The organism is Dactylosporangium sp. NPDC000244, assembly GCF_040300725.1.
GTDB lineage: Bacteria > Actinomycetota > Actinomycetes > Mycobacteriales > Micromonosporaceae > Dactylosporangium.
Map to the genome: position 1 here is coordinate 1 of NZ_JBEPEH010000050.1, position 91,242 is coordinate 91,242.

The window sequence follows — 91,242 nt, forward strand, 5'->3', positions numbered from 1 at the left end:
TCGTCACCCTCGCCGCCCGCTACGACCCGATGAAGAACATCCCGCTGTTCCTGGCCTCCGCGCGCCGCTATCTGGAGCGCGAGCCGAACGGGCGCCGATCAGCGGGAGCCGTACCAGCTGACGTCCGGCACCGGGCCGACCTCGAGGCCCTCGGCGATCCTCGGCAGCTCCAGCCCGGACTGCGGGGCCGTGATCAACAGGTTGTAGCCGTCCTGCGGCACGAACAGCTGGTCCCCGCTCTTGCTCAGCAGGCCGTCGGCGTTGCGCACCCGCACCGGTTGCGCGCCCGCCGGGTCGAACGAGCGCTGGACCGCCGGCCCGAACTCGAGCGTCAGCGAACTGCTCGGGCCGTTCACCGCCAGGTCGATGGACCAGGCGGTCCCGTCGGCGCGCGCCGTGTACCACCACGACCCCGACGTGAACGGGTCCGGCAGGAAGCCGAGCCGCGGGCCCACCGCGATCTTCGTCGAGTCCGGGCGCAGGGACTCGGCCACCGCGACCGCCATGTCGCGCTCCACCGTGCGGTCCGAGCCGGTCACGATCACCGTCAGCCGCTGACCGCCCGCCGGCACCCACGTCACGCCGGACGCGCCCTCGATGCGGTCCAGCACCTCGGCCTCGACGCCGTTGATCGACACGGTTCCCCCGGTGTGACGGGGCGGGCCGTCGTCGCCGATGATCAGGGTCACGGTCGCGCCCGTGGTGCCGGTGCCCGGCGCGGGGGCCCAGCCGCGGCTCGTGGCGGCCGCGGCGCCGCCGGACACCAGGACCGAGGCCATCACCTGGCCGTAGCCGTCGGGCAGGAACCCGGGGCGCCAGGTCGCCGTGGCCTCCAGCCAGCCGCCGCCCGGGCCGCCCGCGACCTTCGGGAAGCCGCCGGGGGCCTTCGGGGAGCCGGGCTCCCCGGGCCGCCCGGGCCCGGCCACCGAGCGGTACACCTCCAGGCCGCCTCCGACCGCCGCCACCGCCACCGCGGCCCCGGCGGCGCGCAGCACCAGGCGGCGCTGGCGCATGACCCGCGTCCGCGCGTCGAGCGCCGCCGTGATGCGCTGCGGTGCGTGGGCCCGGTCGGCGATGGTGGCGATCGCGCCGCGGATCGCGTCGTCCTCGTAGCTCATCGTTGCTCCTCAAGGCTGGGTTGGGGCAGTACTGCGCGCAGGGTGGCCAGGCCACGCATGGCCTGGGTGCGGACGGTGACGATCGAGCAGCCCATGAGCACGGCGATGTCGGCGTCGGCCATGTCCTCGAGGTACCGCAGCACGATCACGATCCGCTGGCGCGCGGGAAGGTCGCGGATGAGCCGGACCAGCGCGTCCCGCTGCGCGATCCGCTCGTCATGGCCGTCGGCCGCGGCCGGCTCGGCGGCTTGGTGCACGCGCTCCCGGCGCAGCCGCGCCGCGAGCTGTCTTCGAGCCGAGGTCAGCTCGTTGATGACCATCCGCCGGACGTACGCCTCCGGGGACTCCAGTTCAGCGATCTTCGACCACCGGGGCTGCGCCTTCACGAGCACGTCCTGCAGCACGTCGGCGCCGGCGTCGGGATCACCGGCGAGCGCCGTGGCGTACCGCGTGAGGGCGGGCAACCGGGCGGCGAGGAATTCCTCGAACGTCACCTGCACACCCCGTTCACGAAGCCACCCCCGGCGTTCGTTGCACGGGACCGTTCCGGCAACGGCGAGGGCGGCCGGCGCGCTGTGGGCAGTTTCATGCTGGATCTTCCTTGTCGGGACCGCGACGACCGCCTTAGGCTGCCGGGGCCGTGGTGATCGGGAAGCCGGTGTGATGCCGGCGCGGCCCTCGCCACTGTGATCGGGAGTTCCCGGCCTTCACCCTCGTGGGGTCACTGGGCAGCGATGCCTGGGAAGGCCGGCCGGGAACGCGCCTCCCGTCAGCCAGGAGACCGGCCACGGCACGTACGTGTACACCACCGTCCACGAGGTGCTGGAAGGCGGAACTCCCGCATGCGGTCCTTTTCCCGTGCGGCGGCACTTGCCGTCGCCATCTCCCTGTTCCTGTCCGGTTGCGGCGCGAGTGCTCCGGCGGCGACGTCCGGCGAGCCGGCGGCCGAGCAGACGCTGCAGTTCCTGACCGTGAACATGCCGCGCTCGCTCGACCCGATCCACATCGACGCGCAGCGGATCCTCGAGAACGGCCTCGCCGAGTCCCTCGTCGTGCAGAACGACGACGCGACGCTGCGGCCCGGCCTGGCCACCGCCTGGAAGTCCGTCACCCCGACGACCTGGGAGTTCACCCTCCGCAGCGGCGTGAAGTTCTGGAGCGGGGCGCCGGTGGACGCCGCCGCGGTGCGGGCGTCGCTGGAGCGGCACAAGGCGAAGAACACCCGCGCCAAGTCGATCCTCGGCGCGATGGAGTTCGCCGCCGTCGACGCCACGACGCTGCGGGTCACCACGAAGACCCCGGACCCGGGGCTGGCGTTCCGGCTCACGACGTACGGCATCCACAACGCCGCCGAGGCCGACCGCCGCGGCGACGACTTCAACCGCAACCCCGATCTGACCGGGTTCATGAAGCCGGTCCGGTTCGTGCCCGGCGAGACGCTGATCGCCGAGGCGAACCCCGACTACTGGGACAAGCCCGAGGGCGGCGTCAAGCTCAAGCGGATCGAGGCGCGGCTGGGCACCGACGCGCAGGCGCGGATGCTCGCGCTGCGCTCCGGCGACGCCGACGCGGAGTTCAACGTCGAGATCGACCAGCGCCTGCAGTACGAGAAGTCCGGCACGAAGTTCACCGTGTACTCCCCGGCGCCCACCACCAGGAACATCTGGCTGAACACGAAGAAGGTCCCCGCGCTGCGGGACAAGGCGGTCCGGCAGGCGCTCGACCTGGCCGCGGACCGCAAGGAACTGGTCGACGGGCTCAACCACGGCTACGCCAAGGCGGCCACCGGGCACTTCCCGGCCGGACTGCCGTACGCGATCGGCACCGCAACCGCGACCGACGTGACCAAGGCGGCCGGGCTGCTCGACGCCGCCGGCTGGCTGCCCGGCCCCGACGGGGTACGGGCGAAGAACGGCACCCGCCTGCACTTCAAGATCTTGACATACACGGTGTTCCAGCCGCTGGCGATCGCGCTGCAGAGCCAGTGGAAGAAGGCCGGCATCTCCACCGAGCTGGCTCCCGTGGAGACGACCGCCTCGAACCAGATGATGCTCGACGGCAACTTCGAGATCGCCACCTACTGCTCGTGCGGCTCGGCCACCGGGGACATCGCCGGGCAGCTGCGCGCGTTCTACCGCACCGGCGTCGTATCCAACTACGGCGGCTACAGCAACCCGCGGGTCGACGCCCTCATCGACCAGCTGGGCACCGAGTTCGACCCGGCGAAGCAGGCCGACCTGGCCCAGCAGGCGCAGCGGATTCTGCTCGACGACGTCGCGCTGGTGTACCTGTACGCCTCGACGCAGTGGGGCGCGGCCTACACCCCGCGGGTCCGCGGCGTCGACCCGAACCTGTCGCGGCGCATCCTGCCCGGCATGTGGCTGGCCCGGTAGCCGGCGCGATGCTGCGCTATCTCGCCGTGCGGCTCGCCGCGACGGTGCCCGTCCTGCTCGGCATCTCGATCGTGCTGTTCACGATGGTCCGGCTGATCCCCGGCGACCCGAGCCACGCCATCCTGCTGTCCATGGTGGAGCCCGGCGCCGACATCAGCCGGCTCGAGGAGGACCTGGCCACGTTGCGCCAGGACCTCGGCCTCGACCGGCCGTACCCGGTGCAGTACGCGGACTGGCTCGGCGACGTCCTGTCCGGCAACCTCGGGACGTCGCTGCGCAGCGGCGCACCGGTCACGGACGAGCTGGCGATGCGGCTGCCCGCGACGCTCGAGCTCGCCGCAGCGGCCCTGGTGGTCATGGTCGTGGTGGCGGTACCGGCCGGAATCGCCGGTGCCGTGTGGCACGGCCGCGCCGCCGATCGCGTCGCCCGCCTGCTGACGCTGCTGGGCGTGTCGGTCCCCGGCTTCCTGCTCGGGCTGCTGCTCATGTACGCGTTCTCCGTCGCGCTCGGCTGGCTGCCGACCTACGGCCGGGGCACCCCGGCGCACCTGGTCCTGCCGGCCGTGACCCTCGGCCTCGGCCTCGCCGCCGCGGTCTCCCGGCTGCTGCGGGCCGGCCTGCTCGACGCCCTGTCCCAGCCGTACGTGGCCGCGGCCGAGGCCAAGGGCCTGCCGTGGCGGCTCATCGTGCTCCGCCACGCCCTGCGCAACGCACTGCTGCCGGTGTTCACCAACGCCGGGCTCATCGTGTCCGGGCTGCTCGGCGGGGCCGTCGTCGTGGAGACCGTCTTCTCCTGGCCGGGGATCGGCCGGTACGTCGTGGACTCCATCACCGGCCGGGACTACCCGGTCATCCAGGCGTTCACGCTCGCCATGGCCCTCGCCTACGTGCTGGTCAACCTCGTCGTCGACCTGGGCTACCGGCTGATCGACCCGCGCGTGCGCGTCGAGGGGGCCGCGTGAGGACCCTGCACCGCCTCCTGGCCGTCCCGCGTCAGGACCGGCCGGCCGGTCTGCTGCTGCTCGTCCTCGCCGTGGTGGTCGCGGCGGTCGCCGCCGCGCCGTGGCTGACCGGCGCCGACCCGACCGCCGTCGACTACCTCGACGCGTCGCTGCCGCCTTCCGCGGCCCACCCGTTCGGTACCGACAACTACGGCCGTGACCTGCTCGCCCGCGTGCTGTTCGGCGGACGGGCCTCCCTGGCGACCGCGGCGGTCACCGTCGCCGTCACCGTGGTCGCCGGCACGCTCGTCGGCGCGGCGGCCGGCTATCTCGGCGGCTGGCTCGACCTGGTCGTCACCCGGATCGTCGACGTGCTGCTGGCGTTCCCGCGGCTCATCCTGGCGATCGCGGTCGCCGCGCTGCTCGACGCCGGCCTCGCCGGGCTGGTGCTCGCCGTCACCGTCGTGTCGTGGCCGGGCTACGCCCGTGTCGTTCGCGGCTACGCGCTGCAACTGCGCGACGAGCCGTACGTCGCCGCGGCCCGGATCGCCGGCACCCCGCACTGGAGGATCGTCGGCACGCACGTGCTGGGCGGGCTCGCCGGGCCGGTCCTGATCCTCGCGATGGTCGACGTCGGCGAGGTCGTCATCGCCATCGCCGGCCTGTCGTTCCTGGGCCTGGGCGTGCGGCCGCCGGACCCGGAGTGGGGAGCCATGCTCAACGAGGCGCGCGGCTTCGTGGAGGACGCGCCGTGGATGTTCCTCGCGCCGGGCCTGGCGATCGTCGCCGTCGTCATCGCCGTCACCTACCTCGGCGACGCCGTCCGCGACGCCCTCGAACCCCGCCGCCCGCGGCTGCCGGCCCCCCGCGGCCGCCGGACCACCCGGCCGGTCCTCGCGCTGGACGAGCCGGTCCTGGCCCGCCTCGGCGAGCTCACGGTCGACGCCGGCGAGACCCGCATCCTCGACGGCGTCACCATCGAACTGCGCGCGGGAGAGTGCCTCGGCCTCGTCGGTGAGAGCGGCTCCGGCAAGTCGACGCTCGCCGGAGCCCTGCTCGGCCTGCTCCGCCCGCCACTGGCGGTGTCCGGCGGCCTGACCCTCTTCGGCGCGGACACCGGCGGCTGGACCGACGCCGACTGGCGCCGCGTGCGCGGCCGGCACGTCAGCCTGATCACGCAGGACCCGCTCACGGCCCTCAACCCGGTCCTGACCATCGGCACCCAGCTCACCGAGACCGTCCGCGCCCACCATCGCGTCTCCCGGGCCGAGGCCAGGCGGCGCGCGGCCGAAACCCTCGAGCGGGTCCAGCTCGACCCGGAGCTGCTGCGGGCGTACCCGCACCAGCTCTCCGGCGGCATGCGGCAACGGGTCTGCATCGCCATCGCCGTCATCAACCGGCCCCGGCTGCTGATCTGCGACGAGCCGACCACCGCCCTCGACGTGAGCACCCAGGCCCGCATCCTGACCGAGCTCGCCGAGCTGCGCCGCACCCTCGGCATCGGCATGCTGTTCATCTCCCACGACCTGCGGCTGGTGTCGCAGGTCGCGGACCGGGTCGCCGTCCTGCGCGAGGGGCGGCTGGTCGAACAGGGCAGCGCCGCGGACGTCTTCGCCGCACCCGCGGACCCGTACACCCGGAGGCTCGTCGATGCTGCGCGTTGACGGACTGTCCAAAGTGTACGGCCGGCGGCAGGTGCTGGCCGGCATCACGTTCACGGTCGCGGCGGGGGAGACCGTCGCCCTCGTCGGCGCCTCCGGCGCGGGCAAGACCACCGTCGGTCAGTGCGTCGTGGGACAGGTCCGGCCGACGACCGGCACCCTGCGCTGGAACGACCTGCCGATCCGCCGCTCGCTGTGGCACACCGGCCGGGAGCGCCGCTGGCGCCGCGACATCCAGCTCGTCCAGCAGGACCCGCGGGCCGCCCTCAATCCACGGTGGACGGCCGGGCGCAGCGTCGGCGAACCCGCCCGCAACTTCCCCGGCGGCCGGACCGCGGCCGAGCTGTTCGAGCGGGTCGGGCTCGATCCCGCACTCCGGCACCGGTACCCGCACGAGCTGAGCACCGGCCAGTGCCAACGGGTCTGCATCGCCCGCGCCCTGGTACCCCGGCCGAAGCTGCTGGTGCTCGACGAGCCGCTGTCCGCACTCGACCTGCCGGTGCAGGCACAGATCCGCGACCTGCTCGCCGAACTGCACCGCACCGAGGGGCTGGGCTACCTGTTCATCTCCCACGACCTCGTCGCCGTCGCCGCGCTGTGCACCCGCGTCATCGTGCTGCACCACGGCCGGATCGTCGAGGAGGCCGCCACCGCCGACCTGCTCGCGAACCCGGTCCACCCGCACAGCCGCGATCTGGTCGCCGACACCCCGACCCTGAAGTACGGCCCGGCATGAGCAGGCCGCAACTCGGTGCCCGGTTCACCGCACCCCGCGGGGTGCCCGAGGGACCCGGCTGGCACCATGCGACGGTCCTGACCGGCCCGATGCTGCACGAGCTGGTCGCGGACCACGCCCGCGCCCGGGACACCGGCCATCTCGTCGCGGCCGCGTCGCTGCTGTTCTGCCAGTACGTCAACCAGGTCACCGGCCCCGTCCTCGCCCGCTGCTTCCTCGAGGACCGCATCGTCGACGCGGCGGCCGCCGGCACCTGGATCCACATCGACGGCGGCCGGCTCGACAACGCCGCGTTCGCCGGTGATGCGGCCGGCGACCGGCCCCGCGACGACACGACGACGGACTGGCTCGTCGAGCGCATGCTGGACGAGAACTTCGCCCCGGCGATCGACGCGTGGCACCGCATCACCCGCGTGGGCCGCCGAACCCTGTGGGGCAACGTCGCCAGCGGTATCGCCACCGCGATGCGCAGCATCTCCTGGACGCAGGACGACCCGGCCCGCTTCGTGACCGACACCGTCGCGCTGCTCGACCGGCATCCGCGCACCCGGGACCTGTGCGTGGTGGCGGACCTGCCGGCCGGTGGCAGCCGCTGGCAGGTACACCATCGGCGCACCTGCTGCCTGATGTACAAGACCGGCGACGGCAGCTTCTGCGCCACCTGCGGCGTGCTCCCGGCGCCGGAGCGAGCGGCCCGGGCCCGCCGCATGGTGGACACCGCGGCCACGTGACCGCCGGCCGGCAGTGACGCACGGTGATGCGACCCGCGCGACACGCCGACACACCATATGGTGGTTCGCTTTCTCGATGCCTCCCATATATGGTGTTGCTCGCAGCTGGTTCGGCCGCCCCTGCGGGATGGCCGTGGCAACAGGGAACCCGGTGTGAACCCGGGACTGCCCCGCAGCGGTGAGTGGGAACGAAAGCCGTCAACGAAGCACTGGGCCGCCAAGGTCTGGGAAGCGACGGCCGGTAGATGGCTGAGAGGCCGCGCCCGCGAGTCCGAAGACCTGCCAGCGCACCGTGCGCCAAACCGGGCGTGCGGTGGTCGGAGGCCGCGTGGGACGGCCGACGCCAACGCGGGTGACGGCGTGCGCCGTCTCCCTGTGGCGTCGTCCCCCTGCGCGCCAGCCACGGGTGACGAGGGGGACTCATGACGGTCACGCAGGACGCGGCCGCAGCGGGCCAGGCGGCGGCGCCGGAGCAGCGGCGGCACGCGATGCAGGTCCGCAAGCGCAACGGTGATCTGGAACCGGTCGACGTCAACAAGATCGTCAAGGCGGTCGAGCGGTGGGTCGCCGACCTCGACGAGATCGACCCGCTGCGGGTCGCCACGAAGACGATCAGCGGGCTCTACGACGGGGCCACGACGGCCGAGCTGGACAGGCTGTCGATCCAGACCGCGGCCGAGCTGATCGGCGAGGAGCCGCAGTACTCCAGGCTCGCCGCCCGGCTCCTCGCGGCGTTCGTGGACAAGGAGGTCCGCGGGCAGGCGGTCGCGAGCTTCAGCCAGTCGATCCGCTACGGCCACCAGCTCGGCCTGATCGGCGACGAGACGGCCGCGTTCGTCGCCGCGAACGCCCGCAAGCTCGACGATGCCGTCGACCTCGGCGGGGACCTGCGCTTCGAGTACTTCGGCCTGCGCACCGTCGCCGACCGCTACCTCCTGCGCCACCCCGAGACCCGCCTCGTCGTTGAGACGCCCCAGTACTGGCTGCTCCGCGTCGCCTGCGGACTCTCGCAGACACCGGGCGAGGCGATCGGCTTCTACCGGCTCATGTCCTGCCTGGCCTACCTGCCGTCCTCGCCGACGCTGTTCAACTCCGGCACCCGGCACACCCAGATGTCCTCGTGCTTCCTCGTGGACTCGCCGAAGGACGAGCTCGACTCGATCTACGAGCGGTATCACCAGGTCGCCAAGCTGTCGAAGTTCTCCGGCGGCATCGGCATCTCCTGGTCGCGCGTGCGCGGGCGGGGCGCGCTGATTCGCGGTACCAACGGGAAATCCAACGGGATCGTGCCCTTCCTGAAGACGCTGGACGCGGGTGTGGCCGCCGTGAACCAGGGCGGGCGGCGCAAGGGCGCGGCGTGCGTGTATCTGGAGCCGTGGCACCCGGACATCGAGGAGTTCCTCGAGCTTCGGGACAACACCGGAGAGGAGGCCCGCCGCACGCACAACCTCAACCTGGCCAACTGGCTGCCGGACGAGTTCATGCGCCGGGTCGAGGCCGACGCCGACTGGTCGCTGGTCGACCCGTCCGACGCGCCGGAGCTGCCGGACCTGTTCGGCGCCGACTTCGACGAGGCCTACCGGGCCGCGGAGAAGCGCGCCGTGCGCACGGTGAAGGCCCGCGAGCTCTACGGGAAGATGATGCGCACCCTCGCGCAGACCGGCAACGGCTGGATGACGTTCAAGGACCGCTCCAACGCGCTGTCGAATCAGACGGGGGCGCCGGGTAACACCATCCACCTGTCCAACCTGTGCACCGAGATCGTCGAGGTCAACAGCGACGGCGAGACCGCCGTGTGCAACCTCGGCTCGATCAACCTCGGCGCGCACGTGAGCGCCGCCGGCGTCGACTGGGAGCGGCTGCGGGAGACGGTCCGCACCGCCGTGGTGTTCCTCGATCGCGTCATCGACATCAACTACTACCCCTCGCAGCAGGCGGGCGCGTCGAACCCGCGGTGGCGGCCGGTCGGTCTCGGCCTGATGGGCCTGCAGGACGCCTTCTTCGCGCTGAAGCTACCGTTCGACTCCGCGGCCGCGCGCGAGTTGTCCACAAGGGTGCAGGAAGAAATCTTCCTCACCGCGCTGGAGACGTCCGCGGAACTGGCCGCGCGGTTCGGCTCGCACCCGGCGTACGCCGAGACCCGCGCGGCGTCCGGCGTGCTGCACCCGGACCTGTGGGGCGTTAGCACGGACGGCGAGCGCTGGACGGCGTTGCGCACACAGATCGCCGAACACGGCCTGCGCAACTCGCTGCTCATCGCGATCGCGCCGACCGCGACCATCGCCTCGATCGCGGGCTGCTACGAGTGCATCGAGCCGCAGGTGTCCAACCTGTTCAAGCGCGAGACGATGTCGGGGGAGTTCCTGCAGATCAACTCCTACCTGGTCCGGGAACTCAAGGCCCGCGGGCTGTGGACGGCGCCGATCCGGGAGCGGATCAAGCGGGCCGAGGGCTCCGTGCAGGACCTCGGGGAGCTGCCGGCGGACGTGCGGGAGCTGTACCGCACGGCGTGGGAGCTGCCGCAGCGCTCGCTCATCGATCTCGCCGCGGCGCGGGCGCCCTTCATCGACCAGTCGCAGTCGCTGAACCTGTTCATGAGCGCGCCCACGATCGGGAAGCTCTCCTCGATGTACCTGCACGCGTGGAAGTCCGGCCTGAAGACGACGTACTACCTGCGATCCCGGCCGGCCACCCGAATCCAGCAGGCGACGGTGTCGATCATCGCGCCCGCCGCCGAGGCGGTCGCGTGCTCGCTGGAGAACCCCGAGTCGTGCGAGGCGTGCCAGTGAGCCTCCTCGACCCCGGCATGAGCCTGACGCTGCGGCCCATGCGGTACCCGCACTTCTTCGACCGGTACAAGGACGCCATCAAGAACACGTGGACCGTCGAGGAGGTGGACCTGCACAGCGACCTGCCCGACCTGGCCAGGCTCACCCCGGCCGAGCGGCACCTGGTCTCGCGTCTGGTCGCCTTCTTCGCCACCGGTGACACGATCGTCGCCAACAATCTCGTCCTGAACCTGTACCAGCACGTGAACTCGCCCGAGGGAAGGCTGTACCTGTCCCGGCAACTCTTCGAGGAGGCCGTGCACGTCCAGTTCTACCTGAACCTGCTCGACACCTACGTGCCCGACGAGGCCGAGCGGTTCGCGGCGTTCGCGGCGGTGGAGAACATCCCGTCGATCGCCCGCAAGGCCGAGTTCTGCTTCCGCTGGATCGACTCCCTCGGCGAGCTGCGGGAGCTCAAGACCCGCGACGACCGCCGGGCGTTCCTGCTCAACCTGATCTGCTTCGCGGCGTGCATCGAGGGCCTGTTCTTCTACGGCGCCTTCGCCTACGTGTACTACCTGCGCTCCCGCGGCCTGCTGCACGGCCTCGCCTCGGGCACCAACTGGGTGTTCCGCGACGAGTCCATGCACATGGCGTTCGCCTTCGACGTGGTGCAGACCGTCCGCTCGGAGGAGCCGGACCTGTTCGACGACACGATGGCGGCGCAGGTGCGCGACATGCTCGCCGAGGCCGTCGAGTGCGAGGTCCAGTTCGCCGCGGACCTGCTCGGGCAGGGCGTCTCGGGCATGTCACTGGCGGACATGCGCGAGTACCTGCAGCACGTCGCCGACCGGCGGCTCGCGCTGCTGGGGATCGAGCCGCTGTACGGCAGCCGCAACCCCTTCGCCTTCATGGAACTGCAGGACGTGCAGGAGCTGTCGAACTTCTTCGAGCGCCGCGTCTCGGCCTACCAGGTCGGCGTCACCGGCACCGTTTCCTTCGACGACGACTTCTGATCCTCGCGCATCCGGCGCCGCGACCACAGGCTTTGCCGGTCGCGGCGCCGTAGCGCGTCGCAGGAGCCCGGCGCTCACCACGATCCACTTTGGACCGCCGCCGGACCTGCGGAGTGTCGCCGAGGCGACGCTGTGTTCCAAGTCGGCCTTGGGTGCGGGACAAGTCAGCTCCAAGAGGCGGCCCGCAACCTGCTTCCTGTCAGACGCAATCGCCAATGATCAATCTTTTCCGGACAGGATGTGGGGAACATGATGAGGTCCAAGGCGCTGATCGGCGTCGCCGGTACCGTCGTCGCGGTCGGTTCGTCGCTGGCCTTCGGCGCGGCGCCGAGCTACGCGGCCGGCGGCTCCGAGCCGGGCATCGCGTACGGCTGGGGCGCCAACACCTTCGGCCAGGCCGGTGCCGGCACGGGGGCGGCGCAGTACAACAGTCCACAGCGGACGGCCCTGCCGGGCGACGTCGTGCAGCTGCAGAGCGGCGGCCGAGCGGGCTACGCCCGGCTGGCCGACGGGCGGTTGCTGTCCTGGGGGTACAACCTCAACTCCGCCCTCGGCAACGGTTCCACGATCGCGAGCACGCGCCCCGCGGCGCCGGTGCTCGGCATCGGCGGCGTGGGCACGCTCACGGATGTCGTCGACGTCGCGGTACACATGGAAAGCGCCATCGCGGCGGTGCTGGCCGACGGCACGGTGGTCGCCTGGGGCTCGAACGTGAACCGGCAGCTCGGCGACGGCTCGACGGCCAGCGTCCGGGCGTATCCGGAGCGGGTGCTGACCGCGCCCGGCACCCCGCTGACCGGCGCGGTGGACGTCGAGTCGGGCGTCGAGGCGACGTACGCGCTGATGGCCGACGGCACCGTCACCGCCTGGGGCGCGGTGAAGTGCGACGGCGCGCTGGCGGGCACGACGCCGTTCGCGACGCCGGTGGCGGGGCTCAGCGACATCCGGCAGATCGCGGTCGCCGGCGGGGTGGCCCTGTTCCGGCGCGCCGACGGTGCGGTGCTCTCCTGCGGCGGCGAGGCGCGTGCGCTCGGCCGGCCGTACGGCCCGCTGAACTCGACGACCTCGGCGTACGTGCCGGTGCAGGTCACCGATCTCGGCCCGGGCAGCGACGTGGTGGACATCTCGGTCGGCTTGTCGGCGGTGTCCGCGCTGACCGGGGACGGCCGGCTGTACCTGTGGGGGGACAACACGCAGTACCAGCTCACCCCGCTCGGCGTGCCGGGCGGCGTGGCGGTGCCGACGGAGCTGGTCCGGCCGGCCGGTGAGCCGAAGATCGTCGACGTCGAGAACGACAACTCGCCGGTCACGTACGCGGTGCGGGCCGACGGATCGATGCTGGTCTGGGGCTGCAACATGTTCGGCATGGCCGGGATCGGCACGACCACCATGCTGGTGAACCCGACCGTGGTCAGCGTGCCGGGCCGCGCCATCGTCAGCGTCGCCGCGGCGAACTGGGACGTCCTGGCGGTCACCGTACCGGCGGTCTGACCCGCACGCACGCAACACTCCGCCTCGCCCGGGCCCGTCGGCCCGGGCGAGGCGTTCGTGTATTCGTGGCCTACCTGAAGACCGCTTCGAGCGATTCCTCCACGCCGTCGACGCCGACGCGATCGGCTCCGGCGCCGCCGGCGTCCGGGCCGTCTGGGACGACGCCGTCGCGGCCCCCGCGTGGGAGGGTCCGCCGGTGTGGGTGCACGGCGACCTGCATCCCGCGAACGTCGTCGTCGCGGACGGGACGCTGGCGGGCGTGGTCGACTTCGGCGAACTGTTCGCCGGCGACCCGGCGTCGGACCTGGCGGCCGCCTGGGTCCTGCTGCCGGCGGGCGCGGCCGCACGCTTCTTCGCCGCGTACGCGGAGGCCGACGAGGCGACGGTCCGGCGCGCCCGCGGGCTGGCCGTCGTGAAGAGCCTCTTCCTGATGCTGATGGGCCAGAACGGGGACCGCGGGCTGCGCGGCGGCAAGCCGGCCTGGGGTCCGGCGGGCCGGGCGGCGCTCGATCGGGTCCTGCGCGAGCGCCGGACCCGATTCCACGAGTAGACCGGCCGCGTGAGCGGGGCGTGTCGCAGAATGCGACAGCGGCGGCACGGTATCGTTGCCGGCCGACAAATACATATCGGTTGGATCACGGCGGCCGGACGGCTCGGCGGTTGCCGGCGGCGGGCTGTACAGTCTCGCCCGTGCTGCCAACGGTTGAGGCGTCGGTGCCGGTGCTGTACGTCGCCGACATCGAGCGATCCCAGGCGTTCTACACGTCGCTGGGCTGGTCCGTCCTGCGCTCCGGCGCAGACGCGGCCGCCAGCTGGCGCCACATGCGCAGCGGCGAGCTCGCCATGCTCCTGGCCGCCGTCCAGCCGCGCCTGATCACCGTCGAGCTGCCGCTGCTGGTGTACTTCTACGTCGACAACCTCGAGAGGACCCTCCAGAGCCTCGCCGACGCCGGCCATCCGGCCGAGCGCATCGGCTACCCGGACCACGCTCCCGGCGGCGAGGCCCGCGTGCAGGATCCGGACGGCAACGTCGTGCTCCTCGGCCAGCGCACCGCCGTCCCCGAGGCTGATCGCCAGGCGGCCACCGGCGCCGAGGCCAAGTTCGGGCTCATCCAGCGCGCGGCGGAGGCCGTCAGCCAGCGCGGGGGTGCCCCGGAGCGCTGCCAGGTCGGCCAGGCCGGCGGGGCCCCGTGCGGTGCCGCCGCCCAGGTCAAACTCACCGATTCCTGGGGCGACTCGGTCTGGGGCTGCACCGAGCACGGCGAAGAGGTGCTCTTCAGCGTCCGGGGCGCGTTCATCGCCATCGAGGACGGCGACGGGCTGGGTCAGTTCCTGCGCAACCGGTCCGCCCGCCGCTGACCGGCCGCACCGTGCCCCGCCGGCGCCCGGCTACGTGCGCGGGGCGGCGGTGCTGCGACGGGCGACGAGGGTGGGGGAGAAGGACAGCAGAACGGCGCGGTCGCGCTTGCGTTCGATGCGTTCGAGCAGCAGGCGGGCCGCGTTGTCGCCCATGAGGTGGCCGTCCTGGTCGATGCTCGTCAGGGAGATGGGGCCCATCGCGGCCACGGTGGTGTTGTCGTAGCCGGCGACCGAGAGGTCCTCGGGGATGCGCAGGCCGGCCTCGTGCACGGCGTTGAGCACGCCGATGGCGGCGACGTCGGCACCGGCGAAGATCGCGGTGGGGCGGACCGGGCGGGCGAGCAGTTCGACGGCGGCGGTGTAGCCACCGGCCTCGCTGTAGGTGGAGGCGACGATGTCGATCTCGGCCTCCAGGCCGCGGCGCTGCATCGCCTGGCGGTAGCCCTCGGCGCGGACCGTCTGCGGCATGGTGGTCGGGATGCCGCGGGCGGTGTCGCGGTGTTCGATATGGGCGATGCGCCGGTGGCCGAGGTCGGCGAGGTGGTCCACGACAAGCCCGGCGCCGACCAGGTCGTCATCGACCACGCCGTCGTAGTCGGCCGACTTGCCGTGCCTGCCGATGACGACGACCGGCACGGTGCGCGCGGTCTGCTCCAGGCGGCCGCGGGGCAGCACCGGGGCGATCATGATGAGGCCGTCGACCCGCCGGTCGATGAGCGCGTCGATGATGCGCGACTGCGACTCGGCGGTGCTGCCTCCCGGGCCGAGCACGGCCTGGTAGTCGGTGCTGTCGAGGTGGTCGGCCACACCCTCGACGAGCTCGGGGAAGAACGGGTTGCGCAGGTCGGGGATCACCACACCGATGGTGTAGGTCTGGCCGCGCATGCCTCGGGCGGCCGCGTGGGGGCGGTAGTCGAGTTCGGCCATTGCGGCGCGGACGCGTTCCTGCATGGCCGGGCTGACGCCGTAGGCGTTGCGCAGCACCTTCGACACGGCCGCCGTCGAGACGTTCGCCCGCTTGGCGACGTCGGTGATGGTGGCGCGTCGGGGCAGCGGCTCCGCGGCAGCCATCCAGTGCCTCCCTTGTAGAACGTATTACAGCAAGCGAAGTGTAGCGAGCTGCCGCATCGGGTGGGTCGTCGCGGCGCACGGTGAAAACTGATCTACGGATAGGAGCTGAACGTCGGCCTTGACAGCCTCTGTGACCGGCACAACAATGGAGAACGCTCTACGAAACATGGCTGCAACCCTGAGTACCCGGGCCGCACACACCCCCTCGTCGCGCCCGGCGCCGACAGTCGCGTAGTTCCACTTTTGAATCGTTTCAGGAGTTCACGTGTCCCTGCGTGTCGCCGGTCTGCGGGCCGACCATCACCGCGAGCCCCTCGGCATCGGCACGAGGACGCCCCGGCTGTCCTGGCGGGTGGAGGACGGCGGCGAGGACTGGAGTCAGGCCGCGTACGAGATCGCCGTGCGCGGCATGGACGATGCCGAGGCCGTGTTCACCTCAGGGCGGGTCGCCTCGGCCGAGCAGGTTCTGGTGGCGTGGCCCGCCGCCGTGCTGGCGTCCCGGGAACGGCGGTCCGTCCGCGTTCGCGTGTGGGGTGCCGGCGCGGACGAGCCGTCGCCGTGGAGCGATGCGCTGGTCGTGGAGGCGGGTCTGCTGGAGCCGGCGGACTGGACGGCCGCGATGATCGCCGCGCGGCTGCCGCTGCCGGCGGACGCCGACGGGCCTGCCGTCCTGCTGCGCCAGGACTTCCGCCTCCCGGCGCGGGTCGTATCCGCCCGGCTCTACGTGACCGCGCACGGCGTCTACGAGATCGAGCTCAACGGCCGGGCCGTCGGCGACCATGTGCTCGCGCCGGGGTGGACCAGCTACCAGCACCGGCTCCGGTACCAGACGTTCGACGTCACCGGTCACCTCACCGAAGGCGAGAACGTGATCGGCGCGTGGCTCGCCGACGGCTGGTACCGGGGGCGCCTGGGCTTCCGGGGCGGTCGCCGCGCCGTCTACGGCGACCACACGGGCCTGCTCGCCCAGCTGGAGGTGCGCTGCGCGGACGGATCCCGGCACGTGATCGGTTCGGACGGGCGATGGCGCTCGGCGCCCGGGCCGATCACCGCGACCGGCCTCTACGACGGTGAGCGCTACGACGCCCGCCTCGAACAGCGAGGCTGGTCGGCTCCCGGGTTCGACGACGCCGCCTGGTCGCCGGTGGAGGAGCTGCCGTTCGACGCCACCCGCCTCGTCGCCCCGGACGGCCCGCCGGTCCGCCGAACGGAGATCCTGAACCCGGCCACGGTGACGGTGACGCGCGACGGGCGCGCGATCCTCGACTTCGGGCAGAACATCACCGGCCGGCTTCGGATCCGGGTGCGCGGCAATGCCGGCGACGTCGTCGTGCTGCGCCACGCCGAGGTACTGCAGGACGGCGAGCTCTATCTCAGGCCGTTGCGCGAGGCGGCCGCCCGCGACGAGTACGTCCTGCGCGGCGGCGGGGTCGAGGAGTGGGAGCCGCGGTTCACCGTGCACGGGTTCCGGTACGCGGAGGTGAGCGGCTGGCCCGCCGAGCTCGGCGTCATGGACGTGCGGGCCGTCGTCTGCCACACCGACATGGCCCGCACCGGCTGGTTCGCCTGCTCCGATCCGCTGCTCAACCGCCTGCACGACAACGTGGTGTGGAGCATGCGCGGCAACTTCCTCGACGTGCCGACCGACTGCCCGCAGCGCGACGAGCGGCTCGGCTGGACCGGCGACCTGGCGGTGTTCGCGCCCACCGCGTCGTTCCTCTACGACTGCGCCGGGCTGCTGACGTCGTGGCTGGCCGACCTCGCGGCGGAGCAGGCCGAGTTCGGCACCGTGCCGTTCTACGTCCCGTGGCTGGAGCTGCTCGGGCCGCCGATGCCGGCGGCGGTGTGGGGCGATGTCGCCGTCGTCGCGCCGCACGTGCTGCACGAGCGCTTCGGCGACGCGGGGGTGCTGCGGACGCAGTACGACAGCATGCGGGCCTGGGTCGATCAGGTCGCCGAGCTGTCCGGCGAGCACCGCCGCTGGGACTCCGGCTTCCAGTTCGGCGACTGGCTCGACCCGGCCGCCCCGCCCGAGAGCCCGGCGGCGGCGCGCACCGACCCGCACCTCGTGGCCACGGCCGCCCACGCGCACAGCGCGCGCCGGCTGGCCGAGATCGCGGGCGTGCTCGGCGAACGAGCCGACCAGGCGCGGTACACGGCGCACGCCAACGCCGTCACGGAGGCGTTCCACGACGAGTACGTGACGCCGAGCGGGCGGCTGGCCAGCGACGCGCAGACCGCGTACGCGATGGCGCTGACCGCGGGAATGCTGGTCAAGGACGAGCAGCGGGAACGGGCCGGGCGCCGGCTCGTCGAGCTGGTCGAGGCCGAGGGCCACCACGTCGGCACCGGGTTCGCCGGCACGCCGCTGATCTGCGACGCGCTCACCGGCGTCGGCGCCGAGGACTCCGCGTACCACCTGCTGCTGCAGCGGGAGTGCCCGTCGTGGCTGTACCCGATCACGATGGGCGCGACCACGATGTGGGAGCGCTGGGACAGCATGCTGCCCGACGGCACCGTCAACCCGGGCGACATGACCTCGTTCAACCACTACGCCTTCGGCGCCGTCGCCGACTGGCTGCACCGCACCGTCGCCGGGCTGGCGCCGGCCGCGCCCGGGTACCGCCGCGTCGCCGTCCGGCCCCGCCCCGGTGGCGGCCTCGCCCATGCCGAGGCCACGCACGACAGTCCGTACGGGCCGATCAGGGTCGCCTGGCGACGGGCCGGCGGCATCCTCACGGTCGACATCGCCCTGCCGCCCGGCGTCACGGCGGTTGTCGAGCTACCCGCCGGGGACCCGGTCGAGGTCGGGTCCGGCGCGCACACCTTCAGCTGCCCGTTCCGTGACGCCGGGGACGATCCGTCTCCCGTCCCCGTCGTCCACCCGTTCGCGCAGGACGCGAACGGCTGACACCCCACCGCACACACCCCCCATCGCGTTGAAATCGGAGGACCCGAACATGGGAAGAGTCTTGCCGCGCCGGCGCATCGGCGCGCTGGCGGCATTCGCGGTCGGCGCCCTGGTGCTCAGCGGCTGCAGCGCGGGCGATCTCGGCTCGAGCGACAGCGGCTCCGGTACCACCATCTCGTTCCTCGCCGACAACTCGGACTCCACGCTCAAGACCGCCCAGGGCCTGGCCGACGCCTTCAACGCCAAGAACACCGGCGTGACCGTGAAGGTCGAGACCCGCCCGCAGGGCACCGAGGGCGACAACATCGTCAAGACCCGGCTGTCCACCGGGGACATGAGCGACGTCTTCATGTACAACTCCGGCTCCCTGTTCGCCGCGATCAAGCCCGAGCAGAACCTGGCACCGCTGGACGACCAGCCCTACGTCGGCGACCTCGACAAGACGTTCAAGTCGACGGTCTCGGCCGGCGGCAAGCTCTTCGGCGTGCCGTTCGGCGGCGCGACCGGCGGCGGCATCCTCTACAACAAGGCCGTGTACGCCAAGCTCGGCCTCCAGGTGCCCAAGACCTGGGCCGACTTCGAGACCAACAATGCCAAGATCAAGGCGGCCGGGATCGCCCCGGTGATCCAGACCTACCAGGACACCTGGACGTCGCAGCTGATCGTGCTGGCCGACTTCCACAACGTGGCCGCGGCCCAGCCGGACTTCGCCGAGCAGTACACGGCCGGCAAGGCCAAGTATGCGAGCACCCCGGCCGCGCTGCGCAGCTTCCAGCGCCTGCAGGAGGTGCACGACCAGGGGTACCTCACCTCGGATTTCGCCTCCACGAAGCTCGAGGCCGGCATCAAGCACCTCGCCGACGGCACCGGCGCCCACTACCCGATGCTCACGTTCGCCGTCGCCACCCTCGTGTCGCAGTCGCCGGACAAGGTGAACGACGTCGGCTTCTTCGCGCTGCCCGGCGACGACGCGGCCAAGAACGGACTGACGGTGTGGGAACCCGCCGGGGTGTACATCCCGAAGACCACGACCGGCGCGAAGCTCGACGCCGCCCGCAAGTTCCTGCAGTTCGTGGCCAGCAAGGACGGCTGCGACGCGATCGCGAAGGCCAGCACGCCCAACGGGCCGTTCCTCGTCAAAGGCTGCGCCCTGGCGCCTGACCTGGCCGCGCCGATCAAGGACATGCAGCCGTACTTCGACAGCGGCGCCAACAGCCCGGCGCTGGAGTTCCTCTCGCCGGTGAAGGGCCCGTCGCTGGAGCAGATCACCGTCGAGGTCGGCTCGGGCATCCGCAAGGCCGACGCCGCAGCGGCCCTCTACGACCAGGACGTCAAGAAGCAGGCCCAGCAGCTCGGCCTGCCCGGCTGGTAGGAACAACCCCCGCCCGTGGTCCCGCGCACCGCGGGGCCACGGGTGCGGGTGGAGGAGGCCCTGGCGATCATGACTACCACCACGCGACCGCACCCCACCGAAGCGGGGAAGCACACCGGCGCCGAGCCGCGCCGCCGTACGACGGTCAAGAGCCCGTACCCGTACTGGTTCTACCTGCCGGCCGCGCTCGTCTACGGCACGCTGTTCCTGGTGCCGACGTTCGCGTCGTTCTACTTCAGCCTCACCCGCTGGACCCTGTTCGACCACGAGTTCATCGGCTTGGACAACTTCCGCCAGTTCTTCGACGAGCCCGCGCTCGTCAAGGGCTTCACCAACACCATCGTCTACGCCGTCGTGACCTCCGGGCTCAAGGTCGTGCTCGGGCTGCTGCTCGCCGTGCTGCTGACCTCGCGGATCCCGGCCCGCGGCTACCTGCGCTCGGTCGTGTTCTTCCCGGTGCTGGTCAGCACGATCGGCGTCGGCATCACGTTCACGGTCCTCATGAACCCCGAGCACGGGCTCATCAACCAGTCCCTCGGCGTGCTCGGTGTCGACGGCCCGGGCTGGCTCACCGACCCGAAGTGGGCGCTGCTGTCGGTGGCCCTGGTCGACGTGTGGAAAGGCGTCGGCCTCGCCACGCTCATCTACATCGCCGGCATCGTGTCGATTCCGCAGGAGTACTTCGAGGCCGCCTCCGTCGACGGGGCGAGCGCGTTCGGCCGGTTCCGCCACATCGTGCTGCCACTGGCCCGCCCGGCCACGGTCACCGTGATCATCCTGTCGCTGATCGGCGGGCTGCGCTCGTTCGACCTCATCTGGGCGATGACCCGCGGCGGGCCCGGCTTCACGTCCGACGTCATCGCATCGGTGATCTACAAGCAGTACCAGGCCGGCTTCTACGGCCTGTCCACCGCGGGCAACGTCGTGCTGTTCCTCGTCGTCACCGCCGTCATCGTCCCCCTCTTCTGGTTCCTCAACCGCAAGGAGGTCGAGCAGTGAGACGCCACCTCACCGGGCTCGCCGCCATCCTCGTCTCCGGCGTGGTGTTCGTCGTTCCGTTCGCGTTCATCGCCGTCAACGCGCTGAAGGACCGGCAGCAGTCGGCGCTGCCGGACTTCTCCTGGCCGGCGCACTTCCGCCTCGTCGACAACTTCGTCGAGGTCGTCAAGGCGCGCGACTACATGCTCATCATCGCCTTCATCAACAGCACCATTCTCACCGTCGCCAGCGTCACCGGCATGGTCGTGCTCGCCGCCATGGTCGCCTTCGTGCTGCAACGCCGGGCTAGCCGGTGGAACGGCGTCATCAACTTCCTGGTGCTGTCCGGCCTCATCATCCCGCCCGCCGTCGTGCCCACCATCTGGGTCCTGCAACGCCTCGGCCTGTTCAAGACCATGCCCGGGCTCATCCTCATCGAGATCGCCTTCGGCCTGTCCTTCAGCATCCTGCTGTTCCGGGCCTTCATCTCCACCATTCCGCGCGAGCTCGACGAGGCCGCCGTCCTCGACGGCGCCGGCCCGCTGCGGTTGTTCTTCCGGGTCGTCCTGCCGCTGCTGCGCCCGGTCGCCATCACCGTTGTCGTGGTGCAGTCGGTGGCGGTGTTCAACGACTTCACCAACCCGCTGTACTTCCTGCCCGGCGACCAGAACGCCACCGTCCAGCTCACGCTCTACAACTTCTCCAGCCAGTTCACCACCCAGTACAACCTGCTCTTCATGGACGTCCTGCTCATCACCGTCCCGCCGCTGCTGATGTTCATGTTCTTCAACCGCCAGATCGTCGCCGGCATGACCTCGGGCGCGATCAAGGGGTGAACCGTCCTGGATGAGGCTGCCGGCAACGAGCGTCGCCACATAGCCGGGCGCCTCGGCGTTCGGGTTGCCGGTGGCGGCGCCGCTGATGACGGCCCCGGCCCGCGAGTGTGCGGAACCGGGGCCGTCAACGGCGTCCGTCAGCCCTGGCCGTTGCCCCAGAACGTCCGGGCCAGGAAGTCGGCCTCCTGCCACCAGCCCTCGGAGTTGGGGTGCGCGGCCTCGTTGCTGTAGTTGTCCGGGAACAGCGCCCGGATCCACGGCGACGGCACGGCGCACATGCCATGGCCGGCGAACAGCGGCCGCACGTCGACGTAGCGAACCCGCCCGTACCGGTTCCCGACGGCGGTGACCGCGTCCTGGATCACGCCGTTCAACCGGTCGCCGAGCCGGTTCATCATGTTCATCTCGGCGCCGGTGAGGTTCCACGCCGTGGTCGGCGGGAAGTGCAGCAGGGCGCAGTTGGTCGGCCCGTTGTCGGGGAACAGCTGTGGATACCCGACCACCTGGACGGTGGCCGCGCCCGACGCCTCAAGGATGCGGCTGTACGTCGCCTCCAGGTCCGCCCGCAGTCCGTCCACCCGCGCGGCGAGCCCGCTCTCCAGCGGTGTGCAGGACGAGAGGTTCATGACGCACTGCTCCAGCACCTGCTTGAATCCCGCGTCGTTGCCGCCGATCGAGATGGTGACGAGGTCGATCGGCATGATCTCCGCCGACCGGCGCAGCATGTTCACCTGGTAGTCCGCCGCGATGGTCCGGTTGGCCGGAAGGTCGTTGCGGTACAGCGACTGCCACGGCTCCATCTCGCTCTGCCGCCAGCTGGCCGGCCGGCCGCTGATCGTCAGGTTGCCGTACGGGATCGGGGCGATCGGCCCGAGATCGGCAATGACGTTGCGGGCCAGCGCGCCCGAGCAGGCGATGACGTCGACCCGTGCCTTGCCGTCCGTGGCGAGCTGCGACAGCGGAACGGCGCTCGGGTACGGGCTCTGCGAGTAGTCCTTGTCGAACGGATCGGTCAGTCGCATCGCATAGCTGCCCTTGGACCGGTGACAGCCGGACCCGTCGCCGCCGAAGTAGTTCTCCCCGCCTTCGCCCGAGGAGTACGAGTCGCCGAGCGCGACGTAGTGCTTGACCCGTTGCGCCGAGGACGGAGTGATCCGCAGCTCGACCGACGGCTCGCCCACGATCTCGCCGAGCGGCCACAGGCTGGCGACCTTGTACGCGTACTGGTGCAGCAGTTCCGTCGTCTCGTCCTTGAACGTCATGGTGTCCTTGCCGTCGAACGGATCGTTCTCCAGGTCGGCGATGACCCGGTACGACGACTCGGTGAGCACGTCCCGCCGCATGATCCGGAACGCCTTTCGGTCGAGGCCCTTCTGCCACTGAACCTCGACGGAGCTTTGGCCGCCCGGGCTGTGCAGTTCCACGCCGTAGACGCTCGGAACCCCCGCGCCGACGATGCTCGCCGAGGAGCTGCCCGGCGGCGCGCCCGCGGACACGTCGGTCACGCCGATGTTCACGTCCCGCAGGTAGTGACCGATCAGTCTGGACCGCCCGTCGATCTGGTACACCTGGGTGCCCGGGCTGTGCAGCAGCGTCGTCGAGCCACCGTTGCTGAAGTCGATCTCGCGGAATTCCGGATCCAGCGTCTCGCCGGTCGCCTGGTCGAAGTACCTGGCGTTGATCAGCACCCGGCAGCGTGGGCCGCTGGCCGTCGCCCGGATGACCATCTGGCTGCCGTCGGTTGCGTTGCTGAAGGTACCGGTGACCTTGCAGTTGCCGTGCCAGGCGGTCAAGGTCGATCCGCTGCCGACGACACCGCCGTCGTCCTCCGGCACCTGCGCCCGGAAGCTGACCTGGGTGGCGGAGGCCGGCGTGCTCGACCCGCGCTGCACCGAGCCGCACGGTTGCGGGTCGGAGGCCGGCAGCGTCGCGAAGCCCTGTGACTCGATCACCGAGCCCTGCTTGCAGATCAGCGAGTTCGGGCCGATGAACGTCTCGTTGAGCGGACTGGTCGCGAGCGCACCGGCGGGGAAGGCGTTGTAGACGCGGTGCACGAGGGCCGGAACGTAGCCGGGGTCGAGCACCATCGGCAACACCGGGCTGTTGCTGCCCTGGTCCAGCACGCCGAGCACCGCCTCGCCGCGCACGTCGGCCGCGGCGCCGGTCAGCTGGTCGGCGTACGCGCTGATCGAGTACGGCATGATCGCCGTGCTGGTCAGACCGCGGCCGTCGTTGGCGGCCAGGTTCGCGCCGTCGGGGTCGGTCCGCACGACGCAGGGCGCCGACAGCTGGGACACCTCCATGCTGAGCAGCGCGGCGAACGCCTTGTCGAGCTCGCCCGAGGCCGGCAGCGTCGGGGTGAACCTGGTGTCGGCGCACGTGTAGATCGCGTACAGCTGGCTGGAGGACAGCCGGCGCGGCATCGCGATGTCGCCGCGCACCGCGAAGGTCACGCCGTCGGGGTACGCGCTGGTGTTGGCGCGGATTGGTCCCGGCCCGGCGGGGTCGCTCACCTTGCCGGGCACCGCGCGGCCCCGGCGGTCCGGCGCCGTCGTGCCGGCCTGCGCGACGTAGGACGCCGTCGAGAACGGCACGATCGCGTCCGGGGTGAGCACCCGGCCGTCGTTCTCGATGATGGGGGCGCCGCCGGCGTCGGCGGAGCGCACGCAGGTGGCGGCGCTGATCTGGGCCTCGGTCAGGCCGAGGTATCGCAACCAGTCCGCCCGCAGCTGCGAGCCCGCACCCGGCAGCAGCGGCGTCACCCCGGCGGTCGTGCAGCGGTACGCCGACTGCAGCTGCGCCTTGGTCATCGTCCGCGGCACGGTGCCGCCCGCGGCGACGGTGTAGGTGATGCTGTCCAACGCGAACGGCGCGAACACCAGGGAGGCTCCACCGGGCATCGCCGCGGTGTCCATGTTGGAGACACGGACGTAGTCGAGGCACTGATGGTCGGCGTTGAGCTGCGCGATGCCCTGGATGTCGTTGACGGGCCGGTAGCTCGTGCACCCCGGCTTGGTGGCCACCGGGGTCTTGCCGGAGCTGTCGAACGAGGCGAGTACCGGTGCGCCGTCGAGCCGCACCGCGTCGCCGAGCGAACGCATGACGGCCGCCGTCGTGGTCGAGCCGACACCGGCGAGGCGGCGATCGGACGGGTTGTCCTGGCCGGTGTTGGTGCCGCCGCCGCAGGTGCCGTCCGGCATCGCCGCGAAGCCGAACGCCTCGATCGTCGCCCGCTGCTGGCAGACCAGCGACGTGCTGCCGGCGAATACCTCCCGCCACGGGCTGGTGGCGAGCTTGGCCCGCGGCACACCGACGCCGACGGTGTGGACCAACGCCGGGCTGTAGTCCAGGTTGGGCATGATCGGCGCCGGGTCGGCCCCGTCGTTGGAGCCCATGGGCACCAGCGTCGCGGTGCCCCGCTGGTCCGTGCTCTGCCCCAGGATCTGCTTGACGTACTCGCTGATGGTGACCGGCATCAGGGTGTTGTTCGGCAGCGCCCGGAGGTCGTTGGCCGCAGCGCTCAGCGTGCGCAGGCACGGATAGTCGCCGTTGGCGATGTCCTCCTCCCAGATGCCCATCTTGCTCAGCCAGTACCCGCGCAGCACGGTGTTCTTCGGCGGCAGCGCCGGGGTGACCGGGATGCCGGCGATCGTCGTGATGAGGCAACGGTAGACGCGTTGCATCTGGACGAAGGTGAACGCCGCCGGCAGGTCCGACCCGAGCTGCACGGCCGCCGCCATGTTGGCGTACATCGGGTCGGCGCTGGCAACGATCGGCGCTCCCGTGCCGCCGGTCTGCCCGGTGATGACGCCGAGGCCCGCGTTCGCGCGGGTGTCCGCGTTGCGCTCACGGACGAGCTGGCTGATGTACTGCGCGGTCGAGAACGGCACGATCGACGTGTTGTCCAGCGTCGAGGCGTCGTTGTCCCGGGCGACCGTCCCGACGCAGCTGAAGTCGTGGTCGATCTGCGGCTCACTGATCGACAGCATCGACAGCCACAACGCACGCAGCTGCGATCCCTTCGGCGGCAGCAGCGGATGTACGGCGGTGTCCTGGCACGAGTAGATCGCCCGGAGCCGCGCGGTGCTCAGCTCCCGCGGCACGCTGGTCGTGCGGGTGACGGCGTATGTGGCCGAGTCGCGCCCGAACGGCACGTACTGCAGGTCGGTAGTCGCCGGTGTGCCGACGCCCGGCTCGCCGGAGTACCGCACGAAGTCCAGGCAGTTGTCGGCCGCCCGCAGCGACCCCTCGACGGCGTCGACCCCGGCGGTGTCGGTCACCGGCCGCGTCATCGTGCAGGCGCCGGCCGCCTTGGTCTGGATCGTCGCGGAGCCCTTGGCGTCGTACGATCCGAGCACCTCCTGCCCGTTGACGGTGATCACTCGTGCCAGCTCGTTCATCAGCGGAGCAGTCGCGCCACCACCGACGCCGGACAGCTGCCGGTACCCGGTAGGGTCGGCGTACACGGGCTCCGGGAAGACGAACCCCGGCATGACGATCAGTCCGGCGACCAGCGCAAGAACCGTCGACAGAGCGCGTCGCCGCCGTGGCCGGCGACGCGATTGCGGCAACACAGGAATACTCATGGCTTCGGCCAACCCCCGTCAGTCTCAGCGTGCTGTGCGAGGCAGCGTATTGATCGCCGTCCCGCGCCGTGAGCTCCGCGCCGGAACGGGACATGAACAGACGGCGTTCGACGGACGGCGAAACTCCTTCGCGCGATGAACGACGCTCAACCAAACAGGGCACGAACGTGGGTGCCGCCTCCGGCTCGGGGTAGCAAAGCACTCGAGTGCCGGGCCACGTCTCGGGAGGGAGCGAGGACTCAGCGGGCGGAAACCGGCTCGGACGGAGGCCGCCACTCCCGTTTGATCAGCCCGAACACCCACGAGTCCGAGACCTCGCCGTTCACGACGCAGTCTTCCCGCAACGTCCCTTCACGCACGAACCCGAGCTTCTCCAGCACGCGGGCAGATGCCGCGTTGCGCGTATCGGTCTCGGCCTGGACCCGATTCAGATCCAGCGTGTCGAATGCCCACTCCAGCAGGACGCGCGCGGCCTCCGTCGCGTAGCCGCGGCCCCACACTGCATCGTCGAAGCAGTAACCCAGCGACGCGCTACGGTAGTCCGGATTCCACCGCGTCAGGCTGCACCAGCCGATGAACGCACCATCGCAGACACGATCCACGGCCAGCCGCGCCCCGGTGCCCTCATCTGCCATCTGCCGGCAAGCCGTGATGAACCGCTCGGCGCGCGCGAGTTCGTTCCAGGGCGGCGCGTCCCAGTAGCGCAGAACATGGGGGCTGCTGTGCAGCACGAAGAGGTCGTTCGCATCCGCGTCGTCGAAGGGGCGCAGTCGAAGGCGAGCGGCGTGCAGCGTGGGGGCGGGTAGCGACATGCGCGTCATGTTCCCTCCCGTGAGCGGTCGCCGGTCCACCAAACATCCGATGCCGGCCACTCGCAACCGACTTTCTCGACGGCAGGCACAACGACGTGTGCGGTTTGCATCTCGACGATGCTGCACAGTCCGGCGGACGTCACATCCGGGCCGTGCCGTGTCGCTCGGCCGGACACCGCTGACAGCGGGGACGTCAGCGGGCTGCCATGCGGAGGGCGCCGTCCATGCGGATGGTCTCGCCATTGATGTAGTCGTGTGCGATGACCATCGTTACGAGCTGGGCTCGGCGGCGCGGGCAACTGCTGCGCGTATCTGTTCTTCGCATCATCCCGCCGCCAGCGCGCTCGATACATCGCACGTGCAGGCCGCCCTGTTCGGCGGAGCGCCGGTGCCACCGGAGCTCGCACCAATCCTTCGAGAGCTCTTCCCGAACGCGGCCCTGATCAACGGATTCGGCTGTACGGAGTCGACCGGCGTGCTCACTGCGCTGCCCGACGAGCTCGCGATCTCGTGCTCCGGGGCGATCGGCTTGCCGATGCCGGCGGTCGAGGTGGAGCTGCGCGACCCGGACAGGTCCGGAGCGGGGGAGCTCTACGTGCGGGGAGCCAGCATCATGGCCGGCTACTGGAACGGCACCGGCGTCGACGCGCTGCCCGACGGTTGGGTCAGCAGCGGCGACATCGCACGGCGGGACGAATACGGCGTCCTGTGGATCGTCGACCGCGCCAAGGATCGCATCAGCCGAGGCGGGGAGAAGGTGTTCTCCATCGAGGTCGAGAATGTGATCATCGGCGCACCGGGCGTCTTCGAAGTCGCTGTCGTCGGGGTCCCGGACCGCGAGCTCGGCGAGCGCATCGGAGCGGTCGTCCACGCCATGCCCGGGCACACCGTCGACCCGGAGAAGGTCGCCGCCTACGCGCGGGAGCATCTGCCCAAGTTCAAGCGGCCCGAGTTCATTCATGTCAGCGGCGAGCCGCTGCCGCGAAAACGCGGGCGGGAAGATCCTCAAGGCGGCCCTTCGAACCGACGTCGAATGGAAGCGTGCTGTACCGCCCGTCTGCCTGAGAATGGGGCTTCACGCGCCCGGCCGGCACGATCTCGTCGCCGCGGATCATGTGCCTCCCTCTCCGGCGGGCACGGTGACCCGCAGTACGAAACGGCCGCCGACACCGTGCCGCCGCCCGCGCCCGCAGGCCCGCGATGCCGCTCCAGTCGCCACCGAGCCGCTTTCACCTGGCCACGCAGCTCGCCGCCGGGCTTCCCGCCAGGTCGGTGCGACCGTAGCCGAACGGCTCGCCGGCCGAAGGATCGGTGCCGGGCGAGATCCTCAGCGTGACCGTTCACGACGACAGCGCCAATGATGCGGATCCGCGCCAGGACCCGGCGGGCGTGTGCGACCGCGTTGCAGCGCTCGGCGGCACACTGTCGCTGACCGGCCCGGCCGGCCGCGGCACGTCCCTCACCGTGATGCTGCCGGTGGGCGAGCAAGACTGGCCGGGCGCGGAGGCCGAAGCCGCTGACAGCCCGTCGAATCCGCCCGCGCCGACCGGCACCAGGCTACCGACAGCTTCGCGTCCGCCTTGGCCGCAGCTCGATGATCTCCTGAACAGCGCCAGGTGGTGCGCAACGGCCACGCCCGCCGTGGAAGGTGAGGACCTCGGCTGAGGTGCTCGCGCCTCCGGGGGCGACGTAACTCCGCGGCGCGGCCCGGGCTTGGACGTCGTGGCAGCGGGTAGCTGCGCGAGATGGCTGCGAACCCGTTCGAGGTGCAACGGAGCCGGCACCTGGGCGTGCACTCCGGCAAGGGGTGAGTCCACCGGCCTCCGGTCGTGGCTGCAGATCACGGACGGCCGGACCTGCTTTCTGGGAGCTGCCATGAGACGACGCAAGACCGATCTGCGGGCTCTGCCGGCCAACTCGGCGAGAGCGGTCGACGAGCGTTTCCAGGCGGCGACACCGTTGCGTCGCCTGTTCAACAAGGTCTTCCCGGACCACTGGTCGTTCCTGCTGGGCGAGATCGCGCTCTACTCGTTCATCGTGCTGCTGCTCAGTGGTACCTTCCTCGCGCTGTTCTTCGACCCGTCCATGCGCGAGACGACGTACACCGGCAGCTACCGCGCGCTGCGCGGGGTGGACATGTCGCAGGCGTACAACACGACGTTGCAGCTTTCGTTCGACATCCGCGGCGGACTGTTCATGCGGCAGATGCACCACTGGGCGGCGCTGCTGTTCGTGGCCGCGATCGTGGTGCACATGTTCCGCGTCTTCTTCACCGGCGCGTTCCGCAAGCCGCGCGAGGCCAACTGGATCGTCGGCATCCTGCTGTTCTGGATGGCCTTCCTGGAGGGCTTCGCCGGCTACTCGCTGCCCGACGACGCGCTGTCCGGCACCGGGCTACGCATCGCGAGCGCCATCGTGCTGTCGATCCCGATCGTCGGCACCTGGGTGACCACCTCGCTGTTCGGGGGTGAGTTCCCGGGCGAGATCATCCTTCCCCGGCTGTACATCGTGCACGTCCTGCTGGTGCCGGCCGCGCTGCTCGCGCTCATCAGCGTCCACATGGGCCTGCTGGTGAAGCAGAAGCACACGCAGTGGCCCGGCCCCGGCCACACCAACGAGAACGTGGTCGGCGTGCGGATGTTCCCCGGCTTCGCGGTCAAGTCCGGCGGCTTCTTCATGTTCGTGTTCGCGATGATCGCCGCGCTGGCCGGGCTCGTGCAGATCAACCCGATCTGGCTGTACGGGCCGTACAAGGCCGCGGTGGTCTCGGCGGCGAGCCAGCCCGACTGGTACGTCATGTTCCTCGACGGCGCGGCCCGTCTCATGCCGGGGTGGGAGATCCGGTTCACCTTGTTCGGCAACGGCTACACCCTCCCGCCGATCTTCTGGCCCACGGTCGTGCTGCCCGGCCTCATGGCAATATTGCCGATGCTCTATCCCTTCATCGAGCAGCGCTTCTCGAAGGACAGAGCCGTCCACAACCTGCTGCAGCGGCCGCGGGACAACCCGTCCCGCACCGGGCTCGGGGCGATGGCGATCACGTTCTACGCGATCCTGCTGATCTCCGGCGGCAACGACCTGCTGGCGGACAAGTTCCACATCAGCCTCAACGCGATGGTCTGGGCGGGTCGCATCGGCATCCTGACCCTGCCGGCGCTGGCCTACTACGTGTCGTACCGGATCGCGCTGGGCCTGCAGCAGCACGACCGCGAGGTGCTGGCCCACGGCCTCGAGACCGGCATCATCCGCCGCCTGTCCGACGGCCGCTTCGTCGAGGTCCACCAGCCGCTCCCGTCGGACGGCGACGGCCGGCGCGCCCCGGAGGAGCGTCGCCTGGAGTACTCGGGCTCGGTGGTCCCGAAGAAGATGAACCGGATCGGTGCGCTCGCCCCGACGGTGAAGGGCTTCTTCTTCCCGATCGAGAAGGCCCCCGATTCGATGGCTCGGCGCGAGTCCGAAGAGCGCGACGACGGCTCTTCGACGCGCGAGCCCGAGTAGCCCGGGCGGCTGGGCACCCGCGGTCGGGCGTCAGCCCATGAACCGCACTTCCGGGAAGGCCGCGCTCGGGCCCTCGAGCAGGCGCTGCCGGCGGCCGCGCAGGTGCAGATCGAAGAAGGCGAGCGGGTAGGCGCGCTGGATGCGCACCGCCCGCGCCGGGTCCAGGGTGCCGATCCAGTTTTCGAGCTCCTCGTCGCTCATGCCCATGCTCCGGGCCGCTTGCGGAATCAGCCACTGGTGGTCGCAGTACCCGGTGTGCGGCGCACCCTCGGCCTGCACATTGAGCCGCCAGCCGTGCAGCAGCGACCAGAATTCCTCGACGGGCTCCTCGGCCCGGGTGAACTGCGCGGACATGAGCATGAACGGGCGGTCGAGGTCGGCGGGCCGCGGCGCGGACTCCATCGGACCGTCGAGGCTCAGCCCGGCCCGGACCCGCCGGTCCTCGTGCATCACCAGCGCGGTGGCGGTCGCGCCCTTCGACCAGCCGAACATGCCGATGCGGCCCGGGTCGAGCGCGGCGCCGAGGCCGGGCGGCAGCGGGCGGCGCTCGGCGTCGGGGTTGCGGCCGGCGGCGAGGTCCCCGACGCGGTCGAGGACGAACCGGATGTCGTGGGCGTGGTCCCACGGGGTGACCGACCGGTCGTCGTCGGGGACGACGAGGCGGCCGCCGGGCAGCTCGGTGTACGAGTCGTAGGCGTGGTCGACGGTGACCACGACGTAGCCGTGGCTGGCCAGCTCCTGCACCACGATGGTGGTCTCGGAGCGGTGGCCGCCGGCGCCGTGGGAGTACACGACGACGGGAGCCCGGGCGGGCAGCGCCGCGGCGCCCGCGTGGCCGGCGGTCAGCGGCCCCGCGATGTCCGGGTCGAACCCGTTGTCGGCCAGCAGCGCGCGCAGCGGCGTGGCGGCCATCCACGGAGCGACCGGGTGGCGGCGCAGGTCGCCGACGGCCGGGTACCAGACGCCGGCCATGAGCTGCCGCTTGCCGTCGACGAGGTGCAGGGTCGCGGTGCCGATCGGGTGCGGGCCGGTGGGCCGGGGCAGGGTGAGCCGGGCCGGGCCGGGACTGGCCGCCCACCCGCGCCCGGCGCCGGCCAGCGGTGCGGCGGCCGCGGCGGCGAGTGCGGTGGTGAGCAGGTTCCGGCGGGTCAGGGCGATGGTCATCAGTCCTCCGGGGTATCGGTGGTCTCGACACGCGCGATGAGCACTTTCAGCCGGCCGATCTCTTCGGCGAGCGCGGTGGCGCCGACGGGGGTCAGGATGATCCACGTGCGGCCGCGGCGGCCCTCGCAGCCCTTCTCGACCCCGATCAGGCCCGCTGTTTCCAGGACGCTGAGGCTGTCGGCGGGTGCCACACCGGGAGCCATGCCAATAGGTTTCCGTAAGAAACTGATTGGCGCAAGTGGCAAATTTCGTGGAGTGGTGCCGGGGTCGATTGCGGTGGCGCGGTGTGAGGGCCAACCCTGGACTGGTGTGGGGGCCGCCCGTCACGGGCCGCATGCGCTCGTCATCCTCGACCACCGTCGCACCGCGCGGGAGGCGAGCGGGATCAGATACGCACCGGATCCCGATGCCGACCTGGACGTCCCGCCCGCGAACGCGCCGCAACCTGGCAGAACCGCCGCCGCTAAGCAAGCTCTTGCGCGCCCGGCGCGCTGTCGGCCAGCCCTGGAGCATTCCCGTATCGGGTGCATCAGTCACGTCGCTTTACGACCCCGAGTAGCAGCTGTTCCTGGCGCGGAGGGCAGGACAATCGCTCGGTCCGGGTGAGTCTGCCGCAACCCTGTGGATATTGGTTTGTACGGTGCGGCTTGGGCCGTTGAGCAGGATTCATGCCAAGATCCACGATCCACTGGAGGTCATCTTGACCACCACGGCCATCGATCTGGACACACTATCCATCAACACCATCCGCGGCCTGTGCATGGACGCGATCCAGCGGGCGGAGTCAGGACATCCGGGTACGCCGATGGGGATCGCGCCGGTCGCGTACACGCTGTGGCAGCGATTCCTGCGGTTCGACCCGGCTGATCCGATCTGGCCGAACCGGGACCGGTTTGTGCTGTCCGAGGGCCATGCCTCGGCGCTGTTGTGGTCGCTGCTGCACCTGGCCGGGGTGCGCGCGGTCGATCCGGACTACGAGGTGCTCGGCCGTCCCTCGATCACCCTCGAAGACCTCAAGACGTTTCGCCAGCTCGACTCGCGCGCTCCCGGCCACCCCGAGTACCGGTGGACGAGCGGGGTCGAGACCACCACCGGTCCGCTCGGGCAGGGGGACGCGACCTCGGTGGGGATGGCCATCGCGAGCCGGTGGCTGGCGGCGCGGTACAACCGGGACGACTTCCACCTGTTCGACTTCGACGTGTACTCGATCACCGGCGACGGCGACATGATGGAAGGCGTCGCGTCGGAGGCGGCCTCGCTCGCCGGTCACCTGCGGTTGGCCAACCTGTGCTGGATCTACGACTCGAACCGGGTGACGATCGAGGGCTCCACCGACCTTGCGTTCACCGAGGATGTGGCCGAGCGGTTCCTGGCGTACGGCTGGAACGTGACGACCGTCGCGGACGCCAACGACCTGGACGCGGTGCAGCGGGCGCTGCACAACTTCAAGGCCGAACACGAGCGCCCGACGCTGGTCGTGGTGCACAGCCATATCGGGTACGGCTCCCCGGTCGAGGACACCGCGCAAGCGCACGGGGAGCCGCTCGGAGCGCAGGCCGTCCGGGAGACCAAACGGTTCCTCGGCATGCCCGAGGACGTCGACTTCTACGTCCCGGATCAGGTCTACGACGGCTTCGCCCGCAGTATGGCTGCACGTAGCAGCGCGGCGCGCGACGCGTGGCGGTCGAGCTTCTCGGCGTACCGCGGAAAGCATCCGCAGCTGGCCGACGAGATCGAGCGGATGCAGCGACGGGACCTTCCGGACGGCTGGCAGGAGGCGCTGCCCACCTTCCCGGCCGATGCGAAGGGGCTCGCCACCCGCGAGTCCTCGGGTCAGGTGCTCAACGCGCTGGCGCAGGTGGTGCCGTGGCTGCTTGGGGGATCGGCCGACCTCGCCCCGTCCACCAAGACTCGGCTGACCTTCCCCGGCGCCGGTGACTTCCAGGCCGGCGAGTTCGGACGCAACTTCCACCTCGGTATCCGCGAGCACGCCGCGGCGGCGATCGCCAACGGGATGGCGCTTTCAAAGCTCCGCCCGTACTGGTCGACCTTCCTGATCTTCTCCGACTACGCGCGTGGCGCGATCCGGTTGTCGGCGTTGATGGAGATCCCGACGGTGCACATCTTCAGCCATGACTCGATCGGGGTCGGCGAGGACGGCCCGACCCATCAGCCGGTCGAGCAGCTCGTCTCGCTACGAGCCACGCCGGGGCTGCTGGTGTTCCGTCCGGCCGACGCGAACGAGGTGGTCGAATCCTGGCGGGTGGTCGCCGGACTGCGACGCGAGCCCGCGGCGCTCGTGCTCACCCGGCAGCCGCTGCCCACCCTCGACCGCACCAAGCTGGCCGCCGCGGCCGGAGTCGCGAAGGGGGCGTACGTGCTGGCCGACCCGCCCTCCGGCGATCCGGACGTGATCCTGCTGGCGACCGGCTCGGAGGTGGCGCTGGCGCTCGCGGCACGCGACGAACTCACCGCCGAAGGTATCGCGGCCCGGGTCGTGAGCATGCCGTGCTGGGAGCTGTTCGACCGGCAGCCACGCCAGTACCGCGACGAGGTGCTGCCCCCGGCGGTCCGCGCCCGGGTCGCGATCGAGCAGGCGTCCACGCTCGGCTGGGAACGGTACGTGGGGGACGCCGGCGCGATCGTCGGCATGCACACGTTCGGCGCCTCCGCTCCACTCAAGCAGCTGCTGACCAAATTCGGGTTCACGCCCGACCGGGTGAAGCAGGTCGCCCGGGAGCAGGTGGCCGCGAACACCTGACCGTCGAGGCGGCCTCACCCGGACCCAGCAAGGAGGGGACGTGAAGGCAACCCAGACGCTGCACGAGCACGGGCAGAGCCTCTGGCTCGACAACATCACCCGGGGCATGCTCGACTCCGGCCAGATCCAGCACTACATCGACAAGTACTCGGTCACCGGACTCACGTCGAATCCGTCGATCTTCGACAAGGCGATCGAGTCCGGCTACTACGACGGCGCGATCCGGGAGAAGTCCGCGACCGGGTGCTCCGACGAAGAGTTGTTCTACGAGCTGGCGATCGAGGACCTGCGGCGGGCGGCGGACGAGTTCCTGCCGGTGCACGAGCGCACCGACGGCGTGGACGGCTGGGTGTCGCTGGAGGTGTCGCCGCTGCTCGCATTCGACACGGCGGGGACGATCGAGGCCGCCAAGGCGCTGCACGCACGGGCCGCGCGACCCAACCTGCTGATCAAGATCCCCGGAACGGCCGAGGGCCGGTCGGCGATCACCGAGTGCGTCGCGTCCGGGGTGCCCGTGAACGTCACCCTGCTGTTCTCACCCGAGCAGTACGAGGCCGCCGCGGACGCGTACCTGGCCGGCGTCGAACGCCGGCTCGAGCGCCAACTCGATCCCGCCGTGGGGTCGGTCGCCTCCGTCTTCATGTCCCGCTGGGATGTCGCGGTCGCCACCCGTGTACCGGAAGAGTTGAAGGACCAGCTCGGGCTCGCCGTCGGGCTCGCCACCTACCGGGCATACCGGCGGCTCATGGACTCCGACCGGGTGCAACGCGTGCAGAACTCCGGTGGCCGTATCCAACGGCTGCTGTGGGCCAGCACCAGGACCAAGGATCCCGCAGCCTCCGACACGCTCTACGTCCACGGGCTCGCGGCGCCGTTCACGATCGACACCATGCCCGACACCACGCTGCAGGCGTTCTACGACCACGGCGAGATAGGGGAGCCGATGCCCGCCGACGGCGACGACTGTGACGCGATGCTGGCCCGGTTCCGTGACGCCGGCGTTGACGCGGCCGGCCTCGCCGCGAAACTGCAATCTGACGGAGCGAAGGAGTTCGTCGCCGCCTGGAACGACCTCCTGGAAAGGATCTCTGCACAACGCGCCGCGGTCGCCTGACGTGTGCAAAACCCGCCGAGGGGAACGAACTTCCGGCTCAACCGCGGGGCAGGCGGCGTCATGGGCTGTCCGGCAGGTACCAGTGGTGCGGTGAGATGAGCTGGTAGACGGAGTCCGGGCCCCACGATCCGGGGTCGTACGGCTGCACGGGTGGTGGATCGTCCAGCACCGGGGCGGACACCTCCCAGAGCCGCTCGATGCCGTCGGCGCGGGTGAACAGCGACTGGTTGCCCAGCATCGCGTCGAGGAGGAGTCGTTCGTAGCCGGCCAGCGCATGTTGGGTGCAGAACGAGTCGGCGTACCGGAACGTCATGGTCGCCTCGCCGAGGCGCATGGCGGCGCCGGGCTCTTTGGCCAGCATGCGGGCCGCGATCCAGCCGGGGTCGTCGAAGTCGATCACCAGCTTGTTGCTGGGCGTGACGTTCGCGTCCGGATCCAGCGCGAACATCCGCAGGGCCGGCTGCTTGAGCCCGAGGGTGACGACCTGCCGCTGCTGCCCGAGTGATTTGCCGGAGCGCAGGTAGAACGGCACTCCCGACCAGCGCCAGTTGTCCACCTCGACCCGTGCGGCGACGAAGGTCTCGGTTTGCGAGCCGGGGTCGACGCCGGGCTCGTGGCGGAAGCCGCGGTACTGGCCGCGAACCACGTGGGTGGCGTCCAGGGGCGGCATGGCCTCGAAGACCTTGGTGGTCTCGTCGCGCAGCTGTTTGGCGGCCAGGGCGGTGGGCGGTTCCATCGCCACGAACCCCAGCACCTGGAGCAGGTGCGTGACGATCATGTCGCGGAACGTGCCGGTTTGTTCGAAGAACCCGGCGCGGCCCTCGATCCCGATCGTCTCCGGCACGTCGATCTGGACGTGGCTGATGTGGTCACGGTTCCAGATCGGCTCGAACAGTCCGTTGGCGAAGCGCAGGGCGAGGATGTTGTCGACCGATTCCTTGCCCAGGAAGTGGTCGATGCGGAACACCTGGGACTCGCCGAAGGCGGCGTGGATGGTGTCGTTGAGCGCGCGGGCGGACGCCACGTCGGTGCCGAACGGCTTTTCGACGATGACGCGTGCGTCACTGCTGGCCAGCCCGGTGCCGCCGAGCATGCCGATGGTGGGTGGGAAGCCCTGCGGCGGTACGGCGAGGTGAAACAGCCGGCGTGGACGCCCGCCGATGGCCTTCTCGGCCGCCGCCACCGCGTCGAGCAGCGGTTGCGGATCCTCCGGCGTCGCGGCGCCGAAGGACAATGATCCGGCGAACTCGTGCCACGCCTCGCCGGCCGGCTTCGCCAGCCCGAACTCGGCGACAGCGTCCTTGGCGTGCTGCCGGAACTGATCGTCGGTGAGTGCGGACCGGGCCGAGCCGACGATCCGATACCTGGCCGGCAGCAGGCCGGCCTGTGCCAGGCTGAACAGCCCGGGTAGTAACTTGCGTCTGGCGAGATCCCCGGTGGCGCCGAACAGCACGATCACGTGATCGTCGCGGGGGGCGCCCTCCCGCTGCGGTACAACGGATTCCCTGGTACCAGGCACTGCATACCGAACGCTCATGATCCCTGGTCACTCCGACGTTCCGGGTGTTACCTGCGTCGCCTGACCCATACCCGGCTCGGCGGGTCGTACACCGATGACCGCGCCGGTGGACTCATATCCGGCCTGTCCGCCACGTAGCGCCGGCTGCGCGCCTGCCTGTTCGATCTCGACGGCGTCCTGACCCCGACGGCGGCGGTACACGCGGCGGCGTGGAAGGAGACCTTCGGTCCCCAGCCTGGTTGCGACACGATCCCATCGCGTAGGCGCATGATGGGAAGAAGACGTCCACCGGCTCATACGAGTACGCTCAGCAGGGGAGTACCGCCATGACCAGGGACATCACATACCGCAGGATCTACGAGGAATCGTCGCCCGACGACGGCAAACGGGTGCTTGTCGATCGCATCTGGCCGCGGGGGATGCGCAAGGCGGACGCACATCTCGACGAGTGGCTGCGTGACGTCGCCCCTTCCACCGCACTGCGCCGCTGGTACGGCCACAAGCCCGGCCGCTTCGACGAGTTCCGCCGCCGCTACATCACCGAACTGCGCGAGCCCGAGCGGCGGCAGGCCGCAGACCATCTACGAGACATCACCAACCACAACAAGGTGACGCTGCTGACCGCCACCCGCGATGTCGACCACAGCGAGGCCGCTGTCCTCACCGAGTGGCTGGCCGGCGCCGGGACATCCAGGGCTTGATCCGCCGCGAGCCCCAGCACCTCTACGGGACGACGCGGTCGCGGATGCTGTCGAGCACCGCCTCCGCTGCCCATGCGGCTGCGTCGGCGATGTCACGCCGGTCCATGCCGAACTCGCGGCGAAACGTCACCCAGGTCGCGGCGGAGTCGAGGTGGGACAGCGCCGCGATGACCGCTCTGCGCTGCGCCGCGTCGAGGGATGGCACCTCGGCGTCCAGCAGCCGCTCGAGGTGTGCCCGGCCGAGTGATGGCGCCGCGCCGCTCACGCCGCGCATTGCCGTCTCGGCGACGACGTGCGCGAGCTCCGGCCGCTCGTCGTACCGCTGCATCGCGTCGCGGATCGCGAGGGGGATGTCGAAGATCGAGTGCGACTCCTCGCGGACGAACACCGTCGCCTCGATCCACGCTGCGGTCGCCAGCAGCAGATCGACCCGCGTGGGATAGTTGCGGAACACCGTGCGCTCGGCGATGCCGGCCCGGCGGGCGACGAGCCGGTACGACACGTCGTCGCTGCCGACTTCCTCGATCAGCTCGGCGTAGGCGGCGAGGATCGCCGCTTGCGTGCCGCTCAGCGCCGGGTCGGCCATCGACCCGCTCACGGCTCCGCCCACGTGGCGTCGGGCAGCCTCGCGAGCACGGTGCCCACGGCGCGATCGAACGCGTCGCAGATCTCGGCGGCATCCAGGTCGAAGCCCGTGCGCAGTCGCGCCCAGAACGTCGCCGACGAGAAGTAGCACAGGGATGCCGCGACCCGCCGCCGATCCCGCCGGTTGAGCGTCGAGGCCGATACGTCGAGCATCGCCTCGATCGCACGCGTGATGTAGGCGGGCTCGGCGTCGAGCGTCAGCGAGATCGTCGACGCCCGTGCGCCGACGAATGCGTACGCGGGCGACGCGTCGAAGGCGCGGAAACGATCGTGCACGGCAGCACGGAAATCGGCCACGGTCACGAACGGCGGCAGCGGGAAGTGGGTCTGCTCAATCCAGTTCGACAGTGCGGCGAGCAGGTGCGCACGCGTGGGGTACTGGCGGTAGACCGTGCGCTCCGAGATGCCGACCTCGTCGGCGAGGGCGCGATAGGAGATGTCGTCGAACGTGTGCTCACGCAGCAGAACCGCCGCGCTCGCCAGAATCGCGGTCGCGGTGTCGACCGGCTCCTCCATCACGTTCCCCTGCCTCGATCGGTCGCCCGGTGCGGGGGGCCGGTGACGTCCGGCGGAAGCACGTAGCGATCGGAATCGTCGAGCGTGAGCGCCAGCGACGAGACGTACTGCACCTGGCCGTGCGCCCCTCGCTGGGCCGAGGCCAGCATATCCGGTCGCTCGAACATGTATCCGGTGACGTGGCATCGCAGCCGCTCGCCCGAGGGGTTGCCGTGCTCGTCGAACAGGGGAGAGTCGATGCCGTCGGAGCGGCGGCGGAGGTAGTAGCGCCCCCGCGTGGCGAGGGCCATGACCGGCGTGGCGACGAACGCGACGCCGATCGCGATGAGCACCGAGAACGGCTTGACGGCGGTGCCGAGCAGCCCGGCGAACGCGAGCAGCGAAAGCACCGAAGCGAGCCCCACCGACACGAGCCCCACAGGGTTCCAGTCGTGCAGCATGCCACGGCGGAATTCCGGGAAGCGCGGCGAGATGCGCAGCACCCACTTGTTGATCGCGATATCGGTGGCGATCGTCACGAGCCACGCCATGACGACGTTCGCGTACAGGCTCAGGACGAAGGAGATGAGGGTGAAGACGTCCAGCATCATGAGCGCGTACGCGATCACAAGGTTGAGCAGCACGAAGATCGTACGACCCGGGTAGTGCTTTGCCACCCGGGTGAAGACGTTCGACCAGGCGAGCGAGCCCGAATACGCGTTCGTCACGTTGATCTTCACCTGCGCGACCACGATGAGCACGAGGGCGAGGACGATGGCGAGCCAGTCGGGGAACAGGGTCTGGTACATGCCGACGAACTGCTTGACCGGCTCGGTCGCGGAGTGCCCGAGGGTGGGATCGACCTTCACGAGGACGTAGACGGCGAGAAACACCCCGATCATCTGCTTGGTGCTGCTGAAGATGACCCAGCCCGGGCCGGACAATGCGAACGACGTCCACCACGAGCGGGCGTTCGACGGCGTGCGCGGCGGCATGGCGCGGATGTAGTCGATCTGCTCCGCCAGCTGCGGGGTGAGGGCGAAGCACACGGCCGCGCTCGAGACAACGGCGCCGAAACTGATCGAGCCGTCGGAGTTGCCGTTGAACGACGTGAAGGCGCGCACTGACCCGGGGTCGGAGACGATGATCCACAGCAGCGGCAGCAGGGCGAGGGCGAGCCACAGGGGCGTGGTCCAGAAGTGCAGGCGCTCCAGTGCACGCATGCCGTAGATGACGATCGGGATCACGACCACGGTCGAGATGAGATAGCCGAGCCACAGCGGCATCCCCGTCGCCACCTGCAGCCCTTGCGCCATGATGGCGCCCTCCAAGGCAAAGAAGATGCAGGTGAAGCCCGCGAAGACCACGGTCGTGATGATCGAGCCGTAGTAGCCGAATCCCGAGCCACGGGCGATGAGGTCGAGGTCGAGGTTGAAGCGGGCGGCGTAGTAGGCGACGGGTACGCCCACGATGACGATGATGACCGACGCGAACAGGATGCCGAGCATGGCATTGGCGGTACCGTGGTCGATGCCGACGGTCGCGCCGATCGAGAAATCGGCCAGGAACGCGATGGATCCCAGGGCTGTCGCGCCGACGGACGCCGCGCTCCAGCGCCGGAACGTGCGCGGCACATATCGGAAGGCATAGTCCTCGAGGCTGTCCTCCGCGGCCGCGCGCGCGTTGCCTGTCCTGCTCATCGTGGCATCCCCTCACGCGCCGGGCGTGGGGCATGTTCCGGGTTCGTTGTTTCGAACGTATTGCAGGCCCGGAAACCGGCAATGTCGGCTCAGATCGCCATGGCGGCTCGCACGGTGGAGACGGCTGCCGAGCCCCCCTCGTCGGTCTGGGTGACGAAGCCCGAGGCGAGCACGACGTAATGCTCAGCGGCCTCGAGGGCGAAGCCGATGTGCTGCTCGACGAGCAGCACGTTGATGCCCTCGCCGGCCAGCTGCACGATGGTGCGCTCGATCTCGGCGACGATGGTGGGCTGGATGCCCTCGGTCGGCTCGTCGAGGATGAGCAGCTTCGGCTCGGTGATGAGGGCGCGGGCGATCGCGAGCTGCTGGCGCTGCCCGCCCGAGAGCAGGCCTGCCTTCCGGGCGGCGAACTGCTCCAGGGCGGGGAAGCGAGCCAGCTGCGCGTCGATGAGGGCCTTGCCGCCCCGGCGGCCGTCGGCGACGAGCTGCAGATTCTCGAGCGTGGTGAGCTGCCCGAACGCCTGCTGCCCCTGCGGCACGTACGCCATGCCGCGAGCGACGCGCTTGTTGGGGGCGAGCGACGCGATGTCTTCGCCGTCGAAGTACACGCGGCCCTTCGTCGGCTTGATGAGCCCGATCGCGACCCGCAGCAGCGTCGTCTTGCCGGCGCCGTTGTGGCCGAGCACGGCCACGACCTTCCCGGCCGGCACCGTCACGCCGTGCAGCACCCGCGTGCGCCCGTAGCCGGCCTCGATGTCGGTGAGCTCGAGCATGTCAGTCCTCCTCCTGCTGCGTCCTGGCTGCCATCTCCGGCGAGCTTGCGAGCCCGACGGCTGCCGCTTCGGGCACGACCGACATCGCGGCCGTGGTCGCGGCGCCCGCAGTGCCGAGGTAGACCTCCTGCACCTTGGGGTCGGCCTGCACCTCGGCCACCGTGCCGTGCGAGAGCACCTTGCCCTGGTGCAGCACCGTCACGCGCGTGGCAAAGCGGCGCATGAAGTCCATGTCGTGCTCGACCACCAGCACAATGCGCTTCGCCGCGACGCGCTGCAGGAGCTCGCCGGTCGCGGTCCGCTCGTCCTGGCTCATGCCGGCGACCGGTTCGTCGAGCAGCAGCACCCTCGCGTCCTGCACGAGCAGCATCGCGATCTCCAGCCACTGCTTCTGGCCGTGCGACAGGATGCCGGCCGGCGTGGCGAGCTCGCCGGCGAGTCCTGTCTCCTCCAGCGCCTGCACGATCGACGGGTCGACGCCACGCCGGGTCCGTACCAGCGAGGCCCAGTGGCGGTGGCGTCCGGCGGCGATGTCGAGGTTCTGCAGCACCGAGAGCTCGTTGAAGACGCTGGCGGTCTGGAACGTGCGGCCGACCCCGAGCCGGACGATCTTGTGCACCGGCCTGCCGAGCAGCTCCTGCTCGCCGAGCCTGGCCGACCCGGTGGCCGCGGAGAGCCCTGTGATGGCGTCGATGCAGGTCGTCTTGCCGGCGCCGTTCGGGCCGATGAGGAACCGGACCTCGCCAGGGTGCGCGTCGAAGGAGACGCCGCCGACCGCGACGAAGCCCGAGAACTCGACGTGCAGGTCCGTGACGACGAGCGAGGCGCCGGTCACGACCTCGCCTCCTCGAGCTGCAGGGCGGCGGTCGCAGCTGCGGGCTGTTCACCCGGGCTCCGGCGCGCTGCCGTGAACCTGGCGAGCACCGACGACAGTCCTTTCGGCAGGAAGAGGATGACGACGATGAACAGCAGGCCGATGATGTAGGTCCAGCCGTCGGGCCAGGTGGAGCCGAGGCTCGACTGCCCCCAGCCGACCGCCATCGCACCGAGCGCGGGGCCGAAGAGCGAGGCGCGGCCGCCGAAGGCGACGCCCGCGATCATGAGGATCGAGGCGGCAGCACCGATCTCGGCCGGCGTGATGATGCCGACGATGGGCACGAACATCGCTCCGCCGATGCTTGCCATCAGTGCTGCGCCGACGAAGGCGACGAGCTTGATGTTGGCCGGGTCGTAGCCGAGGAATCGCACGCGCTCCTCGGCGTCCCGGGTGGCGACGAGGAGCTCACCGAAGCGGCTGCGGTAGAGCTGCCACACCACGAGCAGGCACACGACGAGCAGCGCGGCCGTGATGAGGTACACCATGTTTCTGTTCGCCGGGTCCTTCAGCACGAAACCGAAGAAGTACTTGAAGTCGCTGAGCCCGGTGTCGCCGCCGGTCTCGCGGATCGTGGAGCTGATCAGGGTGGCGAGCGCGACGGCGAGCGCCTGCGTCAGGATCGCGAAGTACGCACCCTTCACGCGGCGCTTGAACAGCGCGTAGCCGAGGATGCCGGCCACGACCACCGGGAGCAGCACGATCGCCAGCAGGGTGAACGCAGCGCTGCGGAACGGCTCCCAGAACGCCGGGAGCGGCGCGAGCGGGTCGTAGAGCACCATGAACCCCGGTACCCCGTCACCGGCGGTCTCCAGTGTGAGGTGCATGGCCATCGCGTAGGCACCGAGGGCGAAGAACACCCCCTGCCCCATCACGAGCATCCCGCCTCGGCCCCACGCCAGGCCGATGCCGACGGCGGCCATCGCCCAGCAGCAGTACTTGCCGAGGTTGCCGAGCCAGTGATCAGTGAGCACGAGGGGAGCGACCGCGAGGAGCAGGACGGCGAACACCCCGATGCCGGCGAGGGAAAGCCTTGGCTTCAGTTTGGTCATACCAGACTCCTGGTTCGCACCGTGAACAGGCCCTGCGGGCGCACCTGCAGGAAGACGATCACGAGGATGAAGGCAAACACCTGCGCGAGGCTGCCGGTCGTCCAGTAGGCGAAGCACGAGAGGACGACGCCCACCGCCCACGCGGCGACGATGGTGCCCTTGAGCTGTCCGATGCCGCCGGCGGCGACGACGAGAAAGGCCGGGATGATGTACTGCGCGCCCATCTGGGAGTTCGTGCCGCCGACGAGCGACGCGGCCACTCCGGCGACCCCGGCCAGCCCCGACCCGACGAAGAAGGTCAGGCGGTCGACGGTGCGGGTGGAGATCCCCGCGGTCTCGGCGAGGTCCCGGTTCTGCACGGTCGCCCGGATGCGGCGGCCGAACGAGGTGTACTTGAGCCAGGCCGCCAGCGCGGCGACGCAGACGGTCGCGAGCAGGATGGTGAACACCTGCCGCAGCGGCCAGTCGTAGCCGAGGATGGTCAACTGCCCGTCGAGCCAGCCTGGCTTCTCCACCGGGACGCCCTGGGACGGGAAGATCTGCAGCGCCGCCTGTTGCAGGATCAGGCTGACACCGACCGTGACGAGCAGGGTGTCGAGGGGCCTGCGATACATCCATTGGATGATGCTGACCTCCAGCAGGAGGCCGAACAGTCCGGCGACGACGAACGCGACCGGCAGCGCGAGCGGGATCGACAGGTCGCTGGAGTCGATGACCTGCTGGACGAGGTAGGCGGTGAAGGCGCCGATCATGAGGAACTCGCCGTGGGCCATGTTGATCACGCCCATCTGACCGAACGTGAGCGAGAGGCCGAGCGCGGCGAGCAGGAGCAGCGCGCCCTGGGCGCTGCCGTTCAGCAGCGGTGGGATCAATGCGTCCACGTGCTCTCGCTCTCTGTGCGGGGGTGGGTGTGCGGGGATTCGGAGCCGGGTACGCGGGGTTGCCTGCCGCAGGCGACACGCAACCCCGCGTCCGTGGGGGTGGGGCCGATCAGCCCGCGGCCTTCACGAGCTGGTCGCGGACGTTCGCCGGGAACCAGTCGTAGCCGTTGAGGAACGGGTCGGGCTTGATGAACTTGTCGGAGGACCAGACAATGTCGAACTGCTTGCTGGCGTTGATCTGGCCGATGTGACCCGGCTTTGAGATGTGGTGGTTCTCGCCGTCGAGCGTGACGGTGCCCTCCGGCGCGGCGAACGTGATGGTGCTCTTCTTCGCTGCGGCGTTCACCGCGTTGACGTCGAACGAGCCGGCCGCCTCGACGAGGGCCTTGTACAGGTACAGCGAGATGTAGGCGGCCTCCATCGGGTCGGAGGTGACGCCGCTGCTCTTGGGGTAGGCCTTCCAGCTGTCGATGAACTTCGGGTTGGTGTCGGTCTTGAGCGACTGGAAGTAGTTCCAGGACGCGTAGTGGCCGGTGACCTCGTGGCCCATGGCCGGCGCCTCCTCCTCGGCGATCGACACCGAGATGATCGGCGTCGTCGCCGCGGTGAGGCCGGCGTCGTAGTAGGCCTTGATGAAGCCGACGTTCGACGAGCCGTTGATGGTGTTGAAGATGAAGTCGGGCTTGGCCGCCTTGATTTTCGCCACCTGGGTGGTCCAGTCGTCCTTGTCGAGGGGTACGTACTCCTCACCGACGATCTGGATGCCGAGCTTGGCCGCGTAGAGCTTGATGATCGCGTTCGCGGTGCGCGGGAAGACGTAGTCGCTGCCGGCGAGGAACAGCTTCTTCACCCCCTTGGAGGCGAGGAAGTCCATCGCCGGGATGATCTGCTGGTTCGTGGTCGCACCGGTGTAGTAGATGTTCGGTGACGCCTCAAGGCCCTCGTACTGCACCGGGTAGAAGAAGAGGCCGTTGTTCTTCTCGACGACCGGCTTGACGGCCTTGCGGGAGGACGAGGTCCAGCCGCCGAAGATCGCGCCGACGCAGTCCTGGGTGAGCAGCTTCTCGGTCTTCTCCGCGAAGGTGGGCCAATCGGTGGCGCCGTCTTCCTGGATGTACTGGATCTTCTTGCCGAGGATGCCGCCGCCGGCGTTGATCTCGTCGGCGGCCATGTGCAGCACGTTGGAGACGGTCTTCTCGGAGATCGCCATGCCGCCGGTGAGGGAGTTGAGGAAGCCGAGCTTGATGGTGCTGCCGGAGGTGTCGACGCAACTGGGTCCGGCCGACTTGCTGCTGGACGTTTCGTCGCCGGCGCGGGCGCCACAGCCGGCGAGCACGAGGGCGACGGTCGTCGCGAAGGCGCCCGTGGCGACAAGCGTGCGCAGCCGCTTGCTGGTGGTGGACATATGCGGGAACTCCGTTCCTGGTCAAGGAGGCGTGACGCCGGGGTCGCGGCACAGCGGATGGTGCGGATGTTCATGTCCCGGGCCGAGCCGCCGGCGTCCCAAGCGCCCAGCCCGGTATCGCCAACGAGGTGCAGCCGGCTGCTGCAGGTGAGAGCAGATTGGTCCCGTGTCATTGCTCTGACATTTCTCGACCGTTCCAACTATGTAACCGGCCCCCGGCAGAGCTGCGTTGGCTTCGGAAATGCACGGAATATCGCGGAAGGGCGATGTCAGAGTTCTGTCGCGCCCGAGATGGTGGGCGGCGTGGTGGCACACTTCTGACATTCAGGAGGGCTGATGCACGGCATCCCGCTGAGACGGTGTTGCGCGATCGGCGGGCGGCCCAGGACGCGATGAGCACGTCGTCGGGCAGCGGGTCATCGCGGCGAGCGCCGTCGCGACGGCTTGGAGGTCGGCGCGGATGTAGGTGGTGGTTGCTGATCCGGTGGTGTCGGCGCCGAAGTTCGCGTCGGGGTGATTTTGGCGAGGGCGCGTTGGCGGAGGTCGGCGCTCGGGTGCCGGCGGCGACGTCGCGACGAAGCCGCCTCTTGCTTGCGCCCCGCTGACCTGGTACGAATGCTCAACTCAGAACTTAGGTTCATGTATATGAACCATCTGGCCGGCCGGAGGGTCACATGGATGAGCGGCGCTCGATCCCGGGCTTGTTCTCTGCCAGCACGTCGATCTCCCGTCGGAGCCTGCTGCGCGGCGCGCTCGCGGCGGGCCTGACCGTTCCCACGGCATCGCTGTTCGCTGCGTGCGGCGGTGCGTCCACGCCGAAGACCAACGACACTCCCGGCACGCTGTCGATGACCGCCTGGGAGGCGTACCCGGACCAGATCCGCACCCTGCTGTCGTCCTTCAAGGACCAGTCCGGCGTGGGCGTGGATCTGTCCCTCATCCCGAACGTCGGCTACGGCCCGGCCCTGCAGACGCGGCTGCAGGGCGGCCAAGCGATCGACGCCTTCTACAACTTCGCCTACGCCTCGACCAAGTACGTCGACGCGGGCTGGGCCGGAACGCTCAACAAGTTCGCCGGCGTCGAGGACATGCTGGGCGACATGTTCCCCGCCTCGGCGGCCCGGCACCGGCTCGCGGACGGCCGGATCATCAGCGTCCCGTACTTCTCCGCGGTACACAGCCTCATGTACAACCAGAGCCACCTGCAGAAGTACGGCATCAGCGCACCTCCGGCCACGAAGGAGGAGGTGTACGAGCAGTGCAAGAAGCTCAAGGCCGCCGGGGTGGCCAGCCCGTACGCGGGCTACTGGACCAAGCAGTTCCTGGAGGAGTACTTCCTCGTCTACCTGCTGGCCGACGGGATCACGCCGTTCGACCCCAAGGGGGCCCCGGTCTTCGCCGACGACGCCAAGACGCTCAGCGTCATGGAGTGGTGGAAGGCGATGTACCAGGAGGGACTGACGTCCAAGGAGGTGCTCACCGCCGACCCGGGCGCGCACGTCACCGCGATGGCGCAGGGCAACTCCACGTTCTACACGCTGCACCACTACTTCCTGCAGATCATCCGCACGACGGAGGGTCCCGAGTCGAAGAACGTCACGATCTCGTATCGCCACCCCGGCATCACCGGCAAGACGCTGCAGATCGGTGAGGTCATCCAGATCGGGGCCACGGCCGGCGGCGCGCGGGCCGAGGACGCCTGGAAGCTGCTGAAGTTCTACGGCTGGAAGGACGAGGCCGGCAAGTACTCCACCTTCACGTCCTGGGCGAAGGCGGCGGCGCTGCTCGGCCCGTACCCGGGGCTGTTCAAGGACAAGGATTTCCTGGCCGCATTCCCGGACTACTACGACATGTCGAAGCTGGAGGACGCCTTCGCCAACCAGAGCGACGTGGTCCCGGCGCGGGTCGCCCCGTGGTACGCCGCGTTCCAGGTCAAGGTCGGCGACCGGCTCCAGGCGATGCTGCTCGGCCAGGCCGGCGTCAAGGACACCGTCGACGGGCTCGCCGCGGACGCCAAGAACCTCGCCGCCGCGGGCAGCTGACATGGCCGGGACGACGGCCGAGACGATGGCTGCGGCCCCGCGGCGGCGCACGTCACCGCGGGCCCGGGCGAACGCCCGCTTCGGGCTGGTCCTCGCCGCCCCGGCGCTGGTGTTCGTGCTGGGACTGGTCGCCTGGCCGGCGATCCGCACGACGATCTACTCGCTGCAACGGGTCAGCTTTCGCGGCGAGGCGCGGTGGGCGGGGTTCGCGAACTTCCGGACGCTGTTCGCCGACGAGCAGTTCCGGCATGCGCTCACCACAACGGTGCTCTACGCGGTCGGCTTCCTGCTCGTCTCCACGCTGCTGGGGCTCGGGTTCGCGCTGCTGCTCAACACCGGCTTCCGCGGCCAGTGGCTGGCACGCAGCCTGCTCATCGTCCCGTGGGCCTGCCCATGGGTGATGGTCGGCATGATCTGGAAATGGTTCGTCGACGGTGAGGTGGGCGCGCTCAACGGCGCACTCCTGGCCCTCGGCCTGGACGGCGTGGCGCCGCTGTCGGACAGCACCGGCGCCCTCGTCGTCGCGATCCTCGCCGGGGCCTGGCGGCAGGCGTCGTTCACCGGGCTGCTGTTTCTGGCCGGGCTGCAGACGATCCCGCGGGAGGTGCCGGAGGCCGCGATGGTCGACGGAACCAACGCCTGGCAGCGGCTGCGGCACCTGACGCTGCCCTGGCTGCGGCCGGTCATCGTCGTCGTGGTCATCATCAACACGATCTTCGGGTTCATGCAGTTCGACACGATCTGGGCGCTGACCCAGGGCGGCCCCGGCGACGCCACCTCGGTGCTGTCGATCTACCTGTACCAGCAGCTGTTCGTCTACACGAACACCGGCCTCGGCTCGGCCACCGCCGTCGTCCTCGGCGGCATCGCGCTCGTCCTCGGGTTCGTGTTCGTCAAGCTGCTGTACCGCTCGAGCACGATCACGGAGGGCGTCGAGTGAAGCGCTCACGGCTCGCCTCGCTCGGGATCTACATCGGGTTCGCGCTGTTCCTCGTCTGGATCCTGTTCCCGCTGTACTTCACCGTGCTGAGCAGCTTCATGACGCCCTCGGAGATCGGCGCCAAGCCGTTCCACTGGTGGCCGCACGACCCCACGCTGGCCAACTATGCCGCCATCTTCACCGGCAACAGCGCGCCGTTCTCCACCGGGCAGGACGGCGGGATCGTCTCGAGCACCGACGCGGTCGCCCGGCTGATGCCGGCGATTGCCCGCAGCCTGGTCGTCGTCGTCGTCGTGGTCGCCAGCAACCTGGTCATCGCCGGTGCCGCCGGATACGCGTTCTCGCGGTACGAGTTCCGCGGCTCGCGCCTGGCGTACCTGCTGCTGCTCGCCTCGCGGGTGGTGCCGGCCATCGCGATCGTGCTGCCGTTCTTCGTCGCCTTCCGGCAGCTCGGGCTGCTCAACACGTCGCTCGCCCTGATCATCAGCTACAACGCGTTCACGCTGCCGTTGGCGATCTGGCTGCTCAAGACGTACTTCGACAGCGTGCCCAAGGAACTGGAGGAGGCCGCCGAGGTCGACGGCGCGTCCCGGTTGCGCTGCCTGCTGGTGGTCGTCACCCCGATCGCCCGGCCCGGGCTGATCGCCGCCGGCCTGCTGGTCTTCCTGGAGGCGTGGAGCGAGTTCTTCTACTCGCTGGTGCTCACCAACGCCCTCACGGTACCGCCGGTCGTGGCCGGCCTGCAGAACCTCCAGCAGTTCTCCTGGACGACGCTGGCCGCGGCCACCATGTTCACAGTCGTCCCGCCGGTGCTCATCGCGCTGGCGTTTCAGCGGTACATCGTGACAGGTCTCGCCGCAGGGAGTGTGAAATGACCGAAAGTCTTGCCGGAAAGGTCATGACGGTCCTCGGGCCGATCGAGCCCGAGGACATGGGCAACACCCTCAGCCACGACCACGTGCTGGTCGACGGGTGGGGCCTGCGCCAGCTGTACGAGGCCATCCTCGACGACGAGGAGATCGCCGTCGAGGAGGTCCGCCGGTTCGCGGCGGCCGGCGGCCGGACGATCTGCGACCCGACGAACATCGGGCTCAAGCGCGACCCGCAGGCCCTGCGCCGGATCAGCGAGGCCAGCGGCGTCAACATCGTGATGGGCGCCGGCTGGTACCGCGAGGTCGTCTACCCGGACTACATCACCACCGACAGCACCGAGGCCCTCGCCGACCGCCTCGTCGCCGAGATCACCGACGGCGTCGACGGCAGCGGCATCCGCCCCGGCTTCATCGGCGAGATCGGCACCGAGCGCGGCCACATCACCCCGCACCAGGAGCGGGTGTTCCGCGCCGCCGGCCGGGCCCACCGCCGCACCGGCTGCCCGATCATGACCCATACCACCCACTGGGGCGAGCTGGCCCTCGAGCAGCTCGACCTGCTCGCCGAGGAGGGGGTCGACCCGGCTCGCGTCATCGTGTCGCACCTGGGCGACCGGCGCGGGACGAAGTGGTGGCTGCCGATCGCCGAACGGGGCGCCTGGCTCAACATCGACAACCTGGCCTTCGTGCAGGGTTACGCGCCCCTGTCGTTCCGGGCCGACAACGTCGCCGAGCTGACGGCCATGGGACTGGCCGGGCAGCTGATGCTGTCCAACGACATCTGCGAGCTGGGCCAGCTCGCCGCGTACGGCGGACCGGGCTACGCCAACGTGATCGAGACCTTCCTGCCCATGCTGCGCGACCGGGGAGTGTCCGAGGAGGACATCCACCGCATGACGGTCGCAAACCCCGCCCGGGCGTTCGCGTACGCGGCGGCGCCCGCCACAGAACCTGGAGAACAACCGTGAGCACAACAGCAGTCGTGGTCGGCGCGGGCCGGGGCATCGGGCAGGCGATCGGCGAGGACCTCGCCCGCGCCTGCCCCGGCGACCGGCTGGTCCTCGCCGACATCGACGCCGCCCTCGTCGAACGCGTCGCGGCCACGTTGCGGGTGCAGGGTGTCGAGGCGACCGCCCGCCACGTCGATGTCACGGACGAGCGATCGGTACAGGATCTGGTCGCCGAGACCGCCGAGGCGGACAAGGTCGCGATCGCCGCCGGGGTCTTCGACAGCTCACCCACCCTCGACGTCACCGTCGCCGACTTCGAGCGCATCCTGCGGGTCAACACGATCGGCTGCTTCGACGTGGCCCGCCGCTACGCCGCCGGCATGGCCGCTCGCGGCGGCGGGTCCATCGTGGCGGTCGCGTCGGTCGCCGCGCGGATGCCCCGGATGCGGCAGGCCGCCTACGCGGCGTCCAAGGCCGCCCTGCGCCAGTCGCTGCGGGTCCTCGCCTTGGAGGTCGCCGGCAGCGGGGTCCGGGTCAACACCGTCTCGCCCGGGCCGACGGACACGGAGATGATGCGGCAGCTCGCCAGCGACCACGCCTCCGTCGACGACCTCGCCGACGGTAGCCTGCTGGCGTTCCGCCCCCGGATCCCGGCCGGCCGGGTCGCCCGCGGCAGCGACGTTGCCGCCGTGGTGCGCTTCCTGCTCTCGGCGGAGAGCTCCCACGTCCTGCTCGGCGACATCGTCGTCGACGGTGGCGAGCTGCTGGGCATGTGAGGAGCGACGTCGTGATGAGGCTTGGCATCGTCGGTGCCGGGATCATGGGCGCCAAGGTGGCGGCGAGCGCCGGAGGGCTGCCCGGGGTGCGGGTCACCGCCGTCGCCGACCCGGTTGCCGGACGCGCCGCCGCGCTGACCGACCGGTCGGGCGGCATCCCGTTCGCCGGCTTCCGAGAACTGCTCGACTCCGGCGCGGTCGACGCCGTGTACCTCGGGCTGCCCCACGACGGCCACGCCGACGCTTGCGTCGAGGCGGCGGCACGGGGCGTCCACGTCCTGATCGACAAGCCGCTGTGCAACACCGTTGCCGAGGCGGACCGGATCATCGCGGCCCGGGACGCGGCCGGCATCGTGCTCATGGTCGGGTTCAGCTACCGGTTCCGGGCCGAGTGGCTCGCGGCCCGACGGCTGGTCGCCGACGGCGTGGTCGGGGAGCCGCTGTCGGTCACCGACGTGATCGTCGAGGCGACGCCCGGCACGCCGCACTGGTACTGGGACGCCGGCCGCGGTGGCGGGATCCTGCAGCTGCAGTCGCACCACTGCTTCGACCGGCTGCCGTGGCTGGTCGGCCTGCCCCTGGCCGAGCTGACCTGCCGCACCACCGGCCTGGCCGGGGAGGCCGAGTCGGCGGCCGCGATCACCGGGACGTTCGCGTCGGGCGCGGTCGCCGGGATCGCGCTGTCGTTCGGCCGCACGCACGTGGCCGGCCCCCGGTCGCTGACCGTCGTGCAGGGCAGCGCCGGGCAGCTGCGGATCGAGCAGGGCGGCACGCTCGCCGCGTCGTCCACGGCGGGGGAGCGGGCCGAGTCGTACGCCGGCGACGACTGGCTGCACCGGCAGCTCTCGGCGTTCGTGGCGGCCTGCGCCGGGTTGGAGCCCGCCGTCCCGGCCGCCGAGGACGGGCGGCTGGCCGTGGTCTGCGCCGCCGCGGCGGCTGAGTCGGCCCGCACCGGGCAGCCGGTGAGGCTGTCATGACCGGGTTCGTGCTCCGCGGCGGCCTCGTCTGCGACCCCGAGACCGGCACCCTGGCCCCGGGGGACCTCGTCGTGCGCGACGGGCGGATCGCCGCCACCGCGGACCCGGCGGACCGGGTCGTGGACGTGTCGGGGCTGGTGGTGACGCCCGGCCTGGTCGACCTGCACACGCACGTCTTCGTCGGCCAGGATCTCGGTGTCGACCCGGACGTGGTCGGCCCGCCCAGCGGGGTCACGACCATGGTGGACACCGGCAGCGCCGGCGCGCACCTGTTCGGGGCGTTCGTCCGCGGTACGGTCGAACGGGCCCGCACCCGGATCGGCGCGTTCATCAACATTTCCACCGTCGGCACCACGAGCATCCTGCTCTCCGGAGAGCTCAAGACCCTCCCGTACGTCGACCCCGCCGCCTGCCGCGCGGCGATCGCCGAACACCGGGAACGGATCATCGGCGTGAAGGTCCGGGCGTCAGCCGACGTCGCCGGCGACAACGGCGTCGTCGCCCTGGACCGGGCTCGCGAGGTCGCCGACGCCGAGGGGCTGCCGCTGATGGTGCACCTCGGGCCTCCGCCGGCGTCCCTGGCCGACATCCTGGCCCGGCTCGGCCCCGGCGACGTCCTCACGCACTGCTTCACCGGCCTGTCCGGCACTCCGTACACCGAGCGCGGCCGGGTCATCGACCTGGTCCGCGAGGCCCGGCAGCGCGGCGTGCTCTTCGACGTCGGGCACGGCATGTGCGGATTCGACCTGGAGCAGGCCCGGGCCGCGGTCGGCGCCGGGTTCCTGCCCGACACGATCAGCTCCGATCTGCACACCTACTCCCGCGACATCGTCGGCGGCCTGCCGGACGTGATGGCGAAGTTCCTCGGGCTCGGCGTCACCCTGCCCGAGGTGGTCCGCCGCACGACGGTGGCGCCGGCCCGGGTCGCCGGGCTGGACGGCGCCGGCATCGGGACGCTCCGCGCGGGTGCACCGGCCGACGTCGCGGTCCTGCGGGTGACCGAGGACCCGGCACCGGCCGTCGCGGCTGTGCTGACCGTCCGGGCCGGCGAGATCGTGTACCGCGCCGAACCAATCTGAAGGGGCATCAACACGTGGACATCTATACCGAACTGGGCGTGCGAACCATCATCAACGCGGTCGGGCCGGCCACCCGGCTGGGCGGCCTGCCGCTGTCCGACGAGGTCGTGGAGGCGATGCGGGCGGCGGGCGCACGCAATGTGCGCATGGACGAGCTCCAGGAGGCCGCCGGCGCCGAGATCGCCGCCCTGCTCGGCGCGCCCGCCGCCTACGTCACCAGCGGCGCCGCCGCGGCCCTGAGCCTCGCCACCGCCGTCTGCCTCGCCGGCGACCGCCCGGCGGCCATCGACGTGCTGCCCGACGTCGCCGGGCCCCGCCGCCGGGTCATCATCCAGCGGGCCCACCGCGACCCCTACGACCACGCGCTGACCGCCGCCGGCGCGGACCTGGTCGAGATCGGCTACCCCGGCTCGACCCGCCCCGACGAGCTCGCCCGCGAGCTCGACGAACGGGCCGCGCTGGTGCTGTGGCGGCCCGGCCGCGGCGGCGACCACCTCGGCATCGCCGAGGTCTCGGAGCTGGCCCACCGCGCCGGCGTGCCGGTGCTCGTCGATGCCGCGATGGACGTACCACCCCTGGCGAGGCTCGCGGAACTGCTCGACGGCGGCGCCGACCTGGTCGCGATCAGCGCCGGGAAGGCGTTCCGGGGCCCGCACACCGCCGGGATCCTCTGCGGCCGGGCCGACCTGGTCGGCGCCGTCGCCCTGCACCACCAGGACATGGACATCCGGCCCCGCACCTGGCAGCGCTCGGAGATCACCGGCGCCGACCCCGTCCGCGGCCGGCACGGCATCGGCCGGGGCATGAAGGTCGGCCGCGAACAGATCATCGGCCTGCTCGTCGCCCTGCGGGCGTTCGTCCGGGACCCGGACGCCCACCACCGGCACGGGGCGCAGGAGCTGGCCGACGTCCGGGCCGCGCTGGAGGCCGACGCCCGGTGCTCGGTCCGGGATGGCTACGAGCACCACCTCGACGTGCCGGTCCTCGAGATCGACCTGTCCGCGTCCGGTCGCGACGCCGATGACGTGGTGCGGGAGCTGGACCGGGGCACGCCCCGCATCCACGTCGGCGAGGACCGGGCCTGGCAGGGCGTGCTCGTCGTCAACCCGATGGGACTGCGGCCCGGCGACGGTGCCGCGCTCGCGAAGCGGCTGGTCGAGGTGCTCGACCAATGACGAGCCCGTGGCGGCTGGCGGCGGCGCCGGTGGCCCGCATGCCGATCGTGGGCTCGGCGGCGTTCTTCGGCCGCAACGACCCCGGCTTCCACGACCTGTGGTTCTACGTCTGGCTGGTCACCGACGGCGAGCGGACCGGGCTGATCGACACCGGCCTGCCGATCGGCGACGCCGACCGGGCGGCGCTGGAGAGGGCCAACCAGGCCCTCGACCCGCGATGCGCGTTCCACGACGTGCGGCTGCTGCCGGAGGCCCTCGACGTGCTCGGGGTCCGCGGCGAGGATGTCGACTTCGTCCTGCTCACCCAGACGGTCACGTACCACACCGGCGGTCTCCTGCCGGACCTGCTCCCGCGGGCCACGATCTACGCCTCGTACGCCGGGGTACGGGAGATGCTGTGCGCGCCGCCGGGGCACCCGCCGACCGAGTTCTACTTCACGGGCGGCACCTGGTCGCTGCTGCGGGACCTGGCGGTCGCCGGGCGGCTCGTGCTGACCGACGGGCCGGTCACCGTGGCGCCGGGGCTGGAGTTCGAGACGACCGGCGGCCACCACCCGGGGTCGGCCGGCGTCCGGGTCCGCTGCGCCGACGGCGTGGTCGGCCTGCTGGAGACGGCGTTCTTCGACCGCAACATCGCCGAGGAGCTCCCGATCGGCATCGCCGAGGACGCCGCCGGGTGCCGGCGGGCCATCAAACACTATCGACGCGTGTGTGATGAGGTGGTGGCGTTGCACGACCCGGGCAACGCGGCGCGGTTCCCGATCGAACCTGGGCGGGACAGCCGGTCATACCTCAGCACGCAAGGAGGCCAGCGTCATGACCGCCACCCGTGACACCTCGCCGAACGTCCAGTCCACGACCGGCGTCAAGTCGGCCGAGCGGGCTCTGGACCTTATGGAGTACCTCGCGGCGCACCGCTCCGGCGCGACGTTCCCGCAGATCAGCCAGGACCTGGGCTTTCCCAAGAGCAGCCTGCACGCGCTGCTGGGTACGCTGGTGGGCCGCGGCTGGGTCTATCTGGATGAGGAGCGGCGGCGCTACCGGATCGGGGTGCGGGTCTGGGAGACCGCGCAAAGCTTCGACTACCTGGACAGTCTTGCCCGCCGGGCCGAACCGTACCTGCGGGCGGCCCGCGACGAGCTCAACGAAACCGTGCAGCTCGCCGTGCTCGACGGCATCGACAACGTCTACATCGCCAAGGTCGAGGCCGACCATCCGCTGCGGCTGGTGTCCCGGGTCGGGATGCGGCTGCCCGCCTACGCCACCGGCCTGGGCAAGGTGCTGCTGGCCCATCTTGATCCGGCGGACCTGAGGGCACGCCTCGAGGGCGTGAGCATGCGCAGGTTCACGCAGCACACCGTCGCCACGTGGCAGCAGCTGCTCGAGCGGGTCCAGGACATCCGTGAGCGCGGCTTCGGCGAGGACGACGGCGAGTACACCCCCGGGGTCTTCTGCGTCGCCGTACCGGTCAGGGACGGCACCGGGCGGGTGGTGGCCGCGATGAGCTGCTCCATCCCCCGTGTCCGGCTCGGTGAGGGGCCGGCGCACCGGGACCACCTGGTGAACACGCTGACCCGCCACTGCGAGGCGATGTCTCGTGACCTCGGCTGGCGAGGTGGTGGCCAGTGACCGGTGTTCGTCCACATCAGAGCGTCGGCGGCGCTCAGGACAGGGGGGCCATCAGCGAGGCGAGCCGGCCTGCGCAGGCTCGCAGCGCCGGCAGGTATCGCTGGGCGCGGTCGCCGGCAGTGCCCGCGCGGGCCGAAGGGACGGAACAGCTCACGGCGGCGACGACCGCCCCCGACTCGCTGCGCACCGGCACGGCGACGCAGTAGAGCCCGACGGTGTACTCGCCGTCGTCCTCGGCGAACCCGTTGGTCCGCACGGCCGCGAGCCGGCGCAGCAGTTCGGCCTTGTCGCCGACGGTGCTCTTGGTGAACCGCTGCAACGTGACCCCGATCAGCCGGCGGCGCAGCTCGCCCGCGGGCAGGCCGGCCAGCAGCACCTTGCCCAGCGCCGTGGTGTGCGCGGGCAGCCGCAGGCCGACGCCGGAGACCAGGCGCAGCGGATGGTCGGACTCCTCCTTGGCCAGATAGACGTTGTCGAGGCCGTCCAGGACGGCCAGCTGCACCGTCTCGTTGAGCTCGTCACGCAGCGCGCGCATCTCGGGTCCAATGAGGACGGTGATGTTCCGGTTGTGTGCGTACGCCTGCCCGATTTCCCAGGCGTGCAGCCCGACCCGGTAGACCCGGGAGTCCGGGTCCATGACCAGGTAGCCGTTGTCCGACAGCACCCGCAACAGCCCGTGCAGGCTGCTGCGGGGGAGCTGCAGGGCGGTGCGGATACCGCTGGCGTCGATCCCGTCGGTGTGCCGTGCGACCAGGTCCAGGATCTGCAGTACCCGCTCGGCCGACTTGATGGAGCCGGCCGGAGCCGCGGCGTCCGCGGCGTCAAGAGATCGGGTTGTCGGCGCCATGGTTTCCGTCCGCCTTTGTCCGTGGGTCGAGTCCCGAGCAGGGTGCCACACGCGTCCGATCGTAGGCAATCAACCGCTACTGAGCTGTATGAATAGGCACTGCGTTCAGATATCTGAATGGCTATTCCCATACCCGATCACCGCGTCTACAGTCGTGGACCAAGTCCCGCGTCCCTCCGACACACCAACTGCCACACGAGGTGGACTGGAATGTTGAGACACCGATCCGCACTTCTGGCGGCCGCTGTCGTGGCTTCGCTGAGCCTGACGGCCGCATGCGGCGACACCGACGAACCCACCAAGTCCGCCCAGGACGGCGGCACCCTTGAGATCGCCCACTGGGACCTGCTGGCACCGAGCTACGGCGCGAAGATGTGGGAGACCTTTCAGGGCTACCAGCAGCAGAACGCAAAGGCGACGCTGACCAAGCAGGAAATCACCCGGGCCGACTACGAGACCACGATCAAGACGCAGATCGCCGCGGGTGGCGGCCCCGACGTGTTCGCCGTCGCCGACACGTTCCTGCCCGAGCTCGCCGAGGCGGGCGTCCTCGAACCGCTCGACGGCGTCTTCGGCGCCGACGCGAAGCTCAACGTCACCAACGAGGGCGGCAAGTGGCGCGGCAAGCAGCTCGCCATCACCGCCCAGATCGCGCCCTACGCGTTGCTGTGGAACAAGGACATCCTGGCCCAGGCCGGCGTCCAGCCGCCGACCACGCCTGAGGAGCTCGTCACGGCGGCGAAGACCATCAAGGAGAAGACGGGCATCACCGGCTTCGCGGTGCGCCACCGCATCGCCGAGGAGAACCCGTGGTGGATCGACTTCAACAACTGGCCGCAGGGCTTCGGCGGCGGCTGGTCCGACGGCAAGACCCTCACCATCGACCGGCCGGAGAACATCGCCGCGCTCAAGGCCTACAAGGCCGTCTACGACTCCGGCGCCTTCGCCGTGGGTGACGACGCGTCGACCTTCCGCACGAAGTTCAAGGAGGGCAAGCTGGCGATGCTCATCGACGCGACCGGCGCGCCGACCGCGATGATCAGCGACAAGGTGCCGGGCACCTCCATCATGTCCTCGAAACTGCCGTTCCCGGGCAAGAACACCAGCCAGGTCGGCATCTACTTCGTCGTCAACAAGCACTCCAAGAACAAAGACCTGGCCAAGGACTTCCTGCGCTGGCTGGTTCAGCCGCAGCCGCAGCAGAAGCTCTCCGAGGTCATCGGCAACGCCTCGACCGTGGCCGTCGACACGACCGTCCCCGAGGCGTACGTGAAGGCCAACCCGTGGGTCACCGCCTACCGGGAGAACGCGCCGTTCTCGCACGACGCCGTGGTGGACGGGTTCGAGGCCAAGACCCCGCAGATCCGCCACATCGTGCTGCAGTGGGTCGAGAAGGTGCTGCTGCAGAACGTCCCGCCCGAGGAGGCCCTCGCCAAGGCGGCCCAGGAGGCCAAGGCAGCGGTCGGGGGCTGACCCGCCGCCGGCGCGGTAGGTGCCGGGCCGACCGGCACCTACCGCGCACGATAACCGAAGGAGGGCCATGAGCACCCGATCGCGGCTCGCGCCGTACCTGTTCGTCGGCGGCGCGGCAGTCTATCTGCTGGTGTTCACCGCCACCCCGCTGCTGCGCGGGGTGCTGCTGAGCTTCACCGACACCAAACTGCTCAATCCCGACGGCGGCGAGTACGTCGGCCTGGACAACTACCACGACCTCCTCGTCGACGACCGGTTCGCGTCGTCGGTGCTCACCACCATCCTCTACACCGCCTGCACGGTCGCCGGGGCGCTGCTGCTCGGCACGGCCGCCGCGTTCGCGATCAACGACGGATTCCGCGGCCGGGCCGTCGTGCGGGCCATCCTCACGATGCCGTGGGCGGTTCCGTCGATCGCCGTCGTGCTCGTCTTCACCTGGATCTTCAACGTCGGCGACGGGGTCGCCAACCGCGGCCTCGCCGGGCTCGGCATCGGTGAGCAGGGCTGGCTCATCGACCCCGACCTCGGCCTGCTCTCCGTGACCGCGGTCAGCGTGTGGAAGGTGTTCCCGTTCATCATGCTCGTCGTCCTCGCCGCCCTGCAGTCGGTGCCCGCCGAACTGCGCGAATCGGCCCGGGTCGACGGCGCCGACCGGTTCACCGCGCTCAAGGAGATCGTCCTGCCGCACATCGCGCCGACCCTGCGCATCGTCGCGCTGCTCATGACGATCTGGTCGCTGCGCCGGTTCGAGATCATCTACCTGCTCACCGGCGGCGGACCGGTCGACGCCACCAACACGCTCGTCATCAACGTCTACCGGGAGGCGTTCGCCAACTCCGACCTCGGCCGGGCGTCGGCGCTGGGGATGCTCGGCCTGTGCCTGTCCCTCGTCGTCACCGTCGTCTACTTCGTCGTCGAGCGGCGCTCGGCGCGGAGGGAGGAGCTGTGAAGCGGCTGACCGGAGCGGGTCCCGGGCGATGGCTCGCGGTCGTCGTGCTGATCGTCGTCGCCGGCTTCCCGGTGTACTGGATGCTCAATACCGCCCTCGCCACCCGCGAGGAACTGTTCAGCGGGCAGAGCCTGTGGCCGCGCGTCGACCGGATCGTCTCCGTCTTCGACGTCTTCGACAGCGATGTACCGCTGATGCGCTGGCTCACCAACAGCGCGATCGTGGCGTCCGGCACGACGTTCTTCAGCCTGGCGCTCGCCGTGCTGGCCGGTTACGGGCTGTCGCGGTACCGCCGCTTCCACGGCCGCGGTCTCGTCGGCTTCGCGTTGTTCGCCACCCAGATGCTGCCCGAGGCGCTGTTGATCGTGCCGCTCTACACGCTGTTCGTGTCGCTGGGCCTGATCAACGGGCTGTTCGGCCTGGTGCTGGCCGACACCGCCTTCGCCATGCCGGTCGCGGCGTGGATCATCAAGTCGGCCGTGGACGGCGTCCCCTACGAGATCGAGGAGGCGGCCCGGGTCGACGGCGCGCCCCGGTTCGTCATCTTCTCCCAGGTCACGCTGCCGCTGGTGGCGCCGTCGGTGGCCGCGGCCGCCGTCATCACGTTCTTCGACGGCTGGAACGAGTACCTGTTCGCCTCGACGTTCATCCGCGACTCGACGAAATGGCCGGCCAGCAAGGGCCTGTCGTCGTTCATCGGCGAGTTCATCACCCCGTTGTCGACGGTGTTCTCCGCCGCGCTGGTGTTCACCGTTCCCGCCATCGTCTTCTTCCTACTGGTCCAGCGCCGGATCGTGAGTGGCCTCACCTCCGGTTCGGTGAAGGGGTAGGCATGCCAGCCATTGCGTTCCGGGGCATCCGGAAGTCCTACGGCGACACACCGGTCATCCACGAGTTCTCCACGGAGATCCCGGACCGGGAGTTCCTGGTGCTGCTCGGCCCGTCCGGGTGTGGAAAGTCCACCATGCTGCGCATGATCGCCGGGCTCATCGACATCACCGGCGGTGATCTGCTCTTCGACGGCCAGCGGGTCAACGACCTGGAACCCAAGCAGCGCAACGTCGCGTTCGTCTTCCAGTCCTACGCGCTCTACCCGCACAAGACGGTGCGGGCCAACATCGCCTTCCCGCTGTTGATGAGCCGCTTCCGCTGGTGGCAGCACATCCCGGTGGTCGGCATGGTGGAGCGCTGGCGGGCGATGCGCGACCCCGCGATCACCACGAGAATCGAGCAGATCGCCGCGACCATGGAGCTCACGCCCTACCTCGACCGCCGGCCGCGCACGCTGTCCGGCGGGCAGCGGCAGCGGGTCGCACTGGCCCGGGCCCTGGTCCGCGAGCCCTCGATCTACCTGCTGGACGAGCCGCTGTCCAACCTGGACGCCAAGCTGCGGGCGCAGATGCGCACCGAGATCACGGCACTGCACCGGCGAGTGGGCGCGAGCTTTGTCTACGTGACGCACGACCAGGTCGAGGCGATGACCATGGGCACCCGCATCATCCTGCTCAACGACGGCGTGGTGCAGCAGAGCGGGACCCCGCAGGAGGTCTACGACGAGCCGGCGAACACCTTCGTGGCCCGGTTCATCGGTTCGCCGGCGATGAACCTTCTGCCGGTCACGGTCCGGGACGGACAGGCCGCGATCGACGGCGGTACGACCGTGCCCGCCGGCGGGGTGCCCGACGGGACGGCCCTGCTGGGCGTGCGGGCGGAGAAGGTGCGGGTTGCCGCGACGGGCTCGGGCCTGCCGGCCCGGGTGGCGGTGGTGGAACGGCTGGGCGCCGAAACCGTGGTCGGCTTCCGGCTCGGGCTCGCGGACAACAGCGAGGAGCTCGGCGCGGCCGCCATGCGCGACCTGCACTACGCGAAGGTACCGGGTGACGCCGGCCTCGCCGTCGACGACGAATGCCGGGTGCTGCTCGACCTGAGCGGCGCCTGCTGGTTCGACAGTCACAGCGGTGCGCGCATCGGCGCGCGGAAGGATGGACGTGTCGCATGAAAGCACTGCTCTACGCCGGGCCGCTCGAACTCGTCGTCACCGATCTCGACGTTCCGGCCCCGGCCGACGACGAGGTGCTGGTGCGAGTGGCCGCAGCCGGGGTCTGCGGGTCCGAGGTCGAGGGTTTCGCCACCCAGAGCCCGTTCCGCAAGCCGCCGCTGGTGATGGGTCACGAGTTCGCCGGGCATCGGGTCGACGACGGCGCTCTGGTCACGGTCAATCCGCTGGTGGCGTGCGGCGATTGCGGCAACTGCCGGCGCGGCCGGACGAACATCTGCGACAACCGCAGCATCCTCGGGATCAACCGGGCGGGCGGCTTCGCCGAGTACGTGGCCGTGCCACGAGCCAACGTGCACCCGCTGCCGGCCGGTGCGTCCCCGCAGCGTGGGGCGTTCGTCGAACCCATGGCCAACGCAGTGCACGCCGCGAACCTGGTCGCCGAACGACTCGTCCCGGACGCCCGGGTCGGCGTGATCGGCGCCGGCATGCTGGGCACGGCGGTGCTGCTGGTGCTCCGCAGCCGCGGCCTGACCGGCATCCACGTCGCCGATCTGGCCGAACAGCGGCTGGCGACCGCGGCCAAGGCGGGCGCCGGCCGCACCGGGCACCGGCTGGCCGGCACCTTCGACGTCATCGTGGACACGGTGGGCACGGCCGGGACCCGGGCCGACTCCGTCGCCCTGCTGCATCCGGGCGGTGCCGCGGTCTGGCTCGGCCTGCATGCCGCGGAGTCCGATGTGGACTGCCGGGCGATGATCCGGGGCGAGAAGGCGGTTCTGGGCAGCTTCTGCTACACCGCCGCGGAGTTCGCGGCGGCAGTGCCACTGGTCGCCGCCGTCGACGAGGACTGGCTGGAACTTCGAGACCTCGCCGACGGTGTCGAGGTGTTCGAGGCGCTGATGCGGGGCCCGTCGGCGCGCATCAAGACGATGCTGGTGCCCTGACCACGGGGTGTCCATTTTCCTCTCCACGGCGAACGCCGGGGGACTGCTCGGGAGGTCTCGATGAGCCGCACGGTGGTGGTGGGAGGCGGCGGTACCGGCATCGGCCGGGCGATCGCCGCGACGTTCGTCGGCAACGGCGACCGGGTGGTGCTGGTGGGCCGGCGCGGGCCGACGCTGCGCGCCGCGGCGGAGACGCTCGGCCCCGCGGCGACCTGGGTCGCGGCCGACCTGAGCACGGCGGACGGTGCCGCGCTGGTGGCCCGCGCGGTGGACCGGGTGCACGTGATCGTGGCCGGCGCCGGGGGCACCGCCGCGGCGGTGCCGTCCGAGCTGGACGCGATCGCCCGGGAGTGGCGTGCCGACTTCGACCAGAACGTGCTGACCGCCGTGCTGCTGGTGGCCGCGCTGCGGCCAAAGCTGGCCGAGCAGGGCCGGGTGATCGGCATCGGCTCGATCGGCGCCCAACTCGGCAGCGGCTACAGCGGCTCGTACGGTGCGGCGAAGGCGGCGCTGCACGCGTGGATCTTCTGGCTCGCGGCGGAACTGGGGCCGGCCGGGGCCACTGCCAACCTGGTGTTGCCCGGATACGTGCCGGACACCGAGTTCTTCGGTGAGCGGATGAGCCCGCAGTTCCACCGGGCCAGGGTCGACCGCACCCTGGTCGGACGCGCCGGAACTCCGGAGGACGTGGCGTCCGTCGTGAACTTCCTGGCCTCGCCCGAGGCATCGTTCATCACCGGGCAGCTGGTGGGGGTCAACGGGGGAACAGTACTGGGACGGTGAGCCGATGGCCGCCTCACCCGCACCGGCCCGCAGGTTAGGTGCCGTGGTCGTTGCCGAGGTCGCGCCTGTCGGCGATCAGTCCGCGACGCTGTCGGCGGCGCTCGAGGAGGCGCACCGGCACGTGTGTCCCTTCCTTCGGTCGCGGCACCGGCTATGAGCGGGCAGCTTGGTGGCCCTGGTCACGACAATCTCAGTACTTTGGGTATTCGATACCGAAAGTATGCTAACTTCGGCCTCGTGACCGAAGATCGAACGGGGCCCGTCCCCCGCACACCCCGGGCCGAGGTGCGGCGTCGCCTCCTGGCGGCCGCCGCCGAGGTCTTCGCCGATCGGGGATACCTGGACAGCAAGCTCGACGACATCGCGCACGCGGCCGGCTTCACCAAGGGCGCCATCTACTCCAATTTCGGCAGCAAGCAGGGCCTGTTCGGGGCGGTCCTCGACGAGCGCTCCGGGGCGGAGCGCGCCGCGTTGACCGGCGCAGGGTCCGGCGACGTCGCCCGGATCATCGCCCAGGGCATCGTCGGCGACCCCGAGCGCCGCCAGCTCGGCCTGGAGTTCGCCGCGCGGGCCACCCGCGACGAGCAGGTCCGCGAGATCCTCACGCCGCTGCGGCGCCAGCAGCGCGAGACGGCCGCCGCCGCGATCGGCGAGCTGGCCGACCGCAGCGGCCTGCGCCTGACCGTTCCGCCCGAGGTGGCGGCGCTGATCCTGCACTGCCTCACCAACGGCCTGTCGATGGAGCACCTGGTCGACCCCGAGCTTGTCGACGAGGCCGCGGTCGAACGGGCCATGGCCACCGCAATCGGCCTCCTGATGGAGAAACACCCATGAAGAGAGCACTGCTGCTCATCGCCGCCATCCTGCTCAGCGGCTGCGGCTCGGCCGACGACGCGAAGCCCGAGACCCGCACATTCGACCTGGCCGGCACGGCGCTGACCATCGCCAAGGACAACGGCGACCTCGCCGTACGGTTCGGCGACGACGATACGATCCGGGCCACCCGGTGGTTCGCCGGCGAACCGTCCGACGCGACCTGGGAGCTGGCCGACGGCACGCTGCGGCTGGCCACCGACTGCAGCGGGCCGTTCAAGTCGTGCGCCGTCCGCTACGAGATCGTCGTGCCCCGGGCGACCGTGCTGACCGTCAGCGGGGACAACGGTGCCATCGGGGTCGACGCGCCGACTGCCGACCTCACCCTGCAGAGCACGAGTGGGTCGATCTCCGCCACCGGTGTCGCCTCCGGGAACGTCAAGGCCACGTCCGGGAACGGGACGGTCGATCTGGCCTTCACCAAGGCGCCGGCGACCGTCGACGTCACCACCGACAATGGCGCGGTGACGGTCTCGGTGCCGCCGGCCGGATACCGGGTCACCATCAAGACTGACAACGGCGAGGTACGCAACGAGCTGCCCACTGACCCGGCAAGTTCGCACAGCGTCGCAGTGCGCACCGAGAACGGGGCCGTCACTCTCCGGACCGCCTCATGATCGGCCCCCGGCGGGAGGTGCTCACTGGCGCCGGCGCCGGTGTCGTGGCCCTCGGCCTCCCCGGACGCGCACCAGCCGCCGGTGACGCGGAAAAGACCCCGCTGCGGTACTTCACCGATGAGGAGGCAGCGACCGTCGAGGCCATGGCCGAGCGAATCTTCCCCGCCGGCCAGGGCGGCCCCGGCGCCCGCGACGCCGGCGCCCGTGAGCGCGGCGGTGCTCGTCGAGGAGCGCGACGACGTGGTGCTGCTGCGCCTGAACCGGCCCGAGGTGCGCAACGCGATCGACCAGCAGATGGTCGACGAGCTGCACGCAGCCTGCGCCGACCTCGAACGGGATCCGCGGGTGGCGCTGATCACCGGGGTCAGCGTCGCACACGCTCAGCCTCGCGCTCCTTCCGGCGGTGGGGGACACCCGGGCGCCGCGCGGCCAGGCCCCGATGCTGTGGCGGCACCGGGATCTGGCCGCGGATTTCCATGGCCGGCGTGGTCGCGCACCGGCCGGCAGGAAGGCTGAGGTTAGAGGTCGCCGAGTGCGGTGACGGGGTGTTCGATGCAGTTGGCCAGGTAGCGCAGGAATCCACCGGCGGTGCCGCCGTCGCAGACTCGGTGGTCGAAGGCCAGGGTGAGCTGGCCGACTTTGCGAACGGTGAGTTCGTCGTCGACGACCCAGGGCCGGGCGATGATCCGGCCAAGACCGACGATCGCGACCTCGGGGTGGTTGATGATCGCGGCAGAGCCGTCGACGCCGAAGACACCGTAGTTGTTGACGGTGACGGTGCCGCCGGTGAGGTCGCTCGGGGCGAGGCCGCCCGATCGGGCGGCCGCGGTCCGGCTGGCGAGCGCCGCGGACAGGTCGCGGGTGGAGAGCCGGTGGGCGTTGCGGATGACGGGGACGACGAGGCCGCGGTCGGTCTGGGCGGCGAAGCCCAGGTGGACGTGGTCGGGGATGACGATCTCGTCGCCGTCGATGTGGGCGTTGAGTTCGGGGTAGCGGCGCAGGGCGAGAATGGTGAACCGCGTCAGCAGGGCGAGCAGGCTGACCGGCTGCTCCGGGCCGGCAGCGTTGATCGCGGCCCGGGTGGCCAGCAGTTCAGTGGCGTCGACGTCGACCCAGACGGTCGCCTCGGGGATCTCACGGCGGGAGCGGCTCAGCTTCTCGGCGACAGCCCGGCGCAGGCCACGCAGCGGGATGCGTGTCTCGCCCGTCTCCCGGCCCGTGCCGACTGGCGAGACCTTGGCGGCCTCGGGCTCCCCGGCGTGTGCGGCGAGCCCGGTTTGGCGCGCGAGAATGGCCTGCTCGATGTCGAAGCGGCGGATGATGCCGGACGCGCCGGTGCCGCGGATGCTCGTCAGGTCGACGCCGGCGTCGCGGGCCAGCTTGCGCACGAGCGGCGAGATGACCCGCGTCGTCGCGGTCGCCGGCAAGTCCGGCTGGGCGATGGGAAGTCGGTCGGCCCGGGGCGTGCGGCTCCGGCGGCGGCGCCGGACGCTGGTTGCCGTACTCGTTCCGTAGCCGATCAGGACGTTGCCACTGGCCTCGTCGGCCGGTGTGACGCCGGCATCGGGGGTGATCGCGCCGGGCTCGCGGAAACCTCCGCGGTTGTCGTCGCGGCCGGCGACGGTCGCGGTGTCGATGCTGATGAGCGGCTGGCCGACCTGCACCGTGTTGCCCGGTGTGGCGTGCAGGGTGGCGACGGTACCGGCGAATGGCACCGGGACCTCGACGGCGGCCTTGGCCGTCTCGACCTCGACGACGATCTGGTCGATCGCCACCTGGTCGCCGACCTTCACATGCCAGGTGATGATCTCGGCTTCCTCGAGTCCCTCGCCGAGGTCGGGCAGAAGAAAGTCAGGCACGGTCACCTCCCGGGCCGAGCCAGCTCTGATCGGGTTCGTCGTTCCATTGCAGCCGGGCGATCGCGTCGAGGATGCGATCGACGTTCGGCAGGTGGTGGCTCTCGAGCATCGGTGCCGGGTAGGGGATGTCGAAGCCGGTGACCCGCAGGATCGGGGCCTGCAGGTGGTGGAAGCAGCGTTCGGTGAGACGGGCGGCGATCTCGGCGCCGTAGCCGCAGAAGCCGGCGGCCTCGTGCACGACGACCGCGCGACCGGTGCGCCGCACCGAGTCGGTGAGGGTGCGGTCGTCGACGGGCGAGAGGCTGCGCAGGTCGATGACCTCGACGTCCCAGCCCTCGTCGGTGGCCGCGGCCGCCGCGTCGAGAGCGGTGGCGACGGTCCCGCCGTAGCTGATCAGGGTGACGTCCGTACCTGGCTTCACGACGGCGGCCTGGTCGATGGCCGGCCCGGCGCTGGTGAGTTCGGCCGTCTCCTTGGACCAGTAGCGGCGTTTGGGCTCGAGGAAGATCACCGGGTCCGGGCACTCGATGGCCTGCCGCAGCAGCCGGTAGGCGTCCGCCGGCGTCGCGGGCGTCACGACCCGTAGCCCCGGCGTGTGGGCGTAGTACGCCTCGGAGGAGTCGCAGTGGTGCTCGACCCCACCGATGCCGCCGCCGTAGGGGATTCGCACGACGATCGGCAGGCTGACCGCACCCCGCGTACGGTTGTGCAGTTTCGCGAGGTGGCTGGTGATCTGCTCGAAGGCTGGGTAGGCGAACGCGTCGAACTGCATTTCCACGACCGGGCGCATCCCGTTCATGGCCATGCCGATCGCGGTGCCCATGATGCCGGCCTCGGCCAGCGGCGTGTCGAAGACGCGTTGGTCCCCGAAGCGCTCTTCGAGCCCGTCGGTCACCCGGAAGACCCCGCCGAGGGTGCCGACGTCCTCGCCGAAGACGAGAACGCGCTCGTCCGCGGCCAAGGCATCGGCGAGGGCGGCGTTGAGGGCCGCGGCCATGGTGATCGGCGCTGGGGTCCGCGTCGCTCTGGACGACTCCGCGCCGGTCAGGGTACTCGTCACCGTGCTTCTCCTTCGGTGTCCCCGGCGTCGCGCAGCTCGGCCAGCAGGTCGTTGCGCTGCTCGATCAGCGGCCGGGTCGGTTCGCTGTAGACGTGGGCGAACAGCTCGGCCGGATCGACGGTGACATCGGCGTTCATGCGCTCACGAAGCGCCGCCGCGAACTGCTCGGCCTCGGCCCGTAGCTGCTCGTCGCCACCGTCGTCGAGCAGGCCGGCGGCGCGAAGATAGGTGTTCAGCCGGTCGATGGGGTCACGCGCCAGCCAGAACGCGACCTCGTCGCTGTCGCGGTAGCGGGTGGCGTCGTCGGCATTGGTGTGCGCTTCGATGCGGTAGGTGCTGGCTTCGATGAGCGTTGGTCCCTCGCCGCGGGCGGCCCGCTCGACGGCCGAGCGCACGGTCGTGTAGACGGCGGCCGCGTCGTTGCCGTCGATCAGCCAGCCGGGGATGCCGTACCCGACGCCCTTGTGGGCCAGGGACGGGGCGGCGGTCTGCTTGTCGAGCGGCACGCTGATCGCGTAGCCGTTGTTCTGCACCAGGAACACCACCGGTGCCTTCCAGACCGCGGCGAAGTTCAGCGCCTCGTGGGTGTCGCCCTCACTCGTCGCGCCGTCACCCAGCAGGACGAGGGCCACCGTGTCCTCACCCTTCAGCCGCGCGGCGTGCGCCAGCCCGACGGCGTGCAGCGTGTTGGTGGCCAGCGGAGTGCACTGCGGCGCGACGCGGTGCTGGTACGGGTCGTAGCCGCAGTGCCACTGCCCGCGCAGCAGGCTCAGCACCTCGACCGGGTCGACGCCCCGCGTGACGATCGCAACCGAGTCCCGGTAGGTCGGGAACAGCCAGTCGTGCTCGCGCAGAGCCAGCACCGCGCCGACCTCGCAGGCGTCCTGGCCGCGGGAGGACGGGTAGACCGCCAGCCGGCCCTGCTTGGTCAGGGCCGTGGCCTGGGCGTCGAACCGCCGCCCGATCACCATTCGGCGGTACAGCTCGAGCAGCGTGTCCTCGGCCGGCAGCTGCCCGGCGTCCCCGACCAGCGCGCCCGCCGCGTCGATCAGCCGCCACGGCTCCGTGCCGGGAAGCAGATCGACTCCGACCGGGGCGACCGGCGAGGTAGGTGGATGGCTGGCGACAGCGGTCACGGTTCGGCTCCAGGCGAGGATCGGCGAGGCGATTGCCTGCAGTTTCACCCCTTTGGCGGCCAAGAGTCCAGAGACTGGGCAGCGGCCGAGAATATCGGCCTCGTCTTGCCGCTAACGTAGCCAATATGACTGATCAACAGCGTCCCGCGGCCGGGGTCGACGGACAAATGGCCGATCTCGACGAGACCGACCGGCGCATCGTGGACCAGCTACGCGGCAACAGCCGGATGTCGATGCGAGCCTTGGCCGCGGCGCTGCACATCTCCCGCGCCAACGTGTACACGCGGGTGGCCCGGTTGGAGCGCGACGGCGTGATCACCGGCTACACCGCGATCATCGACCCTCAGCGGTACGGGCACGTGCTGTCGGCCTACGTCTACCTCAAGGTGCAGCAACAGTCTTGGAAACGCCTGCAGGATCGGCTGCTCAGCATCCCGGAGGTCGACCACGCGGCCCTGGTTTCCGGAGAGCACGACATCGTGCTGCTGGTGCGCACGCGCGACACGGCCGCGTTGCGCGACCTGGTCCTGACCCGCCTGCAGGAGATGCCGGAGGTGCTGAGCACCCAGACCGTGCTCATCTTCGACGAGACGACGCCGGGCGCACGGTTGGCGGGGACATCCTCCGACTGACCCCCGCACACCCGAAGGCCATCGAACACGACCGACCGGGCGACCGATCGCAGCCCGGACATCGACGCCATCCCGTCCGCGCTGCTCAACGCGGCCCCCGTGACGACGACGTCGGACGAGGACCGCCACCTGCCGCCGAGCGCGTGGTCGGGATCGGCGATTGCACCCTGGCCGGCGTGGGGCGCGGTCGGTTCGGCCTGCGCCCGGCCGGGCAGGAACCCGACGGCCAGGGCCGCGGCCACCGATACGGCGAGGAGGCGCGGTACGCAAGGGACTGATGCTCGCGGCACTGACCGTGGGCACATTGGCGGCGGGCTGCGGCCCGGCGGCGAAACCCGACCCGACCCCCACGACCAATGCGCCGGCCACCCGCGGCTCGACGGGCACGGCCCCGGCCGGCGACGCTGGCCCCTCGACCAACCCGGGGGACGGCCTTCCGCACGGCGAGGGCCCCATCCCGGGCATCGCGGCCAACGCGGTCGCCAAGGCATGGTCCGAGCGCTGGCACGCCACGCCGACCCCGTACGAGCAGCTGGGCGCGCATATGACCAGGCTGACGGTCGACTTCCCGGTCGTGCACGGCAAGCTGTACATGGTCGTCGGCCGGCCGAGCGCCGAGACCACCGCCGTGAACATGATCTACTGCGAGGTCAGCGACACCTCACTGGGCATGAATGGGTACATCACCATGACCCGCAAGGCCGCCGAGCAGGTCGTCGCCGGCTGCGCCGCGCCGGCGTTGCAGGGCGACGAGCCGAAGCTGGTCACCGACTTCCTGGCCGGCCACGCCCAGCCCGACACGACGCCTTCGTGTGCTCCCGCCCTCAACGGCGCCTGCCCCCGCACGTCGGACCACCAGACCGACCTCGAGCGCTTCCAGCTCGTGGTCCGCACCGGGCCCGAGCACGTCAGCATGTGGCTGGTCGGCCACAAACCCTGAGCGGCGTCGCGCTGCCGATCACGGCGACAATCTCACCGGCGGCCACGCTTGAATCGCCGACCGCTGCCATCCGGGCCGATCTCGCCTCGAGTACGTGGAACGCTCGTGTGGTCGTCCATCGTTACGAGCACGTCATTGGTGCACCGATCGTCGCTTGTTCCTACAACGGCGGCGCCGGCGCCGGCGGTCGCGGCCTCGCTCGACGACGTCCGCGTCGGATGTCAACCACGAGGTAGGTGCTCAACGCGATGATGGGTAGGCCGCATAGAAGATTGGCGATGACCGCATTGACAGTTTGATCGGCTGCCGGTTGGCCGGTCGCATCCGTCCGGCCGCCATCGATGGTGATCGCGATCGCGCCGATCTGCATGAGCGGAAGAAACCCGAAGCAGCCCGTGCAACATGACTTTCGTTGCGAGGCGCTACGGAGGTGGTATAAATCGTTCAGCGTCGCGTCGTGCAGAGGTGTCCGCGGTTTCCAGTGTGCGGGTGGCGCAGGCCGGCTGCGGCTTCGATGCCGTCACGTTCGCCTTGACGTTGGTCGGCGGCGCGTATCGGCGGCAGTTCCCGGCTGACCGGATCAGGTGCCTGCACTTGACGGACCGGAGACTGGAGAGTCCGGCCCACAGTGGCTTGACCGGGGACCGGCATCTGCACACGGCCGGTGAACGTCTCCGCCGCTGCGGTCACGACAGTCGCATCCTGCAGACGATCGCCTGCCAGCCCAACGGGCGTTGACGGCGCCGCTCCCGACGGGCGCGGGTCCGGCACGTAGGTGGCGGTGCTGCCGACGTCGCTGCCGCGATCGGTGTGGCTGGCGTAGCCGCGCGATCGCATACCCGAAGTTCCGCTCCACCCACGTCAGCGTTGTGTGCCGCAGCCAGTGCGTGCTGATCTGCTGCGTCGCCGCCCACGGCAGCGCCTCACCGATCCGCCCCCACAGCGTGTCGTACCGCCGCCGGGTGATCGGCCGGCCGGTGCGGTACCGCAGCAACTGCCCATCAGGCGGGGCCTGCCGCTGCTCGCCGTGCAGCAGCAGATGCCGCATGAGGGTGGGGGAGACCGGCTGCCACCGCACCGTGTCACCCTTCTCCTGCAGCCGGATCAGGCACTGCGTCGGGTCGAGATCCATCGGCCGCAGCGCCAGAGCGCCACCACGGCGGCACGCCGTCTCCGTATGCAATCGCAGCAGCAGACTGTGAAGATCCGGATCCTCGCTCGTCCGGGCCGCAGCCTCATCGATTTCCGCGAGCCGGGTGTCCGGCACCGCCCGCCGCGTGGTCGGCATCCGCCGCGGCTTGCTGACCTTCAACGCCGGGCGCGTCATAACGCGCCCTCGCAGGTGTGCAGAGATGCGTATGGCGAGTTTCCAGAACCACTTGAACACTCGCCACCAAAGTAGGGCAGGTATGCCACAAAAGTGTGTCGAAGGGGGGACATTAACCCCAACCCATAGCATGCCTGCATAAAACAGGTATGCATGCGCCGACTCTACTGAGGCCAGCTCATTCGTTCAAGCCGGTAGGGTGACGGCTGCTCGATGAGCGACGGCCCCCTGTGCCGCGATCGGCTGAGGCAGGCGTCCTGAGTCGCTAGCCCCGCTGCTGTGACATCTACCAAGGAGATGCCGCCACTACGACCTGGTCGAGCAGCCGTGACCACCTTCGAGGCGTGGCGCGGGATCGCCGCGGTGCGCCTCCTCCACAAGTAGCCCCGCTCACGCGCCGTTCGGGACGAGCACGCCCTCGTCCGCTACACCGACGGCGGCACCGAGCCCTGGGACTCGGACGCCGTGAAGACGAACGTGGCCGCCCTCGTGAAGGGCATGACGGCGTGGGCTGGGCCATCGCGCCCCGGCCCCGCCCCCTGGCAGCTGGCGGATGGCACGGTTCATAAAGTGGAGGGATGCAGCCCGTCGTCCGTGCCCTCAACGTCCTGCAGGCGCTGTCCAACAGGCCTGACGGAATGACGCTCCAGGAACTCCACCTGGAGCTCGAGGTCCCTCTGGGGAGCATGCACCGAATCCTTGGGGTACTGCGCGAGCAGCGGTTCGTCAGTCGGTCGCCGGTCGACCTTCGCTATTTTCTCGGGCCGGCCGTGCGTGATCTGACCGAGAAGAACGTGAGCGAAACCGGCGGGATGCAGTCGCTCACCACCGTCGTGCGCGAGTTGTCCCAGGCGACGGGGGAGACGGTCTTCCTGACCGAGCTGCACGGCAGCGAGGCGATCTGTGTCTCCCTGGTGGAGGGCGTCTACCCGCTGCGACTCTTCGTCCGGCTGGGGCAGGTCATGCCGATGAACGCCGCCGCGGCGGCGCGGATACTTCTCGCCTACCTTTCGCCCGAGGTCGCTACCGAACTGCTCGCGTCGCACGGACTCGACGAGTTCACGCCGTCGAGTCCGCACACCGTCGAGTCTGTCGTCGCGCGTTTTCCGGACATTCGGGAGCGGGGCTACGACATTGCCGCCAACGAGTTGGATGAAGGCGTCTGGGCAGTGGCTGCCCCGATTTTTACGTCGACCGGCCGGGTCACGGCCAGCGTGACCCTCGCTGGTTCGGCGGGCCGGTTCGCCACTGCGGACAGTCGGGCCGCCACCATTCGCAGTGTGACGGAAGCGGCCGCTCGGATGTCGACACTCCTAGGCTGGAGTCCCGGGGACTGATCCTCCCGGACCGTCTCGTTTCCACGCATGCACGCCGGTTGGCGCCGGCGCCTGTTGCGCTGCCCAGTGCGGTACGACACAGCCAGGATTCGCGGGGATAAAGGCCGCGAACGGGGCCAAAGCGGTGGTGCGGCACTGGCGCAGTCGTCTACGGGTGTGGAAACATGCTTTCCGCGAGATGGAAGGAGTGTCATGGTGGTTGACGGTCTTTCGCTGACCGGGCGGATCGAATGGCTCTGTGTCGGTGCGGTGTCGATCCTGCGTAGCGGCGACGAGGAGATCCGCACCGGCTACCTGAAGACCCCGGTCGGTGAGGTCTGGGTCTCCCGGAACGGGCTCACCGGGGATGAGCAGGTCTACGCGACCCACGGCGGTCCCGACCGCGTCGTGCTGAGCTACTCGACGGTCAACTACGAGTTCTGGCGACAGAGCCTCGGACTGGACTTCCCCGAGTACGCGGCCCTCGGCGAGAACTTCACCACCACAGGCCTGACCGAGTTCGAGGTGCACGTGGGAGACGTCTTCACCGTAGGTGGGGCCGTCATCCAGGCGGCCCAGCCACGTTCGCCCTGCCACAAGGTGGCGGCGCGTTACCGCAGGCCCAAGTTCACCATCGAGGTCGCCCGCAGTCACCGAACGGGAATTCTTTACCGGGTGCTCCAGGAGGGCGTCGTGTCGGCCGGCGACACGATGCGGCTCATCGCCCGTGAGGGACACGGCTACTCGATCGCTGACGTGAACCAGATCCTCCTCGACCGCAAGAACATCGAAGGCGCCCGGTCCCTTCTCGACGTCGATTCCCTCGCCGAAGCCAAGAAGGCCGAGCTTCGAGAGCGGATAGCCAAAAGCGCCCTGACCGACCTGAAGGAGATCCCGTGATCCGAGTACATGTCGACCTCGGCCTTTGCCAAGGCTTCGCCAACTGCGTGATGGTGGCGCCGGAGCACATCGACCTCGACGAGAACAACAAGGCGGTGGCGGTCAACGATCTCTTCCCCGACTCCGACCTGTCAGATCTGACGGAGGCCGCCGAATCCTGCCCCGCCTTCGCGATCCGGCTCGAACGGGTCGAGCAGTGACGGGGACGACGACCATCGTCGGTGGGTCTCTGGCCGGGCTGCGCACAGCGCAACAACTTCGCGCGAAGGGCTACGACGGGACGCTGACGCTGATCGGGGCGGAGCGACATCTGCCGTACGACCGCCCGCCGCTGTCGAAGCAGGTGCTCCTGGGCGAGTGGCCCGAGCAGCAGACCTACCTGGTCACCGCGCAACAGCTCGCGGATCTGCGCGTGGACGTCCGTCTCGGGGTGGCCGCCACGGGTCTGGACCGCGAGCGGCGGCTCGTCACGCTCGCCGACGGCAACCGGGTGGCGTACGAGCATCTCGTCATCGCCACCGGGTCGCGACCGCGCGCGATCCCGAAGCCGACCAGCGCACCCCATGTCCATACGCTGCGCACACTCGACGATGCGCGGCTGGTCGCCGCGAAGCTGGCGCCGGGCCGGCGTCTGATCATCATCGGCGCGGGCTTCATCGGTTGCGAGGTCGCCTCCTCCGCTGTGGCGAGAGGCGCCATCGTAACCCTCGTGTCCCGTGAGCCCGTCCTGATGCCGCAGTTCGGCCCGCGCGTCTCCGACTACCTGATGTCGCTGCACCGCGGTGCCGGTGTGGACCTGGTGCTCGGCGTGGACGTCGAATCGATCGGGCAGACGGCCGGCGAGGTCGCCTCGGTCGAGCTCACTGGCGGACGCGTGCTCCATGGCGACCTGGTCGTCGTGGGTATCGGTGCGGTCCCGAACGTGGAGTGGCTGGCGGGTTCGCAGCTCGCCGGGCCCGACGGTGTCCGGGTGTCGCGGCACGGCCAGACGGCCGACGCCGCGATTTTCGCGCTCGGTGACGTGTCGGCCTGGCCCTGCGCCGGAGGTTCGGGCTTCCGGCGCTCGGAGCACTGGTCGCACGCGGTCGAGCAGGCGAAGATCGTTGCCCGGGCGATCGTCGAGGGGACGTCCTTCGACCCCGGACCGGCTGTGCCCTATGCCTGGTCGGACCAGTACGGCAGGAAGTTCCAGACCGTCGGGCAGGTCTCCTCGGCGCTGAGCCAGGTCGTGTCGGCGAACTGGGACACAGCGGACTGTCAGCGCCACTGCCTCTACCTCGACCACCGGGGCCTGGTGACCGGCGGCCTCTTCATCGACAGCGCGCGGGCCGCCGGGCAGCTACGACGTGCTCTGCAGGGGCAGGCCGGGCCGGTAAGCCGTGACTCGTTCGCGCTCGGCGCGTAGACACGTCGGGCGTTGTGACCGGCACGAGGAGTGCCGGTCACAACGCCCGGTGCGTTTGCTGGACAGCTCACCCCGTCCAGCTGCCGTATGCGGAGAACATCGTCCGTAGGAGGCGGTCGTTGTCGACCGTCTTCACCACCCGGACCGGCTTGGCCCGGGAGATGTCCAGCCCGACGTGCAGCCGCAGGCTTTCCTTCGTCCATCCGATGGGGCGTCCCCGGGTGAGCGTGCCCTGTGTCTCCACGTCAACCATCATCTCCTCGACGGTGACGATGCCGGGATCGATGAGCAGGGCGACCGCGAGCGGGTCGTGCAGCAGGCACCCGTCGATGTTGCGCCACGCGGCGGCCAGGTCGATCCAGGGGCGGGTCGTCTCCACCACGTACCGGGTCAGCGGCGAACGGTCCGGGTCCACGAGGTCCAGGTCCTGGTGCCGGAGCAGCGTCTGCGAGGTCGCATCCAGCGGCAGGAGCGTGATCGGACACCCGGAGGTCAGCACGATCCGGGCGGCGTCCGGGTCGATGCCGAAGTTGAGTTCCTGCAGGAACCCGGGCACGTCGAAGGCGCCCCCCATGATGACGATCTCCCGGACGAGCTGCGGCAGGCCGGGGTCGAGTTGGAGCGCCTGCGCGATGTTGGTCAGCGGGCCGATCGCCACGATGGTCATCTCGCCCGGATGGGCGCGCACATGCCGGACGATCTCCGCCGCGGCCCCCAGCGCGGCCTGTGCGTCATACGCGCCCGGTGGGGGCACGGCGGACCAGGCCGCGCGGACCGCGTCGCTGTGCGACGTCCGGTCCTGCCGGCTCCGCCACGGTTCGCTCGGCTCCAGCAGCGCGGTGCTGGCCCCGGCGTACACCGGAATGTCGAGTCCGACGAGGTCGACGAAGGTGCGGGCGACGGCGAAGCCCTGGTCGCGGTGCGTATTGCCGGACACGACGGTGACCATGTCGAGGTTGATGGCCCCGGAGGCGACGGCGAGCGCCAGGGCGAGGCCGTCGTCGATGTCGGCGCCCGGGATTCCGTTGCCGGGGTCGCAGTCGATGATGATTCGTCGCCGGTCCGGCAGCGGGGCTGTTTCCATCACTCTTTCTCACCCGTGGATGCAAGGGACGATGTGAACTGGCGCTGCGCGAAGAGCAGGACGACCAGCGGGACGAGCGCGGTCAGCGTGGCGGCGGCGAACATCTGGCCGTAGTCCACGCCCGATTCCTGGGCGAAGTCGGCGATGGCCACGGGTGCGACGCGTACGCCGGGTGCCGGGGCGATGAGCAGCGGCCACAGGAAGGACTGCCATTGGAAGACGAACAGGATCAGGCCGGCCCCGATCATCGACGGCCGGGACAGCGGCAGGTAGATCCGGCGGTAGATGCCGAACCATCCCAGCCCGTCCATCCGGGCGGCCTCGCTGAGCGAGATCGGGATGCCGAGGAAGAACTGACGCAGCAGGAAGATTGCCAGCCCGTTGCCCACGGCCGGCAGGATCAGCCCGACGAGGGTGTTCTGCAGGCCCGCCTGCCGGAACGTGGTGGCGAGCGGGATGGCGATCGCCTCGAACGGCACGAGGAAGCTGACGACCATGACGCTGAACAGCACGGTCCGGCCGGGGAACGGGATCATGGCCAGGGCGAACGCGGCCAGTGAGGACACGGCGAGCCCGAGTGCCACACTGACGGCTGTGACGATGACGGAGTTCAGCAGCGCGAGGGTGAAGCTGCTCTCGAGCACCGCGCGGTAGTTGTCCAGCGAGACCGTGGTGGGCACCACCGTCCTGATGGAGACGGGCGAGAGATAGCGGAATATCTCATCGCCCGGCCGCAGGGAGGAGATGATGGCCCACAGCAGCGGCGCGACCGCCAGGACGGCCACGGGGATGACGATCAGGAGTGTCCGGCGTCCCGTTCGTCGTTCGTGATACCTGGGGATGGTGTCGGCCATGGCTCAGTCCTTCCCCGGGAGCATCCGGAACTGCACCGTAACCACCGCGATGACGATGCCGACCAGGACGACGGTCGCCGCCGCCGAGCTGCCGGTGTCGGAGAGCGTGTAGGCGCGTTCGAAGATGAAGTTCATGATGAGGTTGGTGGAGCCCTCGGGGCCGCCCTGCGTCAGGATGCGCACCGGGGCGAACACCAGGAAGTTCGCGACCGTGTCGGCGACGAGGACGAACAGCAACGGCCGCCGGATACCGGGCAGTGTGATGTGGAGGAACTGCTTCCATCCGGTGGCCCCGTCGAGGTCCGACGCCTCGTAGAGGCTTCGGGGAATCTCGTGGATGCCGGCGACCAGGAAGGTCATCCAGTAGCCGACGCCGACCCAGCTGCACAGAATGATGATCGACATTAGTGCGGTGGTGGGGCTGACCAGCCATGGTACGGACGGGATGCCGAGCGCGCCGAGGAGGCCGTTGAGGGGACCGTCCGGGCGGAACAGCACACCCCAGACGATGGCCGACACCGTCTGGGGGACAGCGATGGGCAGCAGGATGAGGGTCCGCCAGATGCCGACCAGTGGCACGCGCCGGGTGAGCGCGACGGCCAGGAACAGCGCCAGCGCGATCTGCAGCGGGTTGATGACGAGCGAGAACAGCAACGTCGTCTTCAGGGAGCCGAGGAATTGGGGGTCGGTGAAGAGAAAGGTGAAGTTCGCCGTCGAGAGCTCGCCGAGCCGGTTCGTGAACGACGAGACGACCGCGTCGAAGGAGGGAACCAGCCGCAGGAAGACCAGGCCGACGAGGGCGGGCAAGAGGAACAGCGCGGCGGTGGCGACGGCACGTAGGCGGGCCCGGGATCGCGCTCGACCACGAGAGGCGGAGGGGGATCCGCTGGGTCCGGAACGGCCCGTGATCGGGCCGGGGCGTGGGTTTGCTTGGGTCACCATGATGTCTTTCCGATGAAGGTCCCGGCCCCGGGCCGCGCACGCGCGCCGGCCCGGGGCCGGCGCGCTACTTGTATTGCGACAGCTGCCGTTTGAGGGTGTCCTGCGCGGTGGCGAGGATCTTTCCGGGGTCACCGCCGTTGCGGATGTCGGCGAAGGCCTTGTTCACGATCGTCTCGAAGTCGATGTAACCGACCGACGAAGGCCGGCGGATCGCGTGCTCATCGGTGTCGGTGGTGAGCAAGGTGCCGTACTGCGCGGTCTGCTTGGAAGCGACGCCGTCGATGTAGTGGATGTACTTCGGGTACGCCTTCTGGTTGACCGGCGGGAGGTTGAACTTGGTCGACGTCGAGGTGGCGCCGTCGGCGGACAGGGACAGGTAGCGGGCGAGTTCCTGGGCCGCGGTCTGGTGCTCGCTGAAGTTGCTGACGGCGACCGCCCACGAGTCCGTCGGGGTGACGACCTTGCCGCCGGCGGCGTACGGCAACGGAGCCATGCCCCACTTGTCGGCGAGGCCGCTGTTCTGCAGGTCGGTGATGCGGGCCGGGCCGGCGACGTAGAACGCCACCGATCCGTTCTTGAACAGGTCCGGCATCTGCGCGGACGCCACGCCGCGCGGGGAGAGGCCGGAGGAGTACAGGTCGGCGTACCACGTGCCGAAGGTCCGCCATTGCTCGGTGTCGATCGCCGGGGTGAGGTTCCGCTCGCCCTCCAGCCCGGCGCCGCCGCCCATCGACATGATCACCGGCTGGAGCGCGTAGTACGCGTCAACCTGCTCGAACGCGAAGCCGTACTGCGCCCCGGTGGTCTTGGCCTTCGCGGCGGCGGTCAGCGTCTGATCCCACGTCCAGCGGCTGGCATTGTCCGCTCCGGGCTCGGCGATGCCGGCCTGAGCCAGCAGGCTCTTGTTGTAGAAGAGGAAGTTGTCGCTCGTCCACAGTGGATAGCCGTACTGGTGGCCGTCCCAGGTGACCGAGGCGATGCCGCCGGCGGTCAGGGAGTCCTTCATGTTGGCCTGGTCGGCGGACACGTCCTTGAGGAAGCCCTTGGTGGCCAGGCTCGGCAGGCGGGGCGGGTCGACCGCGATGACGTCGATGGAGGTGTCCTTCGAGCCGAGCCGTGCCTGAGTCTGGGCGGCGATCTCGGTGAAGGGCAGAATCTGGATTTCGACCTTGATGTTCGGGTGTTCCTCGTGGAAGGCTGCCACCGCTTCGTCGAAGACGCCTTTGTGCGGCGCGACGAAGGTGATGGTGACATCGGCGTTGGGGTCGTCGCTGGGGGAGGCGCCACAGGCGCTCAACGCCAGTGCGGCAGCCGCGAGCGAGGCGCTGGCGATCAGGCCGACGCTTTTCGTCATGGTAAGATCCTCTTTTGATGGTGGCCTCCAGGTGCCGCCCTTGTCTGCCAACTCAGTCGGCACCTGGTGGTTTTCTCTGATCTGGATCGTGCAGCCGCAGGAGCGGCGACGGATGAGCTCGACATCGCACACGACGTGCCTCGATCTCTCCGTGGTCCTGGTGCGCGCCAGGCTGACTGCGTGTCGTGCGATCTCGGCCAGCGGCTGACCAACGGTGGTCAGTGGTGGCACGCTGTACATGGACTGCTCGGTCCCGTCGAACGTGATGATGGCCAGATCCCGCGGCACTTCGACGCCGGTGTCGGCCGCGGCGGCCAGGACTCCGAAGGCCTGCATCTCGTCGGTGACCAGAACCGCGTCGGCCGTACCACGCGCGAACAACTTGATGGCGGCTTCATAGCCGCCCGCTCTGGAGAACGGCGCCTCGACGAACAGGCTCTCGTCGTCGGGCAGCCCCTGCGCCTTCAAGGCCTTGCGCCAGCCGCCGATCCGTTCCACCGAGGTGAACAGGTGTGACGGTCCGGCGATGATGGCGATCCGGCGGTGGCCGTGCGCGATGAGATGGTCGGTGGCCATGGCGGCGCCGTCGAAGTTGTCGACCACGACCGAGGCGATGCTGGAGAACCTGTCCCGCCTGTCGAGGGCGACCACGGGAATGCCGGCTCGGATCGCCTCCTGCACCGGAGCGTGGTGGCCCACCCCGACGTAGAGCAGGCCGTCGACCTGTCGCTCGACGAAGCTGGTGATCAGGCGGGCCTCCCGGGCCGCACTCTCGGCCGAGTTGCCCACGAGGAGCACCCGCCCCTCCTGGAACACCTCGTCTTCGATCGCTTTGGCGAGGGCAGAGAAGAAGGAGTTGGAAACGTCCGGAACGACCAGGCCGAGCACTCCCGATCGCCCGCCGGCCAGTGCCTGCGCGATGGCGTTAGGCCGGTAGCCGGTGCGTTCGATGGCGTCGAGGACGCGTTGGCGGGTGGCCGGCGCGACCGAGCGGGGCCCGTTGTTGATGACGTAACTGACGACTGCGGCCGAGGTCCGGGCCTCCCTGGCGACGTCCTGCCGGGTCACCCTGCGGGGGCTCGTCATCGCGACGCTGCTTCGCGCCGCAGTACGTCATCGACCTGCGAGCGGGTCGGGAAGGCCGAGGCGGCGCCGGTCCGGCCCACCGCGACGGAGGCCGCCGCCAACCCCCGCCGGGTCGCCTCCGCCAGCGTGTCCCCCTGCGCCAAGCCGGCGGCGAGGGTGCCGGTGAAGCAGTCGCCGGCACCCGTGGTGTCCGTGACGGTCGCGGGAAAGGCGGCCTCGTGGCGTGCCCCCTGCCGGTCGGCGAGGACCACCCCGTCGGCGCCGAGCGTGATGACGACCGAGCGGACCCCGGCGGCAATGAGCCGTCGCGCTCTCGACAGGGCATCCTCGATGCCGTCGATCGGTGCTGGGTCGCCGCCGAGCAGGCCGATCAGCTGGGTGGCTTCGTGCTCGTTCACGACGAGTGGGTCGGCCCGGCGCAGGGTGTCCGGGTTGACCGACAGGACAGGTGCGAGGTTCAGCACGAACCGGACGCCGGCCTTCTCCGCCGACTGCGCGGTCCAGTCGAGGACCGGGACGGGGAGTTCGCCCTGGATCACGACGACCGCCGGCGGTGTCTCACAATCCCGGAGGTTCGCGTCGATCATGCCCCGGTCGATCCGGTCTACCGGCCCGGGTTCGACGACGATGAGATTTTCGCCCCTCTCCTCGACCACCACGGTGGCCCGTCCGGTCGTCCGGCCCGCAACGACGCTGACCTGTGCGACCGAGACGCCGTGCGCGAGCAGTGCAGACCGGGTGATGCCGGCACTGTCGTCGTCCCCGACGACACCGAGCAGTTCGCAGGGCATTCCCATGCGGGCGACGGCGACCGCTTGGTTGGCCCCCTTGCCTCCGAGCCCGTCCAGGGCGCGCTCCGCGATAACGGTCTCGCCCGGTCGGGGCAGGCGGGACACAAGGAGCGACCGGTCGTGGTGAATCGAGCCGACGACTAGGGCAAATGGTGCTGTCCGTGCCGAATCGATCATTTGGCTCTCCTTCCGGCCCGGGTGAGGTTTCGCAATCTACGCGCGTTGAAACAGAGCGTCAACGGGTTCTGGAATCTATGTTTCCATCACGCGGGATCTGCCAGCTGTGGTGTGAGTGCTGGTCAGGCGAGGGCTACGACGTCGCGAGCGGCGGCGACCTCCGCGACGAGCTCATGCCGCGGTGTCCGCAGGAACCCTTGCTCGATCATCTCGTCGAGTTGCCGGAGAAAGGGGTCGAAGAAGTTTCGGATGTTCAGTACCGCGCACCTCGCGGTCGTGAGCCCCAGGCGCCGGAGGTTCACGGCCTCGGCGAGCTCCTCGAGGGTGCCGGGGCCGCCCGGCAGCGCGACGACAACGTCCGACAGCTCGAGGATCCGGGCCCGCCGGTCGGCCCGGCTCGCCGCGGTCTCCACCCGGGTCACTCCCGGATGGGGGGCCTCGTCTCCTTCGCGCCGCGGGGGCAGGATGCCGGTCACCGGCGCGCCGTGGGCGAGTGCCGTTGCGGCGGCGAGTCCCATGATTCCGGCCGCGCCGCCGCCGTAGACGAAGTTGCAACCGAGGTCGGCCAGCCCGGCGATCAGCGTCACTACACCCCCGTGCAGGTCTTCGTTGCCGTTCGCCGACCCGCCGTAGAAGCCGACACGCATGGTTACTCCTCTGGTCTTCGCCGTGCTTGACAGGCCGAAAGAATCGGCCAATACTCCCAAGCCTGATTTGGAATTTAAGTTTCCGCCAAGCGGAAACGAGCTACAGGCTACCGACCGAGGGAGTTGGAGTGCAGCCAGTACCCCCGGAGCCCGTCGACCTCTCCGTGCGCATCCGGGACCTCACGTTGGCCAGTCCGGTCATGCCCGCATCGGGATGCTTCGGCCCCGAGCTGGGCCGGATGTTGCCGATGCAGGAGATCGCCGCGGCCGTCACAAAGACGGTCTTCCTCCAGCAACGTGCCGGCAACCCGGCCCACCGGCTCACCGAGATCCCGGCCGGCGTCGTCAACAGCGTCGGGATCCCCAGCCGGGGCCCGCGCGGCTTCCTGGCCCACCAGTACCCCGACTACCAGGCGCTTCCCGCCCCAACCATCATCAGCATCGGCGGCCACTCACCGGTGGAGTACGAGCAGGTCGCAGCCCAACTCGGTGACGTCGGCGCCGGATACGAGATCAACGTCTCGTGCCCCAACCTCGACACCGACGGCCGTGACATCGGATCCGACCCGGCCACCCTGTTCGACACGATCTCCAGGCTGCGGGCGATTACCAGCAAGCCGCTCATCGCCAAGTTGCCCGTGATGGTGGCCTCCATCGCGGAGTGTGCCCTGGCGGCCCAGGAGGCCGGCGCCGACGCGGTGTGCATCGCCAACTCCGTCCCGTCATTGCCGCTCGAACCGGGCAGCCTCAAACCGGCGCTCGGCAACTACGTCGGCGGCCTCACGGGCCCACACATCCGCCCCATCGTCCTGCGGCTGGTCTGGCTCGCGGCGAAGGCCGTCAACCTGCCGGTCATCGCCTGCGGCGGGATCGGCACCGCCGACGGCGCCCTGGAGTACTTCTCCGTCGGAGCGTCAGCCGTGCAAGTCGGCACTGCCAGCTTCAGCCGTCCCTTCGCGATGGTCGACGTCGTTCGTGGACTGCGCTCCCGCTGCCAGTCGGCGGGTGTCGCCACGATCTCCGCTCTGCTCCACCGTGACGTCACGCCCGCCTAGCCCCTTCGAGGAACGAGGTAGCCCGATGTCCGACCTAGCCGGCCTTTCCGTCCTCACCGCCCCGTTGACCAGGTCCGACGGCGCCGAGCGGTGGATCGATCTGGGCTACGACCCCCAGGTGTCCAACCAGGTCGGTGCCGCGATCGCCGCCATCCTCAGCGCCCGCGGCGTGACCGTCGTGCTCAGCCTGGAGGGCGAGGAGGAAGCGGTCCTGGCGCACGTGGCCGCGTCCGCGATGCACGCCCGGCGCGTCACCGTCGTACAGGAACGCGGGCTCCTCTTCACCTCCGCCGACCTGCCGCCGGAGTCAACCGTGGCGCTCGTCGCCACCCAGCTCACCAACTTCCGGCCGCTGCTGCCGGTGGCGACGATGATGCGGGACCGGGGGCACCGGTTCGACTGCGCGATCACCCTGGACCCGCCCCAGCTGCACACCAATCTCTAGCCGACCCGCCATCGCAGGAGCATTCATGCCTACCCATGCCACTTTCCGCACCCTGCAGGCCACCTGGCTGGAGAACGCGCTGCGGCAGTACGCCGCCCTGTCCGAACCCGGTCCAGGGGTCTCCCGACTCGCATACACCCGCCTCGAACGCCAGGCACACGAACTCTTCGCCGGGCAGCTGGCCGAGCTGGGTATCGCCTCGTACACCGACGCCGCCGGCAACACCATCGGTGAGCTGCCGCCCAATGCCGAGCCCCGACCGGGCGCGATCGGCACCGGCTCGCACCTGGACAGCGTCCCCCACGGCGGCGCGTATGACGGAGTCGTCGGAGTCGTCGGCGCGCTGGCGGTGGCCACCGCCGCCGGCGCCCACGACCGGCCCCGCCATCACCCGTGGCGGTTCGTCGCCTTCGCCGCCGAGGAGGGCGCCCGGTTCGGCCAGGCCTGCAACGGCAGCCGGATCGTCGCCGGCCTCACCGGTGCGGCAGATCTCCACCAGCTGACGGACAGCACCGGTACCACCATTGCAGCCGCGATGGCCGAGTGCGGACTCGCGCCGCACGACGCCGAGGCGGCCCGGTGGGATGCGCGGGACTGGAGTGCCTTCGTGGAGCTGCACATCGAGCAGGGCACCGTGCTGCAGGACCGCCGCGTGCCGATCGGGCTCGTCGACACCGTCTCCGGCTCGACCAGGCTCCGCGTGTCGCTGACCGGCGTGGCCTCCCACACCGGCGGCACACCGATGGACGGCCGCCACGACGCACTCGCCACCGCCGCGGAATGCGTGCTCGGCTGTGAACGGCTGGCCCTGGCCGCGGCCGAGGTCAACACCCGGATCACCGTCGGCTCCCTGACCGTCGAGCCGGGCGCCATCACCATCATCCCCGGCCGGGTGGTCTTCACCGTCGACGTCCGCGAGACCGATCACGGCCGCCAGCGCACGGCGACGGATGCGGTCAGCGGGCACTGCCGCGCGGTCGCCGGCCGGCGTGGCGTCGACATCGAGATCGAGGAACTGGCCGACACCCCGCCGGTGGACCTGTCCAGCGAGGTGCGCTCGGCGGCCGGCGACGCGGCGGCGGGCCTGGGCCTCGACGCCGTCGTGATCCCGAGCGGCGCCAGCCACGACACCCAGCAGATCAGCCGGCTCACGGAGGCCGGGATCGTGTTCGTGCCGAGCCATGGTGGACTCTCTCATTCCCCTGACGAGTTCAGCACCGCCGAGCAGATCGCCGACGGCACCGCCGTGCTCCTGGAGACCATGTACCGGCTGGACGCCCGGCGATGACCGCGATGCTTCCGGCGGCCATGCTCGACGCGCTGCCCGCCCGTCACCGGCCCGAGCCGGCGTGCGAGCCGGCGATCGTCGTCAGCCACGCCCGGCTGGCGCCGACCATTTTCCGGTTGGTACTGCACGCGCCGCACATCGCGGCGAGCGCCCAAGCCGGGCAGTTTGTCATGATCAGCGTGCCCGAAGCGGCGGGAAGAGCCGTCCAACTGCCCCGGCCGATGGCGATTCACCGTCGGCACCGCGACGCCGGCGACATCGAGGTCATCTACAACGTCCAGGGTCCGGGCACCGATGCGCTGAGCCGGGCCCAGGAGGGCAGCACGCTCCTGATCGTCGGTCCGCTCGGCCGCGGCTTCGACATCCCCGGTACCGCCACCTCACTGCTGCTGATCGGCCGGGGAATCGGAATCTGCTCGTTCATGACCCTCGTCGAGGACGCCGCCGACGCCGCCATCGCCACCACGGCGGTGTTGAGCGCCCGAACCGCCGACCGAGTCATCGGGCGGTCCGACTGCGCCCAGCTGGGCGCGAAAGCCATACCCGTGACGGACAGTGACGGTTCGAGCTCGGTGGAGGCGCTCGACCGGACGCTCACCGAGGAGTTCGCCGGTCGGCCGCCCGGGGGGATCGTGGTGTGCGGGTCCCAACGCCTGACCGAGCTCGCCATGAACCTGTCGTCCCAATGGCAGGTGCCGCTGCAGGTCTCGCTCGAGGCGCACATGGCCTGCGGCCTCGGCTACTGCCACGGCTGTGCGATCCCGTACGCCGGTGACTCGTTTCGGGAGGGTCCCCTGGTCTGCCACGACGGGCCAGTCTTCGCCGTCCGGGGTAACCGTGCCGCGGCTTGACGCCGTCCGGATCGCCCCGGGCGGCCCACTCGTCGACGTCACCATCGCCGCAGGCGAGATCCGCTCGATCGAGCCCGCCGGCACCGATTCGCCGGAAACCGCACGGATGCTCCTGCCCGCTCTCGTCGACCTGCACACACATCTACGGGACCCCGGCCACACCGAGGCCGAGGATCTCGTGTCGGGAACGGCCGCCGCGGCGGCGGGCGGCTACTCGGACGTGTTCGCCATGGCCAACACCTCGCCACCCACCGACCGGGTTGCACGGGTCGCCGATCTGCTGCGCCGCGCGCCGCATCAGACCGCCCGCATCCACCCGGTCTCGGCGGTGACGATCGACCTCGAAGGCCGCCGGCTCGTCGACGTGCCGGCGCTCGCCGCCGCCGGGGTCCGCATCTTCTCCGACGACGGCCGTTGTGTGTCAGACCCGGTATTCGTCCGCGCGATGCTGGAAGCCTCCAGGGACCTCGGCGTCGTCTTCGCTCAGCACGCGCAGGACCCGGCGACGGTGGGGGCCGGCGTCATCAACGCGCGGGTGGCGAGCCGGGCCGGTGCGGCACCGTGGCCCCCGGCCGGCGAGGAACGCATCATCGACCGGGACCTCGCGATCGCCGCTGACACGGGCGGCCATCTCCACATCTGTCATGTGTCCACCGCAAGATCGGTCGAGCTGATCCGGCAGGCGAAGCGGTCAGGAATCCCGATCACCTGTGAGGTCACCCCGCACCACCTGGTCCTCGATGACGAGGAGGCGCTCCGCGCGGGCGCTGCGCTGAAAGTCAATCCTCCGCTGCGCTCGGCCTGCGACACCATGGCGCTGCGCGACGCGCTCATCGACGGGACCATCGACATCGTGGCCACCGACCACGCGCCGCACCCGGCGGCGACGAAGGCCCGGGGATGGGCCGACTCGGCCTTCGGGCTGACCGGGCTGGAGACGGCACTCGCCGTCGTCGCCGAGGTACTGCGCTCGCCGGAGTCCGGCGAGGTCGACTGGGAGCGCCTCATCGAAGTGCTCTCGCTCGTGCCGGCCCGGATCGGCGGCATCGGAGACCAGGCGGGGCGACCGGTGCGGGTGGGGGAGCCGGCGAACCTCTGCCTGGTCGAGACCGGGATGCGCGCCCCGATCCGGATCGACGGCCACCGCAGCCGTTCCCGGAACAGTCCGTTTCACGGTTGGGCCGCCCGCGAGCGCGTGGTCCGCACCGTCATCGGTGGCCGGGTCGTGCGGCCTTCGTGACCAGCGCGTGGCGTACGGTCCCGGCGGTAATGCGACGCGGCGGCCGGTCAGGGCAGCGCCATTCCGGTATCGCAGCAGGGAATCGGTGGGCGGGACCGCGCCGCGGACGGCGGCGTGCTGGGCGAGGCTGGTGGCGACGTCGAGGTTGATCGGCTGCCAGCGGACGGTGCCGCCCTTCTCCCGTAGCAGGAGCAGGCCGCGTTCGGCGTCGAGGAACAGCTCGCCGGCGTAGCGGCCGCCGCGGCTGTTGCGGCGGGCTCGGGTTCGATCGCGGGCTGCTCGTCGCCCATCCCGCGAACACCGTGGCGGCCGCCGACCGCGCGGTCCTGATCTGCGCGTTGCGTCATCCGCCGAGATTTGCCAGTGGCGCCGGAACGGATCTGTGGTCGACTGTCGTAACTTTGGTACGACTGAAGCGGCAGCGGTCGGCGGGAAACGTATCAGCCGACCAAAGTACGGCTTCGTCCTCCCACTATGGTCGGCGCGGCTCAGGTCCTTGGCCGGATACGCGATCGCCGCCTCCGCTGCAGGATCGTGCCATGACGATCGACAGGTCCCAGCGCACAGCGGCACGAGTCGCCGGGTTCGTACTGCTGCTCTTGATGGCGGCAGGATTCTTCTCCCAGGCCTACGTACCCGGCCAGATCATCGTGGCCGGCGATGCCGCGGCGACGGCACGCAACATCGTGGCGTCAGAACAGCTGTTCCGTATCGCTGTCGCCGTCGACGTCCTCATCTTCGCCGCCGGCATCGTGATGGCCGTGGCCTTCTACGTGCTGCTCAAGAAGGTGAATCCAGGCCTTGCCCTGCTCGCCGTGCTGTGGAGAACCGTGCAGGTGACCATCATGGCCATGAACGGGCTCAGTTTCCTCACGGCATCGTCGGTCCTGAGCGGCTCCGACACCGCAGGAGCGCTCAGCCCGGACCAACTACAGGCGTTGGCGAACACGTACGTCGGCGCGCATGCCGCAGGTTTCAACCTCGGGCTTATCTTCCTCGCGTTGGGAAATGGCGTGTTCGCCTATCTGTTGTTTACGTCGAACTACATTCCCCGCGCCCTGTCCGCCTGGGGAGTTCTGGCGTATGTCGTGATGACGGCAGGCAACCTCGCCACCCTCGTGCTCTCCGGCGCTGAGGACACCGCCGGGGGTGTGATGATCCACTACATGCCGGCCTTCTTCTTCGAGGTGATCGCAGGCGGGTGGCTGCTGTTCAAGGGAGTGCGGGCACCCATGGCAGCCGAGCCCGCACCCGAACGCGGATGAACCACTGGCCACAACTGACCCGGCCGTGCTCGGCCGGGTCAGCGGCGTGGTTGACCCGTGCGGTCCGGCCGCATGGCCGGAGCGACCGCGAGGTCCCGAGCGGACACCGAACGTCTGTGTGCGCGAGGATGCCGTCAAGGGTGCAGTGTGCGCGGCGGCCTGCCGGGCGTCGCATCGTTCGGCAGCCAGGCCGGCGCGTTCGTCGAGCCGGTCGGTGCGCTCCTCGGCACGGCCGCTACGGGCGGATTCACGTTCGGCGGCGGGCCGCCACGTGTCGTCGACGTCGACGGTGACCTCGTGGCCGTGCTCGCTCGCGCAGCGTGTTGGCGGCGGCGTCGATCCGCCACCGGTGCGCGTCGTGGTCGCGGCTGCCGCGGATGTAGATGCCGGCAACGGGGGCGGACCGGAAGTCGTGGTTCTTGACGATCTCCCAGACGCGGGGCTTGCACCGGCCACTCGTCGGCGTCCGGCGCGGCGAGGGGGAGTGGCGGCCGGGCCAGCGGACGGTGCGGCTCATCGCCACCGGATGACAAGATGAGCGGAGCGATCGGGCGCGTCATGACGCACCCCCACAGGTGTGCAGAGATGCGTATGGCGAGTGTTCAGGACCACTTGAACACTCGCCACCAAAATAGGGCAGGTATGCCACAAAAGTGTGTCGAAGGGGGGACTTGAAACCCCACCCATAGCATCCCTGCATGAAACAGGGATGCATGCGATTGAGCGTAGCGGGTCGAACCTGGCGATTCAATCGGAGTGCGCGAACGGCTCGCGATCTGACGCCTGCCCGTCGAACTAGCAGTCCGCGGCATTCTTAAGACGACCAACAACGCACCACCTCGTGCGTGTATCGCAGGGAGGCGCCGTGACGGACGGAGGGGCCGCCGGTCGGCTTCAGCTGTGGGTGGCAGTGACCTCGAGGATGAGGTTCAGGTAGCGGGCGGTGATGGCTTTGGATTTGGTGAGGCCGAAGGCGTAGCGGTCGATGAGAGCGGTGGCCTGCGCACGCAGCTCGTCGTCTCTGGTCTGGAGGTGCTCGATGGTGAGTTCGACCGGGCGGGTGGTGGCGCGGACGGTGAGGTCGCCGTGCACCAACCACTGGTTGCCGTAGCGGCGCGCGCCGTGCGATGTGAAGGTGATGTCAGGGTGATGGGCGGTGTCGAGGAACTTCGCCGAACGCACGGCCGCGTCGCGTCGGCGGTTGCGGGTGGTGAAGCTCGCCGCGTCGATGGACACGGTCGCGGTCGACGCAGTTATCGGTGTGGCGATGACGATGTGGCCAGAGCGGACGGCGAACGTGCCGGCGACGTTCGTCAGGCCGAAGAGGTGGTTGGTCTGGAACCTGACGGCGGAGCGGGCAGCCATGATGCGGTACGTGCCCGTTGCGGGGGTGGTCGGCGTTGGCTGGGTCACGGTCGTCTCCGGATGGATGCCACCGCGGTAGGAATGGGCGCGGCTGACGCGATCTGTTCGACCCCGTCGAGGATGGTGGGCGAGTTCAGGCAGGCGCTGGTTGTGGTCGCGGGCAGCTCTGGCATCGGCACCGGCCGGTCGGTGCGGAAGTACTCCGCGCGGGCTCCGGTCGGTTTACAGCTGGAACGGCTCCAGCAGTCGGGTCCGCTTCGGTAGAGACGCCCACCTTCAGTGTGCCGCGCCGGCCGGTCAGCGGTAGCTCGACCGCGGAGGCATCCAGCAGCTGGACGGGCCACTCAGTCAGCACATGAGCAACTGGCTTGGTGTCCCTGCGGGTGGTGGAGGACCTGCTCGGGCGGGACCGCTGGCCGGCCCGGTGCGGCGCGGCACGGTTGGCGCCGTCGAGCACGAGCAGGCATGCGGTGTCCGCCGGGGCGTCGGTCGGTCGATCGGGGTCGAGATCGCCGGGACGGGTGAGGAGATCGCGGGCGGTAGGTTTCGGCTGACGGACGCGGCCGCATGATCGTCGGCCCGGACCGACGCGCGGGCCAACACACCTCGGCCGAAGCGGCATGCGGAGCAGCCGCGATCTCCTGCCATCGTGGTGCGGTGAAAATTGGTCACCAGCCTCGGATCGGTCATACTTGACATCGTCTGGACTCGCCGAGATGCGGCCGGATACTGCCTGGATGCCGGAGCTATGTCCGATTCCGTGATCACGGCTGCGGGCGCTGGGCCGGGAGAGAGCGCAGCGCACCCGATTCCCTGCGAAAGGGGGCCAGTCGTGGTTGACAACATCGAACTGGTCATGCGATTCCACCCGGTAGGTGGAGAAGACGTGTCCCTGCTGAGCGCGGACTTCGGTGGACCGGAGGAGGCGTTGAAGGCGATTGTCTGTGCCCTGGACGAGCGGCGGGGCCTGGTCTTGACCCATGCGAAGTATGACCGCGCCGCCAACGAGAACGGTGTGGTCATCAACCTCGCCAACGTGGTGTCCGTGCAGGTGTCGAAGACCGACAGCGACGCGACCGGCCAGTACCTGTAACAGCCGGTTCAGCGGGCCAACACAGGCGTTCCGCGAGTGCCCGTTGCGGTCGAGACTCGCCGCCCTCTGGCCGACGCGGGGCTGTTGTGGCAGGTCATCGACCACCCCGCGAGGTGATCAGCAGAGGCGAAAGCAGGGCGAGGACCAACAGCAGTCGCCGGATCCGGCCGGTGCGGCGGCCTACGGCGTGCTTGCCTCGTCCACGGCGTACACGGCGCGAAGGATTTGTCCGGGGTTTGTACCTGATGGTCAGCGGGCACGCCGTCATGGTCGTGCTGGCGTCCGTGCCGCTTACCTGGCTGACGCACCAAATCCCGCCGCCGACTGCTCGGCATCACCCTGGCCCTGTTCGCCGTCGCGAACGCCGTGCCCGCGGTCGCGTCGACGTACGCGGCGCTGGCCGGCGCCCGCCTCGTCACCGCCTCACCCAAGCCCTGTTCTGGTCCGTCGTCTCCCCGACCGTGACCGGCCCCTTCCCGGTCGCCGTGCGCGGCCGGGTGGTGGCACTGTTCTCGACCGGGAGCAGCGCTCGCCCCGGGCGCTCGGAGTTCCGCTCTGCATCTGGCTCGGGCAGCAGGCCGGCTGGCGGGCGGTGTTCGCGGTGGTGGCCGGGATAGGCATGGCGGCCGCCGCCGTGGTCGCGTGATTCCGTCCTACCCGCCGGCCGCCGGAGGCGCCGCCCGCGGCACCGCGCCCGACACGCGGCGCTTCGCGATACGGTGCCGCGGGCGGCGCCTCCAATGCCGAGCTAGTGTCCTGCGCCGTAAGTTCGCCTAATAAGTGGGTGTAGGGTGGTGGGATGCCGAGGACCGGGCGTCCTATCACCCCGTTGGTGTTGTCTGA

The 91,242-nt window shown here is 70.2% G+C and carries 80 protein-coding genes and 2 riboswitches; of the genes, 52 read left to right on the forward strand and 28 right to left on the reverse strand.

The window, feature by feature from the left end; translation table 11 throughout:
• Nucleotides 1-98: 98 nt before the first annotated feature.
• Together ABT369_RS48815 and ABT369_RS48820 are read right to left on the reverse strand one after the other, a co-directional pair.
• On the reverse strand, nt 99-1,118 hold the full coding sequence (locus ABT369_RS48815) for a hypothetical protein (RefSeq protein ID WP_350623896.1): 1,020 nt from the start codon (nt 1,116-1,118) through the stop codon (nt 99-101).
• Nucleotides 1,115-1,612 (reverse strand): SigE family RNA polymerase sigma factor, encoded by a 498-nt coding sequence (locus tag ABT369_RS48820; protein ID WP_350623898.1) that lies wholly within the window; start codon nt 1,610-1,612, stop codon nt 1,115-1,117. The genes ABT369_RS48815 and ABT369_RS48820 overlap by 4 nt, the downstream gene beginning before the upstream one ends.
• Before the next feature lie 130 nt (nt 1,613-1,742).
• Nucleotides 1,743-1,922, forward strand: a riboswitch (cobalamin riboswitch).
• A 38-nt stretch (nt 1,923-1,960) separates the two neighbouring features.
• Here ABT369_RS48820 and ABT369_RS48825 point away from each other — a divergent pair.
• The 10 genes from ABT369_RS48825 to ABT369_RS48870 all read left to right on the forward strand — a co-directional run bounded on the left by ABT369_RS48825 (nt 1,961) and on the right by ABT369_RS48870 (nt 14,214).
• The gene (locus tag ABT369_RS48825) at nt 1,961-3,511 is read left to right on the forward strand and encodes an ABC transporter substrate-binding protein (RefSeq protein WP_350623900.1); all 1,551 of its coding nucleotides are present in this window, start codon (nt 1,961-1,963) and stop codon (nt 3,509-3,511) included.
• Complete coding sequence (gene nikB / locus ABT369_RS48830) at nt 3,496-4,473, forward strand: nickel ABC transporter permease (protein WP_350623902.1); 978 nt, start codon at nt 3,496-3,498, stop codon at nt 4,471-4,473. The genes ABT369_RS48825 and nikB overlap by 16 nt, the downstream gene beginning before the upstream one ends.
• Nucleotides 4,470-6,116, forward strand: a complete 1,647-nt coding sequence (locus ABT369_RS48835; RefSeq protein ID WP_350623904.1) for a dipeptide/oligopeptide/nickel ABC transporter permease/ATP-binding protein — start codon at nt 4,470-4,472, stop codon at nt 6,114-6,116. Before nikB ends, ABT369_RS48835 begins: the two co-directional genes overlap by 4 nt.
• The gene (locus ABT369_RS48840) at nt 6,103-6,849 is read left to right on the forward strand and encodes an ABC transporter ATP-binding protein (RefSeq protein ID WP_350623906.1); all 747 of its coding nucleotides are present in this window, start codon (nt 6,103-6,105) and stop codon (nt 6,847-6,849) included. The genes ABT369_RS48835 and ABT369_RS48840 overlap by 14 nt, the downstream gene beginning before the upstream one ends.
• The gene (locus ABT369_RS48845; protein WP_350623908.1) at nt 6,846-7,580 is read left to right on the forward strand and encodes an IucA/IucC family C-terminal-domain containing protein; all 735 of its coding nucleotides are present in this window, start codon (nt 6,846-6,848) and stop codon (nt 7,578-7,580) included. Before ABT369_RS48840 ends, ABT369_RS48845 begins: the two co-directional genes overlap by 4 nt.
• An 89-nt stretch (nt 7,581-7,669) precedes the next feature.
• A riboswitch (cobalamin riboswitch) is annotated at nt 7,670-7,881 on the forward strand.
• A 121-nt stretch (nt 7,882-8,002) separates the two neighbouring features.
• A complete protein-coding gene (locus ABT369_RS48850; RefSeq protein WP_350623910.1) occupies nt 8,003-10,369 on the forward strand; it encodes a ribonucleoside-diphosphate reductase subunit alpha in 2,367 nt (788 codons plus the stop codon).
• Nucleotides 10,370-10,386: 17 nt separating this feature from the next.
• Nucleotides 10,387-11,364 carry a ribonucleotide-diphosphate reductase subunit beta gene (locus ABT369_RS48855; RefSeq protein WP_350624046.1) on the forward strand — a complete coding sequence of 326 codons (978 nt, stop codon included), beginning with the start codon at nt 10,387-10,389 and terminating at the stop codon, nt 11,362-11,364.
• Between the two features lie 249 nt (nt 11,365-11,613).
• The gene (locus ABT369_RS48860) at nt 11,614-12,855 is read left to right on the forward strand and encodes an RCC1 domain-containing protein (RefSeq protein ID WP_350623912.1); all 1,242 of its coding nucleotides are present in this window, start codon (nt 11,614-11,616) and stop codon (nt 12,853-12,855) included.
• Between the two features lie 61 nt (nt 12,856-12,916).
• Nucleotides 12,917-13,405 carry a phosphotransferase gene (locus ABT369_RS48865; protein WP_502891926.1) on the forward strand — a complete coding sequence of 163 codons (489 nt, stop codon included), beginning with the start codon at nt 12,917-12,919 and terminating at the stop codon, nt 13,403-13,405.
• 140 nt (nt 13,406-13,545) lie between these two features.
• A complete protein-coding gene (locus ABT369_RS48870; protein ID WP_350623914.1) occupies nt 13,546-14,214 on the forward strand; it encodes a VOC family protein in 669 nt (222 codons plus the stop codon).
• Between the two features lie 30 nt (nt 14,215-14,244).
• On the opposite strand, the gene ABT369_RS48875 is transcribed toward ABT369_RS48870, so the two are convergent.
• A complete protein-coding gene (locus ABT369_RS48875) occupies nt 14,245-15,285 on the reverse strand; it encodes a LacI family DNA-binding transcriptional regulator (RefSeq protein ID WP_350623916.1) in 1,041 nt (346 codons plus the stop codon).
• Nucleotides 15,286-15,550: 265 nt separating this feature from the next.
• Between ABT369_RS48875 and ABT369_RS48880 the strand changes: the two genes are divergently transcribed.
• The 4 genes from ABT369_RS48880 to ABT369_RS48895 all read left to right on the forward strand — a co-directional run bounded on the left by ABT369_RS48880 (nt 15,551) and on the right by ABT369_RS48895 (nt 21,382).
• Nucleotides 15,551-18,196, forward strand: a complete 2,646-nt coding sequence (locus ABT369_RS48880; RefSeq protein WP_350623918.1) for a family 78 glycoside hydrolase catalytic domain — start codon at nt 15,551-15,553, stop codon at nt 18,194-18,196.
• A gap of 49 nt (nt 18,197-18,245) precedes the next feature.
• Complete coding sequence (locus ABT369_RS48885; protein ID WP_350623920.1) at nt 18,246-19,568, forward strand: ABC transporter substrate-binding protein; 1,323 nt, start codon at nt 18,246-18,248, stop codon at nt 19,566-19,568.
• A 69-nt stretch (nt 19,569-19,637) separates the two neighbouring features.
• Nucleotides 19,638-20,567, forward strand: a complete 930-nt coding sequence (locus ABT369_RS48890) for a carbohydrate ABC transporter permease (protein ID WP_350623922.1) — start codon at nt 19,638-19,640, stop codon at nt 20,565-20,567.
• Complete coding sequence (locus ABT369_RS48895) at nt 20,564-21,382, forward strand: carbohydrate ABC transporter permease (protein WP_350623924.1); 819 nt, start codon at nt 20,564-20,566, stop codon at nt 21,380-21,382. The genes ABT369_RS48890 and ABT369_RS48895 overlap by 4 nt, the downstream gene beginning before the upstream one ends.
• Nucleotides 21,383-21,519: 137 nt before the next feature.
• Here ABT369_RS48895 and ABT369_RS48900 read toward each other — a convergent pair whose 3' ends face one another.
• Together ABT369_RS48900 and ABT369_RS48905 are read right to left on the reverse strand one after the other, a co-directional pair.
• Entirely contained in the window at nt 21,520-22,584 is a 1,065-nt protein-coding gene (locus ABT369_RS48900) for an SGNH/GDSL hydrolase family protein (RefSeq protein WP_502891927.1), read from the reverse strand.
• Nucleotides 22,585-26,207: 3,623 nt separating this feature from the next.
• A complete protein-coding gene (locus tag ABT369_RS48905) occupies nt 26,208-26,789 on the reverse strand; it encodes a GNAT family N-acetyltransferase (RefSeq protein WP_350623926.1) in 582 nt (193 codons plus the stop codon).
• A gap of 244 nt (nt 26,790-27,033) precedes the next feature.
• On the opposite strand from ABT369_RS48905, the gene ABT369_RS48910 reads away from it, so the two are divergent.
• The 3 genes from ABT369_RS48910 to qcrB all read left to right on the forward strand — a co-directional run bounded on the left by ABT369_RS48910 (nt 27,034) and on the right by qcrB (nt 30,278).
• Complete coding sequence (locus ABT369_RS48910) at nt 27,034-28,116, forward strand: class I adenylate-forming enzyme family protein (protein WP_350623928.1); 1,083 nt, start codon at nt 27,034-27,036, stop codon at nt 28,114-28,116.
• Nucleotides 28,113-28,445, forward strand: coding sequence for a hypothetical protein (locus tag ABT369_RS48915; protein ID WP_350623930.1), 333 nt, complete (start codon nt 28,113-28,115; stop codon nt 28,443-28,445). Before ABT369_RS48910 ends, ABT369_RS48915 begins: the two co-directional genes overlap by 4 nt.
• 210 nt (nt 28,446-28,655) lie before the next feature.
• The gene (gene qcrB / locus ABT369_RS48920; RefSeq protein WP_350623932.1) at nt 28,656-30,278 is read left to right on the forward strand and encodes a cytochrome bc1 complex cytochrome b subunit; all 1,623 of its coding nucleotides are present in this window, start codon (nt 28,656-28,658) and stop codon (nt 30,276-30,278) included.
• Nucleotides 30,279-30,308: 30 nt separating this feature from the next.
• Here the strand turns inward: qcrB and ABT369_RS48925 are convergent, their stop codons facing one another.
• On the reverse strand, nt 30,309-31,442 hold the full coding sequence (locus tag ABT369_RS48925; protein WP_350623934.1) for an alpha/beta hydrolase family protein: 1,134 nt from the start codon (nt 31,440-31,442) through the stop codon (nt 30,309-30,311).
• Nucleotides 31,442-31,645, reverse strand: a complete 204-nt coding sequence (locus ABT369_RS48930) for a hypothetical protein (RefSeq protein WP_350623936.1) — start codon at nt 31,643-31,645, stop codon at nt 31,442-31,444. The genes ABT369_RS48925 and ABT369_RS48930 overlap by 1 nt, the downstream gene beginning before the upstream one ends.
• A gap of 497 nt (nt 31,646-32,142) precedes the next feature.
• Between ABT369_RS48930 and tkt the strand changes: the two genes are divergently transcribed.
• Nucleotides 32,143-34,203 (forward strand): transketolase, encoded by a 2,061-nt coding sequence (gene tkt, locus ABT369_RS48935; protein ID WP_350623938.1) that lies wholly within the window; start codon nt 32,143-32,145, stop codon nt 34,201-34,203.
• Nucleotides 34,204-34,243: 40 nt separating this feature from the next.
• Complete coding sequence (gene tal, locus ABT369_RS48940; RefSeq protein ID WP_350623940.1) at nt 34,244-35,317, forward strand: transaldolase; 1,074 nt, start codon at nt 34,244-34,246, stop codon at nt 35,315-35,317.
• Nucleotides 35,318-35,375: 58 nt separating this feature from the next.
• Here tal and zwf read toward each other — a convergent pair whose 3' ends face one another.
• Nucleotides 35,376-36,776 carry a glucose-6-phosphate dehydrogenase gene (gene zwf, locus ABT369_RS48945; protein WP_350623942.1) on the reverse strand — a complete coding sequence of 467 codons (1,401 nt, stop codon included), beginning with the start codon at nt 36,774-36,776 and terminating at the stop codon, nt 35,376-35,378.
• A 386-nt stretch (nt 36,777-37,162) separates the two neighbouring features.
• Here zwf and ABT369_RS48950 point away from each other — a divergent pair, with 386 nt between their 5' ends.
• A complete protein-coding gene (locus ABT369_RS48950) occupies nt 37,163-37,537 on the forward strand; it encodes a DUF488 domain-containing protein (protein ID WP_350623944.1) in 375 nt (124 codons plus the stop codon).
• Between the two features lie 22 nt (nt 37,538-37,559).
• Here the strand turns inward: ABT369_RS48950 and ABT369_RS48955 are convergent, their stop codons facing one another.
• The 8 genes from ABT369_RS48955 to urtA form a co-directional block, all read right to left on the reverse strand.
• Complete coding sequence (locus ABT369_RS48955) at nt 37,560-38,135, reverse strand: TetR/AcrR family transcriptional regulator (protein ID WP_350623946.1); 576 nt, start codon at nt 38,133-38,135, stop codon at nt 37,560-37,562.
• Complete coding sequence (locus tag ABT369_RS48960; RefSeq protein WP_350624048.1) at nt 38,132-38,698, reverse strand: TetR family transcriptional regulator; 567 nt, start codon at nt 38,696-38,698, stop codon at nt 38,132-38,134. Before ABT369_RS48960 ends, ABT369_RS48955 begins: the two co-directional genes overlap by 4 nt.
• Entirely contained in the window at nt 38,698-40,377 is a 1,680-nt protein-coding gene (locus tag ABT369_RS48965; protein WP_350623948.1) for a purine-cytosine permease family protein, read from the reverse strand. The genes ABT369_RS48960 and ABT369_RS48965 overlap by 1 nt, the downstream gene beginning before the upstream one ends.
• 89 nt (nt 40,378-40,466) lie before the next feature.
• Entirely contained in the window at nt 40,467-41,150 is a 684-nt protein-coding gene (locus ABT369_RS48970) for an ATP-binding cassette domain-containing protein (RefSeq protein ID WP_350623951.1), read from the reverse strand.
• Between the two features lies 1 nt (nt 41,151).
• On the reverse strand, nt 41,152-41,985 hold the full coding sequence (gene urtD, locus ABT369_RS48975; protein ID WP_350623953.1) for an urea ABC transporter ATP-binding protein UrtD: 834 nt from the start codon (nt 41,983-41,985) through the stop codon (nt 41,152-41,154).
• The gene (urtC, locus tag ABT369_RS48980) at nt 41,982-43,076 is read right to left on the reverse strand and encodes an urea ABC transporter permease subunit UrtC (RefSeq protein WP_350623955.1); all 1,095 of its coding nucleotides are present in this window, start codon (nt 43,074-43,076) and stop codon (nt 41,982-41,984) included. The genes urtD and urtC overlap by 4 nt, the downstream gene beginning before the upstream one ends.
• Nucleotides 43,073-43,957 carry an urea ABC transporter permease subunit UrtB gene (gene urtB / locus ABT369_RS48985; protein WP_350623957.1) on the reverse strand — a complete coding sequence of 295 codons (885 nt, stop codon included), beginning with the start codon at nt 43,955-43,957 and terminating at the stop codon, nt 43,073-43,075. The genes urtC and urtB overlap by 4 nt, the downstream gene beginning before the upstream one ends.
• Before the next feature lie 109 nt (nt 43,958-44,066).
• Nucleotides 44,067-45,362: an urea ABC transporter substrate-binding protein gene (gene urtA, locus ABT369_RS48990; RefSeq protein WP_350623959.1), complete on the reverse strand. Its 1,296-nt coding sequence runs from the start codon at nt 45,360-45,362 to the stop codon at nt 44,067-44,069.
• A gap of 674 nt (nt 45,363-46,036) precedes the next feature.
• Between urtA and ABT369_RS48995 the strand changes: the two genes are divergently transcribed.
• The 10 genes from ABT369_RS48995 to ABT369_RS49040 are packed head-to-tail and all read left to right on the forward strand — an operon-like array spanning nt 46,037 to nt 55,802.
• Nucleotides 46,037-47,404 carry an ABC transporter substrate-binding protein gene (locus ABT369_RS48995; RefSeq protein ID WP_350623961.1) on the forward strand — a complete coding sequence of 456 codons (1,368 nt, stop codon included), beginning with the start codon at nt 46,037-46,039 and terminating at the stop codon, nt 47,402-47,404.
• A 1-nt stretch (nt 47,405) separates the two neighbouring features.
• Entirely contained in the window at nt 47,406-48,344 is a 939-nt protein-coding gene (locus ABT369_RS49000) for a carbohydrate ABC transporter permease (RefSeq protein WP_350623963.1), read from the forward strand.
• On the forward strand, nt 48,341-49,219 hold the full coding sequence (locus ABT369_RS49005) for a carbohydrate ABC transporter permease (protein ID WP_350623965.1): 879 nt from the start codon (nt 48,341-48,343) through the stop codon (nt 49,217-49,219). The genes ABT369_RS49000 and ABT369_RS49005 overlap by 4 nt, the downstream gene beginning before the upstream one ends.
• Nucleotides 49,216-50,184 (forward strand): phosphotriesterase family protein, encoded by a 969-nt coding sequence (locus tag ABT369_RS49010; RefSeq protein ID WP_350623967.1) that lies wholly within the window; start codon nt 49,216-49,218, stop codon nt 50,182-50,184. Before ABT369_RS49005 ends, ABT369_RS49010 begins: the two co-directional genes overlap by 4 nt.
• Nucleotides 50,181-50,942 (forward strand): SDR family NAD(P)-dependent oxidoreductase, encoded by a 762-nt coding sequence (locus ABT369_RS49015; RefSeq protein WP_350623969.1) that lies wholly within the window; start codon nt 50,181-50,183, stop codon nt 50,940-50,942. Before ABT369_RS49010 ends, ABT369_RS49015 begins: the two co-directional genes overlap by 4 nt.
• A gap of 14 nt (nt 50,943-50,956) precedes the next feature.
• The gene (locus ABT369_RS49020) at nt 50,957-51,919 is read left to right on the forward strand and encodes a Gfo/Idh/MocA family protein (protein ID WP_350624050.1); all 963 of its coding nucleotides are present in this window, start codon (nt 50,957-50,959) and stop codon (nt 51,917-51,919) included.
• Nucleotides 51,916-52,998, forward strand: coding sequence for an amidohydrolase family protein (locus ABT369_RS49025; RefSeq protein ID WP_350623971.1), 1,083 nt, complete (start codon nt 51,916-51,918; stop codon nt 52,996-52,998). Before ABT369_RS49020 ends, ABT369_RS49025 begins: the two co-directional genes overlap by 4 nt.
• Nucleotides 52,999-53,036: 38 nt before the next feature.
• A complete protein-coding gene (locus ABT369_RS49030) occupies nt 53,037-54,173 on the forward strand; it encodes an aminotransferase class V-fold PLP-dependent enzyme (RefSeq protein ID WP_350623973.1) in 1,137 nt (378 codons plus the stop codon).
• On the forward strand, nt 54,170-55,006 hold the full coding sequence (locus ABT369_RS49035; RefSeq protein WP_350623976.1) for an MBL fold metallo-hydrolase: 837 nt from the start codon (nt 54,170-54,172) through the stop codon (nt 55,004-55,006). Before ABT369_RS49030 ends, ABT369_RS49035 begins: the two co-directional genes overlap by 4 nt.
• Complete coding sequence (locus ABT369_RS49040) at nt 54,990-55,802, forward strand: IclR family transcriptional regulator (RefSeq protein WP_350623978.1); 813 nt, start codon at nt 54,990-54,992, stop codon at nt 55,800-55,802. The genes ABT369_RS49035 and ABT369_RS49040 overlap by 17 nt, the downstream gene beginning before the upstream one ends.
• A 34-nt stretch (nt 55,803-55,836) precedes the next feature.
• Here the strand turns inward: ABT369_RS49040 and ABT369_RS49045 are convergent, their stop codons facing one another.
• A complete protein-coding gene (locus ABT369_RS49045; protein ID WP_350623980.1) occupies nt 55,837-56,649 on the reverse strand; it encodes an IclR family transcriptional regulator in 813 nt (270 codons plus the stop codon).
• A gap of 249 nt (nt 56,650-56,898) precedes the next feature.
• On the opposite strand from ABT369_RS49045, the gene ABT369_RS49050 reads away from it, so the two are divergent.
• From ABT369_RS49050 to ABT369_RS49090, 9 genes are all read left to right on the forward strand, one after another.
• Nucleotides 56,899-58,122 carry an ABC transporter substrate-binding protein gene (locus tag ABT369_RS49050; RefSeq protein WP_350623982.1) on the forward strand — a complete coding sequence of 408 codons (1,224 nt, stop codon included), beginning with the start codon at nt 56,899-56,901 and terminating at the stop codon, nt 58,120-58,122.
• 67 nt (nt 58,123-58,189) lie between these two features.
• Nucleotides 58,190-59,071, forward strand: a complete 882-nt coding sequence (locus tag ABT369_RS49055; RefSeq protein ID WP_350623984.1) for a carbohydrate ABC transporter permease — start codon at nt 58,190-58,192, stop codon at nt 59,069-59,071.
• Nucleotides 59,068-59,901 carry a carbohydrate ABC transporter permease gene (locus ABT369_RS49060; protein WP_350623986.1) on the forward strand — a complete coding sequence of 278 codons (834 nt, stop codon included), beginning with the start codon at nt 59,068-59,070 and terminating at the stop codon, nt 59,899-59,901. The genes ABT369_RS49055 and ABT369_RS49060 overlap by 4 nt, the downstream gene beginning before the upstream one ends.
• Before the next feature lie 2 nt (nt 59,902-59,903).
• On the forward strand, nt 59,904-61,070 hold the full coding sequence (locus ABT369_RS49065; RefSeq protein ID WP_350623988.1) for an ABC transporter ATP-binding protein: 1,167 nt from the start codon (nt 59,904-59,906) through the stop codon (nt 61,068-61,070).
• On the forward strand, nt 61,067-62,014 hold the full coding sequence (locus ABT369_RS49070; protein WP_350623990.1) for an alcohol dehydrogenase catalytic domain-containing protein: 948 nt from the start codon (nt 61,067-61,069) through the stop codon (nt 62,012-62,014). Before ABT369_RS49065 ends, ABT369_RS49070 begins: the two co-directional genes overlap by 4 nt.
• 60 nt (nt 62,015-62,074) lie before the next feature.
• Complete coding sequence (locus ABT369_RS49075; protein ID WP_350623992.1) at nt 62,075-62,797, forward strand: SDR family NAD(P)-dependent oxidoreductase; 723 nt, start codon at nt 62,075-62,077, stop codon at nt 62,795-62,797.
• 237 nt (nt 62,798-63,034) lie between these two features.
• The gene (locus tag ABT369_RS49080) at nt 63,035-63,631 is read left to right on the forward strand and encodes a TetR/AcrR family transcriptional regulator (protein ID WP_350623994.1); all 597 of its coding nucleotides are present in this window, start codon (nt 63,035-63,037) and stop codon (nt 63,629-63,631) included.
• Complete coding sequence (locus tag ABT369_RS49085) at nt 63,628-64,287, forward strand: DUF4097 family beta strand repeat-containing protein (protein WP_350623996.1); 660 nt, start codon at nt 63,628-63,630, stop codon at nt 64,285-64,287. The genes ABT369_RS49080 and ABT369_RS49085 overlap by 4 nt, the downstream gene beginning before the upstream one ends.
• 204 nt (nt 64,288-64,491) lie before the next feature.
• Nucleotides 64,492-64,803: an enoyl-CoA hydratase/isomerase family protein gene (locus ABT369_RS49090; RefSeq protein WP_350623998.1), complete on the forward strand. Its 312-nt coding sequence runs from the start codon at nt 64,492-64,494 to the stop codon at nt 64,801-64,803.
• A gap of 2 nt (nt 64,804-64,805) precedes the next feature.
• Here ABT369_RS49090 and ABT369_RS49095 read toward each other — a convergent pair whose 3' ends face one another.
• The 3 genes from ABT369_RS49095 to pdhA are packed head-to-tail and all read right to left on the reverse strand — an operon-like array spanning nt 64,806 to nt 68,342.
• Nucleotides 64,806-66,146 (reverse strand): dihydrolipoamide acetyltransferase family protein, encoded by a 1,341-nt coding sequence (locus ABT369_RS49095; RefSeq protein ID WP_502891925.1) that lies wholly within the window; start codon nt 66,144-66,146, stop codon nt 64,806-64,808.
• Nucleotides 66,139-67,143 carry an alpha-ketoacid dehydrogenase subunit beta gene (locus tag ABT369_RS49100; RefSeq protein ID WP_350624052.1) on the reverse strand — a complete coding sequence of 335 codons (1,005 nt, stop codon included), beginning with the start codon at nt 67,141-67,143 and terminating at the stop codon, nt 66,139-66,141. The genes ABT369_RS49095 and ABT369_RS49100 overlap by 8 nt, the downstream gene beginning before the upstream one ends.
• Nucleotides 67,144-67,202: 59 nt before the next feature.
• Nucleotides 67,203-68,342, reverse strand: coding sequence for a pyruvate dehydrogenase (acetyl-transferring) E1 component subunit alpha (gene pdhA, locus ABT369_RS49105; RefSeq protein ID WP_350624002.1), 1,140 nt, complete (start codon nt 68,340-68,342; stop codon nt 67,203-67,205).
• A 125-nt stretch (nt 68,343-68,467) separates the two neighbouring features.
• Here pdhA and ABT369_RS49110 point away from each other — a divergent pair, with 125 nt between their 5' ends.
• A complete protein-coding gene (locus tag ABT369_RS49110; RefSeq protein WP_350624004.1) occupies nt 68,468-68,974 on the forward strand; it encodes an Lrp/AsnC family transcriptional regulator in 507 nt (168 codons plus the stop codon).
• 277 nt (nt 68,975-69,251) lie between these two features.
• Nucleotides 69,252-69,914: a hypothetical protein gene (locus tag ABT369_RS49115; protein ID WP_350624006.1), complete on the forward strand. Its 663-nt coding sequence runs from the start codon at nt 69,252-69,254 to the stop codon at nt 69,912-69,914.
• Between the two features lie 580 nt (nt 69,915-70,494).
• On the opposite strand, the gene ABT369_RS49120 is transcribed toward ABT369_RS49115, so the two are convergent.
• A complete protein-coding gene (locus ABT369_RS49120; RefSeq protein ID WP_350624008.1) occupies nt 70,495-71,301 on the reverse strand; it encodes a tyrosine-type recombinase/integrase in 807 nt (268 codons plus the stop codon).
• 518 nt (nt 71,302-71,819) lie between these two features.
• Between ABT369_RS49120 and ABT369_RS49125 the strand changes: the two genes are divergently transcribed.
• The 4 genes from ABT369_RS49125 (at nt 71,820) to ABT369_RS49140 (ending at nt 74,862) form a co-directional block, all read left to right on the forward strand.
• On the forward strand, nt 71,820-72,578 hold the full coding sequence (locus ABT369_RS49125; protein WP_350624010.1) for an IclR family transcriptional regulator: 759 nt from the start codon (nt 71,820-71,822) through the stop codon (nt 72,576-72,578).
• Between the two features lie 192 nt (nt 72,579-72,770).
• Entirely contained in the window at nt 72,771-73,457 is a 687-nt protein-coding gene (locus tag ABT369_RS49130) for an MOSC domain-containing protein (RefSeq protein WP_350624012.1), read from the forward strand.
• Nucleotides 73,454-73,657: a ferredoxin gene (locus ABT369_RS49135; RefSeq protein WP_350624014.1), complete on the forward strand. Its 204-nt coding sequence runs from the start codon at nt 73,454-73,456 to the stop codon at nt 73,655-73,657. The genes ABT369_RS49130 and ABT369_RS49135 overlap by 4 nt, the downstream gene beginning before the upstream one ends.
• Nucleotides 73,654-74,862, forward strand: coding sequence for an NAD(P)/FAD-dependent oxidoreductase (locus tag ABT369_RS49140; RefSeq protein WP_350624016.1), 1,209 nt, complete (start codon nt 73,654-73,656; stop codon nt 74,860-74,862). The genes ABT369_RS49135 and ABT369_RS49140 overlap by 4 nt, the downstream gene beginning before the upstream one ends.
• A 67-nt stretch (nt 74,863-74,929) precedes the next feature.
• Here ABT369_RS49140 and ABT369_RS49145 read toward each other — a convergent pair whose 3' ends face one another.
• The 6 genes from ABT369_RS49145 to ABT369_RS49170 all read right to left on the reverse strand — a co-directional run bounded on the left by ABT369_RS49145 (nt 74,930) and on the right by ABT369_RS49170 (nt 81,797).
• Nucleotides 74,930-75,946: a nucleoside hydrolase gene (locus ABT369_RS49145; RefSeq protein WP_350624018.1), complete on the reverse strand. Its 1,017-nt coding sequence runs from the start codon at nt 75,944-75,946 to the stop codon at nt 74,930-74,932.
• Nucleotides 75,946-76,800: a carbohydrate ABC transporter permease gene (locus tag ABT369_RS49150; protein WP_350624020.1), complete on the reverse strand. Its 855-nt coding sequence runs from the start codon at nt 76,798-76,800 to the stop codon at nt 75,946-75,948. The genes ABT369_RS49145 and ABT369_RS49150 overlap by 1 nt, the downstream gene beginning before the upstream one ends.
• A gap of 3 nt (nt 76,801-76,803) precedes the next feature.
• Nucleotides 76,804-77,607, reverse strand: coding sequence for a carbohydrate ABC transporter permease (locus ABT369_RS49155; RefSeq protein WP_350624022.1), 804 nt, complete (start codon nt 77,605-77,607; stop codon nt 76,804-76,806).
• Nucleotides 77,608-77,806: 199 nt separating this feature from the next.
• A complete protein-coding gene (locus ABT369_RS49160) occupies nt 77,807-80,182 on the reverse strand; it encodes an extracellular solute-binding protein (RefSeq protein ID WP_350624024.1) in 2,376 nt (791 codons plus the stop codon).
• Nucleotides 80,179-81,150 carry a ribokinase gene (locus tag ABT369_RS49165; RefSeq protein ID WP_350624026.1) on the reverse strand — a complete coding sequence of 324 codons (972 nt, stop codon included), beginning with the start codon at nt 81,148-81,150 and terminating at the stop codon, nt 80,179-80,181. The genes ABT369_RS49160 and ABT369_RS49165 overlap by 4 nt, the downstream gene beginning before the upstream one ends.
• 122 nt (nt 81,151-81,272) lie before the next feature.
• Entirely contained in the window at nt 81,273-81,797 is a 525-nt protein-coding gene (locus ABT369_RS49170; protein WP_350624028.1) for an LOG family protein, read from the reverse strand.
• A gap of 128 nt (nt 81,798-81,925) precedes the next feature.
• Between ABT369_RS49170 and ABT369_RS49175 the strand changes: the two genes are divergently transcribed.
• The 6 genes from ABT369_RS49175 to ABT369_RS49200 all read left to right on the forward strand — a co-directional run bounded on the left by ABT369_RS49175 (nt 81,926) and on the right by ABT369_RS49200 (nt 87,941).
• Complete coding sequence (locus tag ABT369_RS49175) at nt 81,926-82,852, forward strand: nitronate monooxygenase (RefSeq protein WP_350624030.1); 927 nt, start codon at nt 81,926-81,928, stop codon at nt 82,850-82,852.
• Between the two features lie 25 nt (nt 82,853-82,877).
• Nucleotides 82,878-83,297 carry a hypothetical protein gene (locus ABT369_RS49180; RefSeq protein ID WP_350624032.1) on the forward strand — a complete coding sequence of 140 codons (420 nt, stop codon included), beginning with the start codon at nt 82,878-82,880 and terminating at the stop codon, nt 83,295-83,297.
• A gap of 25 nt (nt 83,298-83,322) precedes the next feature.
• Nucleotides 83,323-84,585, forward strand: coding sequence for a Zn-dependent hydrolase (locus ABT369_RS49185; RefSeq protein WP_350624034.1), 1,263 nt, complete (start codon nt 83,323-83,325; stop codon nt 84,583-84,585).
• 20 nt (nt 84,586-84,605) lie between these two features.
• The gene (locus ABT369_RS49190) at nt 84,606-85,436 is read left to right on the forward strand and encodes an iron-sulfur cluster-binding protein (protein WP_350624036.1); all 831 of its coding nucleotides are present in this window, start codon (nt 84,606-84,608) and stop codon (nt 85,434-85,436) included.
• Nucleotides 85,423-86,676 carry a dihydroorotase gene (locus ABT369_RS49195; RefSeq protein WP_350624038.1) on the forward strand — a complete coding sequence of 418 codons (1,254 nt, stop codon included), beginning with the start codon at nt 85,423-85,425 and terminating at the stop codon, nt 86,674-86,676. The genes ABT369_RS49190 and ABT369_RS49195 overlap by 14 nt, the downstream gene beginning before the upstream one ends.
• Before the next feature lie 539 nt (nt 86,677-87,215).
• The gene (locus tag ABT369_RS49200) at nt 87,216-87,941 is read left to right on the forward strand and encodes a DUF4386 domain-containing protein (RefSeq protein ID WP_350624040.1); all 726 of its coding nucleotides are present in this window, start codon (nt 87,216-87,218) and stop codon (nt 87,939-87,941) included.
• A gap of 894 nt (nt 87,942-88,835) precedes the next feature.
• Here the strand turns inward: ABT369_RS49200 and ABT369_RS49205 are convergent.
• Nucleotides 88,836-89,354, reverse strand: a complete 519-nt coding sequence (locus tag ABT369_RS49205; RefSeq protein ID WP_350624042.1) for a YceI family protein — start codon at nt 89,352-89,354, stop codon at nt 88,836-88,838.
• A gap of 784 nt (nt 89,355-90,138) precedes the next feature.
• Between ABT369_RS49205 and ABT369_RS49210 the strand changes: the two genes are divergently transcribed.
• Entirely contained in the window at nt 90,139-90,399 is a 261-nt protein-coding gene (locus ABT369_RS49210) for a hypothetical protein (RefSeq protein WP_350624044.1), read from the forward strand.
• Nucleotides 90,400-91,242 lie beyond the last annotated feature (843 nt).

What these genes read in the sequence shown, in the direction of transcription:
- ABT369_RS48815 (WP_350623896.1), bottom strand. Translation starts at nt 1,118, where the DNA reads ATGAGCTACGAGGACGACGCGATCCGCGGCGCGATCGCCACCATCGCC.
- ABT369_RS48825 (WP_350623900.1), top strand. Translation starts at nt 1,961, where the DNA reads ATGCGGTCCTTTTCCCGTGCGGCGGCACTTGCCGTCGCCATCTCCCTG.
- ABT369_RS48840 (WP_350623906.1), top strand. Translation starts at nt 6,103, where the DNA reads ATGCTGCGCGTTGACGGACTGTCCAAAGTGTACGGCCGGCGGCAGGTG.
- ABT369_RS48845 (WP_350623908.1), top strand. Translation starts at nt 6,846, where the DNA reads ATGAGCAGGCCGCAACTCGGTGCCCGGTTCACCGCACCCCGCGGGGTG.
- ABT369_RS48850 (WP_350623910.1), top strand. Translation starts at nt 8,003, where the DNA reads ATGACGGTCACGCAGGACGCGGCCGCAGCGGGCCAGGCGGCGGCGCCG.
- ABT369_RS48855 (WP_350624046.1), top strand. Translation starts at nt 10,387, where the DNA reads ATGAGCCTGACGCTGCGGCCCATGCGGTACCCGCACTTCTTCGACCGG.
- ABT369_RS48860 (WP_350623912.1), top strand. Translation starts at nt 11,614, where the DNA reads ATGATGAGGTCCAAGGCGCTGATCGGCGTCGCCGGTACCGTCGTCGCG.
- ABT369_RS48875 (WP_350623916.1), bottom strand. Translation starts at nt 15,285, where the DNA reads ATGGCTGCCGCGGAGCCGCTGCCCCGACGCGCCACCATCACCGACGTC.
- ABT369_RS48885 (WP_350623920.1), top strand. Translation starts at nt 18,246, where the DNA reads ATGGGAAGAGTCTTGCCGCGCCGGCGCATCGGCGCGCTGGCGGCATTC.
- ABT369_RS48890 (WP_350623922.1), top strand. Translation starts at nt 19,638, where the DNA reads ATGACTACCACCACGCGACCGCACCCCACCGAAGCGGGGAAGCACACC.
- ABT369_RS48905 (WP_350623926.1), bottom strand. Translation starts at nt 26,789, where the DNA reads ATGACGCGCATGTCGCTACCCGCCCCCACGCTGCACGCCGCTCGCCTT.
- qcrB (WP_350623932.1), top strand. Translation starts at nt 28,656, where the DNA reads ATGAGACGACGCAAGACCGATCTGCGGGCTCTGCCGGCCAACTCGGCG.
- ABT369_RS48925 (WP_350623934.1), bottom strand. Translation starts at nt 31,442, where the DNA reads ATGACCATCGCCCTGACCCGCCGGAACCTGCTCACCACCGCACTCGCC.
- ABT369_RS48930 (WP_350623936.1), bottom strand. Translation starts at nt 31,645, where the DNA reads ATGGCTCCCGGTGTGGCACCCGCCGACAGCCTCAGCGTCCTGGAAACA.
- ABT369_RS48950 (WP_350623944.1), top strand. Translation starts at nt 37,163, where the DNA reads ATGACCAGGGACATCACATACCGCAGGATCTACGAGGAATCGTCGCCC.
- ABT369_RS48960 (WP_350624048.1), bottom strand. Translation starts at nt 38,698, where the DNA reads ATGGAGGAGCCGGTCGACACCGCGACCGCGATTCTGGCGAGCGCGGCG.
- ABT369_RS48965 (WP_350623948.1), bottom strand. Translation starts at nt 40,377, where the DNA reads ATGAGCAGGACAGGCAACGCGCGCGCGGCCGCGGAGGACAGCCTCGAG.
- ABT369_RS48970 (WP_350623951.1), bottom strand. Translation starts at nt 41,150, where the DNA reads ATGCTCGAGCTCACCGACATCGAGGCCGGCTACGGGCGCACGCGGGTG.
- urtC (WP_350623955.1), bottom strand. Translation starts at nt 43,076, where the DNA reads ATGACCAAACTGAAGCCAAGGCTTTCCCTCGCCGGCATCGGGGTGTTC.
- urtA (WP_350623959.1), bottom strand. Translation starts at nt 45,362, where the DNA reads ATGTCCACCACCAGCAAGCGGCTGCGCACGCTTGTCGCCACGGGCGCC.
- ABT369_RS48995 (WP_350623961.1), top strand. Translation starts at nt 46,037, where the DNA reads ATGGATGAGCGGCGCTCGATCCCGGGCTTGTTCTCTGCCAGCACGTCG.
- ABT369_RS49000 (WP_350623963.1), top strand. Translation starts at nt 47,406, where the DNA reads ATGGCCGGGACGACGGCCGAGACGATGGCTGCGGCCCCGCGGCGGCGC.
- ABT369_RS49010 (WP_350623967.1), top strand. Translation starts at nt 49,216, where the DNA reads ATGACCGAAAGTCTTGCCGGAAAGGTCATGACGGTCCTCGGGCCGATC.
- ABT369_RS49020 (WP_350624050.1), top strand. Translation starts at nt 50,957, where the DNA reads ATGAGGCTTGGCATCGTCGGTGCCGGGATCATGGGCGCCAAGGTGGCG.
- ABT369_RS49025 (WP_350623971.1), top strand. Translation starts at nt 51,916, where the DNA reads ATGACCGGGTTCGTGCTCCGCGGCGGCCTCGTCTGCGACCCCGAGACC.
- ABT369_RS49035 (WP_350623976.1), top strand. Translation starts at nt 54,170, where the DNA reads ATGACGAGCCCGTGGCGGCTGGCGGCGGCGCCGGTGGCCCGCATGCCG.
- ABT369_RS49040 (WP_350623978.1), top strand. Translation starts at nt 54,990, where the DNA reads ATGACCGCCACCCGTGACACCTCGCCGAACGTCCAGTCCACGACCGGC.
- ABT369_RS49045 (WP_350623980.1), bottom strand. Translation starts at nt 56,649, where the DNA reads ATGGCGCCGACAACCCGATCTCTTGACGCCGCGGACGCCGCGGCTCCG.
- ABT369_RS49055 (WP_350623984.1), top strand. Translation starts at nt 58,190, where the DNA reads ATGAGCACCCGATCGCGGCTCGCGCCGTACCTGTTCGTCGGCGGCGCG.
- ABT369_RS49065 (WP_350623988.1), top strand. Translation starts at nt 59,904, where the DNA reads ATGCCAGCCATTGCGTTCCGGGGCATCCGGAAGTCCTACGGCGACACA.
- ABT369_RS49070 (WP_350623990.1), top strand. Translation starts at nt 61,067, where the DNA reads ATGAAAGCACTGCTCTACGCCGGGCCGCTCGAACTCGTCGTCACCGAT.
- ABT369_RS49075 (WP_350623992.1), top strand. Translation starts at nt 62,075, where the DNA reads ATGAGCCGCACGGTGGTGGTGGGAGGCGGCGGTACCGGCATCGGCCGG.
- ABT369_RS49085 (WP_350623996.1), top strand. Translation starts at nt 63,628, where the DNA reads ATGAAGAGAGCACTGCTGCTCATCGCCGCCATCCTGCTCAGCGGCTGC.
- ABT369_RS49100 (WP_350624052.1), bottom strand. Translation starts at nt 67,143, where the DNA reads ATGGCCGCGGCCCTCAACGCCGCCCTCGCCGATGCCTTGGCCGCGGAC.
- ABT369_RS49110 (WP_350624004.1), top strand. Translation starts at nt 68,468, where the DNA reads ATGACTGATCAACAGCGTCCCGCGGCCGGGGTCGACGGACAAATGGCC.
- ABT369_RS49115 (WP_350624006.1), top strand. Translation starts at nt 69,252, where the DNA reads ATGCTCGCGGCACTGACCGTGGGCACATTGGCGGCGGGCTGCGGCCCG.
- ABT369_RS49125 (WP_350624010.1), top strand. Translation starts at nt 71,820, where the DNA reads ATGCAGCCCGTCGTCCGTGCCCTCAACGTCCTGCAGGCGCTGTCCAAC.
- ABT369_RS49130 (WP_350624012.1), top strand. Translation starts at nt 72,771, where the DNA reads ATGGTGGTTGACGGTCTTTCGCTGACCGGGCGGATCGAATGGCTCTGT.
- ABT369_RS49145 (WP_350624018.1), bottom strand. Translation starts at nt 75,946, where the DNA reads ATGGAAACAGCCCCGCTGCCGGACCGGCGACGAATCATCATCGACTGC.
- ABT369_RS49150 (WP_350624020.1), bottom strand. Translation starts at nt 76,800, where the DNA reads ATGGCCGACACCATCCCCAGGTATCACGAACGACGAACGGGACGCCGG.
- ABT369_RS49160 (WP_350624024.1), bottom strand. Translation starts at nt 80,182, where the DNA reads ATGACGAGCCCCCGCAGGGTGACCCGGCAGGACGTCGCCAGGGAGGCC.
- ABT369_RS49165 (WP_350624026.1), bottom strand. Translation starts at nt 81,150, where the DNA reads ATGATCGATTCGGCACGGACAGCACCATTTGCCCTAGTCGTCGGCTCG.
- ABT369_RS49170 (WP_350624028.1), bottom strand. Translation starts at nt 81,797, where the DNA reads ATGCGTGTCGGCTTCTACGGCGGGTCGGCGAACGGCAACGAAGACCTG.
- ABT369_RS49180 (WP_350624032.1), top strand. Translation starts at nt 82,878, where the DNA reads ATGTCCGACCTAGCCGGCCTTTCCGTCCTCACCGCCCCGTTGACCAGG.
- ABT369_RS49185 (WP_350624034.1), top strand. Translation starts at nt 83,323, where the DNA reads ATGCCTACCCATGCCACTTTCCGCACCCTGCAGGCCACCTGGCTGGAG.
- ABT369_RS49190 (WP_350624036.1), top strand. Translation starts at nt 84,606, where the DNA reads ATGCTCGACGCGCTGCCCGCCCGTCACCGGCCCGAGCCGGCGTGCGAG.
- ABT369_RS49200 (WP_350624040.1), top strand. Translation starts at nt 87,216, where the DNA reads ATGACGATCGACAGGTCCCAGCGCACAGCGGCACGAGTCGCCGGGTTC.